We start from the raw sequence: 115,343 nt of genomic DNA on the forward strand, positions 1-115,343 counted from the left end.
AGAGGCGATGTTCAGGAGAGAGAGAGAGTAGAAAACGGAACCCAAGTAATCAATGTTTCGCACGCCGCAGATTTGGGAATTACTTATATTCTAAATCCAAGGTTGTCGTTTTCGGCAAATTTGCCTTTACTTTCTAACGATCGTTCATCACTTTATGAGCATTATGGAAATAGTTTGACGGCTAATCCACAGCAGCTCAGGTTTCATACCCAATCTAAAGGAATTGGCGATATGCGAATTTCGGGGAGTTATTGGCTGTTTAATCCTGCTAAATTAATAAAAGGTAATGTTGCGATTGGGTTTGGAATTAAGTTACCGACTGGCAACTACGGTGTTACGGATGGGTTTCACAAAAGAACCAAAGATGGAGCAGACTATACGATAGTAAAGCCAGTTGACCAGTCCATTCAACTCGGCGACGGTGGCGTAGGGTTCAGTTTAGAGGTGCAAGGATACCAGACTTTGGCTAAAAAAAGCTCATTGTACTATAATGGTTTCTATTTGTTTAATCCTAAAAATGTAAATAGCACAGACAGAGACCCAACAAATGCCACAGTTGATCCAATAATCAGATATTTTTCGGTAGCAGACCAGTTTGCGGGTCGTGTAGGTGTTAATCAGGTTTTGAGTAGCAAGTTAGGCCTTTCGGTTATGTTAGGGGGTAGGATAGAGGGTGTGCCATCTAGCGATTTGATAGGTAAAAGCGAAGGCTATAGAAGGCCGGGATATATAGTTTCTGCAGAGCCGGGTTTATCGTTTATGAAAGGGAAAGTTTCTGGAGTATTGTCGCTTCCAATTGCATTGTACCGTAACCGTACAAAGTCGTATTATGACAAACAAGACCCAACAGGTCAAAGGCATGGCGATGCAGCATTTGCTGATTATTCTATTAATTTTTCACTTTCAAAATGGTTTTAATAGTATGGAAACAAGATACATCTCACTTTTCAATAGATATGCTCTTTTTATTGTTTATTTCTGGTTTGGTTTCTTGAAAATAATCGGATATTCACCTGCCCATGACCTAGTTACGAGTTTGGCAGATATTACGATTAGTTCTATTATTCCATCTCGAATTTTCGTTTATTTTTTAGGATATATTGAATGTGCCATAGGGGTTATTTGGCTTTTCCCAAAGTTTACTAAAGTGGCGTTTTGGGTTTTAACAGGACATTTGGTGGCCACTTTTTTTCCAACGTTTATGTTGGCAGACATAGTATGGGCAGGTACGCTCACGCCAAGTTTGGTAGGGCAGTATATAATTAAAAATGTGGTACTTTTTGCTTCGGCATATACTGTTTTTGTGCTTTACAGAAATAAGATAGTTTTCAGTTAACAGTGAATTTTTCAAAATGCAGAGTAAGTCTAATGCTCTGCATTTTGAATTAATATATGACATAAAATATTGGTTTTACCAATACTGCAAGATTAGGTCTTCTTGACTAAATGGCTTAAATCCATCTTCTTAATGGTTTTAGAATATAAATATGGGTCAATATGCTTTACTTATCCACAATAATATAACTTATCTACATTATTTATGAAGGCCAAGAAATGTTTTTAAAATTGACTATCTTTGTGTTTCTGAAAACCAAAAGAAAACAATGGGAAAGATTATCTCAATAGTGAATCAAAAGGGTGGAGTTGGCAAAACCACCACAGCTATAAATTTATCTGCTTCGCTAGCAGTGTTAGATTACAAGGTGCTTATCGTAGATACTGATCCTCAGGCCAATGCTGGTTCTGGTATCGGAATAGACTCTAAGGACTTAACGCATAATATTTACTCAGCACTTACGGGCCAGTCAAAAATACAAGACTGTATCGTCAATTCTCAAATACCGAATCTAGATTTGATTTCAAGTCATATAGATTTAGCTGGTTTTGAGTTGGAAATCGTAAATCAGGTAGCGAGGGAGTATATTTTAAAAGAAATACTTCATGAAATAAAAGACGATTATGATTTTATATTTATCGATTGTTCACCTTCATTGGGGCTAATGGTTATTAACTCCATTGTAGCATCTGACTCAGTTTTGATTCCGGTTCAGTGTGAATATTTTGCATTGGAAGGAATCGCGAAGCTTCAAAACACGGTCGATATCATCAAAAAAAGATTAAATCCGGAATTGGTAATGGAAGGCTACGTGCTTACCATGTATGATGGTCGTACTAATCTTTCTAAAATGGTGGTAGATGATGTTAGAAAGTATTTTGAAAAATTATGTTTTGATACTATTGTACCTAGAAATGTGAAATTGGCGGAGGCTCCAAGTTATGGAGTACCGGCATTGTTAATGTTTTCGGGAGACAAAGAGGGAGAATTTGATATTAAATTTTTAGAAAATAAAGGAGCTATTTCATACATAGATTTGGCGAAAGAGCTTCTGAAAAGAAATAACTTACCAGAGATAAAAGAAAATAATGGAGCAGCAGAGTAGAGGAAAAGGGTTAAATTCTTTGTTGTCAGATTCTGACTTGGTGGTAAGTAGGAAAGTGGCGGCATTTAGAGGGGTAAAAGAAGTGGAGTTGTCTCAAATAGTAGCGGGAAGTTTTCAGCCCCGTTTTGATTTTGACAACGGAGCCATGGAAGAGCTCGCAGCCTCTATTCGAATTCATGGTGTTATTCAGCCAATCACGGTTAGGGAGCGAGAGTCAGGCGGCTTTGAGATTATATCAGGTGAGCGAAGGTTTAGGGCTTCTAAAATGGCAGGTCTTGACAAAATACCTGCGTTTATTCGTGATGTAGACGACAATCGATCGCTAGAAATGGCTTTGATTGAAAACATCCAAAGGGAAAATCTTAATCCTATAGAAATTGCATTGTCATACCAAAGGATGATTCAGGAATGTAACCTGATTCAGGAAGATTTGGGTAAAAGAGTAGGTAAAAGTAGGTCAGCGGTAACAAATTACCTGCGATTGCTTAATTTGCCAACAGAGGTTCAGTCAGGCTTGATTTTAGGAGTTATTTCAATGGGGCAAGCCAAACCATTGGTGGCTTTGGCAGATACTGCTCGTCAAATAGATATTTATCAGCGTATTTTAGACTTTGGCTTAAGTGCCAGAGAAGTGGAATCTTTGGTTAAAAAAGGAAATATCTTTGAGGCCAATGCAAATGATCTAGACAGATACAAGGAGGATATGCGAATTGAGGAATTGACATTAAAAGGAAAGACAAAAGTTCCGGTTCATATACAAATCCAAGATTTTGATAAGGGAAATATTACGATAAAATTTAAAGATGCCCAGGAGCTTGAAGAAATTTTGAGTAAAATATCATAATCGGTCTTATTGTTAACACTTTATGGCCTAGTTTTATTAAAGTTTGGGGAATTGATTTATTGAATTAAAATACACAAAAAAGAGCTTGTTAGAGAAAATCTAGCAAGCTTATTTTTTTTGATAAAATATTTTTCAATCTATTTATTCGTTGATGATATACGAAATCTCAAAGGCAGTATTATTATTTGATTACATATAAAGATTAAGGTATTTTAACCCATATCATATATTATGTTTTAATTGTTTTTTTTTGTATTTTTGTATTTAAATATTTACCTACAAACTCAATTTATTTTTTCCAATCAAAGAGGGGAAATTACTTTTTGAAAAAAGATTTATGGCAGACCAAAATACAGATTCAAGGGCAGATTATTCAGCCAGTAATATACAAGTTTTAGAAGGTTTAGAGGCGGTTAGGAAAAGACCCGCCATGTACATTGGAGATATTGGAATCAAAGGATTGCACCATCTCATTTGGGAGGTCATAGACAACTCGATAGATGAAGCAATGGCAGGCCACTGTGATACTATCCATACTACAATAAACGAAGATAATTCCATAACGGTAAGAGATAACGGTAGAGGTATACCTACTGGGTGGCACGAAAAAGAGAAAAAATCAGCTTTAGAAGTAGTTATGACGGTGCTACACGCAGGTGGAAAGTTTGACAAAGATACCTACAAGGTCTCTGGTGGACTTCACGGTGTGGGTGTTTCTTGTGTGAATGCCTTATCTATTATGTTGAGAGCCGAAGTACACAGAGATGGAAAGATTTTCGAGCAAGAATACAGCATTGGAAAGCCTTTATATCCAGTAAGAGAAATCGGAACTACTGAAGATAGAGGTACAATCATCCATTTTAAGCCTGATACCAGTATTTTTACAGTTTCTGAATACAAATACGAAACCGTAGCAAATAGAATTAGAGAATTGTCATTCCTTAACAAAGGAATTAAACTGACGCTTACTGATAAAAGAAATTTAGACGAAGACGGAAAGCCTTCGTATGAAGAGTTTTTGTCTGAAGGTGGTTTAATAGAATTCGTTGAATACTTAGATCAAAGCCGTGAAAGGCTAATTCCAGCACCTATGTGGATGGAAGGTGAGCGTGACGGTGTACCGGTAGAAGTTTCTATGATTTACAACTCAGGATATGCAGAAAACGTATCTTCATTTGTAAACAATATCAACACGCCTGAAGGTGGAACACACGTTTCAGGTTTCAGAATGGCCTTAACGCGTACCTTAAAGGCTTATGCGGACAAGTCTGGTTTGTTAGCCAAAGAAAAAATTGAAATTGCAGGTGACGACTTTAGAGAAGGTTTGACTGCCGTGATTTCAGTTAAGGTGCAAGAGCCTCAGTTTGAAGGACAAACGAAGTCTAAACTGGGTAACTCAGAAGTTACGTCTGCCGTTAGTGGTTGTGTACAAGAGATGTTAGAAAACTATCTGGAAGAAAATCCAAGAGATGCAAAAACGATAGTTGAGAAAGTAATATTAGCAGCTAGAGCCAGAATTGCAGCCAAAAAGGCCCGTGAAATGGTTCAGCGTAAAAATATTTTGGTAGGCTCAGGTCTGCCCGGAAAACTTGCTGACTGTGCCGAATCTGATCCTGCTCTTTGTGAAGTGTACCTTGTAGAGGGTGACTCTGCTGGTGGTTCTGCCAAGCAAGGAAGAGATCGTAATTTTCAAGCGATTTTGCCTTTGAGAGGTAAGATTTTGAACGTAGAAAAAGCTCAGGAGTATCGTATTTATGAAAACGATGAGATAAAAAATATCTTTACTGCATTGGGTGTTCAGATGGGAAAAGACGGAGATGAGCGTGCTCTTAATATTGATAAGTTAAGATACCACAGGATCATAATCATGACCGATGCGGATATCGACGGTAGCCACATTCGTACCTTGATTTTGACATTCTTCTACCGATTCATGAAGCCAATCATAGACAACGGTTACTTATATATAGCTCAGCCACCATTGTATTTGATTAAAAAAGGTAAAGAAGAAGAATACTGCTGGACAGAGGAGCAACGTCAGGTAGCTATTAAGAGATTGGCGGGTGCAGGTAAAGAAGAAAACGTAGGTCAGCAACGATATAAAGGTCTTGGAGAGATGAATCCAGAGCAGCTTTGGACTACCACCATGAACCCTGAGAATCGTGTACTTAAGCAAGTTACAGTAGAGTCAGCGGCTGAGGCAGATCATTTATTTTCTATGCTTATGGGAGACGAAGTTCCACCTAGAAGAGACTTTATTGAGCGTAATGCAAAATATGCAAATGTAGACGCTTAAAATATTCTTAATTTTAAAAAAAAAGCGAATCTTAGGGTTCGCTTTTTTTGTATAGGGTCCTTAAATTTCAAAAATACTACTTTGTTTAAATTAAGATAAAATGTTGCAAATACCGCTTTTAGTCTATTTAAAGGGGTTTTTTAGCCTTTTTATTTCTGAATATTAAAGCTTATTCGTATATTAATTTTAATAGATATTTTAGACTTGAATGTATTATCAGGTATATTTGAGTTCTTATACTAACACCTAATAAGGACATGCAAAGTAGTATTTTAGTATTGGCTTTGGCCTCTGTGGTCATCCTATCCTATTTTTTTAATATTATTAGTCGAAAGACTAAAATACCTTCTGTCCTTTGGCTTTTGGGTACAGGTATGTTGGTCAAATATTTTGACACGTATCAACTTATTCCCGAAAGTGTAATTAATAAGTCCGTTGAGATTTTAGGAATCGTGGGGCTAATCATGATTATTTTAGAAGCTTCGCTTGATTTGCACCTTACCCGAGACCGTAAAATGATCATTATCAGGGCTTTTGTGTCTGCCTTAATCATTCTTTTAGCGTCTTCATTCGGAATAGCCTACTTAATAAACTATTGGCTGCACGAGCCCTTTATCAAATGCTTAATTTACGCTACGCCTCTTTCTATAGTGAGCAGTGCCATTGTGATACCGAGTGTCCAAATGCTCAGTCAGGAGAAAAAAGAGTTTATCGTATATGAGGCTTCTTTTTCTGATATTTTAGGCATTTTGTTTTTTAATTACCTAATTGGAGCCAATTCTGACGAGCCACTTACGGCATTGATTTACATGGGGGAAATGCTCATTTCGGTGGTTTTGTGTATATTCGTAGCTCTTTTATTGATCTATCTTTTGGGTAAAATAAAGCTCGAAATTAAGTTTTTCTTGATTTTTGCTGTATTAATAATGCTCTATGCGGTGGGCAAAATATTCCACTTACCAGCCTTACTAATCATCTTATTTTTTGGTTTAATAATCAATAACAGGCATCTATTTAGCAAATTTAAATGGATTGATCAGCACACCCCAGATGCACATACATTTAAGGAATTAGAAATTCAATTAAAAACCATAACTGCAGAAACTTCATTTTTGGTAAGAACCTTCTTTTTTATACTTTTTGGATACTCAATCAATGTATTTAAGTTGATGCAGCAAGAGGTGCAGATTGTTGGGAGTATCATTGTGGTTATTTTGTTAGTGGTTAGATTCATCTATTTAAAATACCTAAATCCCAAAGAAAGTCCACTTCCTGAACTGTTTCTAATGCCACGTGGGCTTATTACCGTACTATTGTTTTATAACATTCCTCCTTTATTTAGACTAGCAGACTTCAATAACGGCATCTTGTTTTTCGTAATTTTGTTGACCAGTTCACTCATGATGATTGGCTTGTTTACGGCAGGAACCAAAGAAATAGTAGAAGATGTAGAAAGGAATACCAATGTTTGATACCTATATTCCAGCATTAAAATATAAGGTTTTTACACCATTTTATGACTGGTTTATTAAGTTGACAATGCCTGAGCTAGCCGTCAAAAACTTTATGATAGGCTTGGCAAATCACCAAGAAAATGACAAAGTTTTGGATTATGGCTCGGGTACAGGCACACTTCTTGTTTTATTAAAAAAGAAATTTATCGGGCTAAAAGTTTTTGGTTATGATGTTGATAGTCAAATAAATGACCTAGCGAAAAACAAGTTAAGTAAAGATGGACTTGAGGCAATAATTACTCCAGATTGGGAGGTGATTGCCAAACAAAGGCCATTCGATACCATATATTCTTCTTGGGTTTTTCACCACTTAACAGACTCCCACAAAACAACCGCTTTTAAAAATATTTTCGAAGTATTAAAACCTGGCGGAATCTTCGTTTTGACCGACTGGGGAAAACCTAGCAATTGGCTTATGGAAGTTCTTTTTTTTATGCTTCAATGTGTTGATAATTTTGAAACTACGAGTGCTAACAAAAGAGGTGAAATTCCCAATTATTTAAAGAAATCAGGTTTTTCTGATATACAAATGATAAAAAGACAAAACACCATTATGGGTACTTTGTACTTCTGGAAAGTGACTAAATAAATTAAAATCACGTTAGAATTCATGATTTTGAATATTTTTTTCTTGAAATTTTAATAAAATTTCTAAAAAATAGTATTTCCTGCTATTTTTACATTCATCAACCTAAAAATCGACGAAATGACAATTACCAAAGAAACATTCCCATGGTTAAAGAGTTATCCAGAAGGAATACCGTTTGAAATTAATCCAGATAAGTATAGTTCTGTAATAGACTTAATAGACGAAGGTTTTACAAAATTCGCTTCTAATTCGGCTTATGCTAATATGGGTAAAGAGCTGACTTTTTCTGAATTAGATATTATGTCTAGAAACTTTGCAGCTTATTTACAGAGTTTAGGGCTAGTGGCAGGCGACAGAATAGCCATACAAATGCCCAACTGTTTGCAATATCCCGTTGTGCTTTTTGGTGCCTTACGAGCAGGACTAGTAATTGTAAATACCAATCCGCTTTATACACCGCGTGAAATGAAACACCAGTTTGTGGATTCAGGAGCCAAGGCTATTATTATTGTAGAAAACTTCGCTTTTCATTTGGATAAAATTCTTCATGAAACCTCTATCAAGCATGTTATTACGACGCAACTCGGCGACTTATTAGGATTTCCTAAAAAGTATATCGTGAATTTTGTGGTAAAAAGTGTAAAGAAAATGGTTCCTCCTTTCCAGTTAAATGGAAGAGTTACTTTTGGAGATGCTCTTTCTCAAGGAGCGAGTTTGAGTTATACCCGACCAGAATTAAAGTCTTCAGATTTGGCGTTTATTCAATACACCGGCGGTACCACAGGTGTGTCAAAAGGAGCAATGCTTTCGCACAGAAACATTGTGGCTAACCTATTGGCAAATGAAGAATGGCAAGGGATTTTAACTAAGAATGTAGAAGACGATAAAGTGGTGGTAGTGGCGGCATTGCCATTGTATCACATTTATGCTTTAACTGTAAATGCCCTTACGGCTCTTCGTACTGGTGTTATGAATCTACTTATCACCAATCCACGAGATTTAGACGCATTTATCAAAGATTTAAAGAAATATCCACCGCATGTATTCACTGGGGTAAATACACTTTACAATGGGCTGCTGAATCATCCGAAAATTGGAGAAGTAGATTTCAGTAAGTTAATTATTACCTCAGCGGGTGGCATGGCTTTGCAGTCAACTGTAGCTAAAAGATGGAAAGAACTCACAGGCAATCTACCTGCTGAAGGATATGGTTTGTCAGAAACGTCGCCTGTATTAACCTCTAACCCATTGGTAGGTGATAACCGAGTAGGTACCATAGGTATTCCATGGCCGAGTACTGAAATTAAAATTTTAAAAGAAGACAATACATGGGCTAGTTTTGGCGAGGCAGGTGAGATTTGTGCCTTTGGTCCTCAAGTAATGATGGGATATTATAACCGACCTGAAGAAACCGCCAATGTTACTTTTATAGACCCAGCCGATGGTCGCTCGTGGTTTAAAACTGGCGATATTGGAATGGAAGATGCCGACGGATATTTTAAAATAGTAGACCGTAAAAAAGACATGATTTTGGTATCTGGCTTCAATGTTTTTCCAAACGAAATAGAGGACGTGGTAGGGCAGTGTCCGGGAGTTTTAGAAGTGGCTTGTATTGGGGTGCCTGACCCGAAGTCAACCGAGGTAGTTAAGATTTTTGTGGTTAAAAAAGACCCTGCACTTACCGAAGAAACTATCAGAGCGTTTTGTAAAGAAAACCTAACACCGTATAAATGTCCTAAGCAGATAGAGTTTAGAGACGAATTGCCAAAAACAAATGTGGGGAAAATATTGAGAAGAGAGCTTAGAGATAAATAGTTTTTTATAGAACCTAAAGTACATTGTTAACGTTTCAAAGTAGGTCTTTTGGCCTACTTTTTTTATGAAATATATCGAAAAAATAATCTCCTATATCCTAATCGGATTGGTGCGGGTGTATCAATACGGCATTTCTCCGTACTTTCCAGATGCTTGCCGTTATCAACCTACTTGCTCACAGTACATGATAGAAAGCATCAAAGAATGGGGTGTTTTAAAAGGAGGTTGGCTGGGTTTAAAAAGGCTTTCATCGTGTCATCCGTGGGGCGGTCATGGCTATGATCCTGTAAAGAAGAAAGGCGAAAAACATACGCACTGAGTATAGTTTAAGTAATTATTTTGCTTAGCCCTATTTACTTATTTTGGTTTTGTTTAAAAAAGTGTATTTTTGATAAAAACCTTAAATCATGAGACTAATAGTATTAACACTGCTGCTCTGCTCTTTCTCTTCTTTTGCTCAAAATAACGAACAATGGGAAAACTTATTTAACGAAAAAAACTTAGACGGCTGGGATATTAAAATTGCAGGAAGGCCTCTCAACGAAAACTACAAAAACACGTTTGTAGTCAAAGACAAAATGCTGCGTGTATCATACGATGAATATGAAACTTTTGAAGAAAAATATGGGCATTTGTACTACAAAACGCCATATACAGCCTATATTCTTGATTATGAATATCGTTTTTTAGGAAATCAAACTCCAGGCGGTGCCACTTGGAATGTAAGAAATAGCGGGGTAATGTATCATTCTCAATCTGCTGCGAGTCTTTCTTACAATCAAAACTTTCCGGTTTCATTGGAAATGCAACTTTTGGGTGGCCTAGGAAATGGGCCAAGACATACAGGTAACTTATGTACACCTGGTACTATTGTAGATATGAACGGAGGCCTCAGAATGGAGCATTGCATAGATTCTGACTCTAAAACATATGATGGCGACCAATGGGTAAAAGCGAGGTTGATTGTATACGGTGATTCTATAGCTCACCAAATAATAGAAGGAGACACCGTGCTTACTTTTGAGAAAATGAAAGTAGGGGGCAATTTTGTCAATAAAGAAAACAATTGGGAAAAGGGAGGCTTTTCTAAAGAAGCCGCAAGTTTTTGGGAAAAACTAGAGGGAACGCCACTCAAAGAGGGCTATATCGCACTGCAAGCTGAAAGTCATCCGATAGATTTTAGAAATATTAGATTGCTTAATCTGAAGGGATGTATGGATCCGAAAGCCATAAATTTTCTACCTCAATTTAAAATAAATGACAAGCAAGCTTGTAGGTATTAATCTGTTTTCATAATGTATTGACGAGTAGATTTTTAATGCTATTTTCCTTACCACAACTAGGATTAGGAAGGTGACCTATGGCTTTTTTTAATTGTGCTTTGCTCTTATCACAGAACTTTTTGCCTCCAAATTGGGTTTTTAACCTATACTTTACTGCATTTTTTGTTTTTTGAAGAATAAAATTACCTCAACTTAAAACGAGGCAAAACTTAATATACATTAGCTCATTTATTCCTTAATTTTACAATCTTCAAAAAAGATTCAATTAATTTTTCACATAAAAATATACTTTATTATATATGATAGAAATAGAAAATATCGACCTAGAGCTGTTAACCATGGCCGACTACGAAGAGCTTAAAACCGCTATGATTGAAGCATATCCAAATATGCCGAATTCATATTGGAAAGAGCACCACATGCAGTCATTGATTAAGAAATTCCCTGATGGGCAAGTGGTAATAAAAGTAAATGGTCAGCTAGCGGGTTGTGCCCTTTCTATTATTGTAGATTACGATAAATTCGGTGAGTTTCATACTTACAAAGAAGTAACGGCAAACTACACTTTTAATACGCACTCAAATGACGGAAACATACTTTATGGTATTGATGTTTTCATTAAGCCTGAGTTTAGAGGCCTTCGTTTGGGTAGGAGATTATATGATTACCGAAAGGAGTTGTGTGAGCGACTTAACCTAAAGGGCATATCATTTGGCGGTAGAATACCGAACTATCACAAGTTTTCTGCTGAAATGACTCCGAAACAATATATCGATAAAGTAAAACGTAAAGAGATTCACGATCCGGTATTAAACTTCCAGATTTCAAATGATTTTCACCCATCTAAAGTCTTAAAAGGCTATTTAGAGGGCGACAATGCTTCAGGCGAATATGCGGTATAGCTCGAGTGGGACAATATTTACTACGAAAAACCCAATAAGAAAGTAGCCAATAATAAAAAAATAATAAGGCTAGGCTTGGTGCAATGGCAAATGAGGACATATAATAACCTCAATGACGTGCTTGACCAGGTGGAGTTTTTTGTGGATGCAGTTTCGGGTTATAGATGTGATTTTGCACTCTTTCCTGAGTTTTTCAATGCTCCGCTTATGGCAGCAAACAACCACATGTCTGAGCCAGATGCTATCAGGGAACTAGCTAAACATACAGGAGAACTAGTTACAAAGTTTTCGGAATTAGCCATATCGTATAACATCAACATAATTACGGGCTCTATGCCTGAAATTATAGATGGTTTACTTTATAACGTAGGGTATCTATGCAAAAGAGACGGAACCAAGGAGAGATACGAAAAACTACACGTAACACCTGACGAAGCGAAAGTTTGGGGTATGCAAGGTGGTACCAAGCTAAAGGCTTTTGATACTGATTGTGGTAAAATTGGTATTTTGATTTGTTATGATGTGGAATTCCCTGAGTTGGGTAGACTTTTGGCTGACCAAGGTATGGACATACTTTTTGTTCCGTTCCTGACCGATACCCAAAACGGATATTCGAGAGTAAGAAACTGTGCACAAGCAAGAGCTATTGAAAACGAATGTTACGTAGCCATTGCCGGAAGTGTTGGTAACCTTCCAAATGTACATAACATGGATATACAATATGCACAATCGATGGTATTTACACCGTGTGATTTCTCTTTTCCTGCAAATGGTATTAAAGCCGAAGCTACACCAAACACAGAAATGATATTGATAGCCGATGTGGATATCGACTTAATCAGACAATTGAATCAATTTGGATCAGTTAAAAACCTAAGAGACAGACGTAAAGATTTATTTGACTTAAAACTTATAAATCCTTAAAACCTATGAGCATTTGCTCTAGCCATATCTTTTTCCCATAAATGGGGAATTTCTGAAGGGACCAATAAGGTCCCTTCTTTCATTTCAGGGTACGTCTCTTCAAAAGTCTCGATACGAGTAGCATCTACTCTTCTATAAACCAAACTCCTGTCTACGGCATCAGGGTGACTTATACCGCCTGCCGCCATTAGTTCTATAGCACTTTTTACGGTAGCTGCATGATAGGCCGCCACACGTAAGGTTTTAGATGGAATGTCTAAGCCAGCTACCAAGTGCGGTTTTTGAGTAGCCACGCCTGTTGGACAGGTATTTGTATTACATTTCAATGCCTGAATACATCCCAAAGCAAACATCATTCCCCTAGCTGAATTGCACAAGTCGGCCCCTATAGCCAATGATTTTACGATATCAAAACCTGAGGCAATCTTGCCGCTACAAATAATCTTAATTTCTTTCTTAATGCCAAAACCAACTAATGCATCATATACAAACGCGATAGCGTCTCTCAAAGGCATGCCCACGTGGTCGCTAAACTCCAGAGGTGCGGCTCCTGTGCCACCTTCGCCACCATCTACAGTTATGAAATCAACGAAGGTGTTTTTCTCCACCATGGCCTTGCAAATCCCTAAGAACTCTGATTTTTTGCCTATGCAAATTTTAAAACCAATTGGTTTACCGCCGCTTAACTCTCTAAGTTTAGCTACAAAGTCCACAAACTCATTTGGATTAGTAAAAGCAGTATGATGTGGTGGCGAAATGACATCCTGGCCTTTGTCTACCATTCTGATTTTGGCAATTTCGTCGGTAACTTTTTCTTTAGGCAAAATACCGCCATGCCCGGGTTTTGCTCCCTGTGAAAATTTGATTTCAATCATTTTTACATGAGGCAAATTTGATTTTTCTTTAAATGCCTTTTCGCTAAATGTGCCGTCAGGATTTCGAGTGCTAAAATAGCCTGTACCGATATTCCAAACCACATCTCCGCCGTTTTCTAGGTGGTAGTGCGACAGTCCGCCTTCGCCGGTGTTGTGATAAAAACCACCTTTGGCGGCACCTTGGTTAAGAGCAATGATGGCGTTGCTACTTAGTGAGCCATAACTCATGGCACTTATGTTAAAAATACTGGCAAAGTAGGGTTGATTACACGCTGATCCGCCTATTTTCACTCGGGGATTGTCTTCTAATGTATGGTGATCTAAGGCATTGATGCTGTGGTTAATCCATTCGTAACCAGTGCCGTATATGTTTAGTTGTGTACCAAAAGGTACAGTGTCTGTTTGTTTTTTGCTTCTGGCATATATTAAACTTCTTTGTAGTCTATTAAAAGGTGTGCCGTCAGTATCTCTTTCCACAAAATACTGCTGCATTTCGGGTCTAAAACTTTCTAAAATATACCTCAGTCTACCCAAAAGTGGGTAGTTTCTTCTAATGGTATGCGAGGTTTGGAAAAAGTCGTAAAAGCCGAGAATGGCCAAAACCAGAATTGCTAAAAATATATAAATAGCGGGCAGCCAAAAAAAAGATAACACAGCCAAAGTAATGACCGATATCACACTCACCCACACAAATTGTTTTCTCATATTTCAGTTTTTATTTTCAAAGTTAGAACTTTATCTTAGGCTTTTACACCTATTTTTGTTTGAAATCTAATTATTAGTAATCAGAAAGGCTCAAATATCAATAATAAAGATATTTAAAAAAAACACAGAAGAGCCCTATGTATTTGGGAGAAAGAACTCGTTTCTTCTGAAAGAGAGAGTTTCGATTCCTTTTTTCGTAAAAAACGGTTAAAATTCAGGGAATGAAAGTAGCAGTTATAGGTGGTGGTGCAGCAGGTTTTTTCTCTGCTTTTTCGGTGAAAGAGCACCATCCAGAAGCCGAAGTGATGATTGTTGAAAAATCAAACAAAGTACTTGCTAAGGTAAAAGTAAGCGGTGGAGGAAGGTGTAATGTAACCAACGGTTGTAGGTCAATAGCTGAATTGGCGGAGGCATATCCACGTGGTGGCCGTTTTCTGAAAAAGGCATTTGTGGTTTTCCATACCAAACATACCCACGATTGGTTCACCTCACGCGGAGTAAAATTAGTTACTCAAGAAGACAACTGTGTCTTTCCAGAATCGCAAAGCTCACAGACCATTATCGATTGCTTTTTAGATGAAGCTAAAAAGTATAATATAGCCATCAAAACCAGTAAAGGAGTAAAGGCTTTGAGCCAAGTTGCCTCTCAATGGAAACTTGATTTTTTGGATGAGGATTCTCAGTTTTTTGACAAAGTAATAGTTTGTGTAGGAGGGAATCCCAAGCTCGCAGGTTACGAATGGTTACAAAATTTAGGATTGAAAATAGAACCGCCTGTTCCTTCTCTTTTTACCTTTAATATGCCATCGGAGCCCATAAAGGCCCTAATGGGAATAGTGGTAGAACCAGCCATGGCAAATATTCAAAGTACCAAACTAAAGTCAGACGGCCCATTGCTTATCACCCATTGGGGCATGAGCGGCCCTGCTATTTTGAAGTTATCGGCTTTTGGGGCTAGAGTATTATCTGAGAGTCAGTACAATTTTAAAACACAGGTAAATTGGAGCAATGAACCAAATTTTGAGATTGTGATGGCTGCCATGGAGCAAATTGTAAAAGAACATCCTCAAAAAATGGTTTCCAACATTAAGCCATTTGGGTTATCGGAGCGTTTGTGGCATTTTTTGTTAGAAAAAATAGAAATTCCTTTAAGTAAAAAATGGAGTGAGCTGGGCAAAAAAGGCCTAAATAAACTCGTAAATGTGTTGGTAAATGACATTTATGAAGTTTCGGGCAAAACTACATTTAAAGAGGAGTTTGTGACGTGTGGAGGTGTTAGTCTTGAGCAAATAGATGTACAAACTATGCAAAGCAAAGTTTGTCCGGGATTATACTTTGCGGGAGAAGTTATGGATATTGACGGCATCACAGGCGGATATAATTTTCAGGCAGCTTGGACCACCGGGTTTATAGCAGGTAAGTTGGGCTAAGTTTTTATAAATAAATAACTTAACTTTACTTCTGGTATTTTAAACATAAAAGAAATGACTAGTCTTAACGATATAAAAGCGATAGTTTCTGAGTTTCCGGAGGTGGAAGAAGCACCACATTTTGATAAAGTTTCTTTTCGTATTAAATCAAAGATTTTTGCCACTGTTAAGGAGTCGGAGAAGCGTGCTACGGTTAAGTTTTCTCAGGAAGACCAAACTTTGTTTTGTTTAATTCCCGACGAAGTTTTTTATCCGGTTCCAAATAAATGGGGGCAACAAGGCTGGACCCACGTAAACCTCGAAATAGTTAGTATACAACAGTTGAGCGGAGCCTTAGAAACGGCGTATTGCCAAGTGGCACCAACTCACCTAAAACAATTATTACTGAATAAATGAACACGAAAGGCCTGAATATTATCATTTTGTTGTTTTGTATATGCTTCGCTAAAAGTGCTTTTGGGCAAGCGGAGTATCAGTTTTTCAAAAGTTTTGACCAAACCCAAATTGCCTTTACAGACGAAGGCAATGGAAATGCGGTCATTCTTTTGCATGGATTTATTTCGAATGGAACTTCTTGGTCGAAAACGCCATTAAAGGCCGACTTACTTGCAGCGGGATATCGTGTAATAGTGCCAGATTTGCGTGGAAACGGTAAGTCAGACAAATCGCATGATGCCAAAGCGTATGATGGAACTGAAGTTAAAGACTTAAGTGCTATGCTTGATTACTTGAAACTAAATAAGGTAGATGTAATTGGGTATTCGAGAGGGTCAATAGTTTTGGCAAAATGGTTAACTACAGAAAAGAGAATCAAAAAAGCAGTGATAGGAGGCATGGGCTTAGATTTTACGAATCCACAGTGGGACCGGCGACTAAAGTTTGGAGCCGCATTTAGCGGAGAAGCCCCTCTTGATAACCTCACCGAAGGAGCAGTAACTTACGCTAAGTCTATCGGAGCTGATTTGGCAATATTGGGTCTTTTACAAAAATATCAGCCTGTAACCTCTATTGGGGAACTGCATAAAATCAAAATCCCTGTTTTGGTAATTGCCGGTACCGAAGATATAGATAACGGAAAACCTGAAGATCTTGTGGTTCATTTCAAAAAAGGATTAATAGAAAAAGTGCCAGGCACTCACAACGAAACACATAAATCACAAGCCTTCTCAGATAAAATTATCGATTTTTTAAAACCTTAACTATGCCTCACCAGTAGCGATTGGCTTTTGGTTACGTGACCATTCGCTCCATGAACCCACGTAAAGTTTTGGAATTGGTAATCCAGCATAGGCAATAGCCAATAGGGTGTGGCAGGCAGTTACGCCCGAACCGCAGTGGACGGTTGTTTCTTTTGCTTCTTTTAAAATTGCTTCGTATTTTTCTTTTAAAATTTCGGGACTAAGGAAAAGTCCACTTTCGTCTAGGTTTTGGCTAAAAGGTACATTTATAGCTCCGGGAATATGCCCCGCCACTTCGTCAATTGGTTCCTGTTCGCCAATATATCTTATGTGCTCTCTAACGTCAATTAGTACGTAATTTTCATTGGTAGATTTCTCCGATATCTCATTAATATCTGCACGCGGTAGTTGCCAGTCAGTTACTTCGTAAACCATATTAGATTTTACTTTAGGAATAGTATCGGTGGTTGCTATTCCAATTTCGAGGGCTTGTGGATAGCCGCCATTCAGAACTTGTACATATTCATGCCCAGCGGACCGAAGCATCCACCAGAATCTCGCAGCTGCACTCGCTCCATTTTTTCTATCATATATTACTACATGCGTATTTTTTTCTAAACCCAATTCACCTAGTGTTTTACCAAAATTCTCAATCTTAGGCAGTGGATGTCTTCCTCCATTGGCATATTCTTTTATTTCTGAAAGTTGCGTGTTTAAATCCACGAAAACAGCCCCAACAATATGCTCTTTTAAATATTCCGCTTTTGCGGTTGGCCCATACGAACACTCCAAAAGCAGTAGCTTGTCATTTAATATAATTTTTGAGAGTTCTAAAGCTGAAATTATTGGAGACATATTATTAATGTTTTATCGGTTTTTAAAAGAAAAAATAAGACAAAAAGTATACTTTTTCACCAAGATTAAAAATATTAACTAAATTTAATGATTCGGTATATAGAAATGACAAAATTTAACCTAGAAGTTTTAAAATAATGGTCGACATTAAGCACATCCAAACAGAAGTAGACGCCAGTTTTTTATATGGTGTTTTGGCCAAAAACGAAGAAGACGCCAATGTGGCGGAGGTGTTTAAACAAATGAGTGAGATTGAACTCAGCCATGCAGTAGCCTTTTTGAAAAAAAACAAATTGGGCGAATCTCAGCTGCCGCCACCATCTCTAAGAGCCAGAATATTAAATAAAATTGGGAAGTTTTTTGGATACGACTATATTTTAGGCGTATTGCTCGATACCGAAAAAAGCTTGGCTTCAGCCACTATGAAAGCCCGGGGCGGAGTTTCTACATCCATTTCAGATACAGCTCACGTGGCTATTTTGAAAAACATTCTCAACAATCACCCTAAAGTTTCAGGTTCAAATTTGGCTAGATTTGAAAAAAGGCACCGATCTGTAGGCGGCAATGCCCTCAGAGCAGCAGTTTTGGGTGGAAATGACGGACTTGTATCTAATTTTTCACTTGTAATGGGAATCGCAGGAGCCAGTAGTGGTCAAAAAGAGGTTTTGCTGACCGGTTGTGCGGGACTTTTGGCTGGAGCACTTTCTATGGCTTTGGGCGAATGGATTTCGGTCAAAAGTTCGCAGGAGCTTTATGAAAACCAGATGGACCTAGAGATGGAAGAAATAGAAAACAATCCAGAAGGCGAAGAGAAAGAATTGGCTTTGATATATCAGGCAAAAGGAATTCCAGCCGACCAAGCCATAGTGATGGCCAAAGAAATAATGAAAGATAAGGAAAAAGCCCACGAAGTTTTAATTAAAGAAGAGTTGGGGATAGATCCCGAAGATATTAAAGGCTCAGCCATGGAAGCCGCTTTGAGTTCATTTTTTATGTTTGCTGTTGGAGCGGTTTTACCTGTCATCCCTTTCTTTTTCATGGGAGGCACACCTGCAGTTTTGTTAAGCACATTACTTAGTGCTTTGGGGTTGTTTCTAATTGGAGCCTCCATCACCTTGTTTACGGGAAAAAGTGTTTTGTATTCTGGTTTTAGACAGGTTTTGTTTGGCTTGGCTGCCGCAGCGGTCACTTTTGGTATCGGTAAACTCATAGGAGTTTCTATTTTAGGATAAAACAGATTACCCACTTTAGAAGTTAAACATGCTTACATCAATAACTTATAAATATGAAAATTAACTTTAAATCATTTACGTATTCTATTTTAATTGCCTTATTCGTCAATGTTTCCACTTTCGGTCAGATAAATTTGGAAGAAATGGATATCCAAACACTGCAACAAGGGTATAAAACTGGAAAATTTACAGTGAGCCAAGTGGTGGAGGCTTATATAAAAAGGATAGAAGAAATAGACCAAAGTGGACCGGAGCTTAATAGCGTAATTATGGTCAATCCTGATGCACTTACCAGGGCCAAAGAATTGGATATTCTTTTAAAGAAAAACAAAAAAATGGGGGGTATGTTTGGTGTGCCTGTGTTATTAAAAGACAATTTGGACACCCACGATAAAATGCCCACAACGGCAGGGTCAAGGGCTTTGATGAATTCGTTTCCACTAAAAGACAGTAAAGTTGCAGAGCAGCTTCGTGATGCCAACGCTATAATTTTAGGGAAAACCAACTTAAGTGAATGGGCTAATTTTAGAGGTCAAAAATCAAGCTCGGGTTGGAGTGGCTTGGGCGGACAAACCAAAAATCCGTATGTGACAGACTGCAATCCGTGTGGCTCAAGTGCGGGTTCCGGTGTTGCGGTTTCAGCTAACTTAAGTATGGTGGCTATCGGAACCGAAACCAATGGTTCTATCGTATGTCCTTCGAGTGCAAACGGCATAGTGGGCATTAAACCCACGGTGGGTTTGGTGTCGCGTTCTGGTGTTATTCCAATTTCTTCAACACAAGACACACCAGGCCCAATGGCGAAATCGGTGGCAGATGCCGCTATTTGTTTAAATGCCATTACGGGCTACGATGCTGCCGATATTAAAACAGTAGAGGCAAAAGGATTTATCCAAAAAGACTATACGAAGTTTTTGGATAAAAATGGACTAAAAAACAAGCGAATTGGCCTCTATATGCCTCCAATGGGAAAGTTGCCCGAGGTAGACAAGTTGGTGTACAAAGCCATCGAAGACTTAAAAAGTCAAGGGGCAGAAGTGGTTCAGATTTCTGAAATTGGTGAGTCGAAAGTTGGTGAATATTCTTTTGAGATAATGCTTTATGAATACAAAGCGGGGCTAAACGATTATTTTAAAAGTTTAGGACCCAATGCTCCTATAAAAAACCTGGAAGAGTTAATTGCCTTTAATAAATCAGATTCTATTGAGCTAAAGTATTTTAATCAAAGATATTTAGAAATGGCTCTTGAAAAAGAGGACTTAGATTCACCTAAATACAAGGAGGTTTTGGCTAATTTGCTGAGAGGATCGAGAGAAAACGGCTTAGATAAAGTTATGGCTGAAAATAAGCTTGATGCTATTATAGCCCCAACGGGCGGCCCAGCCTGGAAAACCAACTGGGAAACAGGCGATACTTTTCACATCGGCAGTTCATCACCGGCGGCTAGAGCAGGGTATCCCAACATCACGGTTCCTATGGGTTTTGTGGGAGAATTGCCAGTAGGTCTTTCCTTTTTCGGGAAAGCTTTTAGTGAGCCAACGCTTATTTCTATCGCTTATGCATACGAACAAGCCACAAAGCACCGAAAGGTACCGAAGTTTCTAAAGTAATGTGTACATTTGAATATGCAATTAATCTAGCCCTAGCCTATATAATATGAAAATAAGGACTGCCGATCTTTCAGATTTCCCTAGGATTTTTGAATTGATTAAAGAGTTTTCTGATTTTCAGAAGACGCCTGAAAAAGTTAAAATAACGCTCGAAGAAATGGTTGAAAATGCTAGTTTTATTCAAGCCCTAGCTCTTGAAAACGATTCCGGCGAAATAGTTGGTTTTGCTTCTTATTTTCCTTCTTACCATAGCTGGACAGGCAAGGCGATATACGTAGACGACCTGTATATTCAACCTGATTATAGACAAGGAGGTTGGGGTAAATCTATGTTGCAGCTCATTATAGAAAAAGCCAAAAGCGACAATTGCTCCAAAGTGCGGTGGCTGGTTTCTTCTTGGAATATGCCCGCCATTAATTTTTACAAAGCTTTAGGTGCCCAACTAGAGGAAGTAGACATTGTTTGTGATTTAAATTTAGACTAAAATACATGATTACCTACCACAGAGCAGAGCTCAAAGATATTCCAACGATTCAATATATTGCCTATGAAACGTGGCCGGAGACGTATCGTGAGATTCTATCAAATGCCCAAATGACCTATATGCTGGATATGATGTATTCTGAAGAAGTGCTTTCTATACAAATGGAGAGTGAAGAACAGATATTTTATATCGCAAAAAAAGAAAATGAGATCATTGGTTTTGTGGCTTTTCAGTACAACTATCCGGAACCCAAAACTACCAAAATACATAAAATATACCTTTTGCCAAGTGCACAAGGTCACGGTGTGGGTAAAGCCTTGATAAATTTAGCTGCCGATCATGCTCGCAGTGTCAATAATACTCAAATAACGCTGAATGTAAACAAGTTTAATAAGGCCTTGAATTTTTATAAAAAAATAGGTTTTGAGGTTTTAAAATACCAAGACTTCGACATTGGTCGCGGCTATCTAATGGAAGACGCCATTATGGTTAAGGCATTATGATGGTTGACACTTATTTTTGAATCTAAATAAGCTTTGACATCTATTTTGTTTAAAGTCTGGGATAAAAAAAGCCAGAAAGAATTAAAAGGAAACTTAGAATTTGACGTAATTTGAGGTAAAATACGTTTTCTTAATTTGCTATTGAATAAAATGCTATTAACCTAGCTCTCCTAATAAATGATAAAATTTGTAAAAACAAATGCCGAAAATCCCGATTTCTTGGCTTTGGTAAAACGCTTGGATGCTACTTTGAAAATCACAGATGGCGTAGATCATATTTTTTATAGCCAGTTTAATAAAGTAGATAATATAAAACATATTTTGGTGGCTTATGACAACAAAGTACCTGTTGGATGCGGTGCTATAAAGGCTTATTCGGATACCTGTATGGAAGTAAAACGTATGTTTGTAGACGAAACAAAAAGAGGTGAGGGCTTAGGCTTAGAAATTCTTACCCGATTGGAAAAGTGGGCGGCTCAACTTGGCTGCGATTCGTGTATATTAGAGACCGGCAAGCGTCAAGTGGATGCCATCGCTCTTTATAAAAAAGCCGGATATGCTGTTATTGAGAACTACGGGCAGTATTCAGGAGTGGAAAATAGTGTTTGTTTCGAGAAAAAAATCAAGTAAAATAAGTGGAATTTTTTGAAGAGAAGTTTACTCAAATAAACTTTGTGCAGGAGGGCTTCCAAAGAGCAGATTACGAAAATTGTGTGTTTCAAAACTGTCAAATGCAGGCCTTGGATTTACGCCAAAGTAAATTTATCAACTGTGAATTTGATAGCTGTGATATGACCAACGTGCAGCTTTTAAATACTTCATTCCAAGAAGTGTATTTTGTGAATTGCAAATTGGTTGGTTTTCCTTTTCAAAATGCCAATCCGTTTTTGTTTGAAGTGAAATTCGAAAAATGTAACCTGCGACTGGCTTCTTTTTACAAGCAAAATATTAAAAAGACAACTTTCTCAGAATCTAAACTAGAGGAAGTAGATTTTTCTGAAGCCAATTTGATGGGTAGTAGTTTTAAGGAATGTGCACTCAATGGGGCTATTTTTGACCGAACCAATTTAGAAAAAGTGGATTTTAGTACCTCATTTGGAATAGCATTTGACCCAGAAAAAAATCAAATAAAGAAAGCTAAGTTTTCGAAAGAAAATGTGGTAGGTCTACTTCAAAAATATAATATTGAAATAAGTTAACGCTCTATTTTTATCACTTTTACGGGGCAAGCCTCCATGGCTTGGATGTTTTCTTCTAATACGGCTTCTGGCAGTGATATATTATAAACACCTTTCTTTTCTTTGGCACCTAATAGTACTGCTTTGCCGTCTTTCTTTGACATACGCCATTGTTCAAACGCTATCTCTACGCAAGCATTACAGCCTATACAGCGGTTTCTATAATGGAAAACCCTAAACATGCTCCACTATTTTATAAAGCTTGTCAGACGGACGAATCTTTTCTCCAATTTGAAACGAAACTGAATCTCCCTTTTTCGCTATTTCTACCGATTTTCCTGAGCCTTCGCCAAGTCTGATTTCGTTTACGGTGGTTTCTATATATCCGGTAGTTGGCCCTGTTACTATTAGTTTATCACCAATTTTGAGGTCGTGGCTTTCTAATATAAACTCGCCTACGCCTACATTAGCAAAATACTTGACGCCTTTGCCTATGTATATTTTCTTGGTAGTAGCTACTGAGCCATACACATTGCTCCATTCACCCATTTTACGACCCAAGTAGTAACCATCCCAAAAGCCACGGTTATATACTTCGCTGAGTTTTTCTTTCCAAACCTCAATCTTTTCTTGGGTGTACGTGTTGTTTTCAATTGCGTCTACTGCTTCGCGGTAACATTTGGTGGTGTTGTAGACATAGTCGGCGGCACGTCCACGTCCTTCTATTTTTAAAACCCGTACGCCGGCTTCTAATATTTTATCCAGAAAATCTATGGTACACAGGTCTTTGGCCGACATAATGTATTCATTGTCAATCGCCAGTTCTATTCCTTCTTCGTCTGTTACGGTATATTCTCTTCTGCAGTTTTGTATGCAGGCACCTCTATTGGCCGAGGCATTGTGAGAGTGGAGGCTCAAATAGCATTTGCCAGAAACCGCCATACACAATGCACCGTGAGCAAATATCTCAACTTGAATCAAGTTGCCAGATGGACCCGTAATCTGATTTTTCTCTATTGCCTTTACTATTTCAGCTACTTGTTTGAGGGTAAGTTCACGAGCCAAAACGACCACATCGGCATAGTCTGCGTAAAGCTCTACGGTCTCTATATTGGTTACGTTTGACTGCGTAGAAATATGAAGTTCCATTCCTTTTTTACGGCAATAGTTCATTACGGCTAAGTCAGAGGCTATTACGGCCGTGATGCCGGCAGCTTTTGCCTCGTCTATAATACGTCTCATGAGCGAAATGTCATGGTCGTATATGATAGTGTTGAGTGTTATGTAACTTTTTACATTATGCTCATTACAAAGCTTAGCCACTTCAGGGAGGTCTTCTAAAAGAAAATTATTGGTTTGGCGAGCACGCATATTGAGTTGTTCTACTCCAAAATACACAGAGTTAGCACCTGCTTGAATCGCCGCCACCATTGCTTCCTTCGATCCAGCCGGAGCCATTACTTCTATTGCCTTGTTTACCATTTTTCTTTTTTTGAATTAATTCGTTTTTACATCACAAAATTAAGAGATTTTCTTAATTAATGTCTTTTCTAAGAGAGATTAGCCTACTCGGCAAGTGAGCCATTTAGCATTTGTTCGAACAGCGACTTGTCGAGGTGCTTGCCAATAAATACAATTCTGCTCTTTTTTTCTTCACCTTCATCCCATTTTCTACCACCGGTTATTACCAAACTTTGGCCCACTGACTGTAAAATCAGACGATGCTCTATATCTTTAGCGTGTATTATGCCTTTGACTCTATACAAGTCTTTTGCCTCAAAAACTAAGTAGCCGAATAGCCGCATTTGAAGCTCCTTTTCATTGAAAGGTTTATCAAAAACAAAGCTTAATGATGCTATGTCGCCGTGGTGATGGTGGCCAGATTTATGGTCATGGGAGGTATCTTTACCCCCGGTTTTAAAATCTTGGTCACGTTCGGTGGCGTATATTTTGTCTATTGGAAACTGTCCATCGTTTTCTTTAAATACCTTTGCAAACGGATTGAGTTTCTCGAGCGTTTCTTTTATTTCATTTAAATGAGCCTCCGTAACAGACGCCGTCTTGTTTAAAAGTAAAACATCAGCAAAGACTATCTGTTTGATAGCTTCTTCGGTGTTTTTTAATTGATCTAAAATCAAAGCTACGTCAATTAAGCAAACTACTCTTTTTACCGAAAAGTCACGTTTTATTTCGCTATTGCCAAAAAAAGGATTTGCAACGCCGGCTGGGTCGGCTATACCCGTGGTTTCTATTAGGAGCTCGTCGTATTCTTGATTTCTACTGTTTAGCTCCGAAAGAATTTCGTATATGTTGTCATTTAACGTACAGCAAAGGCAGCCATTATTCATCTCAAATAGGCTATCGTCGGGTTTCATAACCAGTTCGCCGTCTATACCTTCCTGCCCAAATTCGTTTTCTATTATTGCAAATTTCTTGTCTTTTTTAGCTATTAGCAAAGCATTTAAAAAAGTGGTTTTGCCTGATCCCAAAAAGCCAGTTAATATAGTTACCGATTTACTCATGTATTATTTTTAGTTTATCACCAAGTCTTTAGGAGCCTGTCTTTCGCCAATTTGTTGACGCCACATGGCATAATAAAGTCCTTTTTGTTCGAGTAGTTCTTTGTGTTCGCCTACTTCTATTATTTTTCCTCTTTCCAAAACATAGATTCTATCCGCATGCATGATGGTGCTCAACCTATGGGCAATCATTACCGTTATGTAGTTTCCGTCTGCCGTTACTTGTTTCACGGTTTTGGTTATTTCTTCTTCGGTAATGGAATCGAGAGCGGAAGTGGCCTCGTCAAAAACAAATATTTTAGGGTCACGAAGCAAAGCTCTCGCAATAGAAAGACGCTGTTTTTCTCCTCCTGATATTTTCATGCCGCCTTCGCCTATTACGGTGTCAAGGCCATTTTCTGCCCTCGATAGCAAGTTATAACACGAAGCTTTCTGCATGGTTTCTATCATCAGTTCGTCTGTAGCCGTAGGGTTTACAAACAATAGGTTTTCTCTAATAGTACCCGAAAATAGCTGTGTATCTTGGGTCACGAAACCAATCTGTGTTCTGAGTTCATCAATCGAAAGTTCTTCTGATGGAATGTCGTTATAAAATATCTTCCCGATTTTGGCTAGATATAATCCAACCAAAAGCTTTACTAAGGTAGTTTTACCTGAACCTGATGGTCCTACAAAGGCAATAGTTTCTCCTTTTTTAACTTCAAAATTTATGTCTTCCAGAGCAGCTGTTTGAGCTGAAAGGTGTTTGAAATCTACGTCTTTGAATGATAGTTTCTCTAAAACTCCAAGTTTAGTAGGCGAAGCCGGATTTACTTCTACAGGAGTAGCAAGCAGCTTCTCAAAATTATTTAGTGAAGCTTCCGCTTCTCTGTATGCGATTATGACGTTTCCAAACTCTTGCAGCGGTCCAAAAATAAAGAATGAATAAAATTGGAGCGTTAGTAATTGACCAACAGTCATTTCGTTTTTAAATATCAAAAACAAAAGGAAGAATAAAATAACTTGTCTGAGCAAATTGACGAATGTGCCCTGTACAAAACTGATAGAACGGACGCCTCTAACTTTTTTGAGCTCAAGCTTAAGTATTTTTAAAGTATTGGTCTCCAAACGGTTGATCTCCTGATCGGCTAAGCCCAAACTTTTAATAAGTTCTATGTTTCTCAATGACTCCGTAGTAGAACCTGCCAATGCGTTGGTTTCTCTTACGATGGTCTTCTGTATTTCTTTTATTTTTTTACTCAAAAAATTCGTCAGAGTACCTAACGCAAACGCTCCGACAAAATATACCAGAACCAATATCGGGTCAATGTTGATGGCATAGATAATCACAAACACGATTCCTACCAATGACGTAAATGCGATATTGATAAATACGGTTATAAATTTCTCAGAGTCTTGTCTTACTTTTTGTAGGATAGATAGCGTTTCGCCGCTTCGTTGGTCTTCAAACTGCTGAAAAGGAAGTTTTAGGGTATGGTTTAAACCATCTATAAAAACGGCGGCACCAAATTTTTGAATGACCATATTGACCACATAGTCTTGGAAGGTTTTGGCGATTCTACTTACCATAGCCACACCTATTATTGCCAAAAGCATCATTCCAACTCCCATTATAAACTCATTTTGCCCATATTGACCAGGCGACTTGGCGAATTTATCAATCAATTTTCCGAAAAAATACGGATCCATTAATGAAAAACTCTGGTTTATGGCTGCCAAAGCAAATGCTAGCAATACTTGGTATTTGTATCTGCTCAGGTACTTAAGTAATAGTTTCATATAATTTTAGAAAGGATATTAAAGAGGTCAAGTTTAAAAAACACCAATCCAAAAATTTAAATTCCAGTCTAATCTAAAAGGGAGTTATTTTTTGAATGCTCAATTTTTTAAGAAAATATTTATTGTAATTTTTATATTTTATCTATTAATAATATAAATTTTGCTAAAAAGATATATATTTGCTAAAAAAGTATAGATGGCCAACTTATTCCCTCCATGTCCCAAATGTGATTCTGAAGATATCTCTAAAAACGGCGTTATCAAAGGAAAACAGCGATACAAATGTCGCACCTGTATGTATAATTTTACTGTCGAAAAGATGGGTAAAAGTATAGATTCTTACTATGTGGTAAAGGCTTTGCAGCTCTATATAGAGGGTGTAAGTTATAGAGAAATAGAGCGATTATTGGGCATTAGCCACGTGTCTGTCATGAATTGGGTAAAGAAATATCAAATTAAAATACCCAAACAAAACCTCGCAACTCCTACATATAAAATACTGAACCATAGGGAATTAGCTGAGTTTGTGGCAAAGTCTCAAAATGTGGAAGGAAAGGGTATGCTCGTAACAGAGTTGGGCGATAAGTTTATGGTCATTCAGTGGGATCGCATTGTTTTTAATTAATCTATACTTTCTACTAGTTTTATAGACTATTCTTTATGTATTTTGAAGGTGAGTTTATATTGTTTCAGTTTTATTTAGAGAAATTTTATTTTGTAATATGTCAAATGAGTATAGGATAGTTTCGAAAAGTGGCTTTTGGGTGCGTTTGGGCTATATTTCTACTATATCTATATTAATTTAGCTTAACTATACTTTTTTTTCGGTTTAAAATTTAGATAGGTAACATTTGTCAACGAAATGTACAACCAAACCTATTCTTAAAATAAACCTGTATGAAAAAAGTAATTATCTTGTTTTTAACGCTGGCATTTGGAAAAGTAAGTGGCCAAGGATCAGCTGATTATGGTGGTGGAATGAAATTGAATATTAACCCAGAAGGGACTAAGTATGTCCGGTTTATAACCTGGAATCAAACTTGGTTTCGGGCGTCGCAGATGAACCCCGGTACAGCTATAAACGGGGAGGCTGCAAAAAACAATACAGATGTGGGAATGAGAAGATTGAGAATGTTAGCATACGCACAAATTAGTAAACGATATATGGTTTTGGCTCACTTTGGTATAAATAACCAAACGTTTCTTAATGGCGGAGCTTCTGGTTCGGCCGGAACGGGAGGGTACGGAGCTGGCAAAAAGCCGCAACTTTTCTTCCATGACTTTTGGAATGAGTATGCGATTATTCAACCAACTAAAGAAAATAAAAACACGAGTTTAACACTTGGTGCTGGTTTAAACTATTTCATGGGCGTTTCCCGTCTTACTTATTCTTCCACACTTAACTTTTTAACTGTCGATTCTCCCATTTTTTCGTGGGCTACAATCGAAAACTCAGATCAGTTTGCCAGACAAATGGGATTTTTTGCAAAAGGAAAACTCAACAAATTGGAGTATAGATTTGCTTTGAATAAGCCATTTGCCACAAGCTTAGTGCCTGCCAACGCCACAAACCCCAGCACTGAGGTGGCGGTAGATAACAACGGCAAAAGTGCGTTTTCAAAAACTGGTTATGTAGAGTATCAATTTTTGGATACGGAATCAAATGTACTTCCATTTAAAGTGGGGACATATTTGGGAACCAAGCGGGTGTTTAACCTGGGAGCAGGTTTTTATACGCAACCAAAAGGAACCAAGTCGCAGCTAAATGGTACGGTGAGCACACATAATATTTCGCTTTTGGCTGTAGATGCCTTCTTGGATATGCCAATTGGCGATAAGAAAAAGAACATGGCGATTACGGCTTACTCGGGCTTTTTTAACTATAATTTCGGGCCAAACTACCTTAGAAACATCGGCATCATGAACGTGGGTTCGGTAGATGCCAACTATAAAGGAACCGATAAGTTGACCTCTGGAGTGGGAAATGCTCAGCCGATGATTGGCACGGGAAATATATTTTACACTCAGGTTGGCTTATTGCTTCCCAAAGCTACCGAAAAACCAAAACTTAGGGTGCAGCCATTTGCAGCTTATACCATGAAAAGTTTCGAAGCTTTGCCCACTGCTGTTTCTAACGTGGATTTAGGAGCCAACTGGCTGATTGACGGTCATCATGCCAAAATCACTACGCAATATTCTCTTCGTCCGGGTATAGAGGCTAGCACGGGTCAGAAGAAATCTTTAGGAGAATTTATTATGCAATTGCAAGTATATTTATAATTTTATGAACCCTTATATCTATTAAACCTTAAAAATTATGTCATCAAGTAAAAAAAGTTCGATGTTCTCCGTAATTGGGGCATCTTCGGTAGGCACAATGATAGAATGGTACGACTTCTATATTTTCGGAAGTTTAGCCACTATTATCTCTACAAAGTTTTTCCCTTCGGGGCCGGGAATGGAAACCTTGTCTTTCCTTTCTACATTGGCCACTTTTGCAGCAGGATTTATCGTTAGGCCGTTTGGAGCCTTGTTTTTTGGCCGATTGGGCGACTTAATTGGCAGAAAATACACCTTTATGGTTACGCTGCTTTTGATGGGTGGGGCCACGTTTATAATTGGACTTATTCCTGCCTACGAAACCATCGGTATGGCGGCACCGCTTCTGGTATTGTTACTTAGGTTATTGCAAGGATTGGCTTTAGGGGGCGAATACGGCGGAGCGGCAACTTATGTAGCCGAGCATTCACCTGATAACCAAAGAGGGTATATGACTTCTTGGATTCAGATTACAGCCACTGCGGGTTTGATTATTTCTTTAATAGTAATCGCGATTACCAAAGCCTCACTTAGCAAAGAAGCATTTGATGACTATGGTTGGAGAATTCCTTTTTTAGCTTCAATCATAATGGTAGGGGTTTCGTATTTGATCCGTAAAAACATGCACGAATCGCCGCTTTTTGCGAAAGCAAAATCAGAAGGAAAAACCTCTTCAAATCCACTAAAAGAGTCATTCGGAAATAAGCTAAACTTCAAGTATGTGTTATTAGCACTGTTGGGGGTTACCATGGGGCAAGGTGTGGTTTGGTACACAGGGCAGTTTTATGCTATGTCTTTTATAGAGAAAGTTTTGAATGTACCCAAAGAGCAAGTAGACAGTATTTTGATTTGGGGGTTGTGTATGGGTACTCCGTTTTTTGTGTTCTTTGGGTGGTTGTCTGACAAAGTTGGACGTAAATGGATCATGATGGCCGGTATGCTAATCGCTATACTATCATACAGAAGTATCTATACCAAAATGTATGAGACCGTTGACATCAAAAACAAAACTGAAATAGTGGATAAAACCACGTCATTGGCAGAACTGAAAGAAAATGCTAAAAATGCCAACGGTGGAGTAGACTCCGTTTACACAGTAACCAAGGCTTTTGAAGATGGAACCACGTATAAAGAGGTAAAAACTGTGACGCTAAACAACGGTGTAGTTGATACAAAAGATGGCAAAGCATTAATCGATACCAAAAAAGTAGTGACCATTAACGATAACGACAAATGGACATTGATATGGATGGTTTTTGTTCAGATGCTCTTCGTAACAATGGTATATGGGCCAGTTGCCGCGTTTTTGGTTGAAATGTTCCCAGTTAAAATCAGATATACATCGATGTCGCTGCCATACCACGTTGGAAACGGAATATTTGGAGGTTTGCTTCCTGCTATTGCTACTTTCTTAGTAACTAATGCGAGGTCATTAAATGAGAAGGCCGCAGCTGCTGGACTTGACATAATGCCTGTAGATAAACCTTACTTAGAAGGCCTATGGTATCCGATTATAATAGCCGGAATATGTTTTGTGATAGGTACCGTATATTTAGATGGAAACGATAATAAAGTAGAAGATTAATAACTAAAATAATAAGTACAATTATGGATATTATAAAAAGAATATTAGGCGTGGTTTGGATAGCCATTGGAGCATTTGCGGTGTATTATCTAATAGTAAATCAGGCGGTTACATTGTGGAACAAAGGAGGCGAAAACGTGATTCCGGCGGTGATTTATACAGTGGTTCTCTGTCCGATGATAGCCGGGTCTTTGGGTTACTTTGGCTTGTATTGCCTGCAAGGAGAATATAACAAAAAAGATTAAAGTTTGATTTTGTGTGGGGTATTTTTAGCCCTTTACAAATAAGAAGATAATTCGTTTTGAACTTGTTTTTTGATGTTTATTTATCAAATACTCAAAATGTGTTAGGGTTAAATGTAGCAATATATGCCAACAATTGGGTTGGCATATATTCTTAAAAAAGTATTTGTTTTAGAATATGGAAAAAATGGAAAATAAGGCCCGAGAACAAAAACTTTTTTTACTGTTTATATTGCTGTTGGTTTTGTTGAATCTTCCAATATTATCAATTATTCAAAATGATATTTACGTGGGTAGCATACCGCTCAAAATCGTTTTAGTTTTTGGTATCTGGATGGTCATAATTATTGCAGCTGCTATTTTTGTAAACAGATGAATGGTGTAGTTATAGGGATAGTTTCGCTCGTTTATTTAGGCTTTTTATTTTACTTGGCTTTCGTTGCAGAGAGTTTTAAGAATAAGAAAAAGAGCCTGAACAATAACCCCTATGTCTATGCACTTTCGCTTTCTGTTTATTGCACTGCCTGGACTTTTTATGGCAGTGTGGGTCGGGTAAACCAGTCGGGGCTTGAGTTTTTGAGTGTGTATATAGGTCCTACCTTGGTGATGCTTTTGGGCTGGAGTGTTTTGAGGAAAATTATCAGAATCTCGCATGTTTATAGTATCACAAGTGTAGCTGACTTCATTTCTGCCAGATATGGCAAATATCGTTCTTTGGGGATATGGGTAACAATAATATCATTATTAGCGGGTGTGCCGTATATAGGGCTGCAAATCAAGGCCATTTCAAGTAGCTTTGAGACACTGACAGGAGTAGCACATGGGTCGTATTTTTATCAAGAGCCAGCTTTTTACATCTCGCTTATTTTAATACTTTTCACGATTCTTTTTGGTACTAGAAAAGTCCAAAGCAACGAGACACATGAAGGTATGATTTTCGCGATAGCGGCGGAAAGTATTTTTAAGCTTTTAGCATTTTTGATAGTGGGTGTTTTTGTGACATTTTGGATCAATGATGGACTTAATGATGTTTTTGAAAAGCATTATTTTAAAGAACAAATTCAAGAAGCTTTTGAGTTTAAAAACCACCCAGGGTACGGCAATTGGTTTATGCATATTTTGGTTTCGGCACTTGCATTTATGTTTTTGCCGCGGCAGTTTCAGGTGGCAGTAGTAGAAAATCAAAACGAGAAGAATCTAAAACAAGCCATTTGGCTTTTGCCGCTTTATTTGGTCTTGATTAACCTCTTCGTTATTCCAATCGCACTTACAGGCAATTCGCTTTTTTCGTCCTTTACAAATATCTCTTCTGACAGTTATGTCATAGAGTTGCCACTTGCTGCAGGAGCCAATATTGTGGCTCTAATTGCATATATAGGTGGCTTTTCGGCAGCTACAGGCATGATAATAGTAGAGACGATAGCAATCAGTACTATGCTAACTAACAGTCTTATATTGCCGAGTTTATTAGAAAACAAAAAGTTTAAAGATACCTACACGTTCAAAATAATCAACTTGGCAGTTTGGATCAGAAGAATCTCGATTGTCATAACTATTCTGTTAGGGTTTGTGTATTTTAAGACCGTCTCTAGCTACTTCTCTTTGGTTTCTATTGGCTTAATCGCCTTTGTGGCAATCGGACAGTTTGCTCCTATTATTTTAGCGGGTATTTTTTGGAAAGGTGCCACTAAAGTTGGAGCCTTGTATGGCTTGCTGTCAGGTTTTACCATTTGGTTGTTTTCGTTGATAGTGCCTTCGCTTCTGCAAGACCAAAACGGAAATTTTAGCATCGAAATAGTACGGCAGTTTTACGCATTTTTTGAGGTATTTAGGATTCAAGATTTCGATGAAATTTCGAATGCTACTTTTTGGAGTATATTTTTAAATGCCATCATTTTTTACACGGTTTCTATGTGTACCAATGTTACAGCAGAAGAAGCCAAGCAAGCCTTACTTTTTGTAGATGTTTTTAAATATTCAAATAAAGACGGGCAGTCCTTGCTTTGGAAAGGAAAGGCTAGAAACCAACATTTAATAGACCTTTTGGTAAGTTTTATAGGAAGTTCTCAGGCTGAAATAGAGCTAAGTGAGTTTTCAGAAAAAAATCATATAAACTTAAAAGATGGCATCGCAGATTCAAAACTTGTAAGCTATGTTGAGAATAAAATTTCTGGAATAATAGGTACTTCTACAGCTCGGATTTTGGTTGGGTCTATTACCAAAGAAGAAGTGGTGAGTATTGACGAGGTGCTGGAAGTGTTAAAAAGATCGCAGAAAATTATTGAAGATAACGAAGAGCTTAAAAACAAAACCAACCAACTCGAAAAACTCTCAAAAGAGTTACGGATTGCCAACGAAAAATTAAAAGAATCGGATGTCATTAAAAATGAGTTTTTGACCACCGTTACACACGAAATCAGAACGCCTCTGACCTCTATTAAGGCCCTTTCTGAAATTATGTTTGACAACGAAGATTTGGATTTTGATCAGAAAAAACTTTTTCTCAATACGGTAATAGACGAAACTGACCGATTGAGTCGGTTGGTAAATCAAGTTTTGGATTTAGAAAAATATGAGTCCGGCAAACATCTGCTAATAAAAAAATCGATAGATATAAAAGAACTGGTTGAAACCGTTTTTATTAGGTTAGAAGAATTAGCAAAAGAGAAAAGCGTCAAGTTGAGTTTTATGATCTCCGATGATGTATCACGGTTTAAAGGTGACGAGGACAAACTGATTCAGATGTTGATAAATTTGATTTCGAATGCCATTAAGTTTTCAAAACCAGAAAATGGACAGGTGGAGTTAGATATAAGCACTTCAAAAAGAAAGCTTGTATTTAAGGTCAAAGACAATGGCGTGGGTATTCCCAAAGAAACGCAGCACAGAATCTTTGAAAAGTTTTATCAAGCGGATAACCAAGCGGCAGGAAAAGAGAAAGGTTCGGGCTTGGGGCTGTCAATTACAAAAAAAATAGTTGAAATTCACAAAGGAAATATAAGCGTAAATAGTACGCCAAACGAAGGCACGACGGTGACCGTAGTTTTTCCTTTATAATTTAAATATATACATGAATCCTAGAAAAGACCTGAAAGTATTAATTGCAGACGACGAGCCAAGTATCTTGATGTCTCTTGAGTTTCTCTTTAAAAAAGAAGGCTATAAAGTATTAATAGCCCGCGACGGTAAAGAGGCCATCGAAATGTTTGACAAAGAGCAACCTTCTATTTTGATTTTAGATATTATGATGCCCAACGTGGATGGATACAGTGTCTGTGCTCACGCCAAGACCAAGTATAAAGACCGAAAGCCAAAAGTTGTTTTTTTAAGTGCAAAAAACAAAGAATCAGAAATAGAGCAAGGCTATATATTAGGTGCAGATTTATACATTCCAAAACCATTTTCTACCAGAGAACTAATTAAAAAAGTGAATTTAATATCAACAGATATCAACTAAAAAAACAAAATCATGGATTACAATCATTTCTATAATGAGAGTATTTTAAACAAAGAGTACTTTTGGAGAAACCAGGCAAGTAAAATTGCATGGTTTAAAACCCCAGAAAATATCCTTAATGTAGACAATGAAGAAAACTATTCATGGTTTGAAGATGGAGAGCTTAATACCTGTTATTTGGCTGTAGACAAACACGTAGACGAAGGCAAAGGCGATAAGCTTGCCTTTATTTATGACTCGCCAGTTACTAACACCAAAAAACAGTTTACTTTTTTAGAAGTAAAAGAACGTGTTTCAAAAATAGCCGGTTCCTTAAAAAAACTGGGCATTGAAAAAGGGGATACAGTTATCATTTATATGCCCATGGTGCCTGATGCGGCATTTTCTATGTTGGCATGTGCCAGACTTGGTGCCGTTCATTCGGTAGTTTTTGGTGGATTTGCTCCACATGAGTTAGCCATTAGAATAGAAGACGCCAAACCTAAAGTGGTGATATCGGCAAGCTGCGGAATAGAAATAGAAAAAATAATTCCTTATAAGCCTTTTTTAGACGAGGCCATTGCCTTGGCTTCATTTAAGCCGAGTGCTACGCTGATATTACAAAGAGACACCCAACGCTGTGACTTAAAAGCAGGTTTTGATTTCGATTTTGAAACCACGGTTACTGCATCAAGTCCTGCCGATTTCGTTACCGTTAAAGCTACAGACCCTTTGTATATTTTATACACTTCAGGCACTACTGGCAAGCCAAAGGGCATTGTCAGAGACAATGGCGGACACGCGGTGGCCATGCGTTTTTCGATGGAATATGTGTACAATGCAAAAGAAGGAGACGTCTTTTGGGCGGCTTCTGACGTGGGTTGGGTTGTGGGGCACTCCTATATAGTCTATGCACCTTTGATTGCGGGTTGTACTTCTATTATTTTTGAAGGAAAACCAATAAAAACTCCCGATCCAAGTACTTTTTGGAGAATGATGGAGGAATATAAAGTTAATGTATTTTTTACGGCTCCAACCGCTTTTCGTGCCATCAGAAAAGAAGACCCAGAGTCTGTTTATTTTAGAAAATACGACTTGAGTGCCCTTAGAACTATCTTTGTTGCGGGTGAGCGTTGCGAACCTTCAACCATACATTGGTTGCGAGAGTTAACCCAAAAACCAATTATTGACCATTGGTGGCAAACCGAAACAGGCTGGGCGATAGTGGCCAATATGATGGGCGTGGCTCAGTTACCCGTAAAAGAAGGCTCGGCTACAAAGCCCGTTTGTGGTTATGAAGTGGTTATATTAGACGAAGAAGGTGAGGTTTTAGGACCAAACCAAGAAGGTTTTGTTTGTATTAAAACGCCACTGCCACCAGGATGTTTGCCTACACTTTGGAATGACGAAGTTCGATACAAAGAGTCCTATTTGGATAAATTCCCGGGGTATTATTTAACCGGTGATGGTGGATACATAGATACCGATGGCTATGTGTTTATAATGGGAAGAATAGACGACGTAATTAATGTGTCGGGGCATAGGCTTTCTACTGGGGAGATGGAAGAAATAGTGAGCAGCCATGCTGCCGTGGCTGAATGTGCCGTCATAGGTATTGCAGATGAAATTTCAGGTCAAAAACCCTTAGGGCTTGTAGTTTTAAAAGATTCATCTAACTATTCAGACGAACAAATACAAAGGGAGCTGATTGCCTTGGTGCGAGCCCAAATAGGAGCCATGGCGGCTTTCAGAACGGTGGTGGTGGTCAAAAGACTTCCTAAAACACGTTCGGGAAAAATATTAAGAAAAACCATGCGAATGGTGATAGACGGAGTTCCTTTCACTATTCCATCTACAATCGACGACCCAAGTATTTTGGACGAAATAAAAGAAATAGCCGTAACCGCTAAAATTTGTAAAGTATAAAATCTTAAATATTAAAATAACTATGAGAATTAAAACCAAAGAAGAATACGACAAAGCGTATAAAGAGAGTGTAGAAGATCCAGAGGGTTTTTGGGCAGGAGTAGCTCAAGAGTTTGTTTGGAAAAAACCTTGGAAAAAAGTACTCGAATGGGACTTTAACGACTATGATGTAAAGTGGTTTAAAGGAGGGAAATTAAATATAACCGAGAGTTGCCTAGACAGGCACGCAGCCACAAAACCAAACCAGCCTGCTATTATTTGGGAACCAAATGATGATTCAGAAGAAGCTATCACGCTGACCTATAGTGTTTTGTTAGATAGAGTAAGTAGGTTTGCCAATGTCTTAAAAAAGAACGGAATAGTAAAAGGTGACCGTGTATGTATTTACATGCCTATGATTCCTGAGTTAGCCATTGCCGTATTAGCATGTGCCAGGCTAGGAGCTATACATTCGGTAGTTTTTGGTGGTTTTTCGGCACGAGCTATAGCAGACAGAATCAACGATTCGGCGTGTAAAGTAGTTATAACCACTGACGGTGCGGTTAGAGGCAACAAACACATACCAATGAAAGAAACCGTAGACGATGCCTTGGTAAGCTGCACTTCAGTAGAAAAAGTGATAGTGGCCACACGCACACGTACGCCAGTTTCTATGATAAAAGGCCGTGACGTATGGTGGGAAGAAGAAGTTAAGCACGTGTCAGGCGACTGTCCTGCAGAAGAAATGGACGCAGAAGACCCGTTGTTTATTTTATACACTTCGGGCTCAACTGGTAAGCCCAAAGGCGTGGTGCATACCTGTGGTGGTTACATGGTGTATGCTACCTATACGTTCCAAAATGTATTTCAATACGACCCAGGCGATGTGTATTTCTGTACAGCGGATATTGGGTGGATTACGGGGCACTCCTATATAGTTTACGGGCCTTTGGCCGCTGGAGCCATTTCTGTGATGTTTGAAGGCGTGCCTACATATCCAGATGCGGGGCGTTTTTGGGATATAATAGACAAACACAAAGTAAACATTTTTTATACTGCACCTACGGCCATTCGTTCGTTAATGGGTTTTGGTCCTGAATATTATAAAGACAAAGACCTCAGCTCGTTGAAAGTTTTGGGTTCGGTAGGTGAGCCTATAAACGAAGAAGCATGGCATTGGTATAACGACGAAATAGGAAAAGGTAAATGCCCGATAGTTGACACTTGGTGGCAGACCGAAACCGGCGGCATTATGATTTCGCCATTGGCTAATATCACCAAAACTATCCCTTCTTTTGCAACCCTTCCTTTACCAGGTATTCAGCCTGTTTTGGTAGATGACCAAGGAAATGAAATAACGGGCAATGGCGTAAATGGCAACTTGTGTATTAAGTTTCCATGGCCTTCAATCATTCGTACTACTTGGGGCGATCACCAACGCTGCAAGGATACTTATTTTTCAGCCTATAAAGGCATGTATTTTACGGGTGACGGCTGTCAAAGGGACGAAAATGGATATTACAAAATAACGGGTAGGGTAGATGACGTTATCAATGTTTCGGGGCACCGAATAGGGACTGCGGAGGTTGAAAACGCACTAAACATGCACACGGGCGTGGTTGAGTCTGCCGTTGTGGGCTTTCCACATGATATCAAAGGACAGGGGATTTATGCCTATATAATTTGTGAAGAAATGCCAAGTGACCCCGAAATGACCAAAAAGGACATTTTGATGACGGTTTCTAGGATAATCGGGCCAATAGCCAAACCCGACCAAATACAGTTTGTGACAGGTCTTCCAAAAACTCGGTCAGGAAAAATAATGAGGAGGATTCTCCGAAAAGTTGCAGAAAAAGATGTGAGCAACTTGGGCGACATCTCTACCTTGCTAGACCCGGGCGTGGTAGATGAAATTATAAAAGGAGCGGGATTATAGATTATTCTTGCTATCAAAAAAAGAGGCTGTTTTGATTATCAAAGCAGCCTTTTTTCTGTGTTTTATTTCAATAATTCGCTCGGAACAGGTTTTTCTAATAAATGTTCGTAAATGAACTTGGTTTTTAGGTTATCAAAGTGATAGCCTTTGTTTCCTCTCCATCCGTGTTTTCCACCGGGGTAAAGCATAAACTCAAAATCCATTTTGTTTTCTTCTAGTTTATCTATCAACTGCAAGCTGTTTTGCATATGCACGTTGTCGTCCATGGTGCCATGTACAATTTGTAGTTTCCCCTTGTATTTATCTACGTATGTTAGCACATTTCCTGCTTTGTAGCCTTCTGGATTTTCTTCTGGTGTATCCATAAAACGCTCTGTATACGCAGAGTCATACAATTGCCAGTCTATCACACTTCCGCCGGCCATACCGTGTGTAAACACGTCAGCTCCTTTGGTTAGTGCTAGGCAAGTCATATAACCGCCGTAGCTAAAGCCCGTAATACATATTTTGCTTGGGTCTGCTATGCCTTTGTTTATCAGGTATTTTACCATCGTTTTATAATCGGTAAGTTCCCAGTCTCCTAAGTTGCGATGCATAGTAGTAACGCCTGCTTTACCAAAGTGCCCACTTGCTCTATGGTCAAGCGAAACTTGAATCATGCCTTCTCTTGCATACCATTGCGTCTTTGGCGACCACGCCCATTGGTCATAAACTGTACCTGCGTCTGGCCCTCCATAAATACTCACCAATACGGGATATTTTTTACCAGCCACCATGTTTTCAGGGTAGATGATAGTCATCGGAAGGTCATATTTGCCATCATCGCTTTTTACTCTAATTAGCTCCGGATAGTTTACCTCATACTTATCAAGTTGTTCTCCTTTTAGGGTACCAAGTTCTTTCACTATTTTTCCCGTATTGTCTATAATCACCGAGGTGTTTGGCGTTTTTAGGTTTGAATACGTACTCACAAAATACTTCAAATCAGGCGATGGCGATATAACTCTGTGGCTGTAAGCACCAAAGCTTAGTCTCTTTAGGTTTTTACCATTTAAGTCAACTCTGTAAAGGTCATAACGAGCTGAGTTTTCTAATCCTCTTGCGTGGAAATAAAGCACTTTGTTCTTCTGATCGATACCCAAAACAGTTTTTACCGTAAAATTTCCAGAAGTTATCTGATTTTTGAAAGTCCCATTGATATCATACAGATACAATTGTTTCCACCCCGTTTTATCGCTGATAATGATCATTTCTTTGCCGCCATCCAGTATTGTTAGGCGTTCGTCAGCTTCGTCAATGCTTATCCAAGCCTTCTGGGTTTCTTCATACACTACTTTTTTAGTGGCGTCTTTGGGCGACACATTGTATATTTTAAGGTTATCATTTCCTCTATTTATCCATTGCACCATTAGGCCACTTCCGTCTGGCATCCATTTAGGCCATCCGAGGTAGTGTTCTACATTATTGTTGAAGTCTGCCCAACGGGTTTGTCCGCCTGCGGGGTCCACAAAACCTAATTTAACGGTAGGGTTTGGGTCTCCACTTTTTGGGTAGCGAGTTTCGTCTATGTATCCGTGTTTGCCTTCGCTGCTATAGATGGGAAACATCGGAGTTTTTGATTCATCAAAACGCATATAAGCAAGGGTTTTTGAGTCTGGACTCCACCAAAATGCTCTAAAAAGCGTCGATCTACCAAATATTTCTTCCCAATAAACCCAAGTAGCAAAACCATTAAGGATGGTTTGAGTTCCGTCGGTAGTTAGTTGATTTTCTTGTTTTGTATTTAGGTTTAAAGTAAACAGGTTGTTGCCTTTTGAGTACGCCAAGTACATGCTATCGGGAGAGAAAGTGGCGTTTTTCTCTTCTAAACTAGGGTCAAACGTAAGTTGGGTTTCACCACTTGAAGTTTTAAGGTATAAATCTCCGTTTTTAAGTGTAAGTATTTTCTCAGAAGCTGCTTTGGGGTTAATTTCAGCAGGCGATGCTTCAGAATATTTACCTGTTTTAAGGTCGAGAATCTGGTTTTTCATTTTCTGATCCTCCCCGCTTTTGGCATATACTAAAGCTCTATCATTTGAGATCCATCTATTTACCATTGGCATCGCCTGGTAAAAACCATCTGGGGTTTTTCCTTTGATAAGGTCAGCACTTGGTATGGCTGTTTTTTGTGCAAACGATACACTTTGCAATACGCAAAAGCCTATTATAAGTTTTTTCATAGAATGTTGATTGTTTTTTTGTAAAAATAACCACTTTGGTTTCAAAAGCCAAAAATGTAGATAAAACACCCCCTTTTAAAGATGTAAAATGAGTTTTTAAGTGGAGTGAATCTTAGTCTCTTTTGTAATCCAAGGCACCAAAAATTAAGTCGTTGAGGTATTCTTCTAGTTTTGAAAGGTCTTTGGTGGCACTAAAATCACATAGGTTAGGCAAGTGCTGCATAAAGTGATATTGAAAATGACTCGTTTCTATTAAAGTACTCGCAAGCGATTTTGGGTACTTGTATGATGGATTATAAGCCGTAAAAACATCTTCTATCACTTTGCATAAATCTTTGTAGGGTTTAAACAGCATGTCTTTGTTTAGCTCGTCCACTTCTTTCGAAAGATAAGTTTTGCTTGATTCGGCTATCGCGATGTTGTGTATTTTTTTCTGGTTTATATCTCCCAAATACAGTTCTTGGTGTTCTACCCAAATCAATAAATCAACGATTTTATGAATTTGCTCTTTTGGGTTTTCTATATTTTTAATACCACTTATTACTTGAAAACAAATGTGTCCCCAGTACAAATCCATAACATAAATGAGTAATTTGTGTTTATTTTCAAAGTACCTGTAAATGCTAGCTTCGGTGCTATTGATTTCTTTGGCTAGTTTTTTGAATGTTAATTGTTCGTAACCGATTTTATCAATGATTTCGATGGAATATTTAATAATATTTCTACCTAATTCAGACTTTTCAGGGTCTTTTAGGTATAATTTTGGGTTGAGTATTAGTTTAATGTTGTATTCCATAGGACTAATTTATTAATAAAAATCAGTAAGATTTATGGCAGAGATAAAAGTTAATCTAATTCTAATGATAGTAATACTATTGTTTTCAAAGGTAATTGTAATTTTGTAAAAATTAAAAATAACATGGCTGATAATCATAACACGTCAAATATAGGACAGGCTATTAAAACCATTTTAAGGTTACTTAGTCTCGAGAAAAAAGACATTACTGACATTTATATCTATTCTATTTTTGCTGGTTTGGTATCCTTGTCATTGCCATTAGGCATACAGGCTATCATTGGTTTTGTGTTAGCAGGTTCTATCTCTAATTCCATAGTGGTATTGGTAGGCTTAGTGCTTTTCGGTACTTTTTTAAGTGGCCTTCTTCAAGTTCGCCAACTCCAATTGATAGAGAAAATAGAGCAAAAGTATTTTGTTCGCTATGCACTAGAATATGGTAGTCGGATTCCAAAACTCGATTTGGGGGTTTTGGATAAATACTATTTACCTGAATTAATCAACCGTTTTTTCGATATTTCGGGCCTTCAAAAAAGTCTACAAAAAATATTAGTAGATATACCGGCTGCTATTATTCAAATAGTTTTGGGTACTATTCTTTTGTCATTTTATCACCCACTATTTATTGCATTTGGATTGGTTTTACTTAGTGTGGTGGTTATTATTATTAGGTTTACCTCATCAAAAGGATTTGCCACCTCAATGGAAACTTCAGATTATAAATATAAGGTAGCAGCTTGGTTTGAAGAGATGGCGAGGAGTATAAAAACATTTAAGTATGCACAAAAAACTTCTATTCATATAGAAAAAACTGATGAATTGGTCACTTCTTATCTTCATGCTCGTACAAGTCATTTTAAAGTGCTCAAGTTTCAGTATTGGAGTTTGATTGCCTTTAAGTTAATGGTTACGGCGGCCATGCTAATTTTAGGCGTGGTTTTACTAATCGACCAAGAGATTAACATCGGGCAGTTTATTGCCTCCGATATCGTGATTATTGCCATTATTGGATCAGTAGAAAAGTTGGTTGGCAGTATGGATAAAGTGTATGAAGCCTTAACGGCAGTAGAAAAGCTAAACAAGGTGGCTGAAGCTAAAATAGAAGAAATTGGCAATATGCTTTTGGCCCAAAAAGAAAAAGGGGTTTCTATTAAAATGGAGCACGTTAGTTTTTCATATGCTAGTGGCTATCAGGTATTAAAGGATATTAATTTAGAAGCTGAACCAGGCGAATTAGTCGGAATAATTGGAGATTCTGGAACAGGTAAAACAACTATTTTGAGGATTTTAACTGGTGCTTTCCAAAATTTCCAAGGGAAGGTTTTGATTGATGGCATTCCACTTAAAAACTATGATTTAGATTCCATAAGAAACCAAACGGGAATACTATTGGGTAAGCAAGATATTTTTATGGGAAGCTTGCTAGAAAACATAACACTAGGCAATGACGATATAGAGACAGAAGACATTCTAAAGGTTTCAAAAATATTAGGTTTGTCAGATTATTTTGAAAGCCTACCGCTTGGTTTTGAAACTCCACTGCATCAAGGAGGGCAAAAACTAAGCTCTAAAATCAGGAAAAATATTTTGTTGTTAAGGGCTTTGTTGGGCAAAAAGAGATTATTGCTTTTAGAAGATCCGTTTAACTTTTTGACTAAAGAACAAATTGATGGTGTCAAAAATTATATAAAATCTAAAGGTGTTACAGTAATACATACGGCTTATAATACGGAGCGTTTGGTCGACTGCAACAAAGTCATGCAATTAACTCACAATGGTGTTTTTGTTTAATCAAACAAGAATCTAATATTAATAGAAATGAAAAGGAATTTTTTAGATATAATTTTTGAAAATAACCAAGAAGCCGATAAGTTTTCGAGCTTCGGGGAAATTTATCAAGTAAATAGAAAAAGTAGAGTAAAAGCTTACCTTTTGGGTATTTTGCTATTCGCTTGCTTGGTTTTGTTTTTACCTTGGACTCAAAATATCAGAGCCAAAGGAAAAGTAACCACCCTTAGGTTAGAAGATAGGCCACAAGAGCTTAATACGATAATACCGGGTAGGGTAGTGAAATGGTATGTAAAAGAAGGTGATTTTGTGAAAAAAGGAGATACCATTCTTCAGTTGGGAGAGGTAAAGGTTGAGTATTTTGACCCGACTTTGTTAAAAAGAACCCAACAGCAGATTTCTGCCAAAAACAGAAGTATAGCCGCCTATGAAGGTAAAGCCAATACAGCAGATACCCAAATAATGGCTTTAGAAAGTGCATTGAAATTCAAACTTCAGTCACTCGATAACAAAATAGAGCAGCAGAAAATGAAAATCACCAGCGATAGTGCCGATTTGGCAGCCGCACAAATTGCAGTTAATGCTTACAAAAGGCAGATACAGGCAGCTAAAGTGATGTTAGATTCGGGAGCGATTTCGCTTATAGAATTTGAGAAAAGGTCAGTAAATTACCAAGATGGAGTAGCTAAAGTTACTTCCGTGTCTAATAAGTTAAACCAAAGCAAACAAGAGTTGCTTAATCTCAAAATAGAGAAAAATGGCGTTCGCCAAGAATACAACGATAAGTTTGCAAAAGCTCTCGGCGATAGACTAGCGAGTGAGTCGTCTGTAGCGAGTGCCGAGGCGGAGGTGTTTAAATTAGAAAATACACTGAGTAATTACGACGCACGTCAGCAGCTTTATTTTATAGTTGCCCCGCAGTCGGGTCAAATCACAAAAGCAAAAAAAGCCGGTATTGGCGAAATGCTAAAAGAAGGAGATATGGTGGTAGAAGTAGTACCAACTACCCAAAATCTAGCTGTAGAGATGTTTGTAAATCCGATGGATTTGCCATTGATTAATAAAAATCAGAAAGTTCGTTTTGTGTTTGATGGTTTCCCGGCGATTGTATTTAGTGGCTGGCCAAGTAGCAGTTATGGTACGTATAGTGGGGTTATATCTGCAGTAGAAACTTCCATAAGTCCCAATGGCCTATTTAGAGTTATGGTAAAAGAAGACCCTGAAGACAGAAAATGGCCAGAAGTACTAAAACTTGGCGGTGGAGCAAGCGGTATAGCTTTGCTAAAAGACGTGCCAGTATGGTATGAATTATGGAGAAATATAAATGGATTCCCGCCTGAATATTACAAATTAGGTAATGATGGCTATGAAGAAAAAAAGGCAAAAAAATGAAAAAGTTCACCTTAGTTTTCGGGCTTTTTCTATTAAAAAGTCTGGTTTTTGCTCAAAAAAATGAGATTTTAGTTTTTGAGGAATATTTAAAAACAGTAAGTCAAAATCACCCTACTGTGAAACAGGCAGATGCCCGTATCAGCCAAGCATTTTTTAATGTTATGGCTTCTCGCGGAGCGTTTGACCCGGTTTTGGCTAGTAGTCAAGACCTCAAAACTCTGGATTCTAAAAATTATTACAATCATCAATCTACTGAATTAAAAGTCCTTACCCCATTTGGTTTAGGTTTTAAAACGGGTGTTGAGAAATCAAATGGTGCATTCGTGAATCCAGAATACACACCTGGTACTTTGACTTACTTAGGTGTAGAGTTGCCCGTTTTAAAAGGATTACTCATAGATCAGCAAAGGGCACAATTTCAAGTTTCTAAACAAATGTCTTTGTTTTCGGAGGCAGAAAAAGCCTCGGTTGTTAACGATTTGATGTTAGATGCCGCCGTTTCTTATTGGGAATGGGCAGGTGCTTATTTGATTTTAGAAAATCTAAATGAAAATTTAATTAATGCTCAAGAAAGAGCGGCTTTGGTTAAAATCGGCTTTACTAACGGCGATAAATCAGCAGCTGACACACTCGAGGCTCAAAGCCAGGTACAGTCCATTATATTGGCAAAAGAAGAGGCTTTGACATTTTTTCAAAGTCAAAAAATAACTTTGGCGAGGTTTATTTGGTCAGAAGAGCAAGTGCCGTATTTGTTAGCAGAAAACGTTGTGCCAGATACGAGGAGGTTTGTAACACTTTATGAATCAGAGAATATCGATGATTTGATAAAAGGATTAGCGACGTTTCATCCTGATTTAAGGCAGTACACGTTTAAGCTTTCTAGTTTAGAGATAGACCGTAAACTTAAGTTTCAATCGATGCTTCCTGAACTGAAACTTAAAGCTAATTTGCTTTCCAAAGATTTCTACAGTTTTAAAAGTAGCTACAGCCCTTATTTGACCAATAATTACAAATTTGGGTTTGATTTTAAACTGCCTTTGTTGCTCAGAGAAGGACGTGGAAAAGTGAAAGTGGCGGATTTTAAGATATCAGAAACTAAGCTTCAGCTTCAAGAGAAAACATGGTATATAGAAAACAAAGTCTTGCAATACGACACCGAAATGAGAGGGTTGGGAAGGCAGATTGAAGCTGCCAGCCAAATGTTTCAAAATTATAATCGCTTGTTGGGAATTGAGCAACTCAAGTTTTTCCAGGGCGAAAGTTCATTATTTGTACTAAATAGCCGTCAGAATAAGTTATTAGATGCCCAAGTTAAGCTTCAAAAGCTTAAAACTAAATACCTGCAAACCTACTATAAAGTATTGTGGTCTGCAGGTCGTTTGACAGAGTAACTTACTTTTTACTTGTTGGTTTTAATGGAGGAAGTGTATCATAAAATACTTTGATATCTTCCTCTTTTAGACGTGTTTTAAGCCAAGTTAAAATTTTCTGTTTTTCATCATTTCTTAGTGACTTTTCGGTAGTTTCTACTACCACTATTTGCAGTACTTTTGAGGTATTGTCTAGCTTGTTGTATTCAGTTGCCTCTGATACCGAACACCCAGAAACATTTGGATATAAGCTTTTTAGCTCATCTAGGAGTTGTTTTCCAAAAGTTTTACTAGAAGCTATGCTATCCAAAACCATTTCTTTTTCTTTGACGGCCGCCGAAAGTCTATTTATTTCAGATTTCAGATTATCTACTTCGCTATCTTTTTTGTTTATGAAATCAAATGAAAGACCTTGTTGAAACTTCAATTTGGTGCCTTTCAGTTTAAATAAATTTGCTTTGTCGATAATCTCCTTTTTTTGAACTTCCGTAAGTGTTGAACCACCATAAACCAATGTTATTAACCTAGTTTTTGGGTCAACCTCATTCTTCAAAAGATAATTGCCTTCTATTACACTCACATTGTTTACAAATGCATTGGCATTTTCTAAAAACTTCTCTTTTTGAACCAACAGATAACCAAAATATAAACTTGGAATAATAATCAATAAACTCACGATACTTATCCATCTTGTAATTTTAGTTTTTTGATTTTCGTCCACTAAAGTTCGAATAGGAAAACGAAGTAATTGAGAAATAATAACCGTGGAAATGGCTATAAAAACGGTATTTATGGTAAATAAGAAAAACGCCCCGAAGAAAAAGCTCCACTGGCTGGTGGCGAGTCCATATCCTGCCGTACAAAGTGGCGGCATTAAGGCCGTGGCTATTGCTACTCCCGGTATCACGTTTCCTTTTTGTTTACTGCTTATGGCCACTATACCAGCCAAACCTCCGAAAAGAGCGATTAAAACATCAAATATACTCGGACTAGTACGTGATAATATCTCAGAATGTGCAGTAGAAATCGGCGTGATTGCAAAATAGATAGTGGAAGTGATAAGACTGGCAATAACCGCAAATATAAAATTTTTCAAAGCTTTTTGGAAAAGCCTGAAGTCATAAGTGGCTAGGCTGTAGCCCATTCCATTAATAGGACCCATCAAAGGCGATATTAACATGGCACCAATAATAACCGCCGTAGAGTTCATATTAAGTCCAACGGATGCGATTAAAATGGCAAAAACTAAAATATAAAGGTTTGTGCCCTTAAAGGCCAAATCTTTTACGATATTGTCGTGAATTTCATCAAAATCATCAACTTCTGTGCTTAAGTTAAGGTAGCCTAAGATTGTGTTAACCAATTGAAATTGTCTCATTATTGGGATATGCTTATAGTTCCTTTTTGAAATTTCGAAAGCTAAATATACGGCAGTTAGACTTAATTTTGCAATTTCAATTTTTTTCTGCAAATTTTAAGAGTCAATTAAATTATATGCAATGCGAAAAATACTCATTTTAATCTTTATTTCAGGTTTAAGTTTCACGGCTTTTTCTCAAAAAAACATTTATAAAATAACCGGAAACGGCATTTCAAAACCTTCTTATCTTTTTGGTACTTTCCATATTTTATGCAAAGAAGATTTTTCTATGTCTAGGAGTTTTTTAGATAAAATTTCGGAAACCGAACAGCTTGCTTTAGAGCTCGATATGGACGATCCACAACTTATGATGAAAACCTACAAAGGCATGGTCATGCAGGGCGACAGTACAATGAAGATGCTATTAAGCCCCGAGAAATATCAGTTTGTTGCCAAAACAATGAAGGACTCTATGCAAATTAATCTTCGTTCGGTGGAGAAAGTAAAACCTTATATGGTTTACGCGATGGTAATGCCAAAGCTATTGACCTGTGACGTGTTATCTATTGAAAACGAGTTGGTTAAGGTTTTTTCTAATCAAAAAAAAGAGACTGTGGGTTTAGAAGAGGTTGCTGACCAATTGGCAGTTTTTGACCTTATTCCGTATAAAGATCAGGCAAACGAACTAGCCGAAGGCTTAGAAGATTTACCTCTTGCTAGAAAAGAACTTAGAGAGAGTGTGGAACTTTACAAACTCGGCAATTATGAAGAAATACTTAAGTTAAGTTCTAAAAAAGAAGGTGTTATGGTTAAATATGAATCGGAATTGCTAACTAACAGAAATAAAAATTGGATTCCGAAAATCATAAAAATGGCAAGTGAGAAACCTACTTTTTTCGCAGTAGGAGCAGGGCATTTAGTTGGAAATGAAGGTCTCATAAGTTTATTGAAACAAAAAGGATACGAAGTAGAATTGATTAAACAATTTGCGGACTAATAGCGTATATAAAATAAAAAAATCATGAAGTACTTCTTATATCTGCTGTTGTTTAGCTCGCTTATTAATTGTAAAAACAAAGTACCACAAGCTCAAAATGATACACCCAAGCAAGTGGGCTCAAATACCTATTTGGCTTTAGGAGACAGTTATACTATAGGAGAAAGCGTGGCAGAAGCCGATAGGTGGCCCGTTCAATTAGTTAGAGAGTTAAAAGACAAAAACATATCGGTAGACAATCCAAAAATAATTGCCAAAACCGGCTGGACTACGGATGAGCTTAAAGCTGCGATTGTAAGTCAAAATATTTCTCAAAAATACGACTTGGTTTCACTTTTAATTGGCGTAAATAACCAGTACAGAGGTAGAAATATGGAGGAATTTAAAGTTGAATTTGAGGATTTGTTAAATACCGCTATCGCTTTTTCTAGAAATGGGGAAAGCAATGTGTTTGTAGTTTCTATTCCAGACTGGGGAGTTTCGCCTTTTGCTGCTGGCAGAGATGTCAATAAAATTGGAAAGGAAATAGACGCTTACAATGCCGCTTCGAAAGTAATTTGTGACAAATACGGTATTATTTACATTGATATTACGGATATTTCAAGAGAGACTCAAAGTGGTTTTTTTGCTTCTGATGGACTACATCCTTCGGGTAAAATGTACGCTGCTTGGGTAAATAAAATTGTTTCTGAAGTGTTGAAATTTAAACTAAATGATTGATAATAAGTTTTTTGAAAAGGCCGAGCTACTTGATCGAAATGACCCGCTAAAAAACTTTGCCAAAGAGTTTGAGTCTGATCCAAACGTAATATACTTTGATGGAAATTCATTAGGAAAACCTAATTTATCTACCATAGAAACCTTAAAAGGAGTAATAGACACCGAATGGAAACAGGGCTTGATTAGAAGTTGGGAAGATACCTGGCTTGATTTGCTTGCCAAAAGTGCCCATGCTATTGCGACTTTATTGCGTGTGGACAAAGAAGAAATTTGGGTGTGTGACAACACGTCTACCAATTTGTACAAATTGGCTTTTGGAGCTTTAAAACTTCAAAAAGGAAGAAATCTTGTTATTTCAGATTTCAATAATTTCCCTACTGATTCTTATATTTTAGAAGGTTTAGTATCTCACTCATTTCCAAATCATACTTTAAATAAAATAGATGCTTCTAATTTTGAAATGATTGTTTCTTCTTTCAATGAAGAGGTAGCTTTGGTTTGTTTAAGTCATGTGCAATATAAGTCGGGACAAGTATATGATATGTTGAAAATTAACCAATTAGCTGATAAATTAGGCATTTTGGTTTTGTGGGATTTGAGCCATAGTGCCGGAGCCCTTGATCTAGACCTGAAGGCTTTGGGCTGTAAAATGGCAGTTGGTTGTACTTATAAATTCATGAATGCTGGCCCTGGAAGTTCTGCTTTTTTGTATGTAGATAAAGACTTAATTGCTTCATTAGAAAACCCAATTGCTGGCTGGTTCTCACACGAACGACCTTTTGATTTTTCTGGCGAGTTTTTGGCCGCAAATTCTATTCGAAAGTTTAGTACTGGTACATCAAATATTTTGTCACTTGCGGGTGTAGTTCCAGGTGTAAATTTGCTTTTGTTGGCTGATATTAAATCAATTAGAACTAAGAATGTGGCCTTGACGGAGTTCTTTATAGAGATTTTTGATGCATGTCTCAGTAAGTTAGGTTTTATACTAGAAAGTCCAAGAGATTCAAGTTTAAGAGGCAGTCATGTTTCCATTTCGCACCATGATGCCGCAAAGATCATGAAAGAGTTAAATGAGCCCAGTGATGGAAAAATTGTATTTCTACCGGACTTCAGGCCACCAAATTTCATCCGGATTGGTGTAGCTTCTTTAAATAATTCATTTCAGGATATCTACCAACTTTGTAAGCGACTAACTGAAATTGTGGGTCAATAACCGAGATTTATTCTTTATTTTTGGGCAAATATTTTATTAATGCTTGCAATTTTATATGGTTTAGGTACGGGCTTTGTATTTAGTTTAATGCTCGGAACGGTCTTTTTTGCTTTAATTCAAAACAGTATAGACAACGGATATAAGTCCGGAATAATTATCGCACTTGGCGTTGTCTTTTCTGATATGCTTTTTGTTTCAGCAGCTGTTTTTGGTACTTCATTTCTGCCTGATATTCCGCACTTTGCTTTGGCCTCAAGTGTTGTGGGTGGAATTTTGCTCCTAACTATGGGTTTGGTTAGTATTTTAAAAGAAAAACCTAACTTAAAGTACCCAACCACCAAACTCGGTAATTTTAGCTATTATCTGGTTACGGGCTTCTTACTTAATATTTTGAATCCTCTGAATTTCTTAATTTGGGTCGCAGTAGCCACTCGGATTAAAACCGAATATCAATTTGATTTAAATCACCAAATCATTTATTTTGTTTCTTGTTTAGCTGCTATTTTTAGTACAGAAGTAGGTATTTCTTACACTGCATCAAAGCTCAAAAGACTATTTACAGTTAAGGTTTTGAAAGGAATCAATCAAGTAACAGGTTTCATATTTATCATATTTTCTTTTAAACTTTTCTATGAAGCCTTTCACACATTTTACAAATGAGCCTGCGGTTAAAGCTACCTCATTTTCAGGTAAAATATTAATTCTGATTCTACGAGGGCTATATGGTTTTCTGAGTTTTTTCTATGGAAAAAAATGGAACACACCACCAATAAATTTTGAGGAAAATCCTCTTTTTTATACGTTTAAAGATATCCTTTATTTCGGGCATAAATACTATTTTAAACCACCTGCAAATCATCCGACTGAACTAGTAGAATATTTCAAAAATCAAGATTTAACTTTTCCATTGGTAGATGGCTTCAAAGAGCAATCTTGTGTTACAATTTCAGTAGGGGGTGATTTAATGCCTTATGAAAGAATTACTAAAGAGAATACCCAACATTTGTGGGACGAAGTGGGTGACTGGTTTTTCAGTTCAGACATAGTTTTTGCTAATCTTGAGTCGCCTATCTGTCCTTCAAGACCGCCAAAGGCTGTACCAGAAGTAATGCTCAGCAATATGCTTTTTAATGGAAGTCGCGAATTATTTGAGATTTTTTCAGGCAATGGAAAATACAAAGGTTATGACATCCTTTCTACTGCCAATAACCATTCGTTAGATCAAGGAGTAGAAGGCATTAAAGAGACACTGGATTTTCTAAAAGGCCAAAATGTAATTGCAGTTGGTACTTCTGAAAGTCATGCTACTTATAAAATGATTTCGAAGGGAGGTATTCAAATTGCTTTCTTGGCATTTACTTATTCATTAAATCATCTTGAACTGAATGATGAAGACAAAGAGAAAGTGAATCATTTGAGAATAAATACAGAAGGAGTAGATTTGACAGAAATAAAACAACAAACCTTAGATGCTAAAAACGCTGGTGCAGATATTGTTATATTGTCTGCTCACACTGGCAATGCCTATCAAGCATTTCCGTCACAGCATACAGTGGATATTTTCCATAGAATATACCAAGAGTGTGGTGTAGATATTATTTTGGGATCACATCCGCATAATGCTCAACCCATGGAAAAGTACAAATTTATTTGTCCTGTGAGTGGCATAGAGAAATACGGGTTTTCTATATATTCTTTGGCTGATTTTGTAGCCTACGATATTTTTGTTTGGGATAGGTTTATTCCTCTTCTAAAGATAGAAATAGTTAAGGGTTTGGTTGGTAATCAATCAATTACCTGCCTGAAAGAAGTTAAAGTGAAGTGCGTTTTTAATTGGGGCAAGCCTGATGGGACAGAGATGCGATTTGTGGATATAAAAAAATGGGAACACTTAAAAAGTGTTCCCGAATATTTCACTAAAAAGTGCAAAAACGAAATGTTTTATTTGAACGATTTTTGCGACAAAAACTTTTTGCCCAATAAATCAGAGAATCTATTAGCCTAGCTTATTCTTTTTTCTTATCTTTTTTCCCGAACAATGAAAAATGAACATATCGTTTCGGGTTGTTTTTCATGTCTTCTAATAGTTTATTTAGCGAAGCAGCAGTATGGTCTAAATTTACATAGAGTGAATCATCGTTGGTTAATTTACCCAATGTGCCATTTCCTGCATTTACGTCTTTTAAAATACCTTCTAGGCCTGCTATGGTGGTGTTTAGTGACTTCACCGTTTGTCCAAGTTGTAATTGACTAAGCGAATCAGTAAATGAGCCTGTTTTTGTTAATATGGGCTGCAGCTGTTTGTCGAGGCTTTTGGTAAGTGTATTCAGGTTTTGTGTTAGTACTGCGGCATTGCTTGTAATTTGTCCCAAATTTTTTGAGTTATTTGCCAATAAGCCATTTACTCCAACTGTAGTTTGTGTAGCACTTGCCATCAATACTTTCAAGGCTTCGCCCGTGTTATCAAAATCGTTTACAATGCGTGTTAGTGAAACCATCAGAGAGTCCATATTTCTCAAAGTAGGAGTTAATTTATCCTCTACAGAAGCCATTAAGCTAACTTCAGTATTACTTTTCATGAAACCTTTGGCTGCTAATGCATTTCCTGGCTTAATTATCAATTTGATTATTTTGCCACCAATCAAACCATCGTCTGCCAACACGGCTATGGTGTTTTCAGTTACTTTTACTTTTTTATTGATAGAAAGTAAAACATCTACACTATTTGATTCAAAATCAGGTTTCAAGCCAATTACTCTTCCCACATTAACCCCATTATAGGTCACAGGGTTAGAAGACTCAAGGCCTTGAACGTCTGTAAATTTTACATGATACTCTTCTGAATTAGAAAAAATATCTAGGCCTTTTAAGAATGTAAATCCAAAGTAAAATATGGCAATACCCACTATTCCTAAAATCCCTACTCTTATTTCTTTGCTTATTTTCATATATAAATCAATCCGTTATGTATTAATAGGATTTTATGATTAAAATTTATTGTATTCTTCGAAAGCTCTGAATACTGCTGTCGCTATCTTATCTCTTCCGCTCTCCGAACTTAAAAACTTGAGGTCTGTAGGTGAGGTCAAATAACCAGTTTCTACCAAAACACTCGGCATTGTGGTTTCCCATATTACAATAAAACCCGCTTGTTTTACACCTCTGCTACGATAACCCACTTTATTTATGTTTCGTTCTATCTTCGAAGCAAAATCCATACTTTGTTTCATGTATGCGTTTTGAATATTAGCAAGCATAATGTGTGCCAAAGGTGATTTTGGATTGTATCCTTTATAGGTTCTCGTGTAATTGTCCTCATAAAGGATGGCACTGTTTTCAGATTTTGCCAAAAGAAGGTTTTCTTCGGTTTTGTGAAGTCCCATTACATAGGTTTCGGTGCCGCTCAGTTTACTCGAATGCCCGTTTGCATTGCAATGCACCGAAATAAACAAGTCAGCCTTGTTTTTATTGGCTATCGCTGCTCTTTCGTGGAGAGGTACAAAAATGTCTCTGTCTCTTGTGTATATCACTTCTACATTCGGGTAGTTTGCTTTTATTTTTCTGCCCAAACGAAGGGTAATATCTAAGGCAATTTTTTTCTCTTTGCCATTGCCCGCCCCTGGGTCTTTTCCTCCATGTCCGGCGTCTAGTACTATTGTTTTAACGTGTTCAAATTCAGGGAGTTTCCATGAACTTAAAGTAGCAAATACAGTAGCTGTGAGTAAAAATACAATTAGGAATTTAAGATTTTTTAAGACCATTTTTATTGAAACTTGTTCGCGATGTTATCTTTTTTGTTGAAAATCCATCGTTAAGATATTCTTTGTGGTTAATTTTGCACCCACAAAAATAACGTTTTTGTTCTGAACATTAAAAAAATATAATGATTGTTCTATGTTTTTGTCACAAAACACTTTTAAAACGGTGAAATCCAAAAAACTGTTGCATTTTTGTCTATTGATTTCATAATGATTGAAAAAACACGTCTATTGTACTTTATAAAAATAATAATTTCCGCACTTTTTGTAGCTTGTTTTGCTATAGAAAGTCAAGCACAGCGTACGCTGCCAATTGGTGGTGCAGGTGGTGCAAATAGATTCGGAAATTTTGGTGCTCCAACTTCTACTCCCGCAACTAATAAAAGTGAGATTCCGAAAGCAAGAATTCCTAGAGCAAAACGTGATACAACCGGAGTAGCTATTCCAGACTCACTAAAAAGCAAAGATTCACAAATAGAAACCACAGTAGAGACAATGTCTTCTGATTCAACAGTTTTAGATGTTGAAAATCAAATATATTATTTACATGGTAACGCTCAAGTTATTTATGGAGACATAGAGCTAACGGCTGATTTTATAAGACTCGACTGGGGCAAATCGGAAGTTTATGCACACGGTATGCCCGATACCACCAAAAAAGTGGGAACTCCTGTCAAAGGTAAGCCCGTATTTTCAGACGCAGGAGAAAAGTACAATTCGGATACCATTCGGTATAACTTCAAATCCAAAAAAGCAATTGTAAGTAATATCGTGACCGAACAAGGAGAAGGTATAGTGGTTGGTCAAAAGGTAAAAAAAGACCCCCAAGACAATATGTATTTGGCTAATGCAAAATATACCACTTGTAATTTGGCAGAGCCACACTTTCACATTAGTGCAAAACGAATAAAGCTCGTTAATAAAAAATCATTGATTTCGGGGCCTTTTAACTTGGTTTTGAGTGATATTCCGCTTCCCATAGGTCTGCCATTTGGTTTTTTCCCAATTCCCAAAAAGAAAGAAATAGGTACTTCGGGATTTGTGATGGGTAACTACGGCGAAGAACCCAGTAATCGGGGGTTTTATTTTAGAGATTTTGGCTATTACCATGCCTTTAGTGAATACGTAGGAGCAAAACTTTTAGTTTCCATATATTCAAATGGCAGTTATGGAGCTGGGGTGCAGTCTACTTATACCCGCAAGTATAAATACACGGGTAACGTAAATTTGCAGTTTAATTACAATAAATCAGGTGATATTATTCCAACTACATCGGCTTCAAAAGATTTCAATATTTCATGGGCTCATTCTCCACAAAATCGTAGACCTGACAGGAGCTTTTCTTCAAATGTAAACCTGGTAAGTAATGGTTTTAACCGAAATAACCGAAGGTTAGATGAGTTAGATCAATATACCAATAACACCTTTGGTTCTTCTGTTCAGTATTCTAGGAGTTTTGGTAAGTTGGTGAGAACAAGTACAGGTTTTAGGGTAGACCAAAACGTTTCTACCAAAGTTATGAACTCTTCACTTGACTATACATTTGGTTTAAATCAGTTTAATCCATTCATAAAAGAGAAAAATCAAGTAGGGAATTGGTACGAAGGTTTCAGAGTAGGCCTAGACTTAAGTGGTGGATATAAACTTACAAATGATATTACGAGCCGTACAAGAAGTACTACCTATACTGACTATAATATAATTGGGGTAGAAAATAAACCACTGACAAATGAAGAGATTAGACTTCAAAATTTGGGCATTTCTACCAGTCAGACTGTTGTTGAATTAAATTCATTAGAGAACATTCGTTATCTATTTCAAAATTTAGGACAGTTTCGTTCTTCGTTTTCGGTTCCTATCTCATTGCCCAATTTTAAGATTGCTAAGTTTATTAACTTTACTCCAGGGTTTTCTTATCGGGGAGATGTATACACAAAGCGGCTGTCATATGAGTACAATGAAAGTTTAGATGCTGTAAAAATTGACACCACTTCGGGGGTTTATACTGCAGGTAGTTGGAATACTTCCGCAAGTTTAAATACGCGTGCGTATGGTACCTATCAGTTTGGTAAAAACTCTAGAATTCAAGCAATTAGACATACCATTGCTCCGTCATTAAGTATTGGTTATAGTCCTGATTTGAGTAAAAATTCGAACTTATACCAACAAACCAGGGTAAGGGCAGATGATGTAGACGAGCGTTTTATGCCAAGGTTTGCTGAGCTAGGACAAGCAAGTGGTGCAAGTGGAAGTATTGGATTTAATTTAACCAATCAGCTGGAAGCCAAAATAAGGGCGAAGTCAGATACTGCTCAAAATGCCTTCGAGAAAATTTCTTTGTTGGATAATCTAAGCTTTGGTACAAGTTATAATCTTTTTGCATTGGAGCAGAAATATAAATATTTGGGAGATACCATAAACGCAGGTTTTAATCTTTCGAATTTTAACATTGGGGCCAATACTAGTCTTTTTAAAGGATTAATCAGTCTCAATTTTTCTTCTACGATAGATCCATATACCTATGTAGAAGATACGCAAAATACCACCAACTTGGCGGGTAGGAGAGTGCCCGTGTTTAAATGGAAACACGATGGCTTTGCGGGTAGCTATTTGTCTTTTGCCAATATCTCTATTAGTACCAATATTAATCCTAAAAAATTGAGAGGCAAGCAAGTAGAGCCTGTTGGCCCAAAAACAAACGACCCAGCCAAAGAGGCCATGCAGAAGTTTGTGCAAGCTAATCCGCTAGCATATGTAGACTTCAGTATTCCATGGAATTTGAATCTGAGCTATAACTTAAGTTATAATAAACAAGGCTTAGCCAGTGCCCAAGTGGTGCAAGCCTTTCAGTTTACGGGTGATGTCAGTCTTACCCCAAAATGGAAAGTGAACTTTAGTTCTGGATGGGATTTTGTTTATAAATCAGTTACTTTGACCAATATCGGAATCTTAAGAGAATTACATTGTTGGGATATGAGTTTTAACTGGACGCCAATAGCAGGAAATAACCTTAGAGCAAGTAACTACAGTTTCACTTTGCAACCGAGGTCTTCATTGCTTAGAGATCTAAAGTTAAGTAGAAGAAGAGTGTATTACGATAAAGGAGGTTTTTAATAAAAAAAAAGCCTTTGACCATAAAATCAAAGGCTTTACGTATAAATGCTTGTTTAAAATTAGCTCAATTCAAAAGAAGCCAATTGAACAAATTCCATTACTCTATTGTCAATTTCTATTTCTGTTAAATCTTGGATTCTTTCAGAGCCAAATTTCTCTACACAAAACGACGCCATAGCTGAACCGTAAATGATCGCTCTTTTCATGTTTTCAAAACTTAAATCATCTGTTTTGGCTAAATGACCGATAAAGCCACCAGCAAAAGTATCACCAGCACCAGTTGGGTCAAAAACTTCTTCAAGAGGTAGTGCAGGACAGAAGAATATTTTCTCTCCTTGAAATAACAATGCTCCATGTTCACCTTTCTTGATAATCAATGTTTTAGGTCCCATAGCCATTATGGTCTTTGCTGCTCTTCTAAGCGAATAATCTCCTGATAATTGACGTGCTTCAGCATCGTTAATAGTCAAGCAGTCTATTTCAGCAATCACTTTTTTAAGATCATCCATCGCAATGTCCATCCATAAGTTCATGGTATCTAACATTACAAACTTAGGTCTCTTGTTAAGTTTCTTTAGAGTCTGTAATTGAATTGCAGGTACCATATTTCCTAACATTAAGTATTCAGCTCCTTGGTAGCTTTCAGGAATTGTGGGTTCCCAGTTTTCGAAAACACCTAATTGCGTATCTAAAGTGTCTCTGTTATTCATATCGTCGTGGTATTTACCATGCCAGAAAAATGTTTTCCCTGATTCGTCAATACTCAAACCGTCAATATTAATGCCGTGAGCTTTAAAAGTCTCAAGCATTTCTTTCGGAAAATCTCCACCTACTACACCTACAAGGTTATTTTCTTTTGTGAAATATGAAGCTGTTAGTGTAATGAAAGTAGCGGCTCCTCCTACTATTTTATCGGTTTTACCAAATGGTGTTTCCAGTTTGTCAAATGCAACCGAACCTACTGTTAATAAACTCATGTTTTTAGTTTCTTTTTTGTTTTTGCATGCAAAAATATGTTTTTATTCATTAAGAAGGACTTTTTGTCGCATTTTCTTGTAAATAAGTGCTGTTAAATTTTTTAACTAAGATAAAAAATTTTTACTTTGCATTGTTTAAATGAGGTGGTGGGTTTCATCACCTGATATTTTTTAGATTTTAAATTTATAAAGCATAAAACTTTCTCACAATGAAAAGCAAATTGCATATTTTTAGTGCTATTCTATTCACAATCGCTTCCTTTTCTTTTGTAAACAGTTCTGCTCAACAGCTACCTTGTAGTATTGGGACGCACCAAGTATTTACAGACGTATCTAATGAGAAGCCCGTATTGTTAAATCGTTTGGGCACTAGTCCCCAATTTGGCGAAATCGCAAAGCATACTGCTGATGGAGCTTACAAACATTTGGCTAACGTTCACCGTAGAAATACAAAAGGAAGCAGAAAAGAAATTGATACTTTCTTAATGGCCTTAGGATATAATGGATTTAGTGATCCTGCATTTTCAGCGGCTAAAATTACTCCTAGTATCTTGAAAAAAGGGAAAACCGGTTGGATGGGAGCATACAGCAGAGGTCACAAATACAAATGGTCAGTTTTAGGAAATGATTTTGAAACTTTCAAAATTGAGGCGAAAGACGGTTCTTGTTTCGCTTATATTATGAAAAAATGTGGTAACGCATTTTTTGATCCTTTGGATAATCCTAAATGTACAGACGTATGTGATCCAAAATGTTCAAATTACGATCCAACAAAATGTCCTCCTTTTTGCAAAACTCAAACTTTGACATTTGCTGGAAACGGAAAGATTCAAGCCTCAGATGTTATTAACTCAACTGAAAACTTGCCAGTGGTAGTTTCTTATGCAGGCAAAACCCTTTGTGTAGGTGAGTATACTGTGCCAGTAAGATTAACATATGAAATGACAGCAAGTGGTGATGTAAATTATGCAAAGACTGTTCAAGTATGTGATTACGGCAGTGGAATACCTGCTAACTTAAGTTTAAACCTACCTGTAAATATCAACTACAGCTTAGCTGCGTCAGACATTAACGTAGGTGAAGATGGTAAAATGGTAATGAACGTAAGTAAGAAACAATACAAGACACTTAAGAAAGTGTATGCTGCTTGCCCTGCAAACGTAGCTACTGCAAATGCTACCAATACTACTTTAGCAGCCAATAAAGTAAGTACTTCTTCGGAAGCTTCTGAAAGTACATCTTCTACAGGAAATGTAAAAGCAGGAGGAAACAATTGCGTAAAACAAACTTTGAAACTTTCAGGAAGTGCAGTAACCGAAGACGTTTCAGTAAAACAAACTACGCAAGAAGTTACTTTGATTGGTGTTTACAAAAAAGTGGGTAAGTTACAAGCAGGCGAAACTGCAGAGAAGTACATGTGTTTAGGTGCATACAATGTACCAGCCAACACTTCATTGCAATATGCTCTTAAAGGTTCTAGTAACTTGGATCAAATAATTGAAGTATGTGATAATGGTTCGGTTAAGCCAGTTGAGGAAATCTCGGTACCTCTTACTATGACTAATAGTTTTACTAAACAAGACTTGATGGTTGGAGACTATGGTAGAGTTTATATGCCATTGACCAAGAAACAATATAAGAAATTAAGCAAATCGTTTAAGCGTTGTTGTGGAGATGGAAGCACCTCTACTAAGTGTTTCTAAGATTTGAAATAATAGGTATAAAAAAGGAGGCATTTTTATTAAATGCCTCCTTTTTTGTATTTAATTAGGTCTACTTATTTCACTTCGTAGTTTAATAAGTTTTCGTAGGCTTGATGTATCTTCTCAAAGCCAAATGAATTAATTACTTCATCTTTCATTCGGGTAATCTCATCGTTACATAAATTACCTATACTTCCTTCTAAGGTATGGTTGAGGTCTTTTATGGGAATATACGCTTTGTTTTCTATTTGCATACCTATGGCTTTATAAGCATCTCTAAACGGCATACCTTCTATCACCATTTGATTTACGTTTTCTACACTGAATATCAAATCAAACTTAGGGTCTACCAAAAGGTCTTTGGAAACTTTTAAGTGTTTTACCATATATGCACTAATAGTTAGACACTCTTCTATTTCGTCAATAGCTGGAAAAATAACTTCTTTCAATATTTGAAACTCACGATGATAGCCAGAAGGTAGATTACTCTGCACAAATGCTATTTCGGTGGTGATTGCTTTTAGCTTATTTGCTTTACCTCTAAGCAGTTCTGCCACATCGGGGTTTTTTTTGTGAGGCATTATGCTTGAGCCAGTGGTCATGTCTTCAGGTAGTTTTAAGAAACCAAAGTTTTGACTGTTATACAGACAAACGTCCATAGCCAAACGAGAAATGGTTGCAGCTAAGTTAGTTATAGCACTTGCCAGCATATATTCAGATTTTCCGCGTGTCATTTGGGCGTAAACCACATTGTAGTTTAGGTCATCAAAGCCCAGTAACTCGGCTGTCATTTTTCTTTTTAGGGGAAATGAGCTTCCGTATCCTGCTCCTGAGCCAAGCGGATTTTTGTTAACTACTTTAAATACAGCCTGTAGGGCAATTAAATCGTCTACTAGACTCTCTGCATATGCTCCAAACCAAAGACCAAACGACGACGGCATTGCAATTTGTAAGTGGGTATAGCCTGGGAGTAAAACATCTTTATTGGCTTCACTTTGGGCTATTAGGTTTTCAAACAGCTCATTGGTAAGGTTGGTGATGTTTTCTATTCGGTCTCTGAAGTACATCTTTAGATCAACGAGCACTTGGTCGTTTCTAGACCTTCCACTATGGATTTTCTTGCCAATATCGCCAATTTTCTGTGTTAAGTTGTATTCTATTTGAGAATGGACGTCTTCAATTCCTTCATTTATTTCGAACTTCCCTTGATTTATATCAATTTTATACATTAACTTGCATTCGGATAATAAGATATCCAATTCCTGCTTCTCTAATAATTCGATATCCGCAAGCATTATTGCGTGAGCCATCGAACCGAATAAATCAAATTGTGCGAGTTTCAAATCGAGTTCACGGTCTTTTCCGACTGTAAATTTCTCGATTATTTCGTCTGTTTTTTTTGCGTTATCCTTTTGCCAAAGTTTCACTTTACTATTAAGTTTAATTATATGCAAATAAACAAAAAAAGAGTGACCAATGAGGCTTTCAGATGTCAAAATTAAAAAATGATAAAAATTTTGTGTCCGCTTAATCAGTTTTTTAGCATGATTATTGCAATATAAATAACTAGTAGGCACATAGAAATATGAACCTACGCTTATTACTATAAGAATTGGGCTTTTTGAAGCAGGTTAACATGTGTTTTGAAAAGTAGATGGATGAGGAAAATAATTTTATACTGGGACTTAAAGGTATAAATTATAGTTTCAAATATCGTGCCAAAATTATTATTGAGTGAATTAATAGAATATGAATAGAAATTTTACAATTAAATTGTATTTAAATTTTGCGTATACGGTTTTTGAAAGAAAAAACGTATACCTTTTACCTATACTTATATGTATGGGTATGTTTGTTTCCATACATACTTACTCTCAATCCAAACCTCTTGAAGGTTTTGACGTTTCTAATAAATTATTAAATTCTGATGGATACCTTAAGGGACTTTTAGATAATAGGGGCTTACAGGAACCTATTCAGTCTTCCTTGCCGTCTGAATCCATACTGTATAGTTTACCTCTAGAAAAAACATTTGATCTTATTAATAGGGATGTTTTCTTTTTAGCCACTCTCATTTTATTTAATAGCACTTCATATCAAAGTGAACTTTTTAAAACCTATTGTAACGGAGAGTGCCAATTGGCTTTTCCTGAAATAAAGGTTTTTCAAGTTTACCATAATGCCAAGAAAAGTGAAGATTATTTTAATTCTATAAAAATAAGAAAGAAAGAAGAAATAAAGCTTAAGTATTCATCTATAGAATACGGCTAAATCCAATAAAGTAAAAAAAAATAAACCATACTATTTATACCAAGTTTTTGATCGAATCTAATACATAATTTAAAATGAAAAGATTTTACATTTTTATTCACAAGTCCATTTTACTTTTAGCTGTATTTTTTTTAAATGCAGTTAGTTTTTCATTTGGACAATTTAATCCTACTCAAGGGACCTACAATTTTGGAGTAGTGTCAAAGGGTGATGCGACCTTTAACGGGGGCGATACGCATAGTCCAGTTTTTGTGGGAGGAAATTTAACAATTTCTTCTGCAACGGATTTTAGCAACAATCAACCTGGAACACTTGTGTTTTCTGGAGACAGTAAAGCCGCCCATGTTGTGGTGAGAGGAAAAATGATTTTGACCTCAAGTGGAGGCCATGGAAATGTAAACCAAAACGGTTATGTAAAGATTGGTGACTTTACTGGCATGACTCAAGATAATAGTAGTGGTACTACGAAAATTAAAGATGCCTCAGGCAGGTTTCTTCAAATTAATTATCTGCAGCCTAGTGGAACAGTTACCGTTACGCAAGCGAAGATTGACAGTTATGTAAACAAAGAGACTTTGTTTGCCACCTACCAAAGTAATTCTAATACAATGAGCGGTTGTACGCAAAATGTTTCTAAAATAGATATTGGAGGTGGACGATATAATTTTTACTTAAGTAATAACAAGACAAATGTTATTAATCTTTCAAAAGCGGAATTAGAAGCTATTAACGGAGAAATAATATTTCAAAATTTTGCACCTTCTGCAAGTTCCCCTTTAGTTATTAACGTTAACATGAATAATCAAGATGTTAACTTCTCACCTGCTAATTTAATAGCAGGGTCTGGAGTTAGCATTAGTGATGTTAATGCATTGGGTAAATACATCATTTATAATTTTTATAATGCAGGAGTAAGTAACACAATAAATATTATTGACAACAAAGCAATAGGAACTATATATGCTCCTTTTTGCAAAGTAAAGAAAGTTACAAGTTCTGACGTTGAAGGTCAAATTATTACGCAATCTTATTGGCATTTTGGTGGTGGAGAAGTTCATTATCAAATCTTCAATACAAACGTAAGTTGTGAACCAGCACCTCCAGCTTGTGCATGTACTACTAATAATCTTATTCAAAATTCAGACTTTGAATCTAATTTAAATAATTGGACTGCACCCAATGGGGAATTGGTAAGAGCATCTTCTGGTCCTTCGGGGATTTATGCGATTTTAAATAATAGCAATTACAGTGGTAATTATTATGTCTATCAAGATGTAAATGTTACTGCAGGAGGAAACTATACTTTTTCGGCTATTACCGCAAGACACGCTGGTACTAATTCTTACTTTAAGCTACAGTTTTATAATGGTTCAACCCTATTAAGTGAAACTAGCCCTTCTTATACTTTACAAGAATACCCAAATTTTAATTCAGTAAATTTTACGGGAGTAATTCCAAACAATACTACTAAGGTAAGAATATATGGATATGCGAGTGGTACAGCTTTAAAATTTGATAATGTAAATTTTGTTAAATGTTACACTACACCATTAAGTATACTTCAAGGATCGATGACAAAACCATCTTGTTCTAAAACAAATGGTTCGATAATGGTTAACGCATCGGGAGGGAGTGGAGAATATCAATATAAAATTGGTTCAGGGTCATATCAGTCTTCAAATACTTTTTCAAGTTTAGGTGCGGGTACATATACTGTTACAGTGAAAGATGTAAATACTTCATGTACAAAAAGCTTACAGTTTGTTTTAGATTGTGAAAACTTTTGTCCTTATACATTAACGGAACCTACCCCTTCTACGGCACAAGTAAATCCTGGTCAAATATTTGACTTGAGTGTTTCCACAAATGCACCAAACACGGTTTACGTTGAATGGGTTCGATCTACTCAGAATGTTAGTTCATATTCACTATTGACAAACAAAACGGTAGTTGGAGGTTCTAATGTTAGTAATGGTGTTGCAAGTTTAGATGTGACTGCCCCATCTACTGAAGGAACCTATTACTATTATGCCAATTTTAAACCAACTGATGATTGTGGCACATTCGTAAAGCATGTCATTACTGTTAAAACTATTGGTACTATTGATCCAATTTGTTTTTCTGGAACTAGAACTTTAACCGATAATTTATTGCAAGGAGCTTGTAATGCTAGTGCAACTAAGTATTATTCGTTTTGGTTAAACATGACCTCAGCTACCGGCAAATCAAATTATGCTTATTTTAAATCGAAAGATTTGAAGTTTGAGGAATATTGCGATGGTACAGCCAAAATATATGGTACGGCTTGTGCAGTCGGAGGAGGTAGCAATGATTGTGTTAATATCGAATACAATCTATCTTCAAGAACAGCAGTAACCCCAACATATAGTCCAAAAGCAAATTCTTGTTCAACCTATGGGAATGATTTGTATTACTACACTTCTGCTTTAGGAAAAGTAACGGGTGTTAGTGGTGGAATTTATGAAAATTTGGAAGCTACTATTTCTGACAATGTTTCCAATACAATGCCCGCATTTCAAGTGGGTACTGGAGCGAATATCAATACCAATAATTTTGGAGCAAGTGGATGGTTTGAAGTCAACATAACCAATATAGGAGTTAATAAATGGTCAATGAAGTCTACACACGGAGATTTCAATATGAACCTAGGAAATATTTCTCAATTTGCTCTTGAGGCTAGTGCATCAGCATCGAGCGTTTGTAAAGACGGATCAATTTCACTAAATGCACAATTTAAAGGAAATGTACCGGAGACTTGTAATTTGAAATATTCTTGGAAAGCACCGGGTGGCTCAGTTGTGAGTAGTACCCAGACGTATAATATTGCAAATGTTCAAACGAATCAAGCTGGAATATATACAGTAACAGTTTCATTTACATCTGGTGGAAAAAATTGTTCTGCAACTAGTACAGTAAATGTAGTTGTAGATTCTAATTGTGATGGTACACCAGTTTGTTTGCCAAACTGTACTCCTACCAATTTAGTTTCATGGGATTTAAATTCTTGTAATACAGGTACTGGTGGAAACTGGTATGGTGAATTTACGCCTAAGACATATACAGGTGGTTGCTCGAAAATAGAAGCGAGTACAATCTACAGAGAGAATCCAGATGTAAATAAGCACTCTTGTGCTACTGGTCCAGATAATTCTTATGCCATGTGCGTAGATGGAGTTAATTCAACTACAAAACCAGGTCAAGGAAATAGCAAAGCAGTTAAGTTTAGTACTACTATTACTCCGGGAACTAACAAGGCATATAATTTAGGTGAACTTTCGTTTAGTTACAAAAGATCTGGATATCAGTGTACTTCAGGTGGAGCTCAATCTCTTGTATTATATGTTTACAAAAATGGAGCTCTAGCTCATACCGAAACAATAACCGGTTTAACTACTTCGTGGAAATCAACTACTGTTGCTTTAGATGAAACAGAATTCTTTGTTTCTGACGCAGCAGCTACTTTTGATTTTGAAATTGTAGGTTACAATCCAGCAAATGGGTGTTCAGTTTGGGAAATTGACAACGTTAAATTAAATGGATGTTGTGGAACTTCGGTTCAAAAACCAAACATCAACGTTAGCAATGCAAAAATTTGTAAAGGTGAAAAAGTAGACCTAACTGTAGATAATTGTTTAAGCCCAAATACCATTAGCTGGAGTACAGGCCAAACCTCTGCTAAGATTTCGGTTACACCAACTGTTACTACTTCATATACAGTAACTTGTAGCTCGAGTTCATGCTCGACTTCAGAAACTATTACAGTTGAAGTTGATCCAAATTGTCAAACAAATGTGTGTTTAACTTGTGATCCAAAGTCAATTATCAAATGGGATCTAAACCAATGTGCAGCTTTAGATAAGGCTTATTCTTATTCTGAATTTATAGCCGCATATCCAACTAATACAAATAACAGTAATTTTAGCTCAATTTCAGGTACCAATATTTACAGAAATGATCCAAATAACAACCCACATAGTTGTACCGTTGGATATTCTGGTGTTTCTGGAACAGATGCTGCAATGTGTGTTTCAGCAGGAAATTCAAGTACAGCTGATTGGACAAAAGCAATTAAGTTCTCAGCTACGCTTTCTCCATCTCAAAATGGATGTGTTACTAAATTAACATTTAATCAAAGAGCTAATAAAGATTTAGTGTATGCACCTAAGCCAGCTTCTTCGGGTGGTACAGGTAACAATAATTATCCAACAAAATATGCAGTAAGGGTCTACAAAAATGGCACTTTAGTGTATGGGCCAGTAGTTAAATCTATTTCAAGTACTAATTGGACAAATGAAATTATCGACTTTACTTCTGATGCAGATTTTTGTTTTACAGCAGCAAATACCAAATTTGATTTTGAATTGACAGCTTACCAACCGGTAGGAAATGGTTATTCAAATTCAGTATGGGATATAGATAATGTTGAGCTAATTGCTTGCTCGAAATCAGATCCAATTACAGTAACTGCAACTAACAATTCACCAAAATGTGATGGTACAAATGTTACATTAACCGCGAGTTCAACTACCCCAGGTGTTACCTATGTATGGACGGGACCAGCTGGGTTTACGACGCAGACAACTGCTGTCGCAACTACTACTAAACCAGGTACTTATACAGTTGTAGTGACTGCTCCAAATAAATGTACAGCTACCGCTACAACAGTAGTTACGGTAAATCAAAATCCAATAATTTCAGTAGATTCTAAAACTGTTTGTTTAGGTGGAACTGCTACGCTTACAGCTACAGGTTGTGTAGGAAATGTAACATGGAATATTAATGCTACAGGAACAACCCTTACAGTAACTCCAGCTGTAACAGGTGTAGTAACATATACGGCTACATGTACAAATACAAGCGGCTGTATTGCCACTGGAACTGGAAAAATAACTACGGTTGCAAAACCAACTGTTTCTTTAGGAAATGATGTTGAAATTTGTTTAGGTAAATCAATAGATTTAGTTGCCACAGGTTGTGCAGGTGGTACATTAACGTGGAATCAAGGAATCACTTCTACCACTGCCAATGTAACAGTTTCACCAACCACAACTACCACATATATAGTTACTTGTAAAACATCTACAGATAACGGGTGTACAGTATCAGATGATATTAAAGTTACGGTTAATCCAAATCCAATTATTTCGGTAGATTCAAAAACAGTTTGTTTAGGTGGAACGGCCACTCTCACAGCTACTGGTTGTGTAGGAACTGTTACTTGGAATACCAATGCTTCAGGTATCACACTTACCGTAACTCCAAGTGGAGTTGGAGCAGTAACGTATACTGCAACGTGTACGAATACTAATGGCTGTATAGCAACAGCAACTGGAAAAATAACAACGGTAGCAACACCGACAGTTTCTTTAGGAAATGATGTAGAGATTTGTTTAGGTAAATCAATAGATTTAGTTGCAACAGGTTGTGCAGGAGGTACATTAACATGGAATCAAGGAATCACTTCTACGACTGCCAATGTAACGGTTTCCCCAACCACAACTACCACATATATAGTTACTTGTAAAACATCCACAGATAACGGGTGTACAGTAACAGATGATATTAAGGTTACAGTAAATCCGTTACCTGCAGGTTCTATTCCTGCTGTAAGTCCAGTTTGCCAAACAGAAACTATTAACTTAAAATCAGGAACTTGGACAAATGCAGTCTCATATAAGTGGGTTGGACCAAACAGTTTCAATAATTCTACTCAAAATCCAAGTATTATAAATGCACCTTTAGCAGCGGCAGGTACTTATACATTGACAGTTACAAGTGCAAGTGGTTGTACCACTACAGCAACTGTTGCAGTTGTAGTTAATACGTGTCTTTCTAAAATTGGAGATTTTGTTTGGGAAGATAAAAATGGAAATGGTATACAAGAAACAGGAGAACCAGGAATTCAAGGAGTTTTAGTTACTCTTAGTGGTACTGATGCTTTTGGAAATATTGTTACTAAAACTACAACCACTGGTACTGATGGTAAATATTTATTTATTGACTTAGTTAAAGGAGATTATAAAGTAACATTCTCTAAACCGGCTGGATTTACTACTACAGATAAAGATAAGGGTACAGATGATGCAAAAGATAGTGATGCTGATCCAGTTTCTGGAATGACTCAAATTATTGCTTTAGGCATAAATGATGAAAATCTTACTTTAGATGCCGGATACTTCAAGCCAGCAAAGTTAGGGGACTATGTATGGGAAGATAAGAACTACAACGGCATCCAAGAAGCAGGCGAAAGCCCAATTGCAGGAGTAATTGTAAAATTATTAGACGCCGCAGGTAACCCAGCGAAAGATGCAAGTGGAGCAACAGTAGCGAATGCAACGACAGACGCAACAGGTAAATACGAGTTTACGAACTTGAAGCCAGGCGTACAATATGTAGTAGAATTTGGTAAGCCAACAGGTTATGAGCCAACAAGTAAAGACAAAGGCACAGACGATACAAAAGATAGCGATGCAGATATTACGACAGGAAAAACAATTGCAGTAGTATTAGCAAGTGGGGAAAACAATCCAACGATCGATGCCGGTTTCTACAAGCCAGCCAAATTGGGCGACTTCGTGTGGGAAGATACGAACGGTAACGGCATCCAAGATGCAGGAGAAGCTGGAATCCCAGGCGTAGAAGTTAAGTTAACAGGTACAGACGGATCAGGAAATCCAGTAACGTTAACCGTAACCACAGATGCAACAGGTAAGTATGAATTTACAAACTTGAAGCCAGGAACGTATACGGTAACGTTTACAAAACCAACCGGATTTACAACGACAGATCCAACGCAAGGAACCGATCCAGCGAAAGACAGTAATCCAGATAAGACAACAGGAGCTACAACTCCAGTAACGTTAGTAAGTGGCGAGAACAATACAACGATCGATGCCGGATACTTCAAGCCAGCAAAGTTAGGGGACTATGTATGGGAAGATAAGAACTACAACGGCATCCAAGAAGCAGGCGAAAGCCCAATTGCAGGAGTAATTGTAAAATTATTAGACGCCGCAGGTAACCCAGCGAAAGATGCAAGTGGAGCAACAGTAGCGAATGCAACGACAGACGCAACAGGTAAATACGAGTTTACGAACTTGAAGCCAGGCGTACAATATGTAGTAGAATTTGGTAAGCCAACAGGCTATGAGCCAACAAGTAAAGACAAAGGCACCGACGATACAAAAGATAGTGATGCAGATATTACGACAGGAAAAACAATTGCAGTAGTATTAGCAAGTGGCGAAAACAACCCAACGATCGATGCCGGTTTCTACAAGCCAGCCAAATTGGGCGACTTCGTTTGGGAAGATACGAACGGTAACGGCATCCAAGATGCAGGTGAAGCTGGAATCCCAGGCGTAGAAGTTAAGTTAACAGGTACAGACGGATCAGGAAATCCAGTAACGTTAACCGCAACCACAGATGCAACAGGTAAGTATGAATTTACAAACTTGAAGCCAGGAACGTATACGGTAACGTTTACAAAACCAACCGGATTTACAACGACAGATCCAACGCAAGGAACCGATCCAGCGAAAGACAGTAATCCAGATAAGACAACAGGAGCTACAACTCCAGTAACGTTAGTAAGTGGCGAGAACAATACAACGATCGATGCCGGATACTTCAAGCCAGCAAAGTTAGGGGACTATGTATGGGAAGATAAGAACTACAACGGCATCCAAGAAGCAGGCGAAAGCCCAATTGCAGGAGTAATTGTAAAATTATTAGACGCCGCAGGTAACCCAGCGAAAGATGCAAGTGGAGCAACAGTAGCGAATGCAACTACAGACGCAACGGGCAAATACGAGTTTACGAACTTAAAGCCAGGCGTACAATATGTAGTAGAATTTGGTAAGCCAACAGGCTATGAGCCAACAAGTAAAGACAAAGGCACCGACGATACAAAAGATAGCGATGCAGATATTACGACAGGAAAAACAATTGCAGTAGTATTAGCAAGTGGCGAAAACAACCCAACGATCGATGCCGGTTTCTACAAGCCAGCCAAATTGGGCGACTTCGTTTGGGAAGATACGAACGGTAACGGCATCCAAGATGCAAGTGAAGCTGGAATCCCAGGCGTAGTGGTAACCTTAACAGGTACAGACGGATCAGGAAATCCAGTAACGTTAACCGCAACCACAGATGCAACAGGTAAGTATGAATTTACAGACTTGAAGCCAGGAACGTATACGGTAACGTTTACAAAACCAACCGGATTTACAACGACAGATCCAACGCAAGGAACCGATCCAGCGAAAGACAGTAATCCAGATAAGACAACAGGAGCTACAACTCCAGTAACGTTAGTAAGTGGCGAGAACAATACAACGATCGATGCCGGATACTTCAAGCCAGCAAAGTTAGGGGACTATGTATGGGAAGATAAGAACTACAACGGCATCCAAGATGCAGGCGAAAGCCCAATTGCAGGAGTAATTGTAAAATTATTAGACGCCGCAGGTAACCCAGCGAAAGATGCAAGTGGAGCAACAGTAGCGAATGCAACGACAGACGCAACAGGCAAATACGAGTTTACGAACTTAAAGCCAGGCGTACAATATGTAGTAGAATTTGGTAAGCCAACAGGCTATGAGCCAACAAGTAAAGACAAAGGCACAGACGATACAAAAGATAGTGATGCAGATATTACGACAGGAAAAACAATTGCAGTAGTATTAGCAAGTGGCGAAAACAACCCAACGATCGATGCCGGTTTCTACAAGCCAGCCAAATTGGGCGACTTCGTTTGGGAAGATACGAACGGTAACGGCATCCAAGATGCAGGTGAAGCTGGAATCCCAGGCGTAGTGGTAACCTTAACAGGTACAGACGGATCTGGAAATCCAGTAACGTTAACCGCAACTACAGATGCAACAGGTAAGTATGAATTTACAGACTTGAAGCCAGGAACGTATACAGTAACGTTTACAAAACCAACCGGATTTACAACGACAGATCCAACGCAAGGAACCGATCCAGCGAAAGACAGTAATCCAGATAAGACAACAGGAGCTACAACTCCAGTAACGTTAGTAAGTGGCGAGAACAATACAACGATCGATGCCGGATACTTCAAGCCAGCAAAGTTAGGGGACTATGTATGGGAAGATAAGAACTACAACGGCATCCAAGAAGCAGGCGAAAGCCCAATTGCAGGAGTAATTGTAAAATTATTAGACGCCGCAGGTAACCCAGCGAAAGATGCAAGTGGAGCAACAGTAGCGAATGCAACGACAGACGCAACAGGCAAATACGAGTTTACGAACTTAAAGCCAGGCGTACAATATGTAGTAGAATTTGGTAAGCCAACAGGCTATGAGCCAACAAGTAAAGACAAAGGCACAGACGATACAAAAGATAGTGATGCAGATATTACGACAGGAAAAACAATTGCAGTAGTATTAGCAAGTGGCGAAAACAACCCAACGATCGATGCCGGTTTCTACAAGCCAGCCAAATTGGGCGACTTCGTTTGGGAAGATACGAACGGTAACGGCATCCAAGATGCAGGTGAAGCTGGAATCCCAGGCGTAGTGGTAACCTTAACAGGTACAGACGGATCTGGAAATCCAGTAACGTTAACCGCAACTACAGATGCAACAGGTAAGTATGAATTTACAGACTTGAAGCCAGGAACGTATACAGTAACGTTTACAAAACCAACCGGATTTACAACGACAGATCCAACGCAAGGAACCGATCCAGCGAAAGACAGTAATCCAGATAAGACAACAGGAGCTACAACTCCAGTAACGTTAGTAAGTGGCGAGAACAATACAACGATCGATGCCGGATACTTCAAGCCAGCAAAGTTAGGGGACTATGTATGGGAAGATAAGAACTACAACGGCATCCAAGAAGCAGGCGAAAGCCCAATTGCAGGAGTAATTGTAAAATTATTAGACGCCGCAGGTAACCCAGCGAAAGATGCAAGTGGAGCAACAGTAGCGAATGCAACGACAGACGCAACAGGCAAATACGAGTTTACGAACTTAAAGCCAGGCGTACAATATGTAGTAGAATTTGGTAAGCCAACAGGCTATGAGCCAACAAGTAAAGACAAAGGCACAGACGATACAAAAGATAGCGATGCAGATATTACGACAGGAAAAACAATTGCAGTAGTATTAGCAAGTGGCGAAAACAACCCAACGATCGATGCCGGTTTCTACAAGCCAGCCAAATTGGGCGACTTCGTTTGGGAAGATACGAACGGTAACGGCATCCAAGATGCAGGTGAATCTGGAATCCCAGGCGTAGTGGTAACCTTAACAGGTACAGACGGATCAGGAAATCCAGTAACGTTAACCGCAACTACAGATGCAACAGGTAAGTATGAATTTACAGACTTGAAGCCAGGAACGTATACGGTAACGTTTACAAAACCAACCGGATTTACAACGACAGATCCAACGCAAGGAACCGATCCAGCGAAAGACAGTAATCCAGATAAGACAACAGGAGCTACAACTCCAGTAACGTTAGTAAGTGGCGAGAACAATACAACGATCGATGCCGGATACTTCAAGCCAGCAAAGTTAGGGGACTATGTATGGGAAGATAAGAACTACAACGGCATCCAAGATGCAGGCGAAAGCCCAATTGCAGGAGTAATTGTAAAATTATTAGACGCCGCAGGTAACCCAGCGAAAGATGCAAGTGGAGCAACAGTAGCGAATGCAACGACAGACGCAACAGGCAAATACGAGTTTACGAACTTAAAGCCAGGCGTACAATATGTAGTAGAATTTGGTAAGCCAACAGGCTATGAGCCAACAAGTAAAGACAAAGGCACAGACGATACAAAAGATAGTGATGCAGATATTACGACAGGAAAAACAATTGCAGTAGTATTAGCAAGTGGCGAAAACAACCCAACGATCGATGCCGGTTTCTACAAGCCAGCCAAATTGGGCGACTTCGTTTGGGAAGATACGAACGGTAACGGCATCCAAGATGCAGGTGAATCTGGAATCCCAGGCGTAGTGGTAACCTTAACAGGTACAGACGGATCAGGAAATCCAGTAACGTTAACCGCAACTACAGATGCAACAGGTAAGTATGAATTTACAGACTTGAAGCCAGGAACGTATACGGTAACGTTTACAAAACCAACCGGATTTACAACGACAGATCCAACGCAAGGAACCGATCCAGCGAAAGACAGTAATCCAGATAAGACAACAGGAGCTACAACTCCAGTAACGTTAGTAAGTGGCGAGAACAATACAACGATCGATGCCGGATACTTCAAGCCAGCAAAGTTAGGGGACTATGTATGGGAAGATAAGAACTACAACGGCATCCAAGATGCAGGCGAAAGCCCAATTGCAGGAGTAATTGTAAAATTATTAGACGCCGCAGGTAACCCAGCGAAAGATGCAAGTGGAGCAACAGTAGCGAATGCAACGACAGACGCAACAGGCAAATACGAGTTTACGAACTTAAAGCCAGGCGTACAATATGTAGTAGAATTTGGTAAGCCAACAGGCTATGAGCCAACAAGTAAAGACAAAGGCACAGACGATACAAAAGATAGTGATGCAGATATTACGACAGGAAAAACAATTGCAGTAGTATTAGCAAGTGGCGAAAACAACCCAACGATCGATGCCGGTTTCTACAAGCCAGCCAAATTGGGCGACTTCGTTTGGGAAGATACGAACGGTAACGGCATCCAAGATGCAGGTGAAGCTGGAATCCCAGGCGTAGAAGTTAAGTTAACAGGTACAGACGGATCAGGAAATCCAGTAACGTTAACCGCAACCACAGATGCAACAGGTAAGTATGAATTTACAAACTTGAAGCCAGGAACGTATACGGTAACGTTTACAAAACCAACCGGATTTACAACGACAGATCCAACGCAAGGAACCGATCCAGCGAAAGACAGTAATCCAGATAAGACAACAGGAGCTACAACTCCAGTAACGTTAGTAAGTGGCGAGAACAATACAACGATCGATGCCGGATACTTCAAGCCAGCAAAGTTAGGGGACTATGTATGGGAAGATAAGAACTACAACGGCATCCAAGAAGCAGGCGAAAGCCCAATTGCAGGAGTAATTGTAAAATTATTAGACGCCGCAGGTAACCCAGCGAAAGATGCAAGTGGAGCAACAGTAGCGAATGCAACTACAGACGCAACGGGCAAATACGAGTTTACGAACTTAAAGCCAGGCGTACAATATGTAGTAGAATTTGGTAAGCCAACAGGCTATGAGCCAACAAGTAAAGACAAAGGCACCGACGATACAAAAGATAGCGATGCAGATATTACGACAGGAAAAACAATTGCAGTAGTATTAGCAAGTGGCGAAAACAACCCAACGATCGATGCCGGTTTCTACAAGCCAGCCAAATTGGGCGACTTCGTTTGGGAAGATACGAACGGTAACGGCATCCAAGATGCAGGTGAAGCTGGAATCCCAGGCGTAGTGGTAACCTTAACAGGTACAGACGGATCTGGAAATCCAGTAACGTTAACCGCAACTACAGATGCAACAGGTAAGTATGAATTTACAGACTTGAAGCCAGGAACGTATACAGTAACGTTTACAAAACCAACCGGATTTACAACGACAGATCCAACGCAAGGAACCGATCCAGCGAAAGACAGTAATCCAGATAAGACAACAGGAGCTACAACTCCAGTAACGTTAGTAAGTGGCGAGAACAATACAACGATCGATGCCGGATACTTCAAGCCAGCAAAGTTAGGGGACTATGTATGGGAAGATAAGAACTACAACGGCATCCAAGATGCAGGCGAAAGCCCAATTGCAGGAGTAATTGTAAAATTATTAGACGCCGCAGGTAACCCAGCGAAAGATGCAAGTGGAGCAACAGTAGCGAATGCAACGACAGACGCAACAGGCAAATACGAGTTTACGAACTTAAAGCCAGGCGTACAATATGTAGTAGAATTTGGTAAGCCAACAGGCTATGAGCCAACAAGTAAAGACAAAGGCACAGACGATACAAAAGATAGTGATGCAGATATTACGACAGGAAAAACAATTGCAGTAGTATTAGCAAGTGGCGAAAACAACCCAACGATCGATGCCGGTTTCTACAAGCCAGCCAAATTGGGCGACTTCGTTTGGGAAGATACGAACGGTAACGGCATCCAAGATGCAGGTGAAGCTGGAATCCCAGGCGTAGTGGTAACCTTAACAGGTACAGACGGATCTGGAAATCCAGTAACGTTAACCGCAACTACAGATGCAACAGGTAAGTATGAATTTACAGACTTGAAGCCAGGAACGTATACAGTAACGTTTACAAAACCAACCGGATTTACAACGACAGATCCAACGCAAGGAACCGATCCAGCGAAAGACAGTAATCCAGATAAGACAACAGGAGCTACAACTCCAGTAACGATAGTAAGTGGCGAGAACAATACAACGATCGATGCCGGATACTTCAAGCCAGCAAAGTTAGGGGACTATGTATGGGAAGATAAGAACTACAACGGCATCCAAGATGTCGGCGAAAGCCCAATTGCAGGAGTAATTGTAAAATTATTAGACGCCGCAGGTAACCCAGCGAAAGATGCAAGTGGAGCAACAGTAACGAATGCAACGACAGACGCAACAGGTAAATACGAGTTTACGAACTTGAAGCCAGGCGTACAATATGTAGTAGAATTTGGTAAGCCAACAGGCTATGAGCCAACAAGTAAAGACAAAGGCACCGACGATACAAAAGATAGCGATGCAGATATTACGACAGGAAAAACAATTGCAGTAGTATTAGCAAGTGGCGAAAACAACCCAACGATCGATGCCGGTTTCTACAAGCCAGCCAAATTGGGCGACTTCGTTTGGGAAGATACGAACAAGAATGGTATCCAAGATTTAGGAGAAATTGGTATTCCAAATGTTACAGTTAAATTATCTGGTACAGATGGTCAAGGAAACATTGTAAATTTAACGACCACTACAGACGGAACTGGTAAATATATTTTTGAAAATTTAAAGCCAGGGAATTATGTTGTTGAATTTGTTACGCCAGGAGCTGGAGGTGATTATACTTCTAGTCCTATAAATCAAGGTTCAGATAATTCTAAAGATTCTGACGCAGATACAATAACTGGAAAAACTATTTCGATAAATCTAGTTAGTGGTGAATCAAATTTAACTATTGATGCTGGTTATTATAAATGTATCAAAACTGCTGAATTTAATTATCCAGTTACAAAATTCTGTTTCAAAGATGGTACTATTCTAATTCCTACCTTTGTAAATGGATCAGTTGCTGGGGTATTTACCTCTAGCCCAGCTTTGGGAACTGCATTAAATGCAAGCACTGGAGATATTACTGTAGCACTAGCAAATGCAGGTAATTATATTATTACAAATACAATAGCTGCTGATAATAAATGTCCTTTGATTTCGGCAACAACCAGTGTTAAAATTCCAGAGCCATTAGAGTTTGATGGAGCAATTACATCAATTGATGTAAAATGTTTCGGAGAAAATAATGGATCTGCAACTGTTAAAATCAAAGGTGGAACTCTACCTTATACCTATAAGTGGAGTAACACTGCTTCTGCAAATACTGCAACAGCATCAGGTTTAACAGCAGGAACATATTCAGTAATCATTACAGATGCTAATTCATGTACTGTAACGGCAACGGTAGAAGTAATTCAACCTAAGCAATTGACTGCAACAGCAGTAGCAACACCAGTAGCATGTTTTGGAGAGAAAAACGGAACGGCGACAGTAACGGCACAAGAAGGAAACGGAAGCTTCACCTATGCATGGAGCACGAGCCCTGTACAAACGACTGCAACAGCCACAGGCTTAGGAGCAGGCACATATACAGTTACGGTTAAGGATGCAAAACAATGTACAGTAACCGCTACAGTTGAAGTAATTCAGCCAAAAGTATTGACTGCAACAGCAACTGCAACCCCAGTAGCATGTTTCGGAGAGAAGAACGGAACAGCAACAGTAACAGCAGCAGACGGAAACGGAACATTTACATACGCATGGAGCACAAGCCCAGTACAAACGACTGCAACAGCCACAGGCTTAGGAGCAGGCACATATACAGTTACGGTTAAGGATGCAAAACAATGTACAGTAACAGCAACGGTAGAAGTAATTCAACCTAAGCAATTGACTGCAACAGCGGTGGCAACACCAGTAGCATGTTTCGGAGAGAAAAACGGAACAGCGACAGTAACGGCAGAAGAAGGAAACGGAACATTTACCTATGCATGGAGCACGATCCCAGTACAAACGACTGCAACAGCCACAGGCTTAGGAGCAGGGACGTATACAGTTACGGTTAAGGATGCAAAACAATGTACAGTAACAGCAACGGTAGAAGTAATTCAACCTAAGCAATTAACTGCAACAGCGGTAGCGACACCAGTAGCATGTTTCGGAGAGAAAAACGGAACGGCGACAGTAACGGCACAAGAAGGAAACGGAAGCTTCACCTATGCATGGAGCACGATCCCAGTACAAACGACTGCAACAGCAACAGGCTTAGGAGCAGGCACATATACAGTTACGGTTAAAGATGCAAAACAATGTACAGTAACAGCAACGGTAGAAGTAATTCAACCTAAGCAATTGACTGCAACAGCAGTAGCAACACCAGTAGCATGTTTCGGAGAGAAAAACGGAACAGCGACAGTAACGGCACTAGAAGGAAACGGAAACTTCACCTATGCATGGAGCACGGTCCCAGTACAAACGACTGCAACAGCCACAGGCTTAGGAGCAGGGACATATACAGTTACGGTTAAAGATGCAAAACAATGTACAGTAACAGCAACGGTAGAAGTAATTCAACCTAAGCAATTGACTGCAACAGCGGTGGCAACACCAGTAGCATGTTTCGGAGAGAAAAACGGAACAGCGACAGTAACGGCACAAGAAGGAAACGGAAGCTTCACCTATGCATGGAGCACGATCCCAGTACAAACGACTGCAACAGCCACAGGCTTAGGAGCAGGCACATATACAGTTACGGTTAAAGATGCAAAACAATGTACAGTAACGGCAACGGTAGAAGTAATTCAACCTAAGCAATTGACTGCAACAGCAGTAGCAACACCAGTAGCATGTTTTGGAGAGAAAAACGGAACAGCGACAATAACGGCACTAGAAGGAAACGGAAACTTCACCTATGCATGGAGCACGGTCCCAGTACAAACGACTGCAACAGCCACAGGCTTAGGAGCAGGGACATATACAGTTACGGTTAAAGATGCAAAACAATGTACAGTAACAGCAACGGTAGAAGTAATTCAACCTAAGCAATTGACTGCAACAGCGGTGGCAACACCAGTAGCATGTTTCGGAGAGAAAAACGGAACAGCGACAGTAACGGCACAAGAAGGAAACGGAAGCTTCACCTATGCATGGAGCACGATCCCAGTACAAACGACTGCAACAGCCACAGGCTTAGGAGCAGGCACATATACAGTTACGGTTAAAGATGCAAAACAATGTACAGTAACGGCAACGGTAGAAGTAATTCAACCTAAGCAATTGACTGCAACAGCAGTAGCAACACCAGTAGCATGTTTCGGAGAGAAAAACGGAACAGCGACAGTAACGGCACAAGAAGGAAACGGAAGCTTCACCTATGCATGGAGCACGGTCCCAGTACAAACGACTGCAACAGCCACAGGCTTAGGAGCAGGCACATATACAGTTACGGTTAAAGATGCAAAACAATGTACAGTAACGGCAACGGTAGAAGTAATTCAACCTAAGCAATTGACTGCAACAGCAGTAGCAACACCAGTAGCATGTTTCGGAGAGAAAAACGGAACAGCGACAGTAACGGCACAAGAAGGAAACGGAAGCTTCACCTATGCATGGAGCACCATCCCAGTACAAACGACTGCAACAGCCACAGGCTTAGGAGCAGGTACATATACAGTTACGGTTAAGGATGCAAAACAATGTACAGTAACGGCAACGGTAGAAGTAATTCAGCCTAAGCAATTAACTGCAACAGCAGTAGCAACACCAGTAGCATGTTTCGGAGAGAAAAACGGAACAGCAACAGTAACGGCACAAGAAGGAAACGGAAGCTTCACCTATGCATGGAGCACGATCCCAGTACAAACGACTGCAACAGCCACAGGCTTAGGAGCAGGGACGTATACAGTTACGGTTAAGGATGCAAAACAATGTACAGTAACGGCAACGGTAGAAGTAATTCAGCCTAAGCAATTAACTGCAACAGCAGTAGCAACACCAGTAGCATGTTTTGGAGAGAAAAACGGAACGGCGACAGTAACAGCACAAGAAGGAAACGGAAGCTTCACCTATGCATGGAGCACGATCCCAGTCCAAACGACTGCAACAGCCACAGGCTTAGGAGCAGGGACGTATACAGTTACGGTTAAGGATGCAAAACAATGTACAGTAACGGCAACGGTAGAAGTAATTCAACCTAAGCAATTGACTGCAACAGCAGTAGCAACACCAGTAGCATGTTTTGGAGAGAAAAACGGAACGGCGACAGTAACAGCACAAGAAGGAAACGGAAGCTTCACCTATGCATGGAGCACGATCCCAGTACAAACGACTGCAACAGCCACAGGCTTAGGAGCAGGGACGTATACAGTTACGGTTAAGGATGCAAAACAATGTACAGTAACGGCAACGGTAGAAGTAATTCAGCCTAAGCAATTAACTGCAACAGCAGTAGCAACACCAGTAGCATGTTTCGGAGAGAAAAACGGAACGGCGACAGTAACAGCACAAGAAGGAAACGGAAGCTTCACCTATGCATGGAGCACGATCCCAGTCCAAACGACTGCAACAGCCACAGGCTTAGGAGCAGGGACGTATACAGTTACGGTTAAGGATGCAAAACAATGTACAGTAACGGCAACGGTAGAAGTAATTCAACCTAAGCAATTGACTGCAACAGCAGTAGCAACACCAGTAGCATGTTTTGGAGAGAAAAACGGAACGGCGACAGTAACAGCACAAGAAGGAAACGGAAGCTTCACCTATGCATGGAGCACGATCCCAGTCCAAACGACTGCAACAGCCACAGGCTTAGGAGCAGGGACGTATACAGTTACGGTAAAGGATGCGAAACAATGTACAGTAACGGCAACGGTAGAAGTAATTCAACCTAAGCAATTAACTGCAACAGCGGTAGCGACACCAGTAGCATGTTTCGGAGAGAAAAACGGAACGGCGACAGTAACGGCACAAGAAGGAAACGGAAGCTTCACCTATGCATGGAGCACGAGCCCTGTACAAACGACTGCAACAGCCACAGGCTTAGGAGCAGGCACATATACAGTTACGGTTAAGGATGCAAAACAATGTACAGTAACCGCTACAGTTGAAGTAATTCAGCCAAAAGTATTGACTGCAACAGCAACTGCAACCCCAGTAGCATGTTTCGGAGAGAAGAACGGAACAGCAACAGTAACAGCACTAGAAGGAAACGGAACATTTACATACGCATGGAGCACAAGCCCAGTACAAACGACTGCAACAGCCACAGGCTTAGGAGCAGGCACATATACAGTTACGGTTAAGGATGCAAAACAATGTACAGTAACGGCAACGGTAGAAGTAATTCAACCTAAGCAATTGACTGCAACAGCGGTGGCAACACCAGTAGCATGTTTCGGAGAGAAAAACGGAACAGCGACAGTAACGGCAGAAGAAGGAAACGGAACATTTACCTATGCATGGAGCACGATCCCAGTACAAACGACTGCAACAGCCACAGGCTTAGGAGCAGGGACGTATACAGTTACGGTTAAGGATGCAAAACAATGTACAGTAACAGCAACGGTAGAAGTAATTCAACCTAAGCAATTGACTGCAACAGCAGTAGCGACACCAGTAGCATGTTTCGGAGAGAAAAACGGAACGGCGACAGTAACGGCACAAGAAGGAAACGGAAGCTTCACCTATGCATGGAGCACGATCCCAGTACAAACGACTGCAACAGCAACAGGCTTAGGAGCAGGCACATATACAGTTACGGTTAAAGATGCAAAACAATGTACAGTAACAGCAACGGTAGAAGTAATTCAACCTAAGCAATTGACTGCAACAGCAGTAGCAACACCAGTAGCATGTTTCGGAGAGAAAAACGGAACAGCGACAGTAACGGCACTAGAAGGAAACGGAAACTTCACCTATGCATGGAGCACGGTCCCAGTACAAACGACTGCAACAGCCACAGGCTTAGGAGCAGGGACGTATACAGTTACGGTTAAGGATGCAAAACAATGTACAGTAACGGCAACGGTAGAAGTAATTCAGCCTAAGCAATTAACTGCAACAGCAGTAGCAACACCAGTAGCATGTTTTGGAGAGAAAAACGGAACGGCGACAGTAACAGCACAAGAAGGAAACGGAAGCTTCACCTATGCATGGAGCACGATCCCAGTCCAAACGACTGCAACAGCCACAGGCTTAGGAGCAGGGACGTATACAGTTACGGTTAAGGATGCAAAACAATGTACAGTAACGGCAACGGTAGAAGTAATTCAACCTAAGCAATTGACTGCAACAGCAGTAGCAACACCAGTAGCATGTTTTGGAGAGAAAAACGGAACGGCGACAGTAACAGCACAAGAAGGAAACGGAAGCTTCACCTATGCATGGAGCACGATCCCAGTCCAAACGACTGCAACAGCCACAGGCTTAGGAGCAGGGACGTATACAGTTACGGTAAAGGATGCGAAACAATGTACAGTAACGGCAACGGTAGAAGTAATTCAACCTAAGCAATTAACTGCAACAGCGGTAGCGACACCAGTAGCATGTTTCGGAGAGAAAAACGGAACGGCGACAGTAACGGCACAAGAAGGAAACGGAAGCTTCACCTATGCATGGAGCACGAGCCCTGTACAAACGACTGCAACAGCCACAGGCTTAGGAGCAGGCACATATACAGTTACGGTTAAGGATGCAAAACAATGTACAGTAACCGCTACAGTTGAAGTAATTCAGCCAAAAGTATTGACTGCAACAGCAACTGCAACCCCAGTAGCATGTTTCGGAGAGAAGAACGGAACAGCAACAGTAACAGCACTAGAAGGAAACGGAACATTTACATACGCATGGAGCACAAGCCCAGTACAAACGACTGCAACAGCCACAGGCTTAGGAGCAGGCACATATACAGTTACGGTTAAGGATGCAAAACAATGTACAGTAACGGCAACGGTAGAAGTAATTCAACCTAAGCAATTGACTGCAACAGCGGTGGCAACACCAGTAGCATGTTTCGGAGAGAAAAACGGAACAGCGACAGTAACGGCAGAAGAAGGAAACGGAACATTTACCTATGCATGGAGCACGATCCCAGTACAAACGACTGCAACAGCCACAGGCTTAGGAGCAGGGACGTATACAGTTACGGTTAAGGATGCAAAACAATGTACAGTAACAGCAACGGTAGAAGTAATTCAACCTAAGCAATTGACTGCAACAGCAGTAGCGACACCAGTAGCATGTTTCGGAGAGAAAAACGGAACGGCGACAGTAACGGCACAAGAAGGAAACGGAAGCTTCACCTATGCATGGAGCACGATCCCAGTACAAACGACTGCAACAGCAACAGGCTTAGGAGCAGGCACATATACAGTTACGGTTAAAGATGCAAAACAATGTACAGTAACAGCAACGGTAGAAGTAATTCAACCTAAGCAATTGACTGCAACAGCAGTAGCAACACCAGTAGCATGTTTCGGAGAGAAAAACGGAACAGCGACAGTAACGGCACTAGAAGGAAACGGAAACTTCACCTATGCATGGAGCACGGTCCCAGTACAAACGACTGCAACAGCCACAGGCTTAGGAGCAGGGACATATACAGTTACGGTTAAAGATGCAAAACAATGTACAGTAACAGCAACGGTAGAAGTAATTCAACCTAAGCAATTAACTGCAACAGCGGTAGCGACACCAGTAGCATGTTTCGGAGAGAAAAACGGAACGGCGACAGTAACGGCACAAGAAGGAAACGGAAGCTTCACCTATGCATGGAGCACGATCCCAGTACAAACGACTGCAACAGCAACAGGCTTAGGAGCAGGCACATATACAGTTACGGTTAAAGATGCAAAACAATGTACAGTAACAGCAACGGTAGAAGTAATTCAACCTAAGCAATTGACTGCAACAGCAGTAGCAACACCAGTAGCATGTTTCGGAGAGAAAAACGGAACAGCGACAGTAACGGCACTAGAAGGAAACGGAAACTTCACCTATGCATGGAGCACGGTCCCAGTACAAACGACTGCAACAGCCACAGGCTTAGGAGCAGGGACATATACAGTTACGGTTAAAGATGCAAAACAATGTACAGTAACAGCAACGGTAGAAGTAATTCAACCTAAGCAATTGACTGCAACAGCGGTGGCAACACCAGTAGCATGTTTCGGAGAGAAAAACGGAACAGCGACAGTAACGGCACAAGAAGGAAACGGAAGCTTCACCTATGCATGGAGCACCATCCCAGTACAAACGACTGCAACAGCCACAGGCTTAGGAGCAGGTACATATACAGTTACGGTTAAGGATGCAAAACAATGTACAGTAACGGCTACGGTAGAAGTAATTCAACCTAAGCAATTAACTGCAACAGCGGTAGCGACACCAGTAGCATGTTTCGGAGAGAAAAACGGAACAGCAACAGTAACGGCACAAGAAGGAAACGGAAGCTTCACCTATGCATGGAGCACGATCCCAGTACAAACGACTGCAACAGCCACAGGCTTAGGAGCAGGGACGTATACAGTTACGGTTAAGGATGCAAAACAATGTACAGTAACGGCAACGGTAGAAGTAATTCAGCCTAAGCAATTAACTGCAACAGCAGTAGCAACACCAGTAGCATGTTTTGGAGAGAAAAACGGAACGGCGACAGTAACAGCACAAGAAGGAAACGGAAGCTTCACCTATGCATGGAGCACGATCCCAGTCCAAACGACTGCAACAACCACAGGCTTAGGAGCAGGGACGTATACAGTTACGGTTAAGGATGCAAAACAATGTACAGTAACGGCAACGGTAGAAGTAATTCAACCTAAGCAATTGACTGCAACAGCAGTAGCAACACCAGTAGCATGTTTTGGAGAGAAAAACGGAACGGCGACAGTAACAGCACAAGAAGGAAACGGAAGCTTCACCTATGCATGGAGCACGATCCCAGTCCAAACGACTGCAACAACCACAGGCTTAGGAGCAGGGACGTATACAGTTACGGTTAAGGATGCAAAACAATGTACAGTAACGGCAACGGTAGAAGTAATTCAACCTAAGCAATTGACTGCAACAGCAGTAGCAACACCAGTAGCATGTTTTGGAGAGAAAAACGGAACGGCGACAGTAACGGCACAAGAAGGAAACGGAAGCTTCACCTATGCATGGAGCACGAGCCCTGTACAAACGACTGCAACAGCCACAGGCTTAGGAGCAGGCACATATACAGTTACGGTTAAGGATGCGAAACAATGTACAGTAACGGCAACGGTAGAAGTAATTCAACCACTAAAATTAGAAGCAAATTCAACGACTGTTGATGTAACTTGTAATGGCGGGACTGATGGAAGTATAACTGTCAATCCAGTAGGAGGTATTGCACCATATTCTTATAATTGGAGTAATGGTAAAAATACCAAAACAATTACGGCACTTCCTGCTGGCACTTATTCGGTTGTTGTATTAGATGCTAATAATTGTAAATATGAATTGAAAAACATTACAATTTCTGAACCTGCTAAATTGGTAGCAACTGCTACAAGCAACAGCCCAGTATGTAATGGAGAGATAATTAAACTTAATGCATCTGGTGGTTCAATTTATTCTTGGACTGGACCTGCTGGGTTTATTTCATCTATTCAAAACCCTGAATTATCAAATGCATCTACAACTCAAACTGGTACTTATTCAGTTACAGTTACTGATACGAAAGGATGTAAAGGAACAGCCACAACGTATGTTGAGGTTAGAAAATTAAATGATATCATAAGTACAAATTCTACGCTTTGTGAAACTGAAGAGTTAACATTGACAGCTCCGGACTATGGAGTTGGAGCTACTTATAAGTGGGTTGGACCTAACAATTTTGTAGGAAATACAAGAATTGTTTCTGTTTCTAATCTAAAGCAGATAAACGAAGGAGATTATGTAATAACTGTTACTTTAAACGGTTGTTCAGTTTCCGGAAAAGTCACTTTAGATGTTAAAGAATTGCCAACACCTCCATCTATAAAAATAGATGGTCCTAATTCAATTTGTGAAAAAGGTACAGTTAAGTTGGTAGCAGAAGGATGTACGGGAATAGTTAAATGGTCAACAAATGCAACAGGAGCGACGCTAATTGTTTCTCAAGAAGGAATATACAGTGCTACTTGTACAGCTAATGGTTGTACTAGCCCAGTGTCAAATTCAATAACGGTCATAAAAGGTTCTATTCCAACCGCACCAAAAATCACAACAGATAGAACAATTTGTTGTGATGGTGAAACCGCCACTCTAACGGCAACGGGTTGCACTGGAACTTTAAAATGGAACACTGGTGAGACTACGGCAATAATAAAAGTTACTAAAGCAGGAAATTACACAGTGACTTGTTCAAATTCTTGTGGAGAAAGTAATGCTTCCAACCTTATTGAAATTGAAACAGGTGTAACACCTACAGTTCCTACACTTACAGCAGGTAAAACTATTGTTTGTGGAAATGAAAAAGCAACTATTACGGCAGTTTGTAATGGAAGTATCATTTGGAGCAATGGATTATCCGGAACATCAATTTCAGTTGGTGAAGGTACATATTCTGCAAAATGTAAAACAATTTGTGGAGAAAGTGCTAGTTCAATCTCTATTACAATAACAAAAGGTGTTGATCCAACCCCTCCAACTATAGTAGTAGATAATAAATTAATTTGTGGTGACGCAAAAGCTAAATTAACAGCTAGTAATTGTTCAGGAATAATTAACTGGAGCAATGGCGAAACTGGAAATATAATATTTGTTACAGATGCGGGTAGTTACTCAGCAACTTGTAAAACAGACTGCGGTACAAGTACTTCTAGTAATTCAATTATTATTGAAAAATTGAGTTTACCAACAAAGCCAGTTGTGGATACAGATCGCACGATTTGTTGTGATGGAGAAGAAGCGACCTTGACCGCAACAGGTTGCGTAGGAGGAACGATATCATGGAGTACTGGAGCGACAGGAACCATAATCAAAGTAAAAGAATCGGGTAACTACACAGCAAAATGTACCACTAGCTGTGGCGTAAGTGAAAGCTCAACACCGATCACGATAGAGAAGTTAAGCAAGCCAACAGCACCAACCATCACGGGCGGTCCATTGGTAATCTGCGGCACAGACAAAGCAACGTTGACAGCAAGTGCATGTGCAACCGGAACACTTAAATGGAGTACTGGAGCAACTACAGCGAGTATCAGTGTGGGCGAAGGAACATATACCGCATATTGTGAGAACTTCTGTGGAAAATCAGGAAACTCAAACAGTATAGTAATCGAGAAAGGTCCATCACCAGTAGCACCAAGCATATCTTCTAACAAAACAGAAGTATGTGGAACAGAGAAAGCAACGCTTACGGCAACCGGATGTACAGGAGGAACAATTACATGGTCAGCAGGTGGAACTGGACTTACGAAAGAAGTAGGAGCCGGAACATACACCGCAACATGTACAACTTCATGTGGAACATCGGTAGCATCTAACTCAGTATCGATTAATACTGGAGCGAAACCAACTGCACCAAGCATTACTTCGAATAAAACAGAAGTATGTGGAACAGAGAAAGCAACGCTTACGGCAACCGGATGTACAGGAGGAACGATTACATGGTCAGCAGGTGGAACAGGACTTACGAAAGAAGTAGGAGCTGGAACATACACAGCTACATGTACAACTACTTGTGGAACATCAGATGCATCGAATACCCTTACAATCAACACTGGAGCGAAACCAGCTGCACCAAGCATATCTTCAAACAAAACAGAAGTATGTGGAACAGAAAAGGCGACGTTAACAGCAACTGGATGTACAGGTGGAACAATTACATGGTCAGCAGGTGGAACAGGTCTTACGAAAGAAGTAGGAGCAGGAACATACACTGCAACATGTACGACAATCTGTGGAACATCAGATGCTTCTAATTCAGTGAAGGTAGACTTGTTACCAGCACCAACGAAACCTTCAATCAGTACAGATCGCACGATTTGTTGTGATGGAGAAGAAGCGACCTTGACCGCAACAGGTTGCGTAGGTGGAACGATATCATGGAGTACAGGAGCTACCGGAAACATAATCAAAGTAAAAGAATCGGGTAACTACACAGCAAAATGTACGACAAGCTGTGGCGTAAGTGAAAGCTCAACACCGATCACGATAGAGAAGTTAAACAAGCCAACAGCACCAACCATCACGGGCGGTCCATTGGTAATCTGCGGCACAGACAAAGCAACGTTGACAGCGAGTGCATGTGCAACCGGAACACTTAAATGGAGTACTGGAGCAACCACAGCGAGTATCAGTGTAGGCGAAGGAACATATACCGCATATTGTGAGAACTTCTGTGGAAAATCAGGAAACTCAAACAGTATAGTAATCGAGAAAGGTCCATCACCAGTAGCACCAAGCATATCTTCTAACAAAACAGAAGTATGTGGAACAGAGAAAGCAACGCTTACGGCAACCGGATGTACAGGAGGAACAATTACATGGTCAGCAGGTGGAACTGGACTTACGAAAGAAGTAGGAGCCGGAACATACACCGCAACATGTACCACTACTTGTGGAACATCGGTAGCATCTAACTCAGTATCGATTAATACTGGAGCGAAACCAACTGCACCAAACATTACTTCAAATAAAACAGAAGTGTGTGGAACAGAAAAGGCGACGTTAACCGCAACGGGATGTACAGGAGGAACGATTACATGGTCAGCAGGTGGAACAGGACTTACGAAAGAAGTAGGAGCCGGAACATACACCGCTAGATGTACGACTACTTGTGGAACATCAGATGCATCGAATACCCTTACAATCAACACTGGAGCGAAACCAGCTGCACCAAGCATATCTTCAAACAAAACAGAAGTATGTGGAACAGATAAGGCGACGTTAACAGCAACCGGATGTACAGGTGGAACAATTACATGGTCAGCAGGTGGAACAGGTCTTACGAAAGAAGTAGGAGCAGGAACATACACGGCAACATGTACGACAATCTGTGGAACATCAGAAGCTTCCAATTCAGTGAAGGTAGACTTGTTACCAGCACCAACGAAACCTTCAATCAGTACAGATCGCACGATTTGTTGTGATGGAGAAGAAGCGACCTTGACCGCAACAGGTTGCGTAGGTGGAACGATATCATGGAGTACAGGAGCTACCGGAAACATAATCAAAGTAAAAGAATCGGGTAACTACACAGCAAAATGTACGACAAGCTGTGGCGTAAGTGAAAGCTCAACACCAATCACGATAGAGAAGTTAAACAAGCCAACAGCACCAACCATCACGGGCGGTCCATTGGTAATCTGCGGCACAGACAAAGCAACGTTGACAGCAAGTGCATGTGCAACCGGAACACTAAAATGGAGTACTGGAGCAACTACAGCGAGTATCAGTGTAGGCGAAGGAACATATACGGCATATTGTGAGAACTTCTGTGGAAAATCAGGAAACTCAAACAGTATAGTAATCGAGAAAGGTCCATCACCAGTAGCACCAAGCATATCTTCTAATAAAACAGAAGTATGTGGAACAGAGAAAGCAACGCTTACGGCGACCGGATGTACAGGAGGAACAATTACATGGTCAGCAGGTGGAACTGGACTTACGAAAGAAGTAGGAGCCGGAACATACACCGCAACATGTACAACTTCATGTGGAACATCGGTAGCATCTAACTCAGTATCGATTAATACTGGAGCGAAACCAACTGCACCAAGCATTACTTCGAATAAAACAGAAGTATGTGGAACAGAGAAAGCAACGCTTACGGCAACCGGATGTACAGGAGGAACGATTACATGGTCAGCAGGTGGAACAGGACTTACGAAAGAAGTAGGAGCTGGAACATACACAGCTACATGTACAACTACTTGTGGAACATCAGATGCATCGAATACCCTTACAATCAACACTGGAGCGAAACCAGCTGCACCAAGCATATCTTCAAACAAAACAGAAGTATGTGGAACAGAAAAGGCGACGTTAACAGCAACTGGATGTACAGGTGGAACAATTACATGGTCAGCAGGTGGAACAGGTCTTACGAAAGAAGTAGGAGCAGGAACATACACTGCAACATGTACGACAATCTGTGGAACATCAGAAGCTTCCAATTCAGTGAAGGTAGACTTGTTGCCAGCACCAACGAAACCTTCAATCAGTACAGATCGCACGATCTGTTGTGATGGAGAAGAAGCGACCTTGACCGCAACAGGTTGCGTAGGAGGAACGATATCATGGAGTACTGGAGCGACAGGAACCATAATCAAAGTAAAAGAATCGGGTAACTACACAGCAAAATGTACCACTAGCTGTGGCGTAAGTGAAAGCTCAACACCGATCACGATAGAGAAGTTAAGCAAGCCAACAGCACCAACCATCACGGGCGGTCCATTGGTAATCTGCGGCACAGACAAAGCAACGTTGACAGCAAGTGCATGTGCAACCGGAACACTTAAATGGAGTACTGGAGCAACTACAGCGAGTATCAGTGTGGGCGAAGGAACATATACGGCATATTGTGAGAACTTCTGTGGAAAATCAGGAAACTCAAACAGTATAGTAATCGAGAAAGGTCCATCACCAGTAGCACCAAGCATATCTTCTAATAAAACAGAAGTATGTGGAACAGAGAAAGCAACGCTTACGGCGACCGGATGTACAGGAGGAACAATTACATGGTCAGCAGGTGGAACTGGACTTACGAAAGAAGTAGGAGCCGGAACATACACCGCAACATGTACCACTACTTGTGGAACATCGGTAGCATCTAACTCAGTATCGATTAATACTGGAGCGAAACCAACTGCACCAAACATTACTTCAAATAAAACAGAAGTGTGTGGAACAGAAAAGGCGACGTTAACCGCAACTGGATGTACAGGAGGAACGATTACATGGTCAGCAGATGGAACAGGACTTACGAAAGAAGTAGGAGCTGGAACATACACAGCTACATGTACAACTACTTGTGGAACATCAGATGCATCGAATACCCTTACAATCAACACTGGAGCGAAACCAGCTGCACCAAGCATATCTTCAAACAAAACAGAAGTATGTGGAACAGATAAGGCGACGTTAACAGCAACCGGATGTACAGGCGGAACAATTACATGGTCAGCAGGTGGAACAGGTCTTACGAAAGAAGTAGGAGCAGGAACATACACTGCAACATGTACGACAATCTGTGGAACATCAGAAGCTTCCAATTCAGTGAAGGTAGACTTGTTGCCAGCACCAACGAAACCTTCAATCAGTACAGATCGCACGATCTGTTGTGATGGAGAAGAAGCGACCTTGACCGCAACAGGTTGCGTAGGAGGAACGATATCATGGAGTACTGGAGCGACAGGAACCATAATCAAAGTAAAAGAATCGGGTAACTACACAGCAAAATGTACCACTAGCTGTGGCGTAAGTGAAAGCTCAACACCGATCACGATAGAGAAGTTAAGCAAGCCAACAGCACCAACCATCACGGGCGGTCCATTGGTAATCTGCGGCACAGACAAAGCAACGTTGACAGCAAGTGCATGTGCAACCGGAACACTTAAATGGAGTACTGGAGCAACTACAGCGAGTATCAGTGTGGGCGAAGGAACATATACCGCATATTGTGAGAACTTCTGTGGAAAATCAGGAAACTCAAACAGTATAGTAATCGAGAAAGGTCCATCACCAGTAGCACCAAGCATATCTTCTAACAAAACAGAAGTATGTGGAACAGAGAAAGCAACGCTTACGGCAACCGGATGTACAGGAGGAACAATTACATGGTCAGCAGGTGGAACTGGACTTACGAAAGAAGTAGGAGCCGGAACATACACCGCAACATGTACAACTTCATGTGGAACATCGGTAGCATCTAACTCAGTATCGATTAATACTGGAGCGAAACCAACTGCACCAAGCATTACTTCAAATAAAACAGAAGTATGTGGAACAGAGAAAGCAACGCTTACGGCAACCGGATGTACAGGAGGAACGATTACATGGTCAGCAGGTGGAACAGGACTTACGAAAGAAGTAGGAGCTGGAACATACACAGCTACATGTACAACTACTTGTGGAACATCAGATGCATCGAATACCCTTACAATCAACACTGGAGCGAAACCAGCTGCACCAAGCATATCTTCAAACAAAACAGAAGTATGTGGAACAGAAAAGGCGACGTTAACAGCAACTGGATGTACAGGTGGAACAATTACATGGTCAGCAGGTGGAACAGGTCTTACGAAAGAAGTAGGAGCAGGAACATACACTGCAACATGTACGACAATCTGTGGAACATCAGATGCTTCTAATTCAGTGAAGGTAGACTTGTTACCAGCACCAACGAAACCTTCAATCAGTACAGATCGCACGATTTGTTGTGATGGAGAAGAAGCGACCTTGACCGCAACAGGTTGCGTAGGTGGAACGATATCATGGAGTACAGGAGCTACCGGAAACATAATCAAAGTAAAAGAATCGGGTAACTACACAGCAAAATGTACGACAAGCTGTGGCGTAAGTGAAAGCTCAACACCGATCACGATAGAGAAGTTAAACAAGCCAACAGCACCAACCATCACGGGCGGTCCATTGGTAATCTGCGGCACAGACAAAGCAACGTTGACAGCGAGTGCATGTGCAACCGGAACACTTAAATGGAGTACTGGAGCAACCACAGCGAGTATCAGTGTAGGCGAAGGAACATATACCGCATATTGTGAGAACTTCTGTGGAAAATCAGGAAACTCAAACAGTATAGTAATCGAGAAAGGTCCATCACCAGTAGCACCAAGCATATCTTCTAACAAAACAGAAGTATGTGGAACAGAGAAAGCAACGCTTACGGCAACCGGATGTACAGGAGGAACAATTACATGGTCAGCAGGTGGAACTGGACTTACGAAAGAAGTAGGAGCCGGAACATACACCGCAACATGTACCACTACTTGTGGAACATCGGTAGCATCTAACTCAGTATCGATTAATACTGGAGCGAAACCAACTGCACCAAACATTACTTCAAATAAAACAGAAGTGTGTGGAACAGAAAAGGCGACGTTAACCGCAACGGGATGTACAGGAGGAACGATTACATGGTCAGCAGGTGGAACAGGACTTACGAAAGAAGTAGGAGCCGGAACATACACCGCTAGATGTACGACTACTTGTGGAACATCAGATGCATCGAATACCCTTACAATCAACACTGGAGCGAAACCAGCTGCACCAAGCATATCTTCAAACAAAACAGAAGTATGTGGAACAGATAAGGCGACGTTAACAGCAACCGGATGTACAGGTGGAACAATTACATGGTCAGCAGGTGGAACAGGTCTTACGAAAGAAGTAGGAGCAGGAACATACACGGCAACATGTACGACAATCTGTGGAACATCAGAAGCTTCCAATTCAGTGAAGGTAGACTTGTTACCAGCACCAACGAAACCTTCAATCAGTACAGATCGCACGATTTGTTGTGATGGAGAAGAAGCGACCTTGACCGCAACAGGTTGCGTAGGTGGAACGATATCATGGAGTACAGGAGCGACCGGAACCATAATCAAAGTAAAAGAATCGGGTAACTACACAGCAAAATGTACGACAAGCTGTGGCGTAAGTGAAAGCTCAACACCGATCACGATAGAGAAGTTAAGCAAGCCAACAGCCCCAACCATCACGGGCGGTCCATTGGTAATCTGCGGCACAGACAAAGCAACGTTGACAGCGAGTGCATGTGCAACCGGAACACTTAAATGGAGTACTGGAGCAACTACAGCGAGTATCAGTGTGGGCGAAGGAACATATACGGCATATTGTGAGAACTTCTGTGGAAAATCAGGAAACTCAAACAGTATAGTAATCGAGAAAGGTCCATCACCAGTAGCACCAAGCATATCTTCTAACAAAACAGAAGTATGTGGAACAGAGAAAGCAACGCTTACGGCAACCGGATGTACAGGAGGAACAATTACATGGTCAGCAGGTGGAACTGGACTTACGAAAGAAGTAGGAGCCGGAACATACACCGCAACATGTACAACTTCATGTGGAACATCGGTAGCATCTAACTCAGTATCGATTAATACTGGAGCGAAACCAACTGCACCAAACATTACTTCAAATAAAACAGAAGTGTGTGGAACAGAGAAAGCAACGCTTACAGCAACAGGATGTACAGGTGGAACGATTACATGGTCAGCAGGTGGAACAGGTCTTACGAAAGAAGTAGGAGCTGGAACATACACTGCTACATGTACGACTACTTGTGGAACATCAGATGCATCGAATACCCTTACAATCAACACTGGAGCGAAACCAGCTGCACCAAGCATATCTTCAAACAAAACAGAAGTATGTGGAACAGAAAAGGCGACGTTAACAGCAACTGGATGTACAGGAGGAACAATTACATGGTCAGCAGGTGGAACAGGTCTTACGAAAGAAGTAGGAGCCGGAACATACACAGCAACATGTACGACAACTTGTGGAACATCAGGAGCTTCAAACACTATCACAATAGGAACAGGAGTAACACCAGTAGCACCAAGCATATCATCTAACAAAACAGAAGTATGTGGAACGGAGAAAGCAACGCTTACAGCAACTGGATGTACAGGCGGAACAATTACATGGTCAGCAGGTGGAACAGGTCTTACGAAAGAAGTAGGAGCAGGAACATACACAGCCACATGTACGACAACTTGTGGAACATCAGGAGCTTCTAATACTATCACAATAGGAACAGGAGTAACACCAGTAGCACCAAGCATATCTTCTAACAAAACAGAAGTATGTGAAACGGAGAAAGCAACGCTTACGGCAACCGGATGTACAGGCGGAACAATTACATGGTCAGCAGGTGGAATAGGACTTATGAAAGAAGTAGGAGCCGGAACATACACAGCAACATGTACGACTGCATGTGGCACTTCAATAAACTCAAATAGTATTGAGGTTAAACAAAATGCATTGCCTACGCCTCCAGTAATTACCGCAAATAAAGTTGAGATTTGTGGAACTGGAACTGCTACTTTGACAGCCACAGGATGTACAGGAACAGTTAAATGGTCTAATAACCAAACTGGTACTAGTATTTCTGTAAGTCAAGCGGGTGAATATGCCGCAACTTGCTCAAATGCTTGTGGGGAGAGTGATAATAGTAATATTATAACAATAAATAAAGTTTCAATTCCAAATACGCCAATCATAACTACAGACAGAATAACAGTTTGTGGAACCGAGAAAGCGAAATTGGTTGCAATCGGTTGTAACACTTCAGTAAAATGGAGCAATGGCCTAACAGGAGAGATGATTGAAGTTGGAGCAGGAATTTACACTGCAAAATGTGTGAACTCATGTGGAGAAAGTACTTCGTCTAACTCTATTAAAGTAGATGTTGGAAGTAAGCCATCTAAACCGTCAATTTCAGCCAATAAAACTGAAATATGTGGTACAGAAAAAGCAATACTTACAGCGACTGATTGTACAGGAGGAACGATTACATGGTCAGCTGGTGGAACTGGACTTACCAAAGAAGTAGGAGCTGGAACTTACACCGCAACATGTACAACTATCTGTGGAACATCGGATGCATCCAATTCTGTTACTATAACTACAGGAGTTACACCAGTAGCCCCAGTGATTACAACTAACAAAACTGAGATTTGTGGAACTGACAAGGCGACACTAACAGCAACTGGATGTACGGGTGGAACAATCACATGGTCGGCAGGTGGAACTGGTCTTACGAAAGAAGTAGGAGCAGGAACCTACACTGCAACATGTACATTAAATTGTGGAGCGTCGGCAGCTTCTAATATTATAACAATAGGAACTGTAACTACACCTTTAGCACCAACTATTGTTTCAAATAAAGCAGTAGTTTGTGGAACAGAGAAAGCAACGCTTACAGCAGCAGGTTGTACAGGTGGTACAATCACTTGGTCTGCCGGTGGAACTGGACTTTCGAAAGAAGTAGGAGCTGGAACATACACGGCAACTTGTACTACTACTTGTGGAACATCAGGAGCTTCGAATGTTGTTACAATAGGAAATGGAGTTGTACCAACAGCCCCAAGCATTACTTCAACTAAAACTGAAGTATGTGGAACAGAGAAAGCAACGCTTACAGCAACTGGATGTACCGGTGGAACAATCACTTGGTCAGCAGGTGGTACTGGATTAACCAAGGAAGTTGGTGTCGGAACCTATACCGCTACTTGTACTACTATTTGTGGTACTTCAGGAGTGTCTAACTCAGTAACGATTGGAAACGGTGTAGCACCAACAGCACCAAGCATATCTTCTAATAAAACAGAGGTTTGTGGAACTGATAAGGCGACACTTACAGCAACTGGATGTACAGGTGGAACAATCACATGGTCAGCAGGTGGAACAGGTCTTACGAAAGAAGTAGGAGCCGGAACGTATACTGCAACATGTACCACTACTTGTGGAACATCAGGAGCTTCGAGTACAGTTACAATAGGAACTGGAGTTGTACCAACAGCACCAAGCATTACTGCTAATAAAACTGAAATATGTGGAACTGAAAAAGCAACGCTTACAGCAACAGGTTGTACGGGTGGAACAATTACTTGGTCAATTGGCGGCACAGGCCTTACCAAAGAAGTAGGAGTAGGAACTTATACAGCTACTTGTACCAATTCTTGTGGAGCATCAATCAATTCAAATAGTATTGAAGTTAAACAGAAAGCTGTGCCAACCCCACCAGTAATAACAGCAAGTAAGGTTGAGGTTTGTGGAACTGAAACTGCTACTTTGACTGCTGCAGGTTGTACGGGAACAGTGAAATGGTCTAACAACCAAACTGGAACTAGTATAACAGTAAGTCAAGCAGGTGAATATGCTGCCACATGTGCTAACGCATGTAGTGAAAGCGATAACAGTAATGTTATTACAATCAATAAAGTTTCAGCACCTAATACGCCAATTATTACTACAGACAGAATTACAGTTTGTGGAACTGAAAAAGCTAAATTGGTAGCAATAGGATGTAACACAGCAGTTAAGTGGAGTAATGGTTTAACTGGAGAAATGATAGAAGTTGCAGCCGGAACATACACTGCTAAATGTGTGAACTCATGTGGAGAAAGTACTTCATCTAATTCAATTAAAATTGAAAACGGTGGTCGTCCTTCTACTCCAACTATCACAGCCAACAAAACAAGTCTTTGTGGAGTTGATTCTGTGAAACTAACAGGAGGCATTTGTAGCGGAACATTTACATGGAGTAATGGTAAAACTGGTTCTATGATTTATGTTAAAACAACAGGAACATACACCGTGAAATGTACAAATGATTGTGGAACTAGTTTAGATTCACAGCCAGTTGTAATAACCACTGGAGGCTTGCCTTCAGCACTGATAATCACAGCTGCTAACAAGCAGATATGCCAAGGAGACTCAGCAATGATTTCAACAGACGGATGTTCAGGTTCAGTAAAATGGAGTAATGATAATATCGGAGCTTCGATTTACGTTAAAACTCCAGGAGTATACACCGCTACATGTACGAATACATGTGGAGTTAGCCCAGTGTCTAATTCAATAGTGATTGAACTGAAAACAACGGGATGTGGAACTACAGGATGTAACTTGATAGCACCTACAATCACAGCATCGAAAACGGAAGTTTGTGAACCAACTGATATTACATTAACCGCCACAAATTGTTTAGCAAATGTAATTTGGTCGAATGGTAAAACAGGACTTACAATCACGGTTAAGCCTTTAGTTACTTCAACATATACGGCAATCTGTAAAAATGATTCTTGTACAAGTTTAGTTTCTAACTCAATAGTGATTAAAGTTGATGCACCGAAAAAACCATTGCTGACTTGTAACAGCGACTTGATTTGTCTGGGTGAATCGGTAGCATTGAAAGCATACGAGTGTAATGGAGAAGTACAATGGTCTAATGGAATGGTTGGTCAAACAATCACTGTAACACCAACGGCTACTTCTAAATACACAGCAACATGTGCGATTGGAACTTGTAAGAGCGAAGCTTCAGATACTTTATGTATCAATGTTGGTCAGCCTTTAAAACCATTCATTACATGTAGAGCAAATACAATTTGTCTTGGAGATGCTGCCACACTTACAGCTCAAGGATGTACAGGAATAATAGTTTGGTCAAATGGAGCCACTGGTTCTGTTCTGACTGTAACTCCAACTACAGCAGGTGTATTTAACTATACAGCTAAGTGTAAATCAACTTCGGGCAAGTGTGAAAGTGAAAGTTCAAACACATTGAAGATAACAGTAGGGGCCACAGTTGCTAAACCAACTGCAATTGCTGAGATCAAAAATACATGTCCATTTGAGACGGTAGATCTTAACAACGCAGTGTTAGGAACGCCGGCTACTACCAACGGCACTTTTGAATTCCATGTTTCGAACTCTCCGAATTCAACGTTAATAACATCACCAGGAATGACATCAGCAGGTAATTATTACCTATTCGAAAGAAGCCAGGTAGGATGTTACAGTAACCCAACGTTGATTAAAGTTAAAATTGAATCGTGTGGAACTGGAGGCATCAAGCCAGATACAAGCAAGTTTGTAGATGTAGCAATTAACAAAACTGCTAATGCGGTTAATGTGCCAGTAGGAAGTACAGTAACTTACAAATTGAAAATCACTAACCTGAGCACTAACGTGGCAACAGGTCTGAAAGTAAGAGACATCTTACCTGCAGGATTAGCCTTCGATTCGGTAAGTACCAATGCAACATTTAGCAACGGAGCTATCATGGTGAATATCGATTCGCTGAAGAAATCAGATTCTGTTATTGTGAGATACAAAGCCAAAGTTACTGCGGCAGGAAAAATCTCTAACAAAGCTGAACTTTATCAAGTAGATCAGATTGACAATGTCTTAGCTAACAATACAAGCACATTTAATATCAATGATTTCTCTACGAGCGAGCTAATTGGTTTAAGTAAAACAGTTGGAACTATCACCAAAATATCTGAAAACAGATACGAGGTTCCATTTAATCTATATGTTTCTAACATGGGATCGTCAGTCCTTACGAAAGTAAGTCTTAAAGATGACCTTGATAAAACATTCGGAACTGGAGTTGTGATACTAGATAGTTTAATCCAAGTGAAAGCAGATAGCGGATTAGTGGTTAATAACAAATACACAGGTAAAGGAACAAACACAGACCTATTAGTTGACTCATTGAGTACCCTGAAAGTAGGTCAGAAACTGAAAGTTAGTTTCTCTGTAAAAATTGACGTAGCAAACGCCGCCACTAAAATCTTCTACAACTCAGCTTCAGTAGCTGCTGGTGTAAATGGAAGTGTGAAAGATGTTTCTACTAGCGGATTAAATGCTGACCCTGATGGTGACGGTAATCCAACCAATAATAGTGAGCCTACTGTGGTTTCAATTGGTGCAGATTCGCTGAATGCTTCAATAGCAACTTCACTATTTATATCTGATTCGAGTGTGTTAGATGCCACTACCTACAGTGTAACATTTACTGCCTTGATCAAAAACGTAGGAACAGTAGAACTGAACAAAGTATACTTAGAAGATAACTTGAAACTTACTTTCCCTGATTCTATTCAGTATCAAATAGTAGGAACACCTTCTAAGTCAACTAATAGTAAACTAGTAGTAAATACAGCATTTGATGGTAAAACTGACATTAGAATACTCAAAGCAGATACTTCGGCAAGATTGGCTGTAGGTAAAACTGATTCGATATTCTTTACAGTAAAAATCAAGTATCTGAAAAACTACGGTCCTTACTTTACTAACTCAGTAGCATACGGCTCATACGGTACAGCCTCAGTAAAAGACTCTTCTAACACAGGAATGCAGATTGTTAAAAATCTAAGTAGCCCTACGGTTATTAAAATCCCTGGAAAAGAAGATGTTACCGAAGATCTAGTAGATAAAGTGATGATTCCAGAAGGTTTCTCTCCAAATGATGACGGACAAAACGACGTTCTTGAAGCTGCGGTACCAGAAGGTATTGAAGTTGAAATGTTTGAATTGTATAACCGTTGGGGTCATTTAGTGTGGAAATACAAAGGAGCTACCACTACCAATGGTCAGAAACTTGTGTGGGATGCTACATCTAATACCGGATTGAGATTCGGGCCAGAAGGTGTTCCAGATGGTACTTACTTCTACTCTATTAAGGTAAAAGGCCAAAGTAAAGTCAGAACTAACTTTATAACTATAGTTCGTTAATTGTCAGGAATAAAAAATAAATGTCGCCGTTTAATAAATGGCGGCATTTTTAATTTCCAAACCGGAAGGCATGATTTTTGCACCTAAAACGGTTTAAGTTGATATCTCTAAATCTCAATATGCTAATAAAAAAAGCGATAATATTTTTTTGTGTTTTTTATCAGGCGGTAGCATTTTCTCAAAATGTTTCAAAGCAGATAAAAAAGGCAGAGAATAGTTCTAAAAACTATTCTTATGTAAATACTATCGAGATATATGAAGGCATTTTAAGAAAAACTAAAGGAGTATCAGAGGAAGAACTTCAAAGGGTAAAGTTGAATTTAGCGGAAGCTTATTTTTTCGTGAAAGATTATAATAATGCTGAAAAGTACTACAATGAGGTGCTTAAAAGTAGTCCAGCCTTAAAAGGAGAAGATTTAAAGGCTTACAAAAGATACGCTCAAGTTTTGAGCGGAAACGGAAAACATGGAGAATCTGCACAGGTTTGGAAAAAATTCACGGAGCTTCAAGAGCAAGACAAAAGAGGGATTGAGTTTTCTAAACTTTATGCTAACCTCGAACCTCTCACAAGAAATTCAAACAGTTATAGAATAGAATATGTCGGCATAAACACGGCAAGTCCTGATTTTAGTCCTGCATTTTATAAAGATGGCTTGGTTTTTGTGTCAAGCCGAAACAAAAACAATGCGGTAAAAAGAGTATTTAAATGGGATAATTCAACTTTTCTAGATTTATATTATTTAGAAGATTTAAAAATCCTTGGAAAGGAAGAATCAAACGCATCGATTGGTTCAGGAGGGCAAAATTCTGGAGCCACAAAACCAAAGACTGCCCCAGATAAACTGGGTTCGGATTACTATACGCCGCCCACACCAAATGACGCCAATACTATAGGCCATACCGGGAGTGAACTCATCAATGGTTCCAAAAATTATGAGGAACAGAGTATTATTGATGTAAAAAAATTTAGCAAAAACCTCAATTCAAAATATCACGAAGGTCCGTGTACATTTTTCCATTCGGGTGAAAGAATCCTTTTTACCAGAAATGCAATCGGTGGTGGCGGTATATTTGGACAAAAAAAAGAAGGAGTAACAAGACTGAAAATTTATTCTGCAATAAAAACTGGTAAAGACTGGAGTGAAATAAAAGAGCTGCCTTTCAATAGTGACGAATTCTCTTGTGGTCATCCTACTATGTCATTCAATGACGATATTCTATTTTTTGTATCAGATATGCCCGGAGGCTATGGCGGTACAGATATTTATGCTTCTAGGCTGGTAAATGGAGAATGGCAAAAACCAGTAAACCTAGGTGGCACCATTAATACTATTGGAAATGAAATGTTCCCCTTTATCGACGAAGGAAATGGCTTGTATTTCTCTAGCGATGGACATCCTGGCTTAGGAGAGTTAGATATGTTCTATTGTAAGGTAGATGTGAAAACCTTAGCTTCTATTGGTAAAATCAGAAACTTGGGTGCACCTCTAAATTCCAATAACGATGACTTCGGAATAATAACGGACCCAAACCGAAATTTGGGATACTTTAGTAGTAACCGTAAAAGAGGAGGTGCCGATGACGATATTTATAAATTTACAAGAATAGGGGCTGCTTATGGATGTAGAGACTTAATAGTATCGGTAAATGATGCAGATTCTAGAATGCCCATAGAAAAGGTAAAATTCGAATATAAACTGGTATCGGGTAAAGGGCCAGTAGAAAATGTTACAACTAACGCTGCAGGTACGGTTAAGTTATGTTTAGAAGCTGATCAGTCTTTTAAATTTAAATTTGAAAGCGACGGCTATATATTTCAAGAAGAAGAATTTTCAAATATCGATGCCTCCGATTTTGAGCCATCTCGTATTGAAATTTATCTAAAAAAAGAAGTTGTGGTTCCAAAAGAAGAGCCTGAAGAAGAAAGTAAGCCTAAAAAACAGCGTGTTTTGGTTCAGAAAAGAACCACCACTGATAATACATCCAACGTTTTTAGAGGAGTTATTACTGGGGGTGAAAATAACGAGCCCATGTCTGCCGTAAAAGTTAAGTTTATCAATAAATGTACGGGCGAAGTACAAGAAATGTATACCAAAAAAGACGGGAGCTACGAATTTAGAAGAGACCTCAACTGCGACTACGAACTTGTGGCCACTAAAGATGACTTCGGAACAAGTAGCGAGATTATTGAAAAAGCGGTTAAGAGAACGCTTTTTGGTAAAAAAACAAAACCTACATTTTCATTAAATCTTTTTGATACCAAACTATACAAAGTTGGTGATGTAATAAAACTTGAAAGTATTTACTACAGTTCAGACCAATATAAACTTCGCGATTATTCCAAAAGAGATTTGGATAAACTAATTGCAACCATGAAAAGGTATCCGAATATGATCATAGAAATATCTTCTCACACAGATACCCGTGGTAACGCTTGGGATAATCTTAGATTGTCTCAAAAGAGGGCTCAGGAAGTGGAGAAGTATATTTTGTCTAAAGGAATATCAAAACAAAGAATAAAGGCTATTGGTAAAGGTGAAACCGAGCCTCTAAACGAATGTAGCGATGGAGTACAGTGCACAGAAGCCGAACATCAGAGAAACAGACGCACCGAGTTTAAGATTCTTACCATAGAAAAAAACTAAACTAAAGATTTTCATCAATATAGTTAGAAATTACGATCGGCTTGGGTATTGCATACACTTGGCTATAATCGTAAAAACTAGCGTCTAAATTTCCTTTCATTTCTTCTTCGATTTTAATTTTGTAAAAAGTAATACTAAGCTTTTGATGACTTAGTATATGTTTTTTCTGAACCTTCTCTATGCTGCCAATACTTGTAAATCCTAATTCATGAATTAAGTTTTCAATACTTGCAAACTCATTTACCTTAAATTCCGGGAAATCATAAAGCTTTGACCAAATATCACCCAACGGTCGTTCTTTCATAAATACCCCTTCCTTGTTATAAAGTACCAAATAAGATATTTCTCGCTGAGTAACTTTAGTTTTACCTGCCTTAAAAGGAAAATTTGCCCACGATTTATTCTTAAAACTTGCACAGCTTTCTACAATTGGGCAGCTTAAGCAGTTTGGGTTTTTAGGCGAGCAAATTGTAGCTCCAAGTTCCATAATAGCTTGGTTAAAAAGAGCAGGACTTTTTTTGCTAATTAAGTCTTGAGCTATTTCAAAGATAGTATTTTGTGTTTTAGGCTTATCTATGGGTTCGGCTATCTCATAGAATCGAGTTAATACTCGCATTACATTTCCATCTACAACGGGCACACGCTCATCAAAAGCAAAAGAAGCAATAGCTGCGGCGGTGTATCTTCCAATACCTTTTAATTTTTGTAGGTCATTAAAATTGCTCGGAAACTCACCATTTAATTCATTTGTAATATATTTTGCCGTAAAATGTAGATTACGTGCACGTGAGTAATAGCCTAATCCTTGCCAGGTTCTCAGCACCTCGGCTTCATCTACATCGGCCATTTTTTTAATTGTTGGATACTTTTCTACAAAATTATTATAATACGGAAGCCCCTGTGCAACCCGAGTCTGTTGAAGTATTATTTCAGAAAGCCAAATAAAATATGGATTTTGGGTATTTCTCCACGGAAGCTCTCGTTTGTTTATTTGGTACCAGTTTATAATTTTATTGGCAAACATTTTTTTGTTTGATTTTTTTTGCGTAATCTAATGCCCATCTTAAGTCCTTAATTATTAATAAATTATAAAAAAAAAGGCGAAAGTTTTTGGGAGAATCTTTTCATTTCGTCTATCTTTGCAAACCTAAAACAAATACGACCTATTAGGGAAGTATTTTTCTATTTTTTTTAACAAATTAAATTTATATAAAGTGACTAAAGCAGAGGTTATCTCAATCATTGCCGACAAAACTGGAGTTGACAAGGCTGTTACTTCAATTACCGTTGAAGCGTTTTTTCAAACAGTTAAAGAGACATTATCAGGTGGCGACGCCATATATGTTAGAGGGTTTGGAAGTTTTGTAAACAAAAAAAGAGCTGAGAAAAAAGCTCGTAACATCTCTCAAAAAACTACCGTTACGGTACCGGCACATTTTATTCCAAGCTTTAAGCCATCTAAAGAGTTTGTGGAAGAAGTGAAAACCAACGTTAAATAATTTAATTCTGAACGGTTTGAAAAATAAAAATCATCTTTTATTGATATTAGGAATTTCCGCTATATTGGTGGTGTTTTTGGCTACTCGCTCAAAGATAGTAGTGAAAGATGAGGAGCAAGCCGTTCAGAAAACTTCTTCTTCCCAAGAAGAACACGATGATGAAGATTCGGAAGAGCACCAAATGGCTATTCCTTTAGAGGTTCAAAACAAAGTGGCGGCCTTTAGAAAAGAACTTAGTGGGGCGTCACCTACAAAAACTCAAGAGCTTTATTCCAACATTGCACAAGTATATGTACAAGCATCTGTATTTGACAGTGCAGGGTATTATTTTGAGAAAATCGCAGTTCAATCACCGAATAAAACAAACTGGACTAGAGTAGGAGAGGCGTATTTTCAGGCTTACAACCTGGCTCTTAGCCCACAAAAAATTGAAGCTTTTGTAGAAAAAGCAAGAAACGGGTTTAATCAAGTTTTGAAACTAGATCCAAATGATCTCAACGCAAAAACCAATTTGGGAATGACCTATGTAAAGTCAGACTCGCCTATGAAAGCTATTGGAATGTTGAGGGAAGTGTTAGATCAAAATCCGAATTATGTACCAGCTATAATGAGCCTTGGAGGTTTATCAATGCAGTCAAATCAGTTTGACAAAGCCTTGATAAGATTCCAAAATGTGCTTAGGATAGAACCCAATAATCAAAACGCAAAAATTGGAATGGCCTATAGCCTAATAGAGCTAGACAGAAAACCAGAAGCTAAAAAGATTTTTGAAGAGGTGCTTAATGGAGAAATTGATCCAGTTATGAAAGATGAGCTTACAAAAACTTTGAATAGTTTAAAGTAATTCTTATCTTTGCGGTTCGAAAAAAATTCGACCCTTTAAAACGGTTGCTTTTTATATAAAATTATTTTTTTACAAATTTCAAGTTTAATTCTTACTACTATGCCTTGCGGAAAGAAAAGAAAAAGACACAAAATGTCAACTCACAAGAGAAAAAAACGTCTTAGAAAGAATCGTCATAAGAAGAAATAAGTATTCTTTTAAAATATAGATAAAGTAAGCAGATAGTTTATTTTCTGCTTACTTTTTCTGTTTTACAAACACAATTTCTTAAATTTAATTTCGGTGTGATTCCGAATACGCTAAGTTTTGCGTTTGTGGTTTAAGACACCGAAAAACCATTATCCTAATTTTTTTATTAATCCTCTAATTCTAACTCTAATTTGAGCAACGAATTATATATTTCTGCCACGCCTCAGGGTGATCGTATAGCTTTATCTCAAAATAAAAGGCTTATAGAATATCATTTTGATGAAACCGAACATCAGTATTCGGTTGGTGATATATACTTTGGAACTGTCAAAAAGGTAGTTTCAGGATTAAATGCTGCATTTATTGATATCGGGTACGAGAAAGATGCATTCCTGCACTATCATGACCTGAGTCCAAATATCAATTCTCTAAACAAATTTACTAAAGACGTAATAGCTAAGAGACCTATAAACTTAAGATTAAAAAATTTTAATTTAGAGCCTCAAATAGACAAGCTTGGTAAAATTGGAGACGTTTTGCAAAAAAACCAACCAATTCTAGTTCAAGTAGTTAAAGAACCTATTTCGTCAAAAGGCCCAAGGCTTTCATGTGATATTTCTATTGCAGGAAGGTACATCGTGCTCGTACCATTTAGTAATTCTGTCAATATCTCTAAAAAGATAACAAGCAAGCAGGAGCGTCAAAGACTGCATAAGTTATTGACTTCTGTAAAGCCTGAAAACTTTGGAGTTATAGTAAGAACTGTAGCAGAAGGTAAAGAAGTGGCCGATCTACAAAGAGACCTTGAAAACTGCGTAGAAAAGTGGGATAACGGCATGAAGCAACTAAAAAATGCGAAGCCGCGTGAAAGAATAATCTCTGAAATGGATAGAGCAGCCTCTATTCTTAGAGATATGCTTAACGATGATTTTGATTCAATAGTTGTAGATACCAAAGAGACTTTTGATAGTCTCAGGTCTTTATTACAAAATATAGCTCCTCAGAAAGAGAAAATACTTAAGCTTCACACTGGAAAAAGTAAACTGTTTGAGCAGTATGGTATCGAAAAGCAAATTAAGTCGCTTTTTGGTCGCTCGGTAAGCTTACCTAGTGGTGGATATTTAATTATTGAACATACAGAGGCTTTACACGTAATAGACGTAAACAGTGGAAATAAGTCTACTTCTGAAATAGACCAAGAAGCCACAGCTTTAAGTGTAAACAAAGAAGCAGCGATAGAAATAGCTCGTCAGCTAAGACTGAGAGACATGGGCGGTATTGTGGTGATTGACTTCATAGATATGAAGAAAGTCGAAAACAAACGCGATGTGCACGAGGTACTAAAAGACGAAATGAAGACCGACAGGTCTAAATACACAATTTTACCAATTTCTAAATTTGGCCTTTCTCAGATTACCCGTCAGCGTGTAAGACCAGAAATGAACGTGGTAACGCGAGAAGCTTGTCCTGCATGTGGTGGCACGGGTACTATCCAAGCCAGTATTGCAGTTACTGACCATATCGAAAACCATATTGAGTATCTTTTCACCAAACAAAACGAAAAGAAAATCAGTATTATTCTTCATCCATTTATCCATGCTTATTACAAACAAGGGCTTATTTCACGTCAAATGAAGTGGTTCTTTAAGTATAAAAAGTGGGTGAATATCATCAAAGATACTTCTTTGGGTATGGTAGAATACCATTTCCTTGATCGTAACGGAGATGAAATAGAGCTTAATAACTAAGCCCTTTTTTATTAATATACCTTACAGATTTTGTCAAAATTCTTCTTTTTAATATCAGGTACCCAGCATTCATCAGCAGGATATCCGACAGGTAAAAGTAAGTATGGCTTTTCATTTACTGGTCTATCCAATATTTTCTGCAGAAAATTCATTGGACTTGGTGTATGAGTCAATGTAGCCAAACCCGCTTTGTGTATCGCAGAAATCAAAAAGCCAGCGGCTATTCCTACACTTTCTTGTACATAATAGTTGGTTTTCTTACTGCCCGATTCATCTAAATCATAAACTTGCTTAAAAAGGATGATTAGGTAAGGAGCAGTTTCTAAAAAAGGCTTTTGCCAATCTGTTCCTAAGTGCTTGAGGTCTTCGAGCCATTCCTCGCTCATCCGGTTATTATAACTCTCTAGTTCTTCTTCTTCGGCCGCTTTTCTTATTTGCTGTTTTATTTTTGGGTCTTTTACCACACAAAACATCCACGGTTGCTTGTTTGCTCCCGAAGGTGCCAAAGCTGCAGCTTTAATGATATTCTCAATAACTTCAAAAGGTACATCTCGGTCAGAATATTCTCTTACAGACCTTCTTCTGGTCATTAATTCCAAGTTTTCGGCCGAGTTTTCGATTAATTCTTTTTGATCAAATACTGTACTTTCGTAGTTTATATAAGGGTAGCCTCCGATATTTTTTTTCATATTTCTTTGCTAAGTTCAGTTTGATTTTTGAATACCCACAAAAGTCCGAAACATAACACGGTGCTTAGAATGATAAATGGCATTGGTACAGTGTCAAGTTTTTCTATTTCAGATGAGATTTTCTTTTGATGAACCAAATGCATCACTATAACAGCAAGTCCATTGTTAAACATATGGCCAAAAATGGGCACCCAGATGTTGCCTGACCAATAGTATAAATAGCCAAATAACGCACCTAAGAGAAGGCGAGGTAAAAAACCATAAAACTGAAAATGTATAGCACTAAATATAGCGGCTGCTAGCCAAATGGCTACATGAGGATTGTGGGTTATTAGTAATAGTTTTCTTTGCAATAATCCCCTAAAAATTAATTCTTCTCCTATTCCTGCTATTACGGCAATGACTACAATGGCGGCTAAAAGCTGAGCCGTTGAGCTAAATGTGGTTAGGTATTCGGTAAGCACTTTCCCATTTTCTTCAAAACCTTTCATGAGGTCTTCTAGTCCTTTTAGGGCAGCTGGAAGTTTCATGCCTTCATTTACACTTTGTAGATAGCCACTAAGTGGACTAAAACTTAGGTGAATTAATACGATTAAGCCAAATACCATTGGCACTGGTAAAGCTTTAAAGCTTAAATCTGAAAAAGTCTTTTTCTCTACCGCATACCAAAACAAAAGTCCTGGTATAATAAAAGTAAAAGCTGAAGAAACACCTTGCCCAACCATCATAGCCCACCAACCTTTCTCTGATTTCATGAGGATAGTTAGCATATTTGGCAAATCGGCTAATTTGATGTCTGCCATCACAAGCATGAGTCCCCCACCAACAATTTGAGCCAATATTAATGAACACAATAAAATAGCAGTTAATATTAAAATAGACTGAAACGGATTGGTTTCGCCTTGTTTCTTTAAATATTGAAGGAAATTCATAATCTCTTTTAAAGGTATCTTTTTTAATACAAATATGGAGGTTTTATTCCTCTTTTTTGCTTTTTTGTGACTAAAGGTTTAATAATTTGAAGCTGACTTTATTTGTCTTGCCCCAACTTGAATTTAAAAATCAGAGCTTAAATAGTTTAAATATAGAATTTTGATTAAAAAGGGAAAAGTATGATAAATAGCTATCAATGAACCATTTTTAATACAAATGCATTAATTTTGTAGTTCAAAAGAATGAAATGGTAAAAATAGGTAATATAGATTTAGGTGAGTTTCCACTTTTGTTGGCTCCTATGGAAGACGTGAGCGATCCGCCTTTCCGTCAGGTGTGTAAAGAAAATGGAGCTGACATGATGTACACAGAGTTTGTGTCATCAGAAGGTTTGATTCGTAATGCGGCCAAAAGTGTGCAGAAACTAGACATTTTTGAATACGAAAGACCTGTAGGTATTCAGCTATTCGGAAGTGATGTAGAAACTATGGCTGAATGTACACGTATAGCCACAAAAGCTCACCCAGACTTGATTGATATTAACTACGGATGTCCAGTTAAGAAAGTAGCATGTAGAGGGGCTGGAGCGGCACTTTTGCAGGATATTCCACTCATGGCTAGAATGACAGAAGCGGTAGTGAAAGCTACGCATTTGCCAGTTACGGTAAAAACAAGATTGGGCTGGGACGAAGCCACCAAAAATATTGAGGAAGTAGCTGAAAGGCTTCAAGATGTAGGTATTCAGGCATTGAGCATACATGGCCGTACGCGTGCACAACTATACAAAGGCGAAGCAGACTGGAGATTGATAGCCAAAGTAAAAGAAAACCAAAGAATAAAGATTCCGATATTTGGCAATGGAGATATCGACTCGCCAGAAAAAGCCATGGAATATAAAAATAGATTTGGAATAGATGGCATCATGATTGGCCGTGCTGCTATTGGATATCCTTGGATTTTTAATGAAATCAAACATTTTTTGGCAACAGGCGAATACCTAGATGCTCCAACTATGATTCAAAGGGTGGCAGCAGCCAAACAGCACCTTATGTTTTCAGTGCAATGGAAAGGGCCAGTTTTGGGTATTTTAGAAATGAGAAGACATTATTCCAATTATTTTAAAGGTTTGCCTCATTTTAAAGAATTCAGAATGAAGCTGGTGCAAAGCATGGAGCTAGATGAGATTTTAGAAACTATGGATATAATTCTTAAAGAATTTGACGGCGTGATTTTAGAAACCAAAGCAAAGGTGGTCGCTTATGGTGGCATAGATTGAGAGGGTAGTATTTTTTTGAAAAGCCATAAAAAAAAGTCCAGTGAACATTATTCGCTGGACTTTTTACATTTGGTGTCTTGTTATTAATCTACAATAACGGCTTCCCCACGCATCACATCATCTTCTACATGTTTGAATTTGACGTCTTTTTTAATGGTTCCGTTTTTGTATTGTACGTTTACTTTATCATTTCTGTTAGCCACTTTTTGCGATTTTGCAGGCTCTAGCATGGTAGCTGAGCTTCCGCCTTCGCCATCGTCTGTTCTGTTAGTTGATAGTTTAGGCTTGTCGTTTTTAGGCGGCGTAACCATTTGTTGGAAACGCATTTCTACAACATTGGCTTTCATTAAGAAGCTTACTGTGTTAGTGTTTACTTTGCTCAAGAAGTTTTGGAATAACTCCACTGCTTCAAATTTGTAAATCAATAATGGATCTTTCTGCTCATAAGATGCATTTTGAACCGATTGCTTTAGGTCGTCCATGTCTCTCAAGTGCTCTTTCCATTCTTGGTCAATAATATTGAGGGAGATATTTTTCTCCATTTCTAATATCACCTCTTTACCATCTGAATTTACTGCTTTTTTCAAATCGGTAAATACTGCAATGTTATGGTTTCCGTCACCTACTACGGCCATAAAAGGCTCGTCTATAACGGCTTGTCTATCTTTTAATACATTTTCAAGAGCAGGCACAATATTCTTACGGATAGCATCATTCTTTTGTTTGTAATGTTTAGCTGCTTCCTCGTATAGTTTTTGGTTCAATGGAGAGCCACCTTTCACAAATTCCGCTTGGGTAATTTCAGATTTGAAACCTAGTTTCTGCATGGTTCTCACCTCAAATTCATCATAATTTCCACTAGTAGATTTTATGATGTCTACACAAGTATCAAATATTATATTCGCGATATCTACAGCTAGTCTATCTCCAAACAATGCGTTTTTACGTCTTTTGTAAATAGTATCACGCTGAATGTTCATGACATCATCATATTCGATAAGTCGCTTACGCATACCGAAGTTGTTTTCCTCTACTTTACGTTGAGCACGTTCTATCGAGTTGGTAATCATCGAGTGCTGAATCACTTCGCCCTCTTCCATTCCCATACGGTCCATAACCTTGGCTATTCGGTCTGAACCAAACATACGCATTAGGTTATCTTCTAAACTCACAAAAAACTGAGACGAACCTGGATCTCCTTGTCTACCTGCTCTACCTCTAAGCTGACGGTCAACACGTCTTGACTCGTGCCTTTCTGTACCGATAATTGCCAAACCGCCCGATTGTTTACTTTCGGGGGTAAGTTTTATATCTGTACCTCTACCGGCCATGTTGGTAGCTATAGTCACTGTGCCAGGTTTCCCTGCTTCGGCTACTACATCTGCTTCTTTGGCGTGTTGCTTTGCGTTTAATACCTGGTGGGTAATTTTACGCATGGTTAGCATTCTGCTCAATATCTCTGAGTTTTCCACTGAAGTAGTACCCACTAAAACCGGCTGACCTTTACCCACTAGTTCAACTATTTCGTCTACTACCGCATTGTATTTCTCTCTTACAGTTTTATAAACCTTATCTTCTCTGTCGTCTCTAATAATTGGTCTGTTTGTAGGAATACTTACTACGTCTAACTTGTAGATTTTCCAGAATTCACCAGCTTCAGTTTCGGCTGTACCTGTCATACCGGCAAGTTTGTGATACATTCTGAAGTAGTTCTGAAGAGTAACAGTAGCGTAGGTTTGTGTAGAGTCTTCTACTTTTACGTTTTCTTTAGCTTCTACCGCTTGGTGAAGTCCGTCAGACCATCTACGGCCTTCCATGATACGACCCGTTTGCTCATCTACGATTTTTACTTTACCATCCATGGTTACGTAGTCTACGTCTTTTTCGAAGACAGTGTAGGCTTTCAGTAACTGGTTGACAGCGTGAATACGCTCAGCTTTGGTTGAATAGTCTCTGATAAGCTCGTCATTTTTCAATATTTTTTCTTCTCCGCTGATGTCCATTTTTTCAATATTGGCCATCTCAACGCCAAGGTCTGGCATGATAAAGAAGTTAGGATCTTGGTCGATTGACGAAAGGAACTCAAGTCCTTTGTCTGTAAGTTCTACCGAGTTGTTTTTTTCCTCAATAGTAAAATACAAAGGAGAATCTGCCTCTGGCATCATTTTTTGGTTTTCAGCCAAATAGATTCCTTCAGTTTCTAAAAGAAGCTTTTTATTCCCTAGTTCAGAAAGGTATTTGATTAAAGGTTTGCTTTTTGGTAAACCTCTGTGTGCTCTAAACAAAGCCAAACCACCATCTTTTTTATTTCCTTCAGCTATTAATTTTTTAGCCTCTATCAAAAATCCACTCACGATATTTTTTTGTACTTCTACTATCTGAGAAACTCTTGGCTTTAATGTATTGAAAAGTTCGTCGTCGCTTTTCTTGGTCATAGGTCCACTGATAATCAATGGCGTACGAGCATCATCAATTAACACGGAGTCAACCTCATCTACCATTGCATAATGTGGGGGTCTTTGAACCATTTCGGCAGGGTCGCTCACCATGTTATCTCTTAGGTAGTCAAAACCAAACTCGTTGTTTGTACCGTAAGTTATACCCGCATTGTAAGCGTCTTTTCTTGCGGCTGAGTTTGCTTGGTGCTTATCTATACAATCACATGTAATTCCGTTAAATTCAAAAATAGGGGCCATCCACTCAGAGTCACGTCTTGCTAGGTAGTCGTTAACAGTTACTATGTGAACACCTTTTCCTGCAAGGGCATTTAAGAAAGCAGGGAACGTAGCCACCAAAGTTTTACCTTCACCCGTTGCCATTTCAGAAATGCTTCCTTTGTGAAGTGCCGCACCACCGATAATCTGAACATCGTAATGTTCCATATCCCATTTGATAAGACTTCCAGCAGCTAGCCATTCGTTTTTCCAGATGGCTTTTCCGTCTACTATCGTGATGTGCGATTTTTTCATGGCTAACTCTCTGTCGAGCATATTAGCCGTAACTACAATCTCACTGTTGTTTTTAAATCTTCTTGCTGTTTCTTTTACGATTGCGAACGCCTTAGGTAAGATTTCAAGAAGCACTACTTCTAGTTCTTCGTTTCTCTTTTTCTCTAATTCATCTATTTTTTTGAAGATAAGCTCTTTAGCATCAATATTATCGCCTGCGTCATTATTGGCTTCCGTTTTAAGTCTCGCTACCTCATTATCTATGTGTGAGAGCCTCTCAGCGATATATGCTTTTAAATTGTCTGTTTGTGCTCTAAACTCATCGTGACTTAGGTCTTTCAGTTTTACGAACTCCTCGTTTGTAGCAGCTACATAGGGTGTAAGCTGTTTTATATCTTTGTCTGACTTGGTACCAAATATCTTGGTGATACCCTTGGTTAAAAAATTAAGCATGTTTATAATTAAGTTCGTAAATATCTATGTTAATCGAAATGCAAATTTACTGAATTTCAACGTTTTGATAACAACAATAGTGCTGTAAATCAAAAAAAATACAAGAATGGTCATTTTGTCAGTAAATACCCATACCGTAATGTAACAATTTTAAAAGAGTAAGAGTTTGAAAAGTAGGAGATTAGGCTTGAATTTTGCCTTTGTAAATATTAAATGAAGATATCTGACAAAACGACAATATAAGGGTCCTTGTTTTGAGTCAAGAAGGATAATAGGTGTCAAATATTCTCTTAGAAATGATATTGCTTATGCGTTTGCTAGATTCTTTTCTATTTTCGAAAAACCATTTTAGGTTTTCTGTACTCATTTTAGAGAGTACCGCTCCAATCAAAATATTCTTTAAAACGTAATCTGACTTTATTTTTTGCTCAATCAAATCTCTTATTTCAGAAACTTTCTGCGGTTTTATTTCAATGCTTTCGTCTGCTATTTGAATTATAAAGTCGTGAAGTGATTTAATAATTGGTCGCAAAACATCGTTCTGAAAATCTTCAATATCCATATATATTATTTCAGCCTATTTAGGCTTCCTTGTAGTTTGTAATGGATAACTACTTTCTTTTTGGTTATGTTTTCTAACAAAGGTTTAAAAATCAGATCGGCATTTCTTTTTGTTTGCTCCAATATATCGGAAGCTAGTGCTTCTTTCAATATCTGTGCTTCTGCTTTTCGGTAGGCTTCGTCGAGCAAAACGGCTTCATTCATAAATGCGTAGTCAGTTTTGTAAATCTTTGATTTACTATGATCTATTTTATAATTGCAGATTTCGGGTTGTGGAAGGGTTATTATAAGTGTGTCGTTCTCCATAATAATGTCTTCTTCCTTAATTTTGGTTAGGTCTATGCAGCCAATGGCTTCGCCCTGCACAATCAAAAGAGCCTTTGGGTCGGGCAAGAAATCTCTCTTTATTTCTTGCTCGACCACGTCTCTGTAGCTAAACTTTATGAGTTCGAGTTGACCCATGTTTGTTAGTTCCTTAAGCACCATATTGTGAGTGGTGATGACCTCGTCTTCGCCCCAAATCTTAAAGTTTTTTGCTTTTTCCCAAATAAAAATAGAGCCAAAAATAAGCAAAACCAATATTCCAAATCTCACAAGGTTACGTATCATAGCGAAGGTGCTTATTATTTAAGAGCGATTCTAAATCTACGTGTTGCCGCTATCAATATTCCGATAATCAATAATGCGGTCCCCATCCAAAGCATATTTATGCCTGGTTTTTCAATGGCTTTCAAAACTATATAATCTCGCTCGCCACGGCTTATTGCAAAAGTAAATTTGCCCGTAGCTGGGTCTATAGCTGTAAGCTGTGCTCTAATTCCTAACTCGTTGCTGATGACAGGTTTCGACCATATTTCTCTATTTTTAATAGCAAAAACAGGCTTCATAACCCTTTCTCCATCTCTTTCAAGAATCCTTAGCGTAGCTTGTGCAGCGGCATCGCCTTCATTTAGGGGTAAGCCATCAAGTTCATTTACTGCCGAAACTTGGTCGAGTATTGCTACATAATCATTTAAGAAAAAAGTATCTTTCAGCATAACTGTAAATGACTCAGGTGCCGACCACGTGCGGTCTTCGTCTGTGGTCACGTAGTTTACGTGCGTATATATATCTTTGTTCCAGTATTTTTTGATATCTGGAGAAGCCACATTACCCATTTTGGGGTTTATTTGGTACCTCGGATAAAAATTAAAGTCTGCCCCTTTTTTGTCAGAATAATTAACTTGGTAATACGTATTTGACGCTTCGTATTCTAAGGTATCGCCTTTTTTAGCATAAAATTTATCGCCATCCATTACGTCAGCTCGTGCTATACCTTTATAGTCGCTGTCAGGTATTGGTTGAATAAATTTCTTCTCGATATATCCTGGAATATTTCGAATGTCTACAAACTCTCCTCTATAGTTTAGTTCAAAATCTTGAATTTTAGAAGGTCTATTTAAATATAGAAGTACATTTTCTTTGTTGTCTTTGGCGGTTTTAAATATTTTTTCCTCGGCCAAATTAAGCGAAATTACTTTTTCGTAAGCAGAAGAATACATAATGCCGATTAGCATAAATGCTACCCCGATGTGCGTCAAGGCACCACCTGCTACTTTTACATTTCCTTTGATGATATCAAGTAAAATATTTAAGTTAATAACCACCGAAAACAAACTCGCAGTTAACAATATAATGTGCTGCCACTTGTTTACTCCTGTAAAAGTGATAGCCAAAGCCGAAATCAACAGCGTGATGATTAAAGGATTAGTTAACTTATTTATAGAGTTTTTGTCGATTCTTTTCCACCAAAAAAACTGTGCGATGCCACTCAATATTACAATACCCACAAATAGCCACATCTGAAAAACAGTATAATGTTTAAGTGGCTCAGTTGGCATTGCCATGTTGAGTTTGAAATTTAGTAGCTCCGCTATTTTATTGTATACCGGAATAGAAGTGGTTACCGTTACTTGAAAGGCCGCCAAACTTAAAACTGTAACTCCTAAAA

At 38.8% G+C, this 115,343-nt stretch carries 66 protein-coding genes (2 of these 66 only partly in view); 46 read left to right on the plus strand and 20 right to left on the minus strand.

Going from position 1 to position 115,343, the window contains the following annotated elements; translation table 11 throughout:
* From ACFOOI_RS19655 to ACFOOI_RS22035, 12 genes are all read left to right on the plus strand, one after another.
* Positions 1–918: the 3' portion of a hypothetical protein gene (locus ACFOOI_RS19655; RefSeq protein WP_379839795.1), read on the plus strand. The gene continues 198 nt to the left of window position 1, outside the view; 918 of the gene's 1,116 nt are visible here — the last part of the coding sequence; its start codon lies beyond the left edge, outside the window; its stop codon occupies positions 916–918.
* Between the two features lie 4 nt (positions 919–922).
* Entirely contained in the window at positions 923–1,336 is a 414-nt protein-coding gene (locus ACFOOI_RS19660) for a hypothetical protein (protein WP_379839796.1), read from the plus strand.
* Positions 1,337–1,604: 268 nt separating this feature from the next.
* Entirely contained in the window at positions 1,605–2,441 is an 837-nt protein-coding gene (locus ACFOOI_RS19665; RefSeq protein ID WP_379839797.1) for a ParA family protein, read from the plus strand.
* Positions 2,425–3,285, plus strand: a complete 861-nt coding sequence (locus tag ACFOOI_RS19670) for a ParB/RepB/Spo0J family partition protein (protein WP_379839798.1) — start codon at positions 2,425–2,427, stop codon at positions 3,283–3,285. The genes ACFOOI_RS19665 and ACFOOI_RS19670 overlap by 17 nt, the downstream gene beginning before the upstream one ends.
* A 337-nt stretch (positions 3,286–3,622) precedes the next feature.
* Positions 3,623–5,581 carry a DNA topoisomerase (ATP-hydrolyzing) subunit B gene (gene gyrB / locus ACFOOI_RS19675; protein ID WP_379839799.1) on the plus strand — a complete coding sequence of 653 codons (1,959 nt, stop codon included), beginning with the start codon at positions 3,623–3,625 and terminating at the stop codon, positions 5,579–5,581.
* Positions 5,582–5,838: 257 nt separating this feature from the next.
* Positions 5,839–7,053, plus strand: coding sequence for a cation:proton antiporter domain-containing protein (locus tag ACFOOI_RS19680; protein WP_379839800.1), 1,215 nt, complete (start codon positions 5,839–5,841; stop codon positions 7,051–7,053).
* A complete protein-coding gene (locus tag ACFOOI_RS19685; protein ID WP_379839801.1) occupies positions 7,046–7,684 on the plus strand; it encodes a class I SAM-dependent methyltransferase in 639 nt (212 codons plus the stop codon). Before ACFOOI_RS19680 ends, ACFOOI_RS19685 begins: the two co-directional genes overlap by 8 nt.
* A gap of 117 nt (positions 7,685–7,801) precedes the next feature.
* A complete protein-coding gene (locus tag ACFOOI_RS19690) occupies positions 7,802–9,499 on the plus strand; it encodes an AMP-binding protein (protein WP_379839802.1) in 1,698 nt (565 codons plus the stop codon).
* Positions 9,500–9,563: 64 nt separating this feature from the next.
* Positions 9,564–9,818 carry a membrane protein insertion efficiency factor YidD gene (gene yidD / locus ACFOOI_RS19695; RefSeq protein ID WP_379839803.1) on the plus strand — a complete coding sequence of 85 codons (255 nt, stop codon included), beginning with the start codon at positions 9,564–9,566 and terminating at the stop codon, positions 9,816–9,818.
* Between the two features lie 88 nt (positions 9,819–9,906).
* Positions 9,907–10,782 (plus strand): 3-keto-disaccharide hydrolase, encoded by an 876-nt coding sequence (locus ACFOOI_RS19700; protein WP_379839804.1) that lies wholly within the window; start codon positions 9,907–9,909, stop codon positions 10,780–10,782.
* 299 nt (positions 10,783–11,081) lie between these two features.
* Positions 11,082–11,684, plus strand: coding sequence for a GNAT family N-acetyltransferase (locus ACFOOI_RS22030; RefSeq protein WP_449274518.1), 603 nt, complete (start codon positions 11,082–11,084; stop codon positions 11,682–11,684).
* 78 nt (positions 11,685–11,762) lie between these two features.
* Positions 11,763–12,608 (plus strand): carbon-nitrogen hydrolase family protein, encoded by an 846-nt coding sequence (locus tag ACFOOI_RS22035; RefSeq protein WP_449274527.1) that lies wholly within the window; start codon positions 11,763–11,765, stop codon positions 12,606–12,608.
* On the opposite strand, the gene ACFOOI_RS19710 is transcribed toward ACFOOI_RS22035, so the two are convergent.
* The gene (locus ACFOOI_RS19710; protein ID WP_379839805.1) at positions 12,605–14,188 is read right to left on the minus strand and encodes an FMN-binding glutamate synthase family protein; all 1,584 of its coding nucleotides are present in this window, start codon (positions 14,186–14,188) and stop codon (positions 12,605–12,607) included. The two genes, ACFOOI_RS22035 and ACFOOI_RS19710, sit on opposite strands and share 4 nt — an antisense overlap.
* A 221-nt stretch (positions 14,189–14,409) precedes the next feature.
* Here ACFOOI_RS19710 and ACFOOI_RS19715 point away from each other — a divergent pair, with 221 nt between their 5' ends.
* From ACFOOI_RS19715 to ACFOOI_RS19725, 3 genes are read left to right on the plus strand one after another with little or no spacing between them, the layout of a single operon-like run.
* Positions 14,410–15,618 (plus strand): BaiN/RdsA family NAD(P)/FAD-dependent oxidoreductase, encoded by a 1,209-nt coding sequence (locus ACFOOI_RS19715; RefSeq protein WP_379839806.1) that lies wholly within the window; start codon positions 14,410–14,412, stop codon positions 15,616–15,618.
* 54 nt (positions 15,619–15,672) lie between these two features.
* The gene (locus ACFOOI_RS19720; RefSeq protein ID WP_379839807.1) at positions 15,673–16,014 is read left to right on the plus strand and encodes an MmcQ/YjbR family DNA-binding protein; all 342 of its coding nucleotides are present in this window, start codon (positions 15,673–15,675) and stop codon (positions 16,012–16,014) included.
* Positions 16,011–16,817 carry an alpha/beta fold hydrolase gene (locus ACFOOI_RS19725; protein ID WP_379839808.1) on the plus strand — a complete coding sequence of 269 codons (807 nt, stop codon included), beginning with the start codon at positions 16,011–16,013 and terminating at the stop codon, positions 16,815–16,817. Before ACFOOI_RS19720 ends, ACFOOI_RS19725 begins: the two co-directional genes overlap by 4 nt.
* Here the strand turns inward: ACFOOI_RS19725 and ACFOOI_RS19730 are convergent, their stop codons facing one another.
* Positions 16,818–17,651 carry a sulfurtransferase gene (locus ACFOOI_RS19730; protein WP_379839809.1) on the minus strand — a complete coding sequence of 278 codons (834 nt, stop codon included), beginning with the start codon at positions 17,649–17,651 and terminating at the stop codon, positions 16,818–16,820.
* Positions 17,652–17,788: 137 nt separating this feature from the next.
* On the opposite strand from ACFOOI_RS19730, the gene ACFOOI_RS19735 reads away from it, so the two are divergent.
* The 6 genes from ACFOOI_RS19735 to ACFOOI_RS19760 all read left to right on the plus strand — a co-directional run bounded on the left by ACFOOI_RS19735 (position 17,789) and on the right by ACFOOI_RS19760 (position 22,679).
* Positions 17,789–18,883: a VIT1/CCC1 transporter family protein gene (locus ACFOOI_RS19735; protein ID WP_379839810.1), complete on the plus strand. Its 1,095-nt coding sequence runs from the start codon at positions 17,789–17,791 to the stop codon at positions 18,881–18,883.
* A gap of 53 nt (positions 18,884–18,936) precedes the next feature.
* Positions 18,937–20,493, plus strand: a complete 1,557-nt coding sequence (locus ACFOOI_RS19740; RefSeq protein WP_379839811.1) for an amidase — start codon at positions 18,937–18,939, stop codon at positions 20,491–20,493.
* 46 nt (positions 20,494–20,539) lie between these two features.
* Complete coding sequence (locus ACFOOI_RS19745) at positions 20,540–20,977, plus strand: GNAT family N-acetyltransferase (protein WP_379839812.1); 438 nt, start codon at positions 20,540–20,542, stop codon at positions 20,975–20,977.
* A gap of 5 nt (positions 20,978–20,982) precedes the next feature.
* Positions 20,983–21,480, plus strand: a complete 498-nt coding sequence (locus tag ACFOOI_RS19750) for a GNAT family N-acetyltransferase (protein ID WP_379839813.1) — start codon at positions 20,983–20,985, stop codon at positions 21,478–21,480.
* 177 nt (positions 21,481–21,657) lie between these two features.
* Positions 21,658–22,110 carry a GNAT family N-acetyltransferase gene (locus ACFOOI_RS19755; protein ID WP_379839814.1) on the plus strand — a complete coding sequence of 151 codons (453 nt, stop codon included), beginning with the start codon at positions 21,658–21,660 and terminating at the stop codon, positions 22,108–22,110.
* 5 nt (positions 22,111–22,115) lie between these two features.
* Positions 22,116–22,679 (plus strand): pentapeptide repeat-containing protein, encoded by a 564-nt coding sequence (locus tag ACFOOI_RS19760; RefSeq protein WP_379839815.1) that lies wholly within the window; start codon positions 22,116–22,118, stop codon positions 22,677–22,679.
* On the opposite strand, the gene ACFOOI_RS19765 is transcribed toward ACFOOI_RS19760, so the two are convergent.
* The 4 genes from ACFOOI_RS19765 to ACFOOI_RS19780 all read right to left on the minus strand — a co-directional run bounded on the left by ACFOOI_RS19765 (position 22,676) and on the right by ACFOOI_RS19780 (position 26,956).
* A complete protein-coding gene (locus ACFOOI_RS19765; protein WP_379839816.1) occupies positions 22,676–22,900 on the minus strand; it encodes a ferredoxin in 225 nt (74 codons plus the stop codon). The two genes, ACFOOI_RS19760 and ACFOOI_RS19765, sit on opposite strands and share 4 nt — an antisense overlap.
* A complete protein-coding gene (locus tag ACFOOI_RS19770) occupies positions 22,893–24,140 on the minus strand; it encodes a peptidase U32 family protein (RefSeq protein WP_379839817.1) in 1,248 nt (415 codons plus the stop codon). The genes ACFOOI_RS19765 and ACFOOI_RS19770 overlap by 8 nt, the downstream gene beginning before the upstream one ends.
* Positions 24,141–24,223: 83 nt before the next feature.
* The gene (locus tag ACFOOI_RS19775) at positions 24,224–25,180 is read right to left on the minus strand and encodes a CobW family GTP-binding protein (RefSeq protein WP_379839818.1); all 957 of its coding nucleotides are present in this window, start codon (positions 25,178–25,180) and stop codon (positions 24,224–24,226) included.
* 9 nt (positions 25,181–25,189) lie between these two features.
* Positions 25,190–26,956: an ABC transporter ATP-binding protein gene (locus ACFOOI_RS19780; RefSeq protein WP_379839819.1), complete on the minus strand. Its 1,767-nt coding sequence runs from the start codon at positions 26,954–26,956 to the stop codon at positions 25,190–25,192.
* 196 nt (positions 26,957–27,152) lie between these two features.
* Here ACFOOI_RS19780 and ACFOOI_RS19785 point away from each other — a divergent pair, with 196 nt between their 5' ends.
* The 8 genes from ACFOOI_RS19785 to acs all read left to right on the plus strand — a co-directional run bounded on the left by ACFOOI_RS19785 (position 27,153) and on the right by acs (position 38,379).
* Complete coding sequence (locus tag ACFOOI_RS19785) at positions 27,153–27,581, plus strand: IS1/IS1595 family N-terminal zinc-binding domain-containing protein (protein WP_379839820.1); 429 nt, start codon at positions 27,153–27,155, stop codon at positions 27,579–27,581.
* Positions 27,582–27,853: 272 nt separating this feature from the next.
* The gene (locus tag ACFOOI_RS19790) at positions 27,854–29,236 is read left to right on the plus strand and encodes a porin (RefSeq protein ID WP_379839821.1); all 1,383 of its coding nucleotides are present in this window, start codon (positions 27,854–27,856) and stop codon (positions 29,234–29,236) included.
* A gap of 37 nt (positions 29,237–29,273) precedes the next feature.
* Complete coding sequence (locus ACFOOI_RS19795) at positions 29,274–30,860, plus strand: MFS transporter (protein ID WP_379839822.1); 1,587 nt, start codon at positions 29,274–29,276, stop codon at positions 30,858–30,860.
* Positions 30,861–30,883: 23 nt separating this feature from the next.
* Positions 30,884–31,105: a DUF6814 family protein gene (locus tag ACFOOI_RS19800; RefSeq protein WP_379839823.1), complete on the plus strand. Its 222-nt coding sequence runs from the start codon at positions 30,884–30,886 to the stop codon at positions 31,103–31,105.
* Positions 31,106–31,474: 369 nt separating this feature from the next.
* Complete coding sequence (locus ACFOOI_RS19805; protein ID WP_379839824.1) at positions 31,475–34,159, plus strand: ATP-binding protein; 2,685 nt, start codon at positions 31,475–31,477, stop codon at positions 34,157–34,159.
* A 13-nt stretch (positions 34,160–34,172) separates the two neighbouring features.
* Positions 34,173–34,559, plus strand: a complete 387-nt coding sequence (locus tag ACFOOI_RS19810; protein WP_379839825.1) for a response regulator transcription factor — start codon at positions 34,173–34,175, stop codon at positions 34,557–34,559.
* Between the two features lie 12 nt (positions 34,560–34,571).
* Positions 34,572–36,464, plus strand: coding sequence for a propionyl-CoA synthetase (locus ACFOOI_RS19815; RefSeq protein ID WP_379839826.1), 1,893 nt, complete (start codon positions 34,572–34,574; stop codon positions 36,462–36,464).
* Between the two features lie 22 nt (positions 36,465–36,486).
* Entirely contained in the window at positions 36,487–38,379 is a 1,893-nt protein-coding gene (gene acs, locus ACFOOI_RS19820) for an acetate--CoA ligase (RefSeq protein ID WP_379839827.1), read from the plus strand.
* Between the two features lie 62 nt (positions 38,380–38,441).
* On the opposite strand, the gene ACFOOI_RS19825 is transcribed toward acs, so the two are convergent.
* Together ACFOOI_RS19825 and ACFOOI_RS19830 are read right to left on the minus strand one after the other, a co-directional pair.
* Complete coding sequence (locus ACFOOI_RS19825) at positions 38,442–40,598, minus strand: S9 family peptidase (protein ID WP_379839828.1); 2,157 nt, start codon at positions 40,596–40,598, stop codon at positions 38,442–38,444.
* A gap of 112 nt (positions 40,599–40,710) precedes the next feature.
* Entirely contained in the window at positions 40,711–41,394 is a 684-nt protein-coding gene (locus tag ACFOOI_RS19830) for a TetR/AcrR family transcriptional regulator (RefSeq protein ID WP_379839829.1), read from the minus strand.
* A 123-nt stretch (positions 41,395–41,517) separates the two neighbouring features.
* On the opposite strand from ACFOOI_RS19830, the gene ACFOOI_RS19835 reads away from it, so the two are divergent.
* Genes ACFOOI_RS19835 through ACFOOI_RS19845 form a run of 3 tightly spaced genes read left to right on the plus strand, consistent with a single transcriptional unit; the run spans position 41,518 to position 45,965 of the window.
* Positions 41,518–43,185: a peptidase domain-containing ABC transporter gene (locus ACFOOI_RS19835; protein WP_379839830.1), complete on the plus strand. Its 1,668-nt coding sequence runs from the start codon at positions 41,518–41,520 to the stop codon at positions 43,183–43,185.
* 27 nt (positions 43,186–43,212) lie between these two features.
* Positions 43,213–44,574 carry an HlyD family secretion protein gene (locus ACFOOI_RS19840; RefSeq protein WP_379839831.1) on the plus strand — a complete coding sequence of 454 codons (1,362 nt, stop codon included), beginning with the start codon at positions 43,213–43,215 and terminating at the stop codon, positions 44,572–44,574.
* A complete protein-coding gene (locus ACFOOI_RS19845) occupies positions 44,571–45,965 on the plus strand; it encodes a TolC family protein (RefSeq protein WP_379839832.1) in 1,395 nt (464 codons plus the stop codon). Before ACFOOI_RS19840 ends, ACFOOI_RS19845 begins: the two co-directional genes overlap by 4 nt.
* 1 nt (position 45,966) lies before the next feature.
* Here the strand turns inward: ACFOOI_RS19845 and ACFOOI_RS19850 are convergent, their stop codons facing one another.
* The gene (locus ACFOOI_RS19850; protein WP_379839833.1) at positions 45,967–47,322 is read right to left on the minus strand and encodes a TIGR00341 family protein; all 1,356 of its coding nucleotides are present in this window, start codon (positions 47,320–47,322) and stop codon (positions 45,967–45,969) included.
* Positions 47,323–47,443: 121 nt separating this feature from the next.
* Here ACFOOI_RS19850 and ACFOOI_RS19855 point away from each other — a divergent pair, with 121 nt between their 5' ends.
* From ACFOOI_RS19855 to ACFOOI_RS19875, 5 genes are read left to right on the plus strand one after another with little or no spacing between them, the layout of a single operon-like run.
* Entirely contained in the window at positions 47,444–48,301 is an 858-nt protein-coding gene (locus ACFOOI_RS19855) for a TraB/GumN family protein (RefSeq protein WP_379839834.1), read from the plus strand.
* Between the two features lie 24 nt (positions 48,302–48,325).
* Positions 48,326–49,021 carry an SGNH/GDSL hydrolase family protein gene (locus ACFOOI_RS19860; protein ID WP_379839835.1) on the plus strand — a complete coding sequence of 232 codons (696 nt, stop codon included), beginning with the start codon at positions 48,326–48,328 and terminating at the stop codon, positions 49,019–49,021.
* Positions 49,014–50,234: an aminotransferase class V-fold PLP-dependent enzyme gene (locus ACFOOI_RS19865; RefSeq protein WP_379839836.1), complete on the plus strand. Its 1,221-nt coding sequence runs from the start codon at positions 49,014–49,016 to the stop codon at positions 50,232–50,234. The genes ACFOOI_RS19860 and ACFOOI_RS19865 overlap by 8 nt, the downstream gene beginning before the upstream one ends.
* 39 nt (positions 50,235–50,273) lie before the next feature.
* Positions 50,274–50,894 carry a LysE family translocator gene (locus ACFOOI_RS19870; RefSeq protein WP_379839837.1) on the plus strand — a complete coding sequence of 207 codons (621 nt, stop codon included), beginning with the start codon at positions 50,274–50,276 and terminating at the stop codon, positions 50,892–50,894.
* Positions 50,866–52,239, plus strand: coding sequence for a CapA family protein (locus ACFOOI_RS19875; RefSeq protein WP_379839838.1), 1,374 nt, complete (start codon positions 50,866–50,868; stop codon positions 52,237–52,239). The genes ACFOOI_RS19870 and ACFOOI_RS19875 overlap by 29 nt, the downstream gene beginning before the upstream one ends.
* Before the next feature lies 1 nt (position 52,240).
* Here ACFOOI_RS19875 and ACFOOI_RS19880 read toward each other — a convergent pair whose 3' ends face one another.
* Both ACFOOI_RS19880 and ACFOOI_RS19885 read right to left on the minus strand, forming a co-directional pair.
* Complete coding sequence (locus ACFOOI_RS19880) at positions 52,241–53,182, minus strand: MlaD family protein (RefSeq protein WP_379839839.1); 942 nt, start codon at positions 53,180–53,182, stop codon at positions 52,241–52,243.
* Between the two features lie 39 nt (positions 53,183–53,221).
* The gene (locus ACFOOI_RS19885; RefSeq protein WP_379839840.1) at positions 53,222–53,995 is read right to left on the minus strand and encodes an N-acetylmuramoyl-L-alanine amidase family protein; all 774 of its coding nucleotides are present in this window, start codon (positions 53,993–53,995) and stop codon (positions 53,222–53,224) included.
* Positions 53,996–54,223: 228 nt separating this feature from the next.
* Between ACFOOI_RS19885 and ACFOOI_RS19890 the strand changes: the two genes are divergently transcribed.
* Positions 54,224–57,106 carry a putative LPS assembly protein LptD gene (locus ACFOOI_RS19890; RefSeq protein WP_379839841.1) on the plus strand — a complete coding sequence of 961 codons (2,883 nt, stop codon included), beginning with the start codon at positions 54,224–54,226 and terminating at the stop codon, positions 57,104–57,106.
* Positions 57,107–57,165: 59 nt separating this feature from the next.
* Here ACFOOI_RS19890 and ACFOOI_RS19895 read toward each other — a convergent pair whose 3' ends face one another.
* The gene (locus ACFOOI_RS19895) at positions 57,166–58,083 is read right to left on the minus strand and encodes a PfkB family carbohydrate kinase (protein ID WP_379839842.1); all 918 of its coding nucleotides are present in this window, start codon (positions 58,081–58,083) and stop codon (positions 57,166–57,168) included.
* Positions 58,084–58,292: 209 nt separating this feature from the next.
* On the opposite strand from ACFOOI_RS19895, the gene ACFOOI_RS19900 reads away from it, so the two are divergent.
* Positions 58,293–59,786, plus strand: a complete 1,494-nt coding sequence (locus ACFOOI_RS19900) for a hypothetical protein (protein ID WP_379839843.1) — start codon at positions 58,293–58,295, stop codon at positions 59,784–59,786.
* A 74-nt stretch (positions 59,787–59,860) separates the two neighbouring features.
* On the opposite strand, the gene argH is transcribed toward ACFOOI_RS19900, so the two are convergent.
* On the minus strand, positions 59,861–61,213 hold the full coding sequence (gene argH, locus ACFOOI_RS19905; protein ID WP_379839844.1) for an argininosuccinate lyase: 1,353 nt from the start codon (positions 61,211–61,213) through the stop codon (positions 59,861–59,863).
* A gap of 322 nt (positions 61,214–61,535) precedes the next feature.
* On the opposite strand from argH, the gene ACFOOI_RS19910 reads away from it, so the two are divergent.
* The 3 genes from ACFOOI_RS19910 to ACFOOI_RS19920 all read left to right on the plus strand — a co-directional run bounded on the left by ACFOOI_RS19910 (position 61,536) and on the right by ACFOOI_RS19920 (position 102,213).
* Positions 61,536–62,057, plus strand: coding sequence for a hypothetical protein (locus ACFOOI_RS19910; RefSeq protein ID WP_379839845.1), 522 nt, complete (start codon positions 61,536–61,538; stop codon positions 62,055–62,057).
* A 74-nt stretch (positions 62,058–62,131) separates the two neighbouring features.
* The gene (locus tag ACFOOI_RS19915; RefSeq protein WP_379839846.1) at positions 62,132–99,568 is read left to right on the plus strand and encodes an SdrD B-like domain-containing protein; all 37,437 of its coding nucleotides are present in this window, start codon (positions 62,132–62,134) and stop codon (positions 99,566–99,568) included.
* 119 nt (positions 99,569–99,687) lie between these two features.
* Positions 99,688–102,213, plus strand: a complete 2,526-nt coding sequence (locus tag ACFOOI_RS19920; RefSeq protein ID WP_379839847.1) for an OmpA family protein — start codon at positions 99,688–99,690, stop codon at positions 102,211–102,213.
* A gap of 1 nt (position 102,214) precedes the next feature.
* Here ACFOOI_RS19920 and mutY read toward each other — a convergent pair whose 3' ends face one another.
* A complete protein-coding gene (mutY, locus tag ACFOOI_RS19925; protein ID WP_379839848.1) occupies positions 102,215–103,237 on the minus strand; it encodes an A/G-specific adenine glycosylase in 1,023 nt (340 codons plus the stop codon).
* 190 nt (positions 103,238–103,427) lie between these two features.
* Here mutY and ACFOOI_RS19930 point away from each other — a divergent pair, with 190 nt between their 5' ends.
* The 3 genes from ACFOOI_RS19930 (at position 103,428) to ACFOOI_RS19940 (ending at position 106,493) form a co-directional block, all read left to right on the plus strand.
* Positions 103,428–103,712 (plus strand): HU family DNA-binding protein, encoded by a 285-nt coding sequence (locus ACFOOI_RS19930; protein ID WP_379839849.1) that lies wholly within the window; start codon positions 103,428–103,430, stop codon positions 103,710–103,712.
* A gap of 16 nt (positions 103,713–103,728) precedes the next feature.
* Positions 103,729–104,556, plus strand: a complete 828-nt coding sequence (locus tag ACFOOI_RS19935) for a tetratricopeptide repeat protein (RefSeq protein ID WP_379839850.1) — start codon at positions 103,729–103,731, stop codon at positions 104,554–104,556.
* Positions 104,557–104,936: 380 nt separating this feature from the next.
* Positions 104,937–106,493, plus strand: coding sequence for an Rne/Rng family ribonuclease (locus ACFOOI_RS19940; protein ID WP_379839851.1), 1,557 nt, complete (start codon positions 104,937–104,939; stop codon positions 106,491–106,493).
* An 11-nt stretch (positions 106,494–106,504) separates the two neighbouring features.
* On the opposite strand, the gene ACFOOI_RS19945 is transcribed toward ACFOOI_RS19940, so the two are convergent.
* Together ACFOOI_RS19945 and ACFOOI_RS19950 are read right to left on the minus strand one after the other, a co-directional pair.
* Positions 106,505–107,182, minus strand: a complete 678-nt coding sequence (locus ACFOOI_RS19945; RefSeq protein ID WP_379839852.1) for a nitroreductase family protein — start codon at positions 107,180–107,182, stop codon at positions 106,505–106,507.
* Positions 107,179–108,114 (minus strand): CPBP family intramembrane glutamic endopeptidase, encoded by a 936-nt coding sequence (locus tag ACFOOI_RS19950; RefSeq protein ID WP_379839853.1) that lies wholly within the window; start codon positions 108,112–108,114, stop codon positions 107,179–107,181. Before ACFOOI_RS19950 ends, ACFOOI_RS19945 begins: the two co-directional genes overlap by 4 nt.
* Before the next feature lie 248 nt (positions 108,115–108,362).
* Here ACFOOI_RS19950 and dusB point away from each other — a divergent pair, with 248 nt between their 5' ends.
* Positions 108,363–109,391, plus strand: coding sequence for a tRNA dihydrouridine synthase DusB (gene dusB, locus ACFOOI_RS19955; RefSeq protein ID WP_379839854.1), 1,029 nt, complete (start codon positions 108,363–108,365; stop codon positions 109,389–109,391).
* An 83-nt stretch (positions 109,392–109,474) separates the two neighbouring features.
* Here the strand turns inward: dusB and secA are convergent, their stop codons facing one another.
* The 4 genes from secA to ccsA all read right to left on the minus strand — a co-directional run.
* Positions 109,475–112,792, minus strand: a complete 3,318-nt coding sequence (gene secA / locus ACFOOI_RS19960; protein ID WP_379839855.1) for a preprotein translocase subunit SecA — start codon at positions 112,790–112,792, stop codon at positions 109,475–109,477.
* 259 nt (positions 112,793–113,051) lie between these two features.
* A complete protein-coding gene (locus ACFOOI_RS19965) occupies positions 113,052–113,354 on the minus strand; it encodes a hypothetical protein (protein ID WP_379839856.1) in 303 nt (100 codons plus the stop codon).
* A 5-nt stretch (positions 113,355–113,359) separates the two neighbouring features.
* Complete coding sequence (locus ACFOOI_RS19970; protein WP_379839857.1) at positions 113,360–113,962, minus strand: DUF4230 domain-containing protein; 603 nt, start codon at positions 113,960–113,962, stop codon at positions 113,360–113,362.
* 14 nt (positions 113,963–113,976) lie between these two features.
* On the minus strand, positions 113,977–115,343 hold the 3' portion of the coding sequence (gene ccsA / locus ACFOOI_RS19975) for a cytochrome c biogenesis protein CcsA (RefSeq protein WP_379839858.1). It continues 1,159 nt past the right edge of the window; only the last 1,367 of its 2,526 coding nucleotides appear in the window; its start codon lies off the right edge, out of view; it ends in the stop codon at positions 113,977–113,979.

Source organism: Lacihabitans lacunae, assembly GCF_042649125.1.
In the GTDB taxonomy this organism is placed as follows: domain Bacteria; phylum Bacteroidota; class Bacteroidia; order Cytophagales; family Spirosomataceae; genus Leadbetterella; species Leadbetterella lacunae.

What these genes read in the sequence shown, in the direction of transcription:
- ACFOOI_RS19660 (WP_379839796.1), top strand. Translation starts at nt 923, where the DNA reads ATGGAAACAAGATACATCTCACTTTTCAATAGATATGCTCTTTTTATT.
- ACFOOI_RS19665 (WP_379839797.1), top strand. Translation starts at nt 1,605, where the DNA reads ATGGGAAAGATTATCTCAATAGTGAATCAAAAGGGTGGAGTTGGCAAA.
- ACFOOI_RS19670 (WP_379839798.1), top strand. Translation starts at nt 2,425, where the DNA reads ATGGAGCAGCAGAGTAGAGGAAAAGGGTTAAATTCTTTGTTGTCAGAT.
- gyrB (WP_379839799.1), top strand. Translation starts at nt 3,623, where the DNA reads ATGGCAGACCAAAATACAGATTCAAGGGCAGATTATTCAGCCAGTAAT.
- ACFOOI_RS19680 (WP_379839800.1), top strand. Translation starts at nt 5,839, where the DNA reads ATGCAAAGTAGTATTTTAGTATTGGCTTTGGCCTCTGTGGTCATCCTA.
- ACFOOI_RS19685 (WP_379839801.1), top strand. Translation starts at nt 7,046, where the DNA reads ATGTTTGATACCTATATTCCAGCATTAAAATATAAGGTTTTTACACCA.
- ACFOOI_RS19690 (WP_379839802.1), top strand. Translation starts at nt 7,802, where the DNA reads ATGACAATTACCAAAGAAACATTCCCATGGTTAAAGAGTTATCCAGAA.
- yidD (WP_379839803.1), top strand. Translation starts at nt 9,564, where the DNA reads ATGAAATATATCGAAAAAATAATCTCCTATATCCTAATCGGATTGGTG.
- ACFOOI_RS19700 (WP_379839804.1), top strand. Translation starts at nt 9,907, where the DNA reads ATGAGACTAATAGTATTAACACTGCTGCTCTGCTCTTTCTCTTCTTTT.
- ACFOOI_RS22030 (WP_449274518.1), top strand. Translation starts at nt 11,082, where the DNA reads ATGATAGAAATAGAAAATATCGACCTAGAGCTGTTAACCATGGCCGAC.
- ACFOOI_RS19710 (WP_379839805.1), bottom strand. Translation starts at nt 14,188, where the DNA reads ATGAGAAAACAATTTGTGTGGGTGAGTGTGATATCGGTCATTACTTTG.
- ACFOOI_RS19715 (WP_379839806.1), top strand. Translation starts at nt 14,410, where the DNA reads ATGAAAGTAGCAGTTATAGGTGGTGGTGCAGCAGGTTTTTTCTCTGCT.
- ACFOOI_RS19720 (WP_379839807.1), top strand. Translation starts at nt 15,673, where the DNA reads ATGACTAGTCTTAACGATATAAAAGCGATAGTTTCTGAGTTTCCGGAG.
- ACFOOI_RS19725 (WP_379839808.1), top strand. Translation starts at nt 16,011, where the DNA reads ATGAACACGAAAGGCCTGAATATTATCATTTTGTTGTTTTGTATATGC.
- ACFOOI_RS19730 (WP_379839809.1), bottom strand. Translation starts at nt 17,651, where the DNA reads ATGTCTCCAATAATTTCAGCTTTAGAACTCTCAAAAATTATATTAAAT.
- ACFOOI_RS19735 (WP_379839810.1), top strand. Translation starts at nt 17,789, where the DNA reads ATGGTCGACATTAAGCACATCCAAACAGAAGTAGACGCCAGTTTTTTA.
- ACFOOI_RS19740 (WP_379839811.1), top strand. Translation starts at nt 18,937, where the DNA reads ATGAAAATTAACTTTAAATCATTTACGTATTCTATTTTAATTGCCTTA.
- ACFOOI_RS19745 (WP_379839812.1), top strand. Translation starts at nt 20,540, where the DNA reads ATGAAAATAAGGACTGCCGATCTTTCAGATTTCCCTAGGATTTTTGAA.
- ACFOOI_RS19750 (WP_379839813.1), top strand. Translation starts at nt 20,983, where the DNA reads ATGATTACCTACCACAGAGCAGAGCTCAAAGATATTCCAACGATTCAA.
- ACFOOI_RS19755 (WP_379839814.1), top strand. Translation starts at nt 21,658, where the DNA reads ATGATAAAATTTGTAAAAACAAATGCCGAAAATCCCGATTTCTTGGCT.
- ACFOOI_RS19765 (WP_379839816.1), bottom strand. Translation starts at nt 22,900, where the DNA reads ATGTTTAGGGTTTTCCATTATAGAAACCGCTGTATAGGCTGTAATGCT.
- ACFOOI_RS19770 (WP_379839817.1), bottom strand. Translation starts at nt 24,140, where the DNA reads ATGGTAAACAAGGCAATAGAAGTAATGGCTCCGGCTGGATCGAAGGAA.
- ACFOOI_RS19775 (WP_379839818.1), bottom strand. Translation starts at nt 25,180, where the DNA reads ATGAGTAAATCGGTAACTATATTAACTGGCTTTTTGGGATCAGGCAAA.
- ACFOOI_RS19780 (WP_379839819.1), bottom strand. Translation starts at nt 26,956, where the DNA reads ATGAAACTATTACTTAAGTACCTGAGCAGATACAAATACCAAGTATTG.
- ACFOOI_RS19785 (WP_379839820.1), top strand. Translation starts at nt 27,153, where the DNA reads ATGGCCAACTTATTCCCTCCATGTCCCAAATGTGATTCTGAAGATATC.
- ACFOOI_RS19790 (WP_379839821.1), top strand. Translation starts at nt 27,854, where the DNA reads ATGAAAAAAGTAATTATCTTGTTTTTAACGCTGGCATTTGGAAAAGTA.
- ACFOOI_RS19795 (WP_379839822.1), top strand. Translation starts at nt 29,274, where the DNA reads ATGTCATCAAGTAAAAAAAGTTCGATGTTCTCCGTAATTGGGGCATCT.
- ACFOOI_RS19800 (WP_379839823.1), top strand. Translation starts at nt 30,884, where the DNA reads ATGGATATTATAAAAAGAATATTAGGCGTGGTTTGGATAGCCATTGGA.
- ACFOOI_RS19805 (WP_379839824.1), top strand. Translation starts at nt 31,475, where the DNA reads ATGAATGGTGTAGTTATAGGGATAGTTTCGCTCGTTTATTTAGGCTTT.
- ACFOOI_RS19810 (WP_379839825.1), top strand. Translation starts at nt 34,173, where the DNA reads ATGAATCCTAGAAAAGACCTGAAAGTATTAATTGCAGACGACGAGCCA.
- ACFOOI_RS19815 (WP_379839826.1), top strand. Translation starts at nt 34,572, where the DNA reads ATGGATTACAATCATTTCTATAATGAGAGTATTTTAAACAAAGAGTAC.
- acs (WP_379839827.1), top strand. Translation starts at nt 36,487, where the DNA reads ATGAGAATTAAAACCAAAGAAGAATACGACAAAGCGTATAAAGAGAGT.
- ACFOOI_RS19825 (WP_379839828.1), bottom strand. Translation starts at nt 40,598, where the DNA reads ATGAAAAAACTTATAATAGGCTTTTGCGTATTGCAAAGTGTATCGTTT.
- ACFOOI_RS19830 (WP_379839829.1), bottom strand. Translation starts at nt 41,394, where the DNA reads ATGGAATACAACATTAAACTAATACTCAACCCAAAATTATACCTAAAA.
- ACFOOI_RS19835 (WP_379839830.1), top strand. Translation starts at nt 41,518, where the DNA reads ATGGCTGATAATCATAACACGTCAAATATAGGACAGGCTATTAAAACC.
- ACFOOI_RS19840 (WP_379839831.1), top strand. Translation starts at nt 43,213, where the DNA reads ATGAAAAGGAATTTTTTAGATATAATTTTTGAAAATAACCAAGAAGCC.
- ACFOOI_RS19845 (WP_379839832.1), top strand. Translation starts at nt 44,571, where the DNA reads ATGAAAAAGTTCACCTTAGTTTTCGGGCTTTTTCTATTAAAAAGTCTG.
- ACFOOI_RS19850 (WP_379839833.1), bottom strand. Translation starts at nt 47,322, where the DNA reads ATGAGACAATTTCAATTGGTTAACACAATCTTAGGCTACCTTAACTTA.
- ACFOOI_RS19855 (WP_379839834.1), top strand. Translation starts at nt 47,444, where the DNA reads ATGCGAAAAATACTCATTTTAATCTTTATTTCAGGTTTAAGTTTCACG.
- ACFOOI_RS19860 (WP_379839835.1), top strand. Translation starts at nt 48,326, where the DNA reads ATGAAGTACTTCTTATATCTGCTGTTGTTTAGCTCGCTTATTAATTGT.
- ACFOOI_RS19865 (WP_379839836.1), top strand. Translation starts at nt 49,014, where the DNA reads ATGATTGATAATAAGTTTTTTGAAAAGGCCGAGCTACTTGATCGAAAT.
- ACFOOI_RS19870 (WP_379839837.1), top strand. Translation starts at nt 50,274, where the DNA reads ATGCTTGCAATTTTATATGGTTTAGGTACGGGCTTTGTATTTAGTTTA.
- ACFOOI_RS19875 (WP_379839838.1), top strand. Translation starts at nt 50,866, where the DNA reads ATGAAGCCTTTCACACATTTTACAAATGAGCCTGCGGTTAAAGCTACC.
- ACFOOI_RS19880 (WP_379839839.1), bottom strand. Translation starts at nt 53,182, where the DNA reads ATGAAAATAAGCAAAGAAATAAGAGTAGGGATTTTAGGAATAGTGGGT.
- ACFOOI_RS19885 (WP_379839840.1), bottom strand. Translation starts at nt 53,995, where the DNA reads ATGGTCTTAAAAAATCTTAAATTCCTAATTGTATTTTTACTCACAGCT.
- ACFOOI_RS19895 (WP_379839842.1), bottom strand. Translation starts at nt 58,083, where the DNA reads ATGAGTTTATTAACAGTAGGTTCGGTTGCATTTGACAAACTGGAAACA.
- ACFOOI_RS19900 (WP_379839843.1), top strand. Translation starts at nt 58,293, where the DNA reads ATGAAAAGCAAATTGCATATTTTTAGTGCTATTCTATTCACAATCGCT.
- ACFOOI_RS19910 (WP_379839845.1), top strand. Translation starts at nt 61,536, where the DNA reads ATGAATAGAAATTTTACAATTAAATTGTATTTAAATTTTGCGTATACG.
- ACFOOI_RS19915 (WP_379839846.1), top strand. Translation starts at nt 62,132, where the DNA reads ATGAAAAGATTTTACATTTTTATTCACAAGTCCATTTTACTTTTAGCT.
- ACFOOI_RS19920 (WP_379839847.1), top strand. Translation starts at nt 99,688, where the DNA reads ATGCTAATAAAAAAAGCGATAATATTTTTTTGTGTTTTTTATCAGGCG.
- mutY (WP_379839848.1), bottom strand. Translation starts at nt 103,237, where the DNA reads ATGTTTGCCAATAAAATTATAAACTGGTACCAAATAAACAAACGAGAG.
- ACFOOI_RS19945 (WP_379839852.1), bottom strand. Translation starts at nt 107,182, where the DNA reads ATGAAAAAAAATATCGGAGGCTACCCTTATATAAACTACGAAAGTACA.
- ACFOOI_RS19950 (WP_379839853.1), bottom strand. Translation starts at nt 108,114, where the DNA reads ATGAATTTCCTTCAATATTTAAAGAAACAAGGCGAAACCAATCCGTTT.
- dusB (WP_379839854.1), top strand. Translation starts at nt 108,363, where the DNA reads ATGGTAAAAATAGGTAATATAGATTTAGGTGAGTTTCCACTTTTGTTG.
- secA (WP_379839855.1), bottom strand. Translation starts at nt 112,792, where the DNA reads ATGCTTAATTTTTTAACCAAGGGTATCACCAAGATATTTGGTACCAAG.
- ACFOOI_RS19965 (WP_379839856.1), bottom strand. Translation starts at nt 113,354, where the DNA reads ATGGATATTGAAGATTTTCAGAACGATGTTTTGCGACCAATTATTAAA.
- ACFOOI_RS19970 (WP_379839857.1), bottom strand. Translation starts at nt 113,962, where the DNA reads ATGATACGTAACCTTGTGAGATTTGGAATATTGGTTTTGCTTATTTTT.